Source organism: Sphingobacterium sp. E70 (genome assembly GCF_019285695.1).
In the GTDB taxonomy this organism is placed as follows: domain Bacteria; phylum Bacteroidota; class Bacteroidia; order Sphingobacteriales; family Sphingobacteriaceae; genus Sphingobacterium; species Sphingobacterium detergens.
The window spans coordinates 4,057,205-4,170,321 of sequence record NZ_CP079104.1 but is presented as its reverse complement, the minus strand read 5'-3'; the positions used below and the strand labels follow the sequence as shown (position 1 = coordinate 4,170,321).

The 113,117-nt window shown below is 41.2% G+C and carries 138 protein-coding genes, 3 tRNA genes, 2 rRNA genes and 23 pseudogenes (2 of these 166 running past the window's edge); 42 read left to right on the top strand and 124 right to left on the bottom strand.

Going from position 1 to position 113,117, the window contains the following annotated elements; translation table 11 throughout:
- From plsY to KUH03_RS29310, 3 genes and pseudogenes are all read right to left on the bottom strand, one after another.
- Positions 1–333, bottom strand: a pseudogene (gene plsY / locus KUH03_RS29320) (glycerol-3-phosphate 1-O-acyltransferase PlsY); it reaches 338 nt to the left of the window's first position.
- Positions 334–349: 16 nt separating this feature from the next.
- Positions 350–1,206: pseudogene (gene nadC / locus KUH03_RS29315) on the bottom strand (carboxylating nicotinate-nucleotide diphosphorylase).
- Positions 1,207–1,282: 76 nt separating this feature from the next.
- Positions 1,283–1,666 (bottom strand): DUF4783 domain-containing protein, encoded by a 384-nt coding sequence (locus KUH03_RS29310; RefSeq protein WP_167457247.1) that lies wholly within the window; start codon positions 1,664–1,666, stop codon positions 1,283–1,285.
- Positions 1,667–1,939: 273 nt separating this feature from the next.
- Here KUH03_RS29310 and gpmI point away from each other — a divergent pair.
- The 7 genes and pseudogenes from gpmI (at position 1,940) to KUH03_RS29275 (ending at position 7,032) form a co-directional block, all read left to right on the top strand.
- Positions 1,940–3,447 (top strand): annotated as a pseudogene (gpmI, locus tag KUH03_RS29305) (2,3-bisphosphoglycerate-independent phosphoglycerate mutase).
- A gap of 151 nt (positions 3,448–3,598) precedes the next feature.
- Entirely contained in the window at positions 3,599–3,820 is a 222-nt protein-coding gene (locus tag KUH03_RS29300; RefSeq protein WP_257087917.1) for a hypothetical protein, read from the top strand.
- 737 nt (positions 3,821–4,557) lie between these two features.
- Positions 4,558–4,755, top strand: a complete 198-nt coding sequence (locus KUH03_RS29295; RefSeq protein WP_257087916.1) for a hypothetical protein — start codon at positions 4,558–4,560, stop codon at positions 4,753–4,755.
- Positions 4,739–4,990: a carboxypeptidase-like regulatory domain-containing protein gene (locus KUH03_RS29290; protein ID WP_257087915.1), complete on the top strand. Its 252-nt coding sequence runs from the start codon at positions 4,739–4,741 to the stop codon at positions 4,988–4,990. The genes KUH03_RS29295 and KUH03_RS29290 overlap by 17 nt, the downstream gene beginning before the upstream one ends.
- Before the next feature lie 47 nt (positions 4,991–5,037).
- Entirely contained in the window at positions 5,038–5,823 is a 786-nt protein-coding gene (locus KUH03_RS29285; protein WP_257087914.1) for a TonB-dependent receptor, read from the top strand.
- Between the two features lie 229 nt (positions 5,824–6,052).
- Entirely contained in the window at positions 6,053–6,547 is a 495-nt protein-coding gene (locus tag KUH03_RS29280; RefSeq protein ID WP_257087913.1) for a TonB-dependent receptor, read from the top strand.
- A gap of 59 nt (positions 6,548–6,606) precedes the next feature.
- Entirely contained in the window at positions 6,607–7,032 is a 426-nt protein-coding gene (locus tag KUH03_RS29275; protein ID WP_373564508.1) for a hypothetical protein, read from the top strand.
- A gap of 156 nt (positions 7,033–7,188) precedes the next feature.
- Here the strand turns inward: KUH03_RS29275 and KUH03_RS29270 are convergent, their stop codons facing one another.
- Positions 7,189–7,743, bottom strand: a complete 555-nt coding sequence (locus KUH03_RS29270) for a ferritin (RefSeq protein WP_257087912.1) — start codon at positions 7,741–7,743, stop codon at positions 7,189–7,191.
- Positions 7,744–7,959: 216 nt separating this feature from the next.
- Entirely contained in the window at positions 7,960–8,634 is a 675-nt protein-coding gene (locus KUH03_RS29265) for a tetratricopeptide repeat protein (RefSeq protein WP_257087911.1), read from the bottom strand.
- 321 nt (positions 8,635–8,955) lie between these two features.
- Here KUH03_RS29265 and lon point away from each other — a divergent pair.
- Positions 8,956–11,444 (top strand): annotated as a pseudogene (gene lon, locus KUH03_RS29260) (endopeptidase La).
- Between the two features lie 266 nt (positions 11,445–11,710).
- Here lon and dctA read toward each other — a convergent pair.
- The 14 genes and pseudogenes from dctA to KUH03_RS29190 form a co-directional block, all read right to left on the bottom strand.
- A complete protein-coding gene (gene dctA / locus KUH03_RS29255) occupies positions 11,711–12,964 on the bottom strand; it encodes a C4-dicarboxylate transporter DctA (RefSeq protein WP_257087910.1) in 1,254 nt (417 codons plus the stop codon).
- A gap of 4 nt (positions 12,965–12,968) precedes the next feature.
- Positions 12,969–13,181, bottom strand: a complete 213-nt coding sequence (locus KUH03_RS29250; RefSeq protein ID WP_257087909.1) for a hypothetical protein — start codon at positions 13,179–13,181, stop codon at positions 12,969–12,971.
- Positions 13,175–13,810 (bottom strand): alpha/beta hydrolase, encoded by a 636-nt coding sequence (locus tag KUH03_RS29245; protein ID WP_257087908.1) that lies wholly within the window; start codon positions 13,808–13,810, stop codon positions 13,175–13,177. The genes KUH03_RS29250 and KUH03_RS29245 overlap by 7 nt, the downstream gene beginning before the upstream one ends.
- On the bottom strand, positions 13,810–13,956 hold the full coding sequence (locus KUH03_RS29240; RefSeq protein WP_257087907.1) for a hypothetical protein: 147 nt from the start codon (positions 13,954–13,956) through the stop codon (positions 13,810–13,812). Before KUH03_RS29240 ends, KUH03_RS29245 begins: the two co-directional genes overlap by 1 nt.
- A 362-nt stretch (positions 13,957–14,318) precedes the next feature.
- A pseudogene (locus KUH03_RS29235) lies at positions 14,319–16,226 on the bottom strand (amidophosphoribosyltransferase).
- 120 nt (positions 16,227–16,346) lie between these two features.
- A pseudogene (locus tag KUH03_RS49310) lies at positions 16,347–18,101 on the bottom strand (Nramp family divalent metal transporter); the annotation flags it as partial.
- Positions 18,102–18,576: 475 nt separating this feature from the next.
- Entirely contained in the window at positions 18,577–18,906 is a 330-nt protein-coding gene (locus KUH03_RS29225) for a hypothetical protein (RefSeq protein WP_257087906.1), read from the bottom strand.
- Positions 18,907–18,978: 72 nt separating this feature from the next.
- Entirely contained in the window at positions 18,979–19,638 is a 660-nt protein-coding gene (locus KUH03_RS29220; protein ID WP_257087905.1) for a gamma-glutamyltransferase, read from the bottom strand.
- A 239-nt stretch (positions 19,639–19,877) separates the two neighbouring features.
- Positions 19,878–20,697, bottom strand: a pseudogene (locus KUH03_RS29215) (gamma-glutamyltransferase); the annotation flags it as partial.
- A gap of 35 nt (positions 20,698–20,732) precedes the next feature.
- Complete coding sequence (locus KUH03_RS29210; protein WP_257087904.1) at positions 20,733–20,918, bottom strand: hypothetical protein; 186 nt, start codon at positions 20,916–20,918, stop codon at positions 20,733–20,735.
- Positions 20,919–21,169: 251 nt separating this feature from the next.
- Positions 21,170–21,568, bottom strand: a complete 399-nt coding sequence (locus KUH03_RS29205; RefSeq protein WP_257087903.1) for a hypothetical protein — start codon at positions 21,566–21,568, stop codon at positions 21,170–21,172.
- A 97-nt stretch (positions 21,569–21,665) separates the two neighbouring features.
- Positions 21,666–22,840: pseudogene (locus tag KUH03_RS29200) on the bottom strand (sodium/solute symporter).
- A 52-nt stretch (positions 22,841–22,892) separates the two neighbouring features.
- Positions 22,893–24,220: pseudogene (xylA, locus tag KUH03_RS29195) on the bottom strand (xylose isomerase).
- Positions 24,221–24,244: 24 nt separating this feature from the next.
- Positions 24,245–25,657, bottom strand: a complete 1,413-nt coding sequence (locus KUH03_RS29190; protein ID WP_306429821.1) for a xylulokinase — start codon at positions 25,655–25,657, stop codon at positions 24,245–24,247.
- Positions 25,658–25,827: 170 nt separating this feature from the next.
- Here KUH03_RS29190 and KUH03_RS29185 point away from each other — a divergent pair, with 170 nt between their 5' ends.
- From KUH03_RS29185 to KUH03_RS29165, 5 genes are all read left to right on the top strand, one after another.
- Complete coding sequence (locus tag KUH03_RS29185; protein ID WP_257087902.1) at positions 25,828–26,850, top strand: LacI family DNA-binding transcriptional regulator; 1,023 nt, start codon at positions 25,828–25,830, stop codon at positions 26,848–26,850.
- Positions 26,851–26,963: 113 nt separating this feature from the next.
- Positions 26,964–27,521 (top strand): hypothetical protein, encoded by a 558-nt coding sequence (locus tag KUH03_RS29180; RefSeq protein ID WP_257087901.1) that lies wholly within the window; start codon positions 26,964–26,966, stop codon positions 27,519–27,521.
- Between the two features lies 1 nt (position 27,522).
- Positions 27,523–27,981 (top strand): hypothetical protein, encoded by a 459-nt coding sequence (locus KUH03_RS29175; protein WP_257087900.1) that lies wholly within the window; start codon positions 27,523–27,525, stop codon positions 27,979–27,981.
- Between the two features lie 297 nt (positions 27,982–28,278).
- Positions 28,279–28,905 (top strand): hypothetical protein, encoded by a 627-nt coding sequence (locus KUH03_RS29170; protein WP_257087899.1) that lies wholly within the window; start codon positions 28,279–28,281, stop codon positions 28,903–28,905.
- Between the two features lie 61 nt (positions 28,906–28,966).
- A complete protein-coding gene (locus tag KUH03_RS29165) occupies positions 28,967–29,200 on the top strand; it encodes a hypothetical protein (protein WP_257087898.1) in 234 nt (77 codons plus the stop codon).
- A 211-nt stretch (positions 29,201–29,411) separates the two neighbouring features.
- Here the strand turns inward: KUH03_RS29165 and KUH03_RS29160 are convergent, their stop codons facing one another.
- From KUH03_RS29160 to glmM, 6 genes and pseudogenes are all read right to left on the bottom strand, one after another.
- On the bottom strand, positions 29,412–29,981 hold the full coding sequence (locus tag KUH03_RS29160; protein ID WP_257087897.1) for a hypothetical protein: 570 nt from the start codon (positions 29,979–29,981) through the stop codon (positions 29,412–29,414).
- Positions 29,903–30,397 (bottom strand): cation:proton antiporter, encoded by a 495-nt coding sequence (locus tag KUH03_RS29155; protein WP_257087896.1) that lies wholly within the window; start codon positions 30,395–30,397, stop codon positions 29,903–29,905. Before KUH03_RS29155 ends, KUH03_RS29160 begins: the two co-directional genes overlap by 79 nt.
- Positions 30,349–30,555: a hypothetical protein gene (locus KUH03_RS29150; RefSeq protein WP_257087895.1), complete on the bottom strand. Its 207-nt coding sequence runs from the start codon at positions 30,553–30,555 to the stop codon at positions 30,349–30,351. The genes KUH03_RS29155 and KUH03_RS29150 overlap by 49 nt, the downstream gene beginning before the upstream one ends.
- Complete coding sequence (locus tag KUH03_RS29145; protein ID WP_257087894.1) at positions 30,548–30,982, bottom strand: cation:proton antiporter; 435 nt, start codon at positions 30,980–30,982, stop codon at positions 30,548–30,550. Before KUH03_RS29145 ends, KUH03_RS29150 begins: the two co-directional genes overlap by 8 nt.
- Positions 30,982–31,416 (bottom strand): nuclear transport factor 2 family protein, encoded by a 435-nt coding sequence (locus KUH03_RS29140; protein ID WP_257087893.1) that lies wholly within the window; start codon positions 31,414–31,416, stop codon positions 30,982–30,984. Before KUH03_RS29140 ends, KUH03_RS29145 begins: the two co-directional genes overlap by 1 nt.
- 151 nt (positions 31,417–31,567) lie before the next feature.
- Positions 31,568–32,949, bottom strand: a pseudogene (gene glmM, locus KUH03_RS29135) (phosphoglucosamine mutase).
- Positions 32,950–33,150: 201 nt separating this feature from the next.
- Between glmM and KUH03_RS29130 the strand changes: the two are divergent.
- Genes KUH03_RS29130 through KUH03_RS46960 form a run of 3 tightly spaced genes read left to right on the top strand, consistent with a single transcriptional unit; the run spans position 33,151 to position 34,564 of the window.
- Complete coding sequence (locus KUH03_RS29130) at positions 33,151–33,732, top strand: phosphatase PAP2 family protein (RefSeq protein ID WP_120259090.1); 582 nt, start codon at positions 33,151–33,153, stop codon at positions 33,730–33,732.
- Complete coding sequence (locus tag KUH03_RS46965) at positions 33,732–34,244, top strand: ZIP family metal transporter (protein ID WP_306429214.1); 513 nt, start codon at positions 33,732–33,734, stop codon at positions 34,242–34,244. The genes KUH03_RS29130 and KUH03_RS46965 overlap by 1 nt, the downstream gene beginning before the upstream one ends.
- Entirely contained in the window at positions 34,241–34,564 is a 324-nt protein-coding gene (locus KUH03_RS46960) for a hypothetical protein (RefSeq protein ID WP_306429213.1), read from the top strand. The genes KUH03_RS46965 and KUH03_RS46960 overlap by 4 nt, the downstream gene beginning before the upstream one ends.
- Before the next feature lie 113 nt (positions 34,565–34,677).
- Here the strand turns inward: KUH03_RS46960 and KUH03_RS29120 are convergent, their stop codons facing one another.
- Complete coding sequence (locus KUH03_RS29120) at positions 34,678–35,013, bottom strand: MarR family transcriptional regulator (RefSeq protein WP_257087892.1); 336 nt, start codon at positions 35,011–35,013, stop codon at positions 34,678–34,680.
- Positions 35,014–35,193: 180 nt separating this feature from the next.
- On the opposite strand from KUH03_RS29120, the gene KUH03_RS29115 reads away from it, so the two are divergent.
- The 8 genes and pseudogenes from KUH03_RS29115 to KUH03_RS29075 all read left to right on the top strand — a co-directional run bounded on the left by KUH03_RS29115 (position 35,194) and on the right by KUH03_RS29075 (position 39,493).
- On the top strand, positions 35,194–35,385 hold the full coding sequence (locus KUH03_RS29115) for a FeoA family protein (RefSeq protein WP_257087891.1): 192 nt from the start codon (positions 35,194–35,196) through the stop codon (positions 35,383–35,385).
- Complete coding sequence (locus KUH03_RS29110) at positions 35,385–35,921, top strand: FeoB small GTPase domain-containing protein (RefSeq protein WP_257087890.1); 537 nt, start codon at positions 35,385–35,387, stop codon at positions 35,919–35,921. Before KUH03_RS29115 ends, KUH03_RS29110 begins: the two co-directional genes overlap by 1 nt.
- A gap of 11 nt (positions 35,922–35,932) precedes the next feature.
- Positions 35,933–36,067 carry a hypothetical protein gene (locus KUH03_RS29105; RefSeq protein ID WP_257087889.1) on the top strand — a complete coding sequence of 45 codons (135 nt, stop codon included), beginning with the start codon at positions 35,933–35,935 and terminating at the stop codon, positions 36,065–36,067.
- Between the two features lie 125 nt (positions 36,068–36,192).
- A complete protein-coding gene (locus tag KUH03_RS29100; protein WP_257087888.1) occupies positions 36,193–36,822 on the top strand; it encodes a nucleoside recognition domain-containing protein in 630 nt (209 codons plus the stop codon).
- 101 nt (positions 36,823–36,923) lie between these two features.
- Positions 36,924–37,259, top strand: a complete 336-nt coding sequence (locus KUH03_RS29095) for a nucleoside recognition domain-containing protein (protein WP_257087887.1) — start codon at positions 36,924–36,926, stop codon at positions 37,257–37,259.
- Positions 37,220–37,483 (top strand): nucleoside recognition domain-containing protein, encoded by a 264-nt coding sequence (locus tag KUH03_RS29090; RefSeq protein WP_257087886.1) that lies wholly within the window; start codon positions 37,220–37,222, stop codon positions 37,481–37,483. Before KUH03_RS29095 ends, KUH03_RS29090 begins: the two co-directional genes overlap by 40 nt.
- Before the next feature lie 51 nt (positions 37,484–37,534).
- Positions 37,535–37,699 carry a FeoB-associated Cys-rich membrane protein gene (locus KUH03_RS29085; protein ID WP_257087885.1) on the top strand — a complete coding sequence of 55 codons (165 nt, stop codon included), beginning with the start codon at positions 37,535–37,537 and terminating at the stop codon, positions 37,697–37,699.
- Between the two features lie 374 nt (positions 37,700–38,073).
- Positions 38,074–39,493: pseudogene (locus KUH03_RS29075) on the top strand (amino acid permease).
- 141 nt (positions 39,494–39,634) lie between these two features.
- Here the strand turns inward: KUH03_RS29075 and KUH03_RS29070 are convergent.
- The 7 genes and pseudogenes from KUH03_RS29070 to mnmA all read right to left on the bottom strand — a co-directional run bounded on the left by KUH03_RS29070 (position 39,635) and on the right by mnmA (position 44,976).
- The gene (locus tag KUH03_RS29070; protein WP_257087882.1) at positions 39,635–40,177 is read right to left on the bottom strand and encodes a GNAT family N-acetyltransferase; all 543 of its coding nucleotides are present in this window, start codon (positions 40,175–40,177) and stop codon (positions 39,635–39,637) included.
- Positions 40,178–40,316: 139 nt separating this feature from the next.
- Positions 40,317–40,691, bottom strand: coding sequence for a hypothetical protein (locus KUH03_RS46950; RefSeq protein ID WP_306429212.1), 375 nt, complete (start codon positions 40,689–40,691; stop codon positions 40,317–40,319).
- Positions 40,655–41,188: a radical SAM protein gene (locus tag KUH03_RS46945; protein ID WP_306429211.1), complete on the bottom strand. Its 534-nt coding sequence runs from the start codon at positions 41,186–41,188 to the stop codon at positions 40,655–40,657. The genes KUH03_RS46950 and KUH03_RS46945 overlap by 37 nt, the downstream gene beginning before the upstream one ends.
- Positions 41,189–41,361: 173 nt before the next feature.
- Positions 41,362–42,027: a hypothetical protein gene (locus tag KUH03_RS29060; RefSeq protein ID WP_257087881.1), complete on the bottom strand. Its 666-nt coding sequence runs from the start codon at positions 42,025–42,027 to the stop codon at positions 41,362–41,364.
- 10 nt (positions 42,028–42,037) lie between these two features.
- Complete coding sequence (locus tag KUH03_RS29055; protein WP_257087880.1) at positions 42,038–42,367, bottom strand: hypothetical protein; 330 nt, start codon at positions 42,365–42,367, stop codon at positions 42,038–42,040.
- 62 nt (positions 42,368–42,429) lie between these two features.
- On the bottom strand, positions 42,430–43,002 hold the full coding sequence (locus KUH03_RS29050; RefSeq protein ID WP_257087879.1) for a hypothetical protein: 573 nt from the start codon (positions 43,000–43,002) through the stop codon (positions 42,430–42,432).
- Positions 43,003–43,885: 883 nt separating this feature from the next.
- Positions 43,886–44,976: pseudogene (mnmA, locus tag KUH03_RS29045) on the bottom strand (tRNA 2-thiouridine(34) synthase MnmA).
- A 189-nt stretch (positions 44,977–45,165) separates the two neighbouring features.
- Between mnmA and KUH03_RS29040 the strand changes: the two are divergent.
- A tRNA-Phe gene (locus tag KUH03_RS29040) sits at positions 45,166–45,238 on the top strand.
- A 42-nt stretch (positions 45,239–45,280) separates the two neighbouring features.
- Positions 45,281–45,353, top strand: a tRNA-Phe gene (locus tag KUH03_RS29035).
- A gap of 14 nt (positions 45,354–45,367) precedes the next feature.
- On the opposite strand, the gene KUH03_RS29030 is transcribed toward KUH03_RS29035, so the two are convergent.
- The 35 genes and pseudogenes from KUH03_RS29030 to fucP all read right to left on the bottom strand — a co-directional run bounded on the left by KUH03_RS29030 (position 45,368) and on the right by fucP (position 71,190).
- A complete protein-coding gene (locus KUH03_RS29030; RefSeq protein WP_257087878.1) occupies positions 45,368–46,744 on the bottom strand; it encodes a hypothetical protein in 1,377 nt (458 codons plus the stop codon).
- Between the two features lie 66 nt (positions 46,745–46,810).
- On the bottom strand, positions 46,811–47,350 hold the full coding sequence (locus tag KUH03_RS29025; protein WP_257087877.1) for a hypothetical protein: 540 nt from the start codon (positions 47,348–47,350) through the stop codon (positions 46,811–46,813).
- Positions 47,351–47,529: 179 nt separating this feature from the next.
- A complete protein-coding gene (locus KUH03_RS29020; RefSeq protein WP_373564850.1) occupies positions 47,530–47,748 on the bottom strand; it encodes a hypothetical protein in 219 nt (72 codons plus the stop codon).
- A complete protein-coding gene (locus KUH03_RS49305) occupies positions 47,685–48,143 on the bottom strand; it encodes a RagB/SusD family nutrient uptake outer membrane protein (protein ID WP_373564507.1) in 459 nt (152 codons plus the stop codon). Before KUH03_RS49305 ends, KUH03_RS29020 begins: the two co-directional genes overlap by 64 nt.
- A gap of 16 nt (positions 48,144–48,159) precedes the next feature.
- Positions 48,160–48,291 carry a hypothetical protein gene (locus KUH03_RS29010; protein WP_257087876.1) on the bottom strand — a complete coding sequence of 44 codons (132 nt, stop codon included), beginning with the start codon at positions 48,289–48,291 and terminating at the stop codon, positions 48,160–48,162.
- 158 nt (positions 48,292–48,449) lie between these two features.
- Positions 48,450–48,785 carry a hypothetical protein gene (locus KUH03_RS29005; RefSeq protein WP_257087875.1) on the bottom strand — a complete coding sequence of 112 codons (336 nt, stop codon included), beginning with the start codon at positions 48,783–48,785 and terminating at the stop codon, positions 48,450–48,452.
- Between the two features lie 41 nt (positions 48,786–48,826).
- Complete coding sequence (locus KUH03_RS29000; RefSeq protein ID WP_257087874.1) at positions 48,827–49,207, bottom strand: hypothetical protein; 381 nt, start codon at positions 49,205–49,207, stop codon at positions 48,827–48,829.
- Positions 49,208–49,333: 126 nt separating this feature from the next.
- Complete coding sequence (locus KUH03_RS28995) at positions 49,334–49,696, bottom strand: TonB-dependent receptor (RefSeq protein WP_257087873.1); 363 nt, start codon at positions 49,694–49,696, stop codon at positions 49,334–49,336.
- Positions 49,697–49,779: 83 nt separating this feature from the next.
- A complete protein-coding gene (locus tag KUH03_RS28990; protein ID WP_257087872.1) occupies positions 49,780–50,955 on the bottom strand; it encodes a TonB-dependent receptor domain-containing protein in 1,176 nt (391 codons plus the stop codon).
- Positions 50,931–51,701 (bottom strand): hypothetical protein, encoded by a 771-nt coding sequence (locus KUH03_RS28985; RefSeq protein WP_257087871.1) that lies wholly within the window; start codon positions 51,699–51,701, stop codon positions 50,931–50,933. The genes KUH03_RS28990 and KUH03_RS28985 overlap by 25 nt, the downstream gene beginning before the upstream one ends.
- The gene (locus KUH03_RS28980) at positions 51,674–51,967 is read right to left on the bottom strand and encodes a TonB-dependent receptor plug domain-containing protein (protein WP_257087870.1); all 294 of its coding nucleotides are present in this window, start codon (positions 51,965–51,967) and stop codon (positions 51,674–51,676) included. Before KUH03_RS28980 ends, KUH03_RS28985 begins: the two co-directional genes overlap by 28 nt.
- Before the next feature lie 5 nt (positions 51,968–51,972).
- Complete coding sequence (locus KUH03_RS28975; protein ID WP_257087869.1) at positions 51,973–52,323, bottom strand: carboxypeptidase-like regulatory domain-containing protein; 351 nt, start codon at positions 52,321–52,323, stop codon at positions 51,973–51,975.
- A gap of 596 nt (positions 52,324–52,919) precedes the next feature.
- Positions 52,920–53,693: a hypothetical protein gene (locus tag KUH03_RS28970; protein ID WP_257087868.1), complete on the bottom strand. Its 774-nt coding sequence runs from the start codon at positions 53,691–53,693 to the stop codon at positions 52,920–52,922.
- Between the two features lie 2 nt (positions 53,694–53,695).
- Complete coding sequence (locus tag KUH03_RS28965) at positions 53,696–54,244, bottom strand: substrate-binding domain-containing protein (RefSeq protein WP_257087867.1); 549 nt, start codon at positions 54,242–54,244, stop codon at positions 53,696–53,698.
- Entirely contained in the window at positions 54,178–54,453 is a 276-nt protein-coding gene (locus tag KUH03_RS49300) for a hypothetical protein (protein WP_373564849.1), read from the bottom strand. The genes KUH03_RS28965 and KUH03_RS49300 overlap by 67 nt, the downstream gene beginning before the upstream one ends.
- The gene (locus KUH03_RS28960) at positions 54,450–54,710 is read right to left on the bottom strand and encodes a LacI family DNA-binding transcriptional regulator (RefSeq protein ID WP_257087866.1); all 261 of its coding nucleotides are present in this window, start codon (positions 54,708–54,710) and stop codon (positions 54,450–54,452) included. The genes KUH03_RS49300 and KUH03_RS28960 overlap by 4 nt, the downstream gene beginning before the upstream one ends.
- Positions 54,711–54,748: 38 nt before the next feature.
- A complete protein-coding gene (locus tag KUH03_RS28955) occupies positions 54,749–55,291 on the bottom strand; it encodes an RNA polymerase sigma factor (RefSeq protein WP_120259104.1) in 543 nt (180 codons plus the stop codon).
- A 10-nt stretch (positions 55,292–55,301) separates the two neighbouring features.
- A complete protein-coding gene (locus tag KUH03_RS28950) occupies positions 55,302–56,333 on the bottom strand; it encodes an FGGY-family carbohydrate kinase (protein WP_257087865.1) in 1,032 nt (343 codons plus the stop codon).
- Between the two features lie 61 nt (positions 56,334–56,394).
- A complete protein-coding gene (locus KUH03_RS28945; protein WP_257087864.1) occupies positions 56,395–56,964 on the bottom strand; it encodes a hypothetical protein in 570 nt (189 codons plus the stop codon).
- A 147-nt stretch (positions 56,965–57,111) separates the two neighbouring features.
- On the bottom strand, positions 57,112–57,366 hold the full coding sequence (locus tag KUH03_RS28940) for a hypothetical protein (protein ID WP_257087863.1): 255 nt from the start codon (positions 57,364–57,366) through the stop codon (positions 57,112–57,114).
- Positions 57,354–57,794: a hypothetical protein gene (locus tag KUH03_RS28935; protein WP_257087862.1), complete on the bottom strand. Its 441-nt coding sequence runs from the start codon at positions 57,792–57,794 to the stop codon at positions 57,354–57,356. The genes KUH03_RS28940 and KUH03_RS28935 overlap by 13 nt, the downstream gene beginning before the upstream one ends.
- Positions 57,755–58,048, bottom strand: coding sequence for a hypothetical protein (locus tag KUH03_RS28930; protein WP_257097419.1), 294 nt, complete (start codon positions 58,046–58,048; stop codon positions 57,755–57,757). The genes KUH03_RS28935 and KUH03_RS28930 overlap by 40 nt, the downstream gene beginning before the upstream one ends.
- Entirely contained in the window at positions 58,036–58,254 is a 219-nt protein-coding gene (locus tag KUH03_RS28925; RefSeq protein ID WP_257087861.1) for a hypothetical protein, read from the bottom strand. The genes KUH03_RS28930 and KUH03_RS28925 overlap by 13 nt, the downstream gene beginning before the upstream one ends.
- A gap of 97 nt (positions 58,255–58,351) precedes the next feature.
- Positions 58,352–60,108, bottom strand: a pseudogene (locus KUH03_RS28910) (L-fucose isomerase).
- 5 nt (positions 60,109–60,113) lie between these two features.
- Positions 60,114–61,325: pseudogene (locus tag KUH03_RS49295) on the bottom strand (DUF6786 family protein).
- Positions 61,326–61,360: 35 nt separating this feature from the next.
- Entirely contained in the window at positions 61,361–62,047 is a 687-nt protein-coding gene (locus tag KUH03_RS28895) for a glycoside hydrolase family 172 protein (protein WP_306429210.1), read from the bottom strand.
- 11 nt (positions 62,048–62,058) lie between these two features.
- A complete protein-coding gene (locus tag KUH03_RS46940) occupies positions 62,059–62,508 on the bottom strand; it encodes a hypothetical protein (RefSeq protein WP_306429209.1) in 450 nt (149 codons plus the stop codon).
- 574 nt (positions 62,509–63,082) lie between these two features.
- Entirely contained in the window at positions 63,083–63,871 is a 789-nt protein-coding gene (locus KUH03_RS28890) for an SDR family oxidoreductase (RefSeq protein ID WP_257087855.1), read from the bottom strand.
- 180 nt (positions 63,872–64,051) lie between these two features.
- Positions 64,052–64,879 carry an amidohydrolase gene (locus tag KUH03_RS28885; protein WP_257097417.1) on the bottom strand — a complete coding sequence of 276 codons (828 nt, stop codon included), beginning with the start codon at positions 64,877–64,879 and terminating at the stop codon, positions 64,052–64,054.
- 33 nt (positions 64,880–64,912) lie between these two features.
- Positions 64,913–65,760: pseudogene (locus KUH03_RS28880) on the bottom strand (fumarylacetoacetate hydrolase family protein); the annotation flags it as partial.
- 62 nt (positions 65,761–65,822) lie between these two features.
- On the bottom strand, positions 65,823–66,587 hold the full coding sequence (locus KUH03_RS28875) for an SDR family NAD(P)-dependent oxidoreductase (protein WP_223583433.1): 765 nt from the start codon (positions 66,585–66,587) through the stop codon (positions 65,823–65,825).
- A 2-nt stretch (positions 66,588–66,589) separates the two neighbouring features.
- The gene (locus KUH03_RS28870; RefSeq protein WP_120259114.1) at positions 66,590–67,903 is read right to left on the bottom strand and encodes an alpha-L-fucosidase; all 1,314 of its coding nucleotides are present in this window, start codon (positions 67,901–67,903) and stop codon (positions 66,590–66,592) included.
- Positions 67,904–67,924: 21 nt separating this feature from the next.
- A pseudogene (locus KUH03_RS28865) lies at positions 67,925–69,581 on the bottom strand (UxaA family hydrolase).
- Positions 69,582–69,584: 3 nt separating this feature from the next.
- The gene (locus tag KUH03_RS28860; RefSeq protein WP_257087854.1) at positions 69,585–69,917 is read right to left on the bottom strand and encodes an L-rhamnose mutarotase; all 333 of its coding nucleotides are present in this window, start codon (positions 69,915–69,917) and stop codon (positions 69,585–69,587) included.
- Positions 69,918–69,926: 9 nt separating this feature from the next.
- A pseudogene (gene fucP / locus KUH03_RS28855) lies at positions 69,927–71,190 on the bottom strand (L-fucose:H+ symporter permease).
- Positions 71,191–71,333: 143 nt separating this feature from the next.
- Between fucP and KUH03_RS28850 the strand changes: the two are divergent.
- Positions 71,334–71,681: an AraC family ligand binding domain-containing protein gene (locus KUH03_RS28850; RefSeq protein ID WP_257087853.1), complete on the top strand. Its 348-nt coding sequence runs from the start codon at positions 71,334–71,336 to the stop codon at positions 71,679–71,681.
- Positions 71,682–71,886: 205 nt separating this feature from the next.
- The gene (locus tag KUH03_RS28845; RefSeq protein ID WP_257087852.1) at positions 71,887–72,195 is read left to right on the top strand and encodes an AraC family transcriptional regulator; all 309 of its coding nucleotides are present in this window, start codon (positions 71,887–71,889) and stop codon (positions 72,193–72,195) included.
- Here KUH03_RS28845 and KUH03_RS28840 read toward each other — a convergent pair.
- The 14 genes and pseudogenes from KUH03_RS28840 to KUH03_RS28775 all read right to left on the bottom strand — a co-directional run bounded on the left by KUH03_RS28840 (position 72,184) and on the right by KUH03_RS28775 (position 80,004).
- The gene (locus tag KUH03_RS28840; protein WP_373564848.1) at positions 72,184–72,393 is read right to left on the bottom strand and encodes a zinc-binding dehydrogenase; all 210 of its coding nucleotides are present in this window, start codon (positions 72,391–72,393) and stop codon (positions 72,184–72,186) included. The genes KUH03_RS28845 and KUH03_RS28840 overlap by 12 nt on opposite strands.
- Complete coding sequence (locus tag KUH03_RS28835; protein ID WP_257097412.1) at positions 72,369–72,584, bottom strand: zinc-binding dehydrogenase; 216 nt, start codon at positions 72,582–72,584, stop codon at positions 72,369–72,371. Before KUH03_RS28835 ends, KUH03_RS28840 begins: the two co-directional genes overlap by 25 nt.
- A gap of 85 nt (positions 72,585–72,669) precedes the next feature.
- Entirely contained in the window at positions 72,670–73,149 is a 480-nt protein-coding gene (locus KUH03_RS28830) for an alcohol dehydrogenase catalytic domain-containing protein (protein WP_257087851.1), read from the bottom strand.
- Positions 73,150–73,233: 84 nt separating this feature from the next.
- Positions 73,234–73,770, bottom strand: a complete 537-nt coding sequence (locus tag KUH03_RS28825; protein WP_257087850.1) for a hypothetical protein — start codon at positions 73,768–73,770, stop codon at positions 73,234–73,236.
- Complete coding sequence (locus tag KUH03_RS28820) at positions 73,761–74,207, bottom strand: outer membrane beta-barrel family protein (protein WP_257087849.1); 447 nt, start codon at positions 74,205–74,207, stop codon at positions 73,761–73,763. The genes KUH03_RS28825 and KUH03_RS28820 overlap by 10 nt, the downstream gene beginning before the upstream one ends.
- 29 nt (positions 74,208–74,236) lie before the next feature.
- Positions 74,237–75,082 carry a hypothetical protein gene (locus KUH03_RS28815; RefSeq protein ID WP_257087848.1) on the bottom strand — a complete coding sequence of 282 codons (846 nt, stop codon included), beginning with the start codon at positions 75,080–75,082 and terminating at the stop codon, positions 74,237–74,239.
- Positions 75,040–76,011, bottom strand: a complete 972-nt coding sequence (locus KUH03_RS28810) for a carboxypeptidase-like regulatory domain-containing protein (protein WP_257087847.1) — start codon at positions 76,009–76,011, stop codon at positions 75,040–75,042. The genes KUH03_RS28815 and KUH03_RS28810 overlap by 43 nt, the downstream gene beginning before the upstream one ends.
- 118 nt (positions 76,012–76,129) lie before the next feature.
- Positions 76,130–76,657 carry a ferritin gene (locus KUH03_RS28805; protein ID WP_108637070.1) on the bottom strand — a complete coding sequence of 176 codons (528 nt, stop codon included), beginning with the start codon at positions 76,655–76,657 and terminating at the stop codon, positions 76,130–76,132.
- A gap of 386 nt (positions 76,658–77,043) precedes the next feature.
- Entirely contained in the window at positions 77,044–77,418 is a 375-nt protein-coding gene (locus KUH03_RS28800; protein WP_257087846.1) for a DUF6686 family protein, read from the bottom strand.
- A 344-nt stretch (positions 77,419–77,762) separates the two neighbouring features.
- Positions 77,763–78,092 carry a ribosome hibernation-promoting factor, HPF/YfiA family gene (hpf, locus tag KUH03_RS28795; protein WP_373564506.1) on the bottom strand — a complete coding sequence of 110 codons (330 nt, stop codon included), beginning with the start codon at positions 78,090–78,092 and terminating at the stop codon, positions 77,763–77,765.
- A gap of 12 nt (positions 78,093–78,104) precedes the next feature.
- Positions 78,105–78,899 carry a tyrosine-type recombinase/integrase gene (locus KUH03_RS28790; RefSeq protein ID WP_306429207.1) on the bottom strand — a complete coding sequence of 265 codons (795 nt, stop codon included), beginning with the start codon at positions 78,897–78,899 and terminating at the stop codon, positions 78,105–78,107.
- 189 nt (positions 78,900–79,088) lie between these two features.
- Positions 79,089–79,282 (bottom strand): annotated as a pseudogene (gene rpsU, locus KUH03_RS28785) (30S ribosomal protein S21).
- A gap of 111 nt (positions 79,283–79,393) precedes the next feature.
- Positions 79,394–79,678: an HAD-IA family hydrolase gene (locus KUH03_RS28780; RefSeq protein WP_257087845.1), complete on the bottom strand. Its 285-nt coding sequence runs from the start codon at positions 79,676–79,678 to the stop codon at positions 79,394–79,396.
- The gene (locus KUH03_RS28775) at positions 79,675–80,004 is read right to left on the bottom strand and encodes a hypothetical protein (protein WP_257087844.1); all 330 of its coding nucleotides are present in this window, start codon (positions 80,002–80,004) and stop codon (positions 79,675–79,677) included. The genes KUH03_RS28780 and KUH03_RS28775 overlap by 4 nt, the downstream gene beginning before the upstream one ends.
- Positions 80,005–80,093: 89 nt before the next feature.
- On the opposite strand from KUH03_RS28775, the gene KUH03_RS28770 reads away from it, so the two are divergent.
- Positions 80,094–80,167, top strand: a tRNA-Ile gene (locus tag KUH03_RS28770).
- A 137-nt stretch (positions 80,168–80,304) separates the two neighbouring features.
- On the opposite strand, the gene KUH03_RS28765 is transcribed toward KUH03_RS28770, so the two are convergent.
- From KUH03_RS28765 to KUH03_RS28670, 21 genes are all read right to left on the bottom strand, one after another.
- Entirely contained in the window at positions 80,305–80,610 is a 306-nt protein-coding gene (locus KUH03_RS28765; protein ID WP_257087843.1) for a hypothetical protein, read from the bottom strand.
- Between the two features lie 156 nt (positions 80,611–80,766).
- The gene (locus KUH03_RS28760) at positions 80,767–81,219 is read right to left on the bottom strand and encodes a nuclear transport factor 2 family protein (RefSeq protein ID WP_257087842.1); all 453 of its coding nucleotides are present in this window, start codon (positions 81,217–81,219) and stop codon (positions 80,767–80,769) included.
- A 156-nt stretch (positions 81,220–81,375) separates the two neighbouring features.
- Positions 81,376–81,606 (bottom strand): hypothetical protein, encoded by a 231-nt coding sequence (locus tag KUH03_RS28755; RefSeq protein WP_257087841.1) that lies wholly within the window; start codon positions 81,604–81,606, stop codon positions 81,376–81,378.
- Positions 81,603–82,082, bottom strand: coding sequence for a hypothetical protein (locus KUH03_RS28750; RefSeq protein WP_257087840.1), 480 nt, complete (start codon positions 82,080–82,082; stop codon positions 81,603–81,605). Before KUH03_RS28750 ends, KUH03_RS28755 begins: the two co-directional genes overlap by 4 nt.
- A complete protein-coding gene (locus KUH03_RS28745; protein ID WP_257087839.1) occupies positions 82,043–82,429 on the bottom strand; it encodes a hypothetical protein in 387 nt (128 codons plus the stop codon). The genes KUH03_RS28750 and KUH03_RS28745 overlap by 40 nt, the downstream gene beginning before the upstream one ends.
- Positions 82,430–82,470: 41 nt before the next feature.
- A complete protein-coding gene (locus KUH03_RS28740; RefSeq protein WP_257087838.1) occupies positions 82,471–83,118 on the bottom strand; it encodes a hypothetical protein in 648 nt (215 codons plus the stop codon).
- Positions 83,064–83,414, bottom strand: a complete 351-nt coding sequence (locus KUH03_RS28735; protein ID WP_257087837.1) for a hypothetical protein — start codon at positions 83,412–83,414, stop codon at positions 83,064–83,066. Before KUH03_RS28735 ends, KUH03_RS28740 begins: the two co-directional genes overlap by 55 nt.
- Positions 83,415–83,434: 20 nt before the next feature.
- The gene (locus tag KUH03_RS28730) at positions 83,435–84,121 is read right to left on the bottom strand and encodes an ABC transporter permease (protein WP_257087836.1); all 687 of its coding nucleotides are present in this window, start codon (positions 84,119–84,121) and stop codon (positions 83,435–83,437) included.
- Between the two features lie 43 nt (positions 84,122–84,164).
- A complete protein-coding gene (locus KUH03_RS28725; protein ID WP_257087835.1) occupies positions 84,165–84,590 on the bottom strand; it encodes a hypothetical protein in 426 nt (141 codons plus the stop codon).
- A gap of 65 nt (positions 84,591–84,655) precedes the next feature.
- Positions 84,656–85,012 carry an ABC transporter permease gene (locus KUH03_RS28720; protein ID WP_257087834.1) on the bottom strand — a complete coding sequence of 119 codons (357 nt, stop codon included), beginning with the start codon at positions 85,010–85,012 and terminating at the stop codon, positions 84,656–84,658.
- Positions 85,005–85,202: a hypothetical protein gene (locus KUH03_RS28715; protein ID WP_257087833.1), complete on the bottom strand. Its 198-nt coding sequence runs from the start codon at positions 85,200–85,202 to the stop codon at positions 85,005–85,007. Before KUH03_RS28715 ends, KUH03_RS28720 begins: the two co-directional genes overlap by 8 nt.
- Before the next feature lie 23 nt (positions 85,203–85,225).
- Complete coding sequence (locus tag KUH03_RS28710; RefSeq protein WP_257087832.1) at positions 85,226–85,369, bottom strand: hypothetical protein; 144 nt, start codon at positions 85,367–85,369, stop codon at positions 85,226–85,228.
- Positions 85,366–85,887: an ATP-binding cassette domain-containing protein gene (locus KUH03_RS28705; protein WP_257087831.1), complete on the bottom strand. Its 522-nt coding sequence runs from the start codon at positions 85,885–85,887 to the stop codon at positions 85,366–85,368. The genes KUH03_RS28710 and KUH03_RS28705 overlap by 4 nt, the downstream gene beginning before the upstream one ends.
- A 268-nt stretch (positions 85,888–86,155) precedes the next feature.
- Positions 86,156–86,593, bottom strand: coding sequence for a GNAT family N-acetyltransferase (locus KUH03_RS28700; RefSeq protein ID WP_257087830.1), 438 nt, complete (start codon positions 86,591–86,593; stop codon positions 86,156–86,158).
- A 93-nt stretch (positions 86,594–86,686) separates the two neighbouring features.
- On the bottom strand, positions 86,687–87,457 hold the full coding sequence (locus KUH03_RS28695; protein ID WP_257087829.1) for an arginine deiminase family protein: 771 nt from the start codon (positions 87,455–87,457) through the stop codon (positions 86,687–86,689).
- Positions 87,458–87,459: 2 nt separating this feature from the next.
- Positions 87,460–87,693, bottom strand: coding sequence for a hypothetical protein (locus KUH03_RS28690; protein ID WP_257087828.1), 234 nt, complete (start codon positions 87,691–87,693; stop codon positions 87,460–87,462).
- A 69-nt stretch (positions 87,694–87,762) separates the two neighbouring features.
- Positions 87,763–88,149 (bottom strand): glyoxalase, encoded by a 387-nt coding sequence (locus KUH03_RS28685; protein ID WP_120259132.1) that lies wholly within the window; start codon positions 88,147–88,149, stop codon positions 87,763–87,765.
- Positions 88,150–88,171: 22 nt separating this feature from the next.
- The gene (locus KUH03_RS28680; RefSeq protein ID WP_120259133.1) at positions 88,172–88,621 is read right to left on the bottom strand and encodes an SRPBCC family protein; all 450 of its coding nucleotides are present in this window, start codon (positions 88,619–88,621) and stop codon (positions 88,172–88,174) included.
- Between the two features lie 107 nt (positions 88,622–88,728).
- Positions 88,729–89,148, bottom strand: a complete 420-nt coding sequence (locus tag KUH03_RS28675; protein ID WP_257087827.1) for a DoxX family protein — start codon at positions 89,146–89,148, stop codon at positions 88,729–88,731.
- A gap of 21 nt (positions 89,149–89,169) precedes the next feature.
- The gene (locus KUH03_RS46935) at positions 89,170–89,334 is read right to left on the bottom strand and encodes a hypothetical protein (protein WP_306429206.1); all 165 of its coding nucleotides are present in this window, start codon (positions 89,332–89,334) and stop codon (positions 89,170–89,172) included.
- The gene (locus tag KUH03_RS28670; protein WP_306429205.1) at positions 89,313–89,591 is read right to left on the bottom strand and encodes an SRPBCC domain-containing protein; all 279 of its coding nucleotides are present in this window, start codon (positions 89,589–89,591) and stop codon (positions 89,313–89,315) included. Before KUH03_RS28670 ends, KUH03_RS46935 begins: the two co-directional genes overlap by 22 nt.
- Before the next feature lie 137 nt (positions 89,592–89,728).
- Here KUH03_RS28670 and KUH03_RS28665 point away from each other — a divergent pair.
- Positions 89,729–90,696 (top strand): annotated as a pseudogene (locus KUH03_RS28665) (GlxA family transcriptional regulator).
- Positions 90,697–90,794: 98 nt separating this feature from the next.
- On the opposite strand, the pseudogene KUH03_RS28655 reads toward KUH03_RS28665, so the two are convergent.
- The 7 genes and pseudogenes from KUH03_RS28655 to KUH03_RS28625 all read right to left on the bottom strand — a co-directional run bounded on the left by KUH03_RS28655 (position 90,795) and on the right by KUH03_RS28625 (position 96,114).
- Positions 90,795–92,347: pseudogene (locus KUH03_RS28655) on the bottom strand (DUF885 domain-containing protein).
- A gap of 296 nt (positions 92,348–92,643) precedes the next feature.
- Positions 92,644–92,832, bottom strand: coding sequence for a hypothetical protein (locus tag KUH03_RS28650; protein WP_257087824.1), 189 nt, complete (start codon positions 92,830–92,832; stop codon positions 92,644–92,646).
- Complete coding sequence (locus KUH03_RS28645) at positions 92,823–93,170, bottom strand: cation transporting ATPase C-terminal domain-containing protein (RefSeq protein WP_257087823.1); 348 nt, start codon at positions 93,168–93,170, stop codon at positions 92,823–92,825. Before KUH03_RS28645 ends, KUH03_RS28650 begins: the two co-directional genes overlap by 10 nt.
- Positions 93,149–93,769 (bottom strand): HAD-IC family P-type ATPase, encoded by a 621-nt coding sequence (locus KUH03_RS28640; RefSeq protein WP_257087822.1) that lies wholly within the window; start codon positions 93,767–93,769, stop codon positions 93,149–93,151. The genes KUH03_RS28645 and KUH03_RS28640 overlap by 22 nt, the downstream gene beginning before the upstream one ends.
- Before the next feature lie 58 nt (positions 93,770–93,827).
- On the bottom strand, positions 93,828–93,953 hold the full coding sequence (locus KUH03_RS28635; protein ID WP_257087821.1) for a hypothetical protein: 126 nt from the start codon (positions 93,951–93,953) through the stop codon (positions 93,828–93,830).
- Between the two features lie 5 nt (positions 93,954–93,958).
- Entirely contained in the window at positions 93,959–95,344 is a 1,386-nt protein-coding gene (locus KUH03_RS28630) for an HAD-IC family P-type ATPase (protein WP_257087820.1), read from the bottom strand.
- Positions 95,345–95,409: 65 nt separating this feature from the next.
- Complete coding sequence (locus KUH03_RS28625) at positions 95,410–96,114, bottom strand: MgtC/SapB family protein (protein WP_120259138.1); 705 nt, start codon at positions 96,112–96,114, stop codon at positions 95,410–95,412.
- Positions 96,115–96,380: 266 nt separating this feature from the next.
- On the opposite strand from KUH03_RS28625, the gene KUH03_RS28620 reads away from it, so the two are divergent.
- Genes KUH03_RS28620 through KUH03_RS28600 form a run of 5 tightly spaced genes read left to right on the top strand, consistent with a single transcriptional unit; the run spans position 96,381 to position 98,473 of the window.
- Positions 96,381–96,812 carry a carboxymuconolactone decarboxylase family protein gene (locus KUH03_RS28620; RefSeq protein WP_257087819.1) on the top strand — a complete coding sequence of 144 codons (432 nt, stop codon included), beginning with the start codon at positions 96,381–96,383 and terminating at the stop codon, positions 96,810–96,812.
- A 49-nt stretch (positions 96,813–96,861) separates the two neighbouring features.
- Entirely contained in the window at positions 96,862–97,032 is a 171-nt protein-coding gene (locus tag KUH03_RS28615; RefSeq protein WP_257087818.1) for a hypothetical protein, read from the top strand.
- Positions 97,033–97,046: 14 nt separating this feature from the next.
- Entirely contained in the window at positions 97,047–97,199 is a 153-nt protein-coding gene (locus tag KUH03_RS28610) for a YciI family protein (RefSeq protein ID WP_257097410.1), read from the top strand.
- A gap of 45 nt (positions 97,200–97,244) precedes the next feature.
- Positions 97,245–98,093: an RNA polymerase sigma factor gene (locus KUH03_RS28605; RefSeq protein WP_257087817.1), complete on the top strand. Its 849-nt coding sequence runs from the start codon at positions 97,245–97,247 to the stop codon at positions 98,091–98,093.
- Entirely contained in the window at positions 98,090–98,473 is a 384-nt protein-coding gene (locus KUH03_RS28600) for a hypothetical protein (RefSeq protein WP_257087816.1), read from the top strand. Before KUH03_RS28605 ends, KUH03_RS28600 begins: the two co-directional genes overlap by 4 nt.
- Positions 98,474–98,486: 13 nt before the next feature.
- On the opposite strand, the gene KUH03_RS28595 is transcribed toward KUH03_RS28600, so the two are convergent.
- The 3 genes from KUH03_RS28595 to KUH03_RS28585 are packed head-to-tail and all read right to left on the bottom strand — an operon-like array spanning position 98,487 to position 99,604.
- Positions 98,487–98,804: a hypothetical protein gene (locus KUH03_RS28595; protein ID WP_257087815.1), complete on the bottom strand. Its 318-nt coding sequence runs from the start codon at positions 98,802–98,804 to the stop codon at positions 98,487–98,489.
- On the bottom strand, positions 98,783–99,070 hold the full coding sequence (locus tag KUH03_RS28590; protein ID WP_257087814.1) for a hypothetical protein: 288 nt from the start codon (positions 99,068–99,070) through the stop codon (positions 98,783–98,785). The genes KUH03_RS28595 and KUH03_RS28590 overlap by 22 nt, the downstream gene beginning before the upstream one ends.
- 51 nt (positions 99,071–99,121) lie before the next feature.
- On the bottom strand, positions 99,122–99,604 hold the full coding sequence (locus KUH03_RS28585) for a hypothetical protein (protein WP_257087813.1): 483 nt from the start codon (positions 99,602–99,604) through the stop codon (positions 99,122–99,124).
- Positions 99,605–100,215: 611 nt separating this feature from the next.
- On the opposite strand from KUH03_RS28585, the gene KUH03_RS28580 reads away from it, so the two are divergent.
- The 4 genes and pseudogenes from KUH03_RS28580 to KUH03_RS28560 all read left to right on the top strand — a co-directional run bounded on the left by KUH03_RS28580 (position 100,216) and on the right by KUH03_RS28560 (position 102,861).
- The gene (locus KUH03_RS28580) at positions 100,216–100,536 is read left to right on the top strand and encodes a hypothetical protein (RefSeq protein ID WP_257087812.1); all 321 of its coding nucleotides are present in this window, start codon (positions 100,216–100,218) and stop codon (positions 100,534–100,536) included.
- 220 nt (positions 100,537–100,756) lie between these two features.
- Positions 100,757–101,095 (top strand): SRPBCC domain-containing protein, encoded by a 339-nt coding sequence (locus tag KUH03_RS28575; RefSeq protein WP_257087811.1) that lies wholly within the window; start codon positions 100,757–100,759, stop codon positions 101,093–101,095.
- Between the two features lie 31 nt (positions 101,096–101,126).
- Positions 101,127–102,213: pseudogene (locus tag KUH03_RS49290) on the top strand (DUF6688 family protein).
- A 101-nt stretch (positions 102,214–102,314) separates the two neighbouring features.
- Positions 102,315–102,861, top strand: a pseudogene (locus KUH03_RS28560) (AAA family ATPase).
- Positions 102,862–102,875: 14 nt separating this feature from the next.
- On the opposite strand, the gene KUH03_RS28550 reads toward KUH03_RS28560, so the two are convergent.
- Complete coding sequence (locus tag KUH03_RS28550; RefSeq protein ID WP_257087806.1) at positions 102,876–103,388, bottom strand: hypothetical protein; 513 nt, start codon at positions 103,386–103,388, stop codon at positions 102,876–102,878.
- An 8-nt stretch (positions 103,389–103,396) separates the two neighbouring features.
- Positions 103,397–103,594, bottom strand: a complete 198-nt coding sequence (locus tag KUH03_RS28545; RefSeq protein ID WP_257087805.1) for a hypothetical protein — start codon at positions 103,592–103,594, stop codon at positions 103,397–103,399.
- Positions 103,595–103,893: 299 nt separating this feature from the next.
- Between KUH03_RS28545 and KUH03_RS28540 the strand changes: the two genes are divergently transcribed.
- The 3 genes from KUH03_RS28540 to KUH03_RS28530 all read left to right on the top strand — a co-directional run bounded on the left by KUH03_RS28540 (position 103,894) and on the right by KUH03_RS28530 (position 105,621).
- Positions 103,894–104,250 carry an OsmC family protein gene (locus tag KUH03_RS28540; RefSeq protein WP_306429820.1) on the top strand — a complete coding sequence of 119 codons (357 nt, stop codon included), beginning with the start codon at positions 103,894–103,896 and terminating at the stop codon, positions 104,248–104,250.
- The gene (locus KUH03_RS28535; RefSeq protein WP_257087804.1) at positions 104,251–104,568 is read left to right on the top strand and encodes a hypothetical protein; all 318 of its coding nucleotides are present in this window, start codon (positions 104,251–104,253) and stop codon (positions 104,566–104,568) included.
- A gap of 252 nt (positions 104,569–104,820) precedes the next feature.
- On the top strand, positions 104,821–105,621 hold the full coding sequence (locus KUH03_RS28530) for a pirin family protein (protein ID WP_257087803.1): 801 nt from the start codon (positions 104,821–104,823) through the stop codon (positions 105,619–105,621).
- A 251-nt stretch (positions 105,622–105,872) separates the two neighbouring features.
- Here KUH03_RS28530 and KUH03_RS28525 read toward each other — a convergent pair whose 3' ends face one another.
- From KUH03_RS28525 to KUH03_RS28490, 9 genes and pseudogenes are all read right to left on the bottom strand, one after another.
- Positions 105,873–106,772 carry a discoidin domain-containing protein gene (locus KUH03_RS28525; protein ID WP_257087802.1) on the bottom strand — a complete coding sequence of 300 codons (900 nt, stop codon included), beginning with the start codon at positions 106,770–106,772 and terminating at the stop codon, positions 105,873–105,875.
- On the bottom strand, positions 106,742–107,263 hold the full coding sequence (locus KUH03_RS28520) for a fibronectin type III domain-containing protein (protein WP_257087801.1): 522 nt from the start codon (positions 107,261–107,263) through the stop codon (positions 106,742–106,744). The genes KUH03_RS28525 and KUH03_RS28520 overlap by 31 nt, the downstream gene beginning before the upstream one ends.
- Before the next feature lie 119 nt (positions 107,264–107,382).
- Positions 107,383–107,715 (bottom strand): DUF5110 domain-containing protein, encoded by a 333-nt coding sequence (locus KUH03_RS28515; RefSeq protein ID WP_257087800.1) that lies wholly within the window; start codon positions 107,713–107,715, stop codon positions 107,383–107,385.
- 71 nt (positions 107,716–107,786) lie between these two features.
- Positions 107,787–107,879, bottom strand: a pseudogene (locus KUH03_RS49285) (hypothetical protein); the annotation flags it as partial.
- Positions 107,846–108,376 carry a TIM-barrel domain-containing protein gene (locus tag KUH03_RS28510; RefSeq protein ID WP_257087799.1) on the bottom strand — a complete coding sequence of 177 codons (531 nt, stop codon included), beginning with the start codon at positions 108,374–108,376 and terminating at the stop codon, positions 107,846–107,848. The pseudogene KUH03_RS49285 and the gene KUH03_RS28510, both read right to left, overlap by 34 nt.
- Positions 108,331–108,957 (bottom strand): hypothetical protein, encoded by a 627-nt coding sequence (locus KUH03_RS28505; RefSeq protein WP_257087798.1) that lies wholly within the window; start codon positions 108,955–108,957, stop codon positions 108,331–108,333. The genes KUH03_RS28510 and KUH03_RS28505 overlap by 46 nt, the downstream gene beginning before the upstream one ends.
- Entirely contained in the window at positions 108,954–109,634 is a 681-nt protein-coding gene (locus tag KUH03_RS28500) for an alpha-glucosidase domain-containing protein (protein WP_257087797.1), read from the bottom strand. The genes KUH03_RS28505 and KUH03_RS28500 overlap by 4 nt, the downstream gene beginning before the upstream one ends.
- Positions 109,635–110,388: 754 nt before the next feature.
- Positions 110,389–110,500, bottom strand: a 5S ribosomal RNA gene (gene rrf / locus KUH03_RS28495).
- A 159-nt stretch (positions 110,501–110,659) separates the two neighbouring features.
- Positions 110,660–113,117, bottom strand: a 23S ribosomal RNA gene (locus KUH03_RS28490); it runs 415 nt beyond the window's last position.

Genomic DNA, 113,117 nt, shown 5'->3' with positions numbered 1-113,117 from the left:
GAAGCCCGCAAATACAGGGAATAGGTGACCTATTACCGCAATCACTCCCAAGGCCAACTGAAAATTAACAAACTGAACATCACTGGTATTTTGGCCCAACTCAATCAGATAGGCGAGATTCGTTGCTGTCCAACCCTTGAATATATCTACAAACATCACGATGGAGCCGGCACGCGGTCCTAATACGCGAAAGGTGTTAGTCGCTCCAGCATTACCACTCCCATACTCACGAACATCTACGCCATAAAATGCCTGACCCAACCAAACTGCTGTAGGTATAGAACCAAACAAATAAGCTAGTAATACTGCAATTACTAAATAAATCGATATCATTAAATTAAATCAGTTCTTATAATAATTTGGCTTTCAGACTAAGATCTAAGCTCTTGACACTATGTGTCAAAGCACCCACCGAGATATAGTCTACTCCAGCCTCTGCATAGGCCCGAATAGTTTCAAATGTTATTCCCCAGAAGCTTCTGTCTTAAATCGATGATCGATAATTTTAACAGCTTTAGCCACATCCGCAGGTGAAAAATTATCCAACATGATTCGGTCCACTTCGCCAAAGTTAAGAACTTCGTCAAGTTCCGCAAAATTTCGGACCTCTATTTCTATTTCAATTGGTTTATTTAATTTCTTTCGATAGTCATTTGCGCGTGTCAACGCCGATACAATCCCACCGCTATAATCCACATGATTATCTTTGATCAGAATCATATCGAATAATCCAAACCGGTGGTTGGTACCGCCACCTATTTTGACCGCTTCTTTCTCCAATACCCGAAGTAAAGGTGTTGTCTTACGGGTATCCAATACCTGCGTATCCGTACCTTTCAACAGCTCCACATATTTTTGGGTTGTCGTCGCTATACCACTCATACGTTGCATCACATTCAATACCAAACGCTCTGCCAGTAGAATACTCTGGATATTTCCGCGAACATAAAACGCGATATCACCAACTTTTACCTGGCTTCCATCAGGAATAAATACCTCACAGATCAAGGTTTCATCGATGTAACTCATGATCGCTTGCGCAACCGCTACGCCTGCCAAAATACCGTCGTCCTTAACAATCAGTTTTGCCTCTCCTTGTGCCCCCACCTCTATCGTGGATAAAGAGGTATGATCACCATCTCCGAGATCTTCCGCGACTGATTGTTTTACAAACTGCGCCAAATAATCCTTGATTTCCTTCTCCATAAATACAATTTATTGGGCTAAGATGTGGAATAATTTTTTAATCGAAAAATAGAATGATAAAAAAATAGCGTCTGACCTAACTTTTATCGATCCGAAGTTCTTCTATTGTCTGACTATTGGATCCCGCACTTATCTTGATAAATACCCGGTAATTGGCTTGTTCTGTCGCTAATGAAAAGGTGAAATATTGATAACCATTGTTTGCATTACTCGCTTGGGTCAGTTTAACGGTCTTGGGTTTATGTTGGTTAAAAAATGTGCCCAACATAATCTCGGATTGATATTTGGTATACACACCATTTTCTCCCAATAGGGACAAGGTCAGATTGGAACCAAAATACTTCGCGATATTCTTGGCATTCCCTTCCCTTAAATACGTTTTAAGTTCTTCGGAAATACTTCCCAAAGACTCCTCTCCTTCCCGTACAACAGGCTGTGATGAATAGTTTAAATCTTTCAAAAGATGCCCTGAGGCGTTAGTGTGTATAAAAAGACTATAAACAAATATAAATACGCAATAGCTTAAAAGTTTCATATAGCTCAAAATAAGACAGAACAGTTTCCACAATAGATGTAATCAATCATTAGGTAGCATAGTTTATACCAAACATAAACTATGCCACAAACCTATAAAATTATTGCATATAAACAAGGGAAGATTTTAAAGACGCATTGATAGATTCTAAAATTAAGGTTATCTTTGTTATACGATGAATAAGAAAAAGTTGCACTCATGATCCTAGACGGACTAGGATACGGAAAACATGATAAATCAAATGCAGTTGAAGCTGCAAATACCCCATTTTTAGATCATTTATTGGAAACATACCCAAATTCAAGTCTGGAAGCTTCTGGTGAAGCCGTTGGCCTTCCTGATGGACAGATGGGTAACTCTGAGGTTGGCCACATGAATCTTGGCGCCGGAAGAGTTGTCTATCAAGAATTAGGACGTATCCACAAAGCGGTAAATGATGGCGTATTCAACACAGATATCGTTATCCAGGATGCATTTAAGTATGCGCTTGAAAATAATAAAAAGTACACTTTATCGGATTGCTTTCGGATGGTGGTGTACATGCACACACCAAGCACCTTAAAGGTCTTTGTGATGCCGCCAAACATGCTGGACTAAACAGTGAGCAGGTCTTCATTCATGCTTTTCTGGATGGTCGTGATACTGACCCTAATTCGGGAATAGGCTATGTTAAAGATCTACAAGAATATCTAAAAACGACTTCAGGCACATTCGCTTCTGCCATTGGTAGATATTACGCGATGGACCGTGACAACAGATGGGAACGCGTTAAGTTGGCTTATGATCTTTTGGTGAAAGCCGAAGGTGAAAAAACCAATGACCTGGTTGCTGCAATCCAAAAATCATACGATGCTGGAGTAACAGACGAATTTGTTAAACCAATCGCCTTGGTCAATGAAGATGGTACTGCCGTAGCAACAATCCAGGAAGGTGATGTGGTCTTCTGTTACAATTTCAGAACAGACCGTGGTCGCGAAATCAGCATTGCACTGACACAGAAAGCTTTCCCTGAGTATGATCTTGTACCATTGAACCTGTACTATGTCACACTAACAGCCTATGACGAAACCTTCAAAAATGTGCGTGTTGTTTTCCAAAAAGATAACCTGACAAATACCTTGGGTGAAGTGTTGGAAGCCAATCATAAAACACAGACCCGTATTGCCGAAACTGAAAAATATCCACACGTGACATTCTTCTTTTCGGGTGGCCGTGAACAGCAATTCGAAGGTGAGAACCGTCTTTTGGTCCCTTCTCCGAAAGTGGCTACTTACGATCTTCAACCTGAAATGTCTGCACATGGAATCACTGAAGCAATAGTCAATGATATGGAAACTCTTCAGCCTGACTTTATCTGTCTCAATTTTGCAAATCCAGATATGGTAGGCCATACTGGTGTATTTGAGGCTGTCGTAAAAGCAGTAGAAACAGTAGATCAATGCACAAAAACAGTGGTGGAAACAGGATTGAAAAATGGTTATTCATTTATCATCTTGGCTGATCACGGTAATTCAGAATTTATGGTCAATGAAGATGGATCACCAAATACGGCGCATACAACCAATTTGGTTCCTTGTATCTTGATTGATGATCACTACAAAAAAATCGCAGATGGTAAATTGGGTGATATCGCTCCAACCGTTCTCAAACTTTTGGGCGTGGATATCCCCGTTGAAATGACAGGAAATGTATTGGTATCAGAATAAGAATTTATATAAAAAAGTAAGCAGCGCACTTCCACTATTGGTGGGAAGTGCGCTACTTTTTTGAGCTGTAGCTCCCCTCAGGCCAACAGAAAGCTAAAAAAACGACGGATATCTTTTCGGTAGACTCTTTTTCAGCGCCGAAGCACAACGCTTGCAGCAACTCAACCCTTCGGTGTTAAAATCCGTCAACAAAGACGGTGAAAAGGAACAACGTGAGCTCAAAATTGAAAACTGGAAAAATGAACTTTCAGCTTTCCAGTCTGCGGATATCAGCAAAAATTTTGATCCCGCTCTACGATGTCAAAGCCGTAGATTGTGTAACGGAATTTACTGCCAAAAAGAAAGAACTGCAGATACAAAAACTCCGAATTGAGTTTGATCGTAAAAACGAAAAGGTTAAACATATCCAGATCGATAAAAAGATCGCAAACTCTCTTTATGATAGTGAGGAAAAACTGGATTATTATATCGATTCATTGTACAGTATTGTAAAACTCCAGGATGTACAAGGACTCGATGCAAACCAATATGAAATTATTGGGCGATTTGTACAATCAAAAAAAAACTCATGCCGAAAAATGTCTTTATACCCATTCATAAAGACATTTTTTTATTCCCAATACAAATAAAGAAATGCAACATCATTGCTTTATTTATTATTTTTCTTATCTTTGCCTCATTAATGGCCTGCAAAGGCCTCGTATAGAAAAAAAAGTAAAGTGCGCAATATTTCATTGAACAAATTAGCAGCGTTAACGCTTTTAATGACCTTTCTAATCGGTCAGTTCATTGTCTATACCCATTCCCATGAGTCGCCGGCATTAACTATAGTGGACTGCAGTCCCAAAAAACATCATGCGGACCATCCAAAATGTTCTATTTGCGACCAAAATTCACACCCGCAGTTACTCTTTCATTTTAGCCAACATGAAATTTCTCTTCCTGAACGGGAAATAACATTTGGTTTCTTTGTTCCCAGTGACCAAATGATCAGTGCATTGCTATCTGGCAATCGCGGTCCCCCATTTGTTAAATTTCATCCACGATGCGACAACAAAGCTTTTATGGAAAGCCTTGTTTACTATGATCAGGAAACAAAGAACCAAAATTTTGGTGATTGCTACTGGCGAATTCATAATGGATTTTCCTCTTAATTTAACAATCAAGCAATTCAATGATGATTTCTCCGTATTGAACAGGTTATTTTTCATGACTGATGAAAAAGCAATTTTAATGCGACAGGCTATCATTTGGATGGCACCATCTATTGATGGCATAAAAATATTTACAGATGAAACTCAAAATTAAAGGCGGCATATGTATGCTTGTCTGCTATTTCCTTCTATTCACGGTTAACGCTGCGACCATATCGGGTAAGGTGACAGATTCAAAAACAAATCAACCCATCGCGGGAGCGACCATATCTTTGCTCCAACTCCGCTCAAGTACGTCTTCGGATCAACAGGGCGTTATACATTCAAATCACTGCCCTCGAGTGGACGTTATCTTGTCGAAGTACGTTTTATTGGGTACCAATCGCTGATCAAAACTATAGATCTGACATCAGCAGATGTATCGGTCGATTTCGCGTTGACAGAAAGTATAATCGAGACAAATGAGGTGGTGGTTACAGGTACCCTTGTGACTGCGCAAAGCCGTCGCAACAGTACCTCTGTCTCTGTTATTTCCAAAGACGAATTACAGGGTGGTGCGACAAATCTGATCGACGCACTAGCCCGTCAGGTACCTGGCTTAAGTCAGATTACAACAGGACAAGGTATTTCCAAACCTGTCATCCGCGGTCTTGGTTATAACCGTGTTGTCACCGTCAATGATGGTGTGAAGCAAATGGGCCAACAATGGGGTGACGAACATGGTATCGAGATCGACCAAAATCAGCCCGACCGGGTAGAGGTACTTCGGGGAGCAGCTTCGTTGATGTACGGATCTGATGCCATCGGCGGTGTGATTAATATCCTCGAGCCCAGCGTTCCCACTGCAGGTGAAATAAAAGGTGAACTGCTATCTAGTTATTCAACCAACAATGGACTCACCAACAACTCGCTGATGCTTACAGGCAATGAAAACGGCTTTGTATGGCGCGGACGTGGATCTTATCAAAATGCGTATTCCTACAATACACCAGCAGGGCGCTATATCAATAGTGGTTTTAATAATACCAGCTTCAGTGGTATGCTGGGTTTAAATAAGCAATGGGGATATTCACACCTTAATTTTCCTACCTCAAAAATAATATTGGTTTTTACGATGGTGAAGTCGGCGATCCATTATACAATGAATCTAAAAGCCGGACATTGGATTTCCCCAAACAGGATATCCGCCATTATAAACTCGCACTCAATAATAATTTTGTAATCGGCTCAGGAAATTTAAAACTGGACCTAGGCTACCAGAAAAATCAACGTCGCGAACTTGAAGAAGCGACGCCTTCCTATTTTTTGATTTAAATACCTACTCACTTGACGCGAAATATTACCTCGCTGAAAGAAACGGCTGGCAGCATGTCGTTGGTATCAGTGCTAGTCAGGAGCATAGTGTCAACAAAGGTGTTGAATTTCTGATTCCTGCTTATGACCAGGTCGAATTGGGCGTTTTTGGTTATGCCAAGAAAACCTGGGGCGATAACACGTTCAATATGGGACTACGCTACGATTATGTCAATAGCAAGGGCAAACAGCTTTTCGTTGAGGATGAGGAGCAATTTCCGGGTTTTAAAAATAAATTCAGCAATATTAGCGGTGCTTTAGGTTTTACACATAGTTTCAGCGAAGATTTCAACTTCAAAGCAAATGCCGGATCTGCCTTCAGAGCACCTAACCCGGCAGAATTGGGTTCTAACGGTGTACACGAAGGTACATCACGCTATGAAATCGGTAATGAAAATCTGAAAGCAGAACGTAGCTTCCAAGCGGATGCAACCCTAGAATTTGGACATAGCATCGTCACCGGTAGTATCGGGATCTATGAAAATTATATTCATAATTTTATCTATGCTTCAGCAAAAAGGGCGATACAAAAACCATCGTTGATGAGGACAATAATGAACAGACTTATGATGTTTATCGTTACGGTCAGGTAAATGCCAATCTTTATGGTTTTGAGGGAAGTCTAAACTTCCATCCGCTAAACTGGGTACACTTGGACAACACCTTTACCTATACCCATGCACAAAACAGGACTTTTGATAGGCCCTTAGCATTGATTCCGGCAGGTGTTTTACACAACACACTACGCCTTGAGCCCAAAATAAATGGATTACATGCTTTTTATGTATCGGTAGGTTTAGACAATTATTTTAAACAGAATCGCGTTGACGAAACTTTTGAGACAGCAGCAGATTCGTATTCATTGATCAATGCTGGAATAGGCACTACCTTACATTTAGGAAAACAACAAGTGAAGCTGTACGCGACTGCCTCTAATCTCACCAACAAGCGTTATTACGATGCTTTAAGTAGACTACGTCCGGGAAGATTATCGCAAGAAAATCCTACTTATGGCGTTTATAATATGGGCAGGAACGTTACTTTTGGAATCTACCTCCCACTTAGCATAAAAAAATAAAGCGCCGAAATTTTACCAAAAGGCAGATTTGGCAAATGTGCTAAGTAATATTTTGAGACTTCCTCTAAAAATAATGTCCGAATTCTTAACGAATTCGGACATTATTTTTATGCGATCAGCGCACTAAAAATTATTCTCAGAATTTAAATTCCCACCCTACTTAGGATCATCTGCTGTGCCTTCCCGTGCCAAAGCCACATCGTCAGGCATGCTTTCCAATGAAGAATCTAATGCAAATAACGATTCATCTGAGGCCCGATCTCCACCGGCGATCTTCAATTTATCGATCAATTCAAGCGCAAGTTTCTCTTCTTCGATCTGCTCTTTGACAAACCATTGTGCAAAGTTCCATGTCGCCCAATCTTTCTGCTCCATAGACAGATTGACAATAGTATAAATCGCTTCGGTATTATCTACCTCATGTTTAAATACCCGCTGGAAACACTCCGTCAAGGTCTTTGGATCTGCTGGTGGTGCTGAAATAGCCTGGATCCGGGGACGCCCTCCTCTTTCCAGTATGTACCCCATAATTTTGGTCATATGATTCCGTTCCTCTTGCGCATGTCGATATAGGAAATTGGCGATACCACCGTAGCCTTGATCGTCGGCCCATACGCCCAAAGCCAGATAAATTTGCGCAGCTTCGGCTTCTTTTGTCATTTGACTGATTAAAATCTCCTGCATTTCTGCAGACAATCGATTCGTTTCCATATATTAAATTCCTGTTGATTCAATAAAGGAACAGTATTGCGAAGTATTTCGTTTGCAAATTTATCAAAGACAGACTGCAGAGCGGATCAGTCGTATCAGGAAAATCCTCAGAAGCTATTGGATAACCTAAAGAATGAAAAGAGCAAGGTGCTAGGTACCTGCATAAAAAAAGGGAAGCTCAGTTGAGTTTCCCTTTTTCTCTCCTAGAAGATAAGCTTATTTCAAGTTATCTCTATATACTTTTGCTTTTTTGACTTCTGTTTGAATATCTTTTTTAGAAGAATCAAAGCTCAATACTTTTTCATAATCCTTGATTGCATTATTATAAGCATCTGTAGCCATTGCTTTGTTGTAATTAGGTGTACCAGCTGTACCGATCAAAATACCCAAATCGCGGTTTGCGATTGCTCTATTTTGATAGAACTTTGAGTCAGTAGGTGTGATAGCGATCGCTTTTGAATAATCTTCAATCGCTACGCGCAACAACTGTTCTTTGTTTGCCGCAGACACTTTGTTTGCTTGAATTGCAAGAGTATTGTTTGCTTTTGCTTTAAAGTACAATGCATTTGCATTTTTAGGGCTTAATGCAACAACCTTACCGAAAGTTTCAGCTGACTTTTTATAATCACCATTTTGAAATTGGGAGTAACCCAACATATACAAGACATCCGGATCTTTGCCTTCCTGCGGTAAAGCTTTTGTCAAGTATGACTCTGCATTTTTGAAGTCACCATCCAAAAGAGCTTTTTGGCCCATTCTCACATTGGCATTGCTATGCTCAGCTTGTTTTTGTTGTGCATTGGCACCAAGTGCAACCAAAGCAAAAACTCCTGTGAACAAACCTAATTTAAGTGATTTTAAGTTCATATCTAAATAGTTACGTTTTTTCAATATACCTTATTAATGATCAATATTGATCGTTTATTATCCCAAGAAAAAATAGTCCTGTTGCTTCACCTCTTGCAAGAATCTGCCATCGTTTATTCTTTCACATTCCAATATTACAATTATTATGCCTATTTATCCAACAAATGGCAGATAAATTTTATTTAACCTGCCTTTTTGCATATTCTAGAAAATAGATTAGTAATTTTGCTACCTTTTAGCAATTGGCACTTCCCTTGCAATATAGGGGAAACAATATTTGAAGCTTAAAATTTGAAGGTCTGCCGACAACATGTCAGCGACTGCCAAATACACAAAATAAACACTATGAGCAAATTCGAAACTTTTGATTTCAGTCAGGCTATTCCAATCGTTACGGAAGACACAGAATTCTTCCCCTATTGACACAGCAGGATGAAGACGATATGGCAAATGCTGAAATTCCAGAAGCACTATCTATTTTGCCTTTACGCAATACCGTATTATTTCCCGGTGTTGTCATTCCGATCACTGTAGGAAGGGATAAATCCATCAAATTGGTTAAAGAAGCTTATAAGGGCAACAAAACAATTGGTGTGGTTTCACAAAAGGATATGACAGTAGAGGACCCTGGGTTTGACGAGTTGAATAAGGTGGGTACTGTTGCCCATATTATCAAAGTGCTGCAGATGCCTGATGGAAACACCACCGTTATCATCCAGGGAAAGCAACGTTTTAACTTGATAGAGATCTTAGAAACCGAGCCTTATCTCAAGGCGCGTGTCGAGAAATTCAACGAGGCAAAACCCAAGATGACAAAACATTTCAAGGCGACAATATCCACCTTGAAGGAAATGGCATTACAGATTATCCAGCTTTCACCCAATCTACCCAGCGAAGCCGGTATCGCAATCAAAAATATTGAAAGCCCTTCTTTTCTGATCAATTTTATTTCGTCCAACATCAATGTCGAAATGATCAAAAACAAGAGCTTCTTCAAATACCAAAGGTTGAAAACCGTGCAAAGCTCTTGTTGGAATTGTTGACCTTGAAATCAAATGTTGGAACTGAAACATCAGATCCAGAATAAAGTGCGTGTCGACCTAGACAAGCAACAACGGGATTATTTCCTAAACCAACAATTGAAAACCATCCAGGAAGAGCTTGGTGGAAATACACCTGACCTTGAGCTGGAAGAGCTTAAAAAGCGTGGTAAAACAAAAAAATGGGGCCTTGATGTCGAAAAACATTTTAACAAGGAACTTGAAAAGCTATCACGTATCAATCCAGCAGCGGCAGATTATTCCGTTCAGTTAAACTATCTTGAACTGCTGCTTGATCTTCCTTGGAATGAAACGACCAAAGATAATTTTGACTTAAATAAAGCACAAAAGGTCCTGGACAAGGATCACTATGGGTTGGAAAAAGTCAAAAACGTATCATTGAATACCTCGCGGTATTGAAACTGAAAAATGATATGAAAGCCCCTATCCTTTGTTTGGTAGGCCCTCCGGGAGTTGGTAAAACCTCCTTAGGAAGATCGATCGCCAAAGCATTGGGTCGTAAATATACACGTATGGCCTTGGGTGGTGTGCGCGACGAAGCCGAAATCAGAGGGCACCGCAAAACGTACATCGGCGCAATGCCCGGTCGTATTATCCAATCGCTGAAAAAAGCAGGTGCTGCCAATCCAGTCTTTATCCTGGATGAGATCGATAAAATGAGCGCAGATTTTAAAGGCGATCCTTCTTCTGCCCTATTAGAGGTATTGGATCCGGAGCAAAACACACATTTCTACGATCATTATGTGGAAATGGAATTTGACCTTTCCAAAGTAATGTTTATTGCAACAGCCAATTCGCTAAGTGCTATACAGCCAGCTTTATTGGACCGTATGGAAATCATCGAAGTCAATGGATATACCATTGAGGAGAAGATTGAAATAGCGAAAAACACTTGCTACCCAAACAACGTGAAATGCACGGTATGGCTGCCAAGGATGTTGCACTAAAAGGTAAGATTATCGAAAAAATCATTGAAGACTATACCCGCGAATCGGGCGTACGTGGACTGGAAAAGAAAATTGGTTCGATCGTCCGTGGTATTGCGACACGTATTGTCATGGAAAAAGATTATAATCCAAGTATCAACGATCAGGATGTTGTGGATATCCTGGGCGCTCCGATCTTTGATAAAGATATCTACGAAAACAATAATGTTGCCGGTGTGGTGACTGGCTTAGCCTGGACTTCCGTGGGCGGTGATATTCTATTTATCGAATCCTCTTTAAGTCCTGGTAAAGGACGCTTGAGCCTGACAGGTAATCTTGGTGATGTCATGAAAGAATCCGCTTCAATCGCCTTAGCTTATTTAAAAGCTCATGCTGCTGATTTCGGGATCGACTACAGGGTATTTGATCATTGGGATATCCATATCCACGTGCCTGCAGGTGCTATTCCTAAGGATGGTCCATCCGCTGGGGTAACGATGCTGACTGCGCTGACATCTTTATTCACCCAACGTAAGGTTAAAGAGAAATTGGCTATGACAGGTGAAATTACACTACGTGGAAAAGTGTTACCAGTAGGCGGTATCAAAGAAAAGATCCTTGCGGCGAAACGTGCAAACATCAAAGATATTATCCTTTGCAAATCCAATGAAAAGATATCCTTGAAATCAAGGAAGATTATATCAAAGATATGCAGTTCCATTATGTGACCGAAATGGCACAGGTGATCAAACTAGCGCTTCTAGAAAAAAAAGTAGATGGTGCTTTGGATCTAACCCAAGGAATTGAAAACACAAAAAAGAGGCTTAATCACCTCCCAAAAATTTAGATAAATTTATTCAGAAAAACGGGGATCCAAAATATTGGATCCCCGTTTTTCTTTATGCCATCCGTATTCCCCATTCTACCCTTTCAACTATTCAACACGCAGGGATTTACTTTTATTCTTTTGCCCCCTCGTATCACTCACTATTTAATTTCGAATATTCAATGCTCAGCACATTCACTTTTTGCTTTTGGACAAATCATTTCTTTTAAGTGCTTATCGTTTTAACATTACCACAAGTTAGCATAAACATGCAGTTCTATGCGCTATCAACCGAGTTTGTCATGGAGGACTTCCTCATCCAGGCTATTTTCATATTTGGAAATCACGAGTGTTGCCGCCGAATTGCCAATCAGATTGGTAATGGCCCTTGCTTCACTCATAAACCGATCCACTCCAAACACCAATGCCACGGACTCAACAGGCACATGTCCGACCACGGGCAAGGTTAGCGCCAAGGTCACAAAACCGCTTCCTGTGACACCCGCAGCTCCTTTGGAGGTTAGCAACAGCACCAACAGCAAGGTAATTTCCTGCTGCAAGGTCAGGTGCATATTGAGTGCCTGCGAAATGAATACTGCCGCCATGGTCAGGTAAATACTCGTCCCATCCAGATTAAAGGAGTACCCCGTCGGGATCACCAAACCTACCACGGACTTCGCACAACCTGCATCCTCCATTTTCTGCATAATGCCCGGCAATGCTGATTCCGAAGAAGAAGTTCCCAATACAATCAAAATCTCATCTTTGATATATTTCAGGAATTTGAAAATATTAACCTTCAGGTAGAAGTGTAATACCGCGCCAATGACAATAATGACAAAGATAAAACAGGTCAGATAGAAACTTAACATCAACATCCCTAACTTGGTCAGGGCTTGAATACCAAACTTTCCAATGGTAAATCCCATCGCCCCCATGGCTCCCAATGGAGCCAGATACATCACCATCTTAATAATGGAGAAAAGTACTTTTAGAAAAGATTGCAGCACATTGATTACAGGTTCAGCAGCTTTTTGACCGATCTTGGTCATCCCTATTCCAAAAAGCACCGCAAAAACCAGTACCTGCAATATATTATCTGAGGCAACCGAAGCGATAACGTTCTCCGGAATAATATCCATGATAAAATCCATGAAACTGTGGGGCTTCTGGGACTCGGTAATGTAGTGTGATACCGAAGATGTATCCAGACTCGCCAGATCAGCATTCATACCTGTTCCGGGCTGAATCAAATTGACAAAGATCAAACCGATAATCAATGCAATCGTGGTCATGACTTCGAAATAGATAATCGATGTCAGTCCGATCTTCCCTACTTTCTTCACATCTTGCATCCCCGCAATACCGATCACGATCGAGCTGAAGATCAAGGGTGCTATCACCATCTTGATCAATTTGATAAAGACGTCACCCAGCGGCTTTAGTTTAACGGCAAAATCGGGAAAATAGACCCCGCAGAAAATACCGATCAATATACCGACGATAACCTGAAAATAGAGACTCTTTACAATATGCTTCATGGCACTAACGATTAACGGCGATTCCTTCCGCCTTCAACATGCTTTTAAATTTGGGGTTGCGGATGTATTTATTAAAATCATGACTTTTCATACCTGTAAAATCCGTATACTTCATGATCGGATAATGCTTTACCAGCTCATTGCAGACGTCGGCTTTATACCCGAGATCTGTCGCTTTCAGCTTATTGGACAGAAAGCCGACAAACTTCTTTAACATGACATCGGTATTGTTGATCGTGATATGGATTTTTTAACCTGTTTGCTCAGCGTACAGAAGGAATCTGTCCCCGATGTTACATCCCGGATCTTAAAGTCATCCAGTCCGATGGCGGGCGCCAGCATAATGCAGGTAATGTCATTGCCATTTTCAGCAAGCTTTTTCGCGGCATCCACGTCCACATTGTGGTTCTCCAATGTGCCCTTGGCAAAACTTTCACTAAAGGTCGCACTACTCAGGGCACTCAGTACAACCGATGCGCCGCGACTATGCGAAATCAGAATAATCTTTTTATTGCTAATGCTATTCAGGAGGTTGCGCAGACCAAATTCACCGGCCATCTGACTGAATGAAGTAGCCGAAAACCAAACCTTGGCCCCACCAAAGGGATTCGTTGTATGTAAACCATCCCAATAGAATTTTACGACCTCATCTTTGTTGGGATTAAGCTTCAGCAGCTTGCGCATATATTCATAGCTCTCATTGACTTCATCAGAGGGTGCATTGAACCCATGCACAAAGATAAACACACGGTCTTTTGCTTTCACTTTACTCCCCACAGCCAGCATACGGGTCTTTTCAAAACCTTTCAACTGGCTCTCAATACCCTTTTCTGTTGCAATCTTCATCAGGAATAGGCATTCACATCACCACTTTTAGGTGGTTCACCATACGTTTTACGCCAATTGTCCGGATAGAAGTTTCCATTCTGATCCACAAACGAATTCACGATATTCGGTTTGTCAAATGAATTGGGGTAAGGATCCTTGGGCACGTTATGGGCTATATCACAGGAAACCATTGAAAAAGAAGAAAAAGATAGAAAAGTTGTCCTCTCATGGAGCTATTTATTTACGCTGTTAAAAACCTTAATTTCAATAAGGCCAAAGGTTGATTGAATCATAAAAGTATATATTGGCAAAATACAGCAAATACCTTATGTTACTCCTGCTGTGTCATTATAATCAATTCCGTATTACGAATATATAAAAAAAGAAGCTGTACAAAAAGTAAAAGCTCTTCTTGGCGAATCCCTTGGGTCTAGCATATAAAAAAATGACTTCGCGGGGTAAAACAAGATGAAAGAAAAAGGGGGCAGTCCATCTTGAACGCCCCCTTCTCTTGATATTTTTATACTTAGCTACTGAAGTATGCACGTACATTTTTACCTTCAATCCAGTTCATATAGGCTTTATTAACAACCTTATTACCACCTGGGGTAGGGTAATCACCAGAGAAATACCAATCTCCGGTATGTGCCGGACATGCTTTATGCAGATTATCCAAGGTCTGATACACCACCTCAAGCTCGGCTTTCAAATGGTGTGGTCTGACGATACGGCCAATTTCTTCGGAAATCTCTTCATCTGTAAATGGCGCATAAATGGCTTTCACATAGTTTTCGATTTCATTGACATCCTGTGTCATCGACAACAGACATTTTTGATACACTTCATCAATAATATGTGCCATACCACGTTGTTTCAACAGGTTGATTGCCGCCTCGAATGCAACGAATTCACCCATACGTGACATATCAATACCATAACAATCCGGGTAACGAATCTGAGGTGCTGAGGAAACGATCACAATTTTCTTCGATTCAAACGATCCAAGATCGTCAGGATGCTTTGTTTCAAGGTCGTTCCACGGACAATGGAGTCATCAATTGCAACGATGGTATCTTCATGATCTTTAACAATGCCATAAGTCGTATCATACACATGTTGTACCATATCTGTACGGTCCGCATCCTGTGTAATGAAGGTACGCAATTTAGCATCCTTTACATTCAGTTTTTCAAAACGGGGTTTGATGCTCAAGATCTCATCCAACTCCTCATCAGAAATTTTATCGGCACGTTTTAATAAGGTCTCTTTTTGGAAATCCCTAACGTAGGTATTGATACCATCCATCAACCCGTAGTATGATACTTCGGCCGTATTGGGGATAAAAGAGAAGACGGTATTCTTAATATTACTTTTGACAGATTCCAGTACCTGGGGCACTAATAATCTACCCAATTCTTTACGCTCTTTATAGATATCAGCATCTGACCCACGAGAGAAATAGATACGTTCAAAAGAACAAGAACGTTGTTCAACAGGTTGTCTAAACATTTCCTGTGACACAGTACCATCTTTTTTAGCGATCAAGGCATGGCCAGGTTTAATTTCTTTCACGGCACCGATAGGCACATTGAATGCAGTCTGGATAACTGGTCTTTCGGAAGCTACAACTAAGATTTCTTCGTCTTGATAGTAGAATGCCGGACGGATACCCGCAGGATCACGCATCACGAAAGCATCGCCATGACCAAAGATACCAGCGATGGTATAACCACCATCCCAAGTCTTTGCTGAACGCTTTAGGATCTTGGAGACATCGATATTTTTGGCGATCAATGAACTGATCTCGACATTGGAATACCCTTCTTTTTGAATTGATCAAAAAGCTCCTGGTTTTCATCATCTAAGAAATGTCCAATTTTTTCCAAAACGGTTACGGTATCCGCTTTTTCTTTTGGATGTTGTCCCAACTCATACAATTGTTGCAAAGTTCATCAACATTGGTCATGTTGAAGTTACCCGCAACAACAAGATTGCGTGACATCCAGTTGTTTTGTCTTAAAAATGGGTGACAGCTTTCGATACTGTTCTTTCCATGCGTTCCATAGCGCAAATGTCCTAAAAGTACTTCTCCAGTAAAACTGACATTATCTTTTAACCATTGGGTATCCTTTGACTCATCTGGAAATGCCTTCTGAACAGAAGCAAATTTTTTCTGTACATATTCGAATATGTCTGCCACAGCAGTTGAGCCCATAGCTCTGTAACGCGAAATGTAACGATTTCCAGGTTTAACATCAAATTTAATGGTTGCAATTCCAGCCCCGTCTTGTCCACGGTTGTGCTGTTTTTCCATTAATAGGTACAATTTGTTGATGCCATAGAATGGCGTACCATATTTTTCCTGATAATAAGATAAGGGTTTTAACAGGCGAATTAGTGCGATTCCGCACTCGTGTTTAATAGCGTCGCTCATATCTTGATTTGATGACGCAAAAGTAAGAATTATTTAGCACTTACCGATCCCTCCTCACACTTTTTCCGCAATAAAATTACAGTGAATAGACAGTGTCTCTTTGTGATAGGTTTCAAAGCCTTATTGTGCGATAAAAACCGGAACTTTTACAGCATGACGCAACTTGTTTACCGTCTCTCCAAACACAAAGTCTTTGACTCCGGTATGACCGTGACTCCCCACGACCAAAAGGTCTGCATGATATTTTTCGCAGACTTCGGCAATGCTCTTGATCCGATTATTGTAGCCAAGTTCATATTCCGTTTGATGTCCTTTGGACAATAAAAAGTCTGCATATAGCTTTAAGCGTTCCAAATCCTGTCGTGACTCAAAATCATCAGTAGATTCGCCTGTATATTTAACGGAAGCACTTTCGACAATGTGGACAACGACAAAGCTGGTATCGGCATGTGACAACTGCAAGGCATATTGTATTACTTTCTGATCTGAATTTGAAAAATCCAAGGCAATCACCACCTTCTTGAAAGATCCGCTGTCCTCAAAATGCAAGGCTTCAAATGGTGGGTGTATCTCCAACTCGATTGGTTTTGATTTGCGCATAATAGGGATTAAGACCGTCATGATCAGCAGAAAGAGCAGACCAACGGCTCCCAGGATAAGTAACACTGTGACCACAAGATTGTTTGCTTCGGTAATCCATCCAGTGACCTCGTCATAAACCAATTTAAAATTCAGTACCGCTATAACAGCAGCAATCAACCAGGCAAAAGCCTTGGTCAATGGTTTGATTGCAAAGATGCCCATCTTGGCCTTGTCGCTGACAAAGTGAATCAACGGTATGACAGCAAAAGCCAGCTGCATACTCAAGATCACCTGACTAAAGATCAACAGCTGCCCTACGCGACCTTCGCCGGAAATCAGGATCACCAATACGGCCGGTATAATCGCCAAAAGTCGTGTGATAATCCGACGCAGCGTTGGACTGATGCGCAACCTTAAGTAACCCTCCATTACAATCTGTCCGGCCAGGGTTCCCGTGACTGTTGAACTTTGGCCCGCCAAAATCAATGCCACAGCAAATAGCTTCGAGGCCCATTCTGTACCAAGTAAATTGCCCAATAAATGATAGGCATCTTCCAGTTCGGCTACATCATGCATACCATTTTTATGAAATACGGATGCCGCGAGAATCAATATTGCCGCATTGACCAAGAATGCCAAGTTCAATGCGATGGCACTGTCCCAAAAATTATATTTTAATGATTTTCGTATGGAGACTTCATTTCGGTCAATCTTTCGGGTCTGCACCAGGGCGGAATGTAGATAAAGGTTGTGTGGCATGACGGTAGCACCGATAATACCAATTGCTATATAGAGCGCAGCACTATTGGGAATACTGGGAATAAAGCCTGTGGCTACTTCAGAGAAATCAGGCTTAGCCAAAAACATTTCCACCATAAAACACATGCCGATCATAGAAATTAAACCGATGATAAAGAGTTCCATTTTGCGCATACCTAACTTCTGTAAGTAGAGTAACAGGAAGGTGTCGGCAAAACTGATCAGTACCCCCAAAGCAGATCAATACCGAACAACAGGTTGAGGCCAATGGCCATACCCAATACTTCGGCCAGATCACAGGCAGCAATCGCAATCTCGGCTAGGACATACAGCACAAAATTCATCCGCTTGGGGTAAGTCTCGCGGTTACATTGCGCCAGATCCTTCCCTCTCACGATACCCAAACGTGCACAAAGGTTTTGCAGCAACAGCGCCATAATATTGCTCATCAGCAAGACCCAGATCAGCGCATAGCCAAACTGACTTCCCCTGCGAGGTCCGTCGCCCAGTTGCCCGGATCCATATACCCCACACTGATCAGGTAGGCTGGGCCGAAAAAACTGAGTACTTTTTGAATTTGGATTTTCCTTGATTGACATCCACACTTTCATGGATATCGGATAATGATTTATGATGGGAGTCGTCGTGATGCATAGTTTACATGAGGACAATATCTTTTATTGCTAGGGCTAAAGATAAAAAGCTTTACATTACTAGACAATTAAACAGCCATATAATTAGAATTTAAATGAAAGTTGCCCAGAATTTTCTTTCGACTGATTGCCAAATTTGACAAAATCAACGGGTTCATACTGTCCCATGTCCGGATTAAAGCGGCGGATATGCACACCGCTACACATAAAACTCAGATCAACCGAGCGCAATAGTTTTTTTGCGAAATCGAGCCGTTCCGGTTCCAATCTACGTCCAATAGAAATATGCGGTTCATCACTGATCTCGATCAGATCAAAGGAGTTGAGGGTGTGTACGACCTTTCGGGACCGATCCTTTAGGTAACTTCGGGCATGTACTGTGGGCGCAATATAAAAAGCTCCCCAGCGAAGGAGGAAAAATGATCAAAATAAACATACTGACTACGTTCATAGAGCATTGTTTGTTGCAAAGCCGCAATGGCCTGAGCCAGTGTATCCTCATTTCCGGCAAAAGCACAGATGGTCACATGGGCTTTGGAATTGCAGCTGTGGTACCAGCCTTTGTCCTTATCTGGAAATTCTTCGGCCAAGGCGGCTCTCAACTGCTGTTTTAAACCGTCCACCAATACTAAACCCGCTTCATCAGGCTGAAAAACAAACGAATACTTATTGACACTACCCTCCATAACAAAAAATCACCTTTTGATCAGTAGGTAAGATACCAAATACGATGGAGATAACAAAACGATACTACCATCCTATTCCATAGTCCTCCCCATTGTTGCTGCTACCGCCCCAGAGTGTACCATGCTGCTGGTCGAAATAGATCGCATTGATCGGACCACTATTTCGTTCACCGAACTGTATGCTATAGCCCATTGTCTTAAGTTTTCGACAACTTCCTTCGGCGTGCGTTTGTCCAGTAATAAGCTTCCGGCACGAGGTTTTCGGTCGTCTATTTTGGTGCCACCCAAAGATAGCCACAGTTGATTACTATTGATATTCGGGGCCTCACTTGCTTGCTGTGGTGTCATGCCGAACTCCACAGTATTCAGAAAGAATTGCAGCAAATTTTGATCCTGTGTGTCACCACCCTGTACCGCAAAAGATAGATATGGTTTTCCCTCTTTTAATGCTAGCGCAGGTGTAAGCGTTACACGTGGCCGTTTGCCCGGTGCCACGACATTAAAGGGATTGATCAGCGAGTCGAGGACAAAACTTTGTAAGCGTTGGCTCATACCCACCCCCGTGTTTCCGGCGATACAGGCCGGTAGCCAGCCTCCACTCGGCGTGATCGAAACAACCCAGCCTTCGGCATCTGCCGCTTCCACACTGGTCGTTCCACGCAATAACCTATCCATATAGACACTATCTGTTGCCAGCGAGGCCCAAAGGGCTGTATCCGGCAGGGATAACAAGGATGATGTTGAATTCGCATCGTGCTTGGGAACAAAATCTTTTTTGACTCCGTATCCGGAGTGAATTGTTTGCTACGTTGTTGAAGTAGCTTGGCAAAAGGATTCTTCTTTCCTTCATAAGGATAAGGATCACCCGGAAGGACCTGTGGATTGTTCTGCTTTGGATCAATCGTAGCGGCCCGTGCCTTGGCATAAGACTCACTTAATAAACCCTGAATAGGTGCTTTAGGTTTGAAATAGGGATCCCCATAATAAAAATCCCGGTCTGCAAAGGCCAGATTCATGACCTGATATATTGTATGTATATAGGGCGCTGAGTTATAGCCCATGCCTTTTAGATCAAAATTTTTCAGCAGCTGCAAGCTCTGCAGCATAGCTGGTCCCTGCGTCCACTCCTGTAATTTATAGACGTCTATACCTTTATAATTGATATGTAAAGGTTCTTCTTCAATGGGTTTCCAGTTGGCGAGGTCTTCTTTGGTAATCAAGCCCCCTGCTCTTTACTGCCACGGACAAATTCATCCGCAATATCTCCTTTATAAAAGCGGTCGTAGGCAGCCATGATGGCTGCTTTTCGGTCTTTACCGGCTGCAAGGGCTTTCTTTTCCGCTTCAACAAGCTTGGTTAATGTCTGAAGTAGATCCTGCTGTACAAAGAGCTCGCCGGCTTCGGGCGCTTCCCTCTCTTTTCCTTGATGGACCAGGAAGACCTTTTTGCTGTATGGCCATTCTTTGATACGCTCTTTACCACGTTCGATACTATTAGCGGTCTGTGCATCGATGGGATAACCGGCCGCCATTTCTAGCGCTGGTGCTAGTACTTCGGCCAGGCTCTTGGTGCCATATTGAGCCAGCATGTAACATAATCCCCCGGTGTGCCAGGTGTAACCGCGGCAAGAGGACCGTATTCTGGTGGAAATTCATAGCCCTTTGCCCGAAAGAAATCAACCGTTGCCCCTGTCGGCGCAACACCGAGGGCATTGATAGCAATTACCTTTTTTAGTTTTGGATGATAGATCAGCGCCTGGGTCTCTCCACCCCAGCTAAGCACATCCCACATGGTACAAGTCGCCGCAAGCATTGCACAAGCGGCATCTATAGCATTACCCCTTGGTGGAACAACTGGGCACCAGCAGTTGCCGCCAAAGGCTTACCTGTAATCGCCATCCAGTGTTTACCATGCAATGGCGGCTTCTCGGTACGTTGTATCTGTCCCTGAACTGGCGCAAATGCTGTTATCATTCCAGCAAAAGCAATAAATAGCGCATATCTTCTTTTCATCTGAGTTATTCTTTTTTTGTCCAAAGTCCGCCTCTTTGGTCTCCTCCCCTATTGAAACAGGGATACCAAACCGGATTTGTGCCTCGCAGCACATGTAATAGTTATTGAAGACAAGATAGGAATTTTTTAAAAATCATCTGGCTATTGATGTAAACCATCTGGATAAAACGGTAGCCAAATTTTTTAAAAACAAAGAGCCCATCTCAACTGCGGTTGAGATGGGCTCTCTATATCGTCTTTTGATAATGGGATTACCAATAGATGGAATACAATGCTGTCACCAATAAGGCAACAATCAATGCGCCTATCAAAAATGCTTTATGTGGTTTAAACATCGTTGTATCTACTTCCAGACCTGCAGGTACTACCCCACGTTTGTTGTCAATCAAACTGATAATGATCATACCGATGATACAGATCGCAAAGACAAAGCCCATCCGGTCCAAAAACGGAATTTCGTAAATCCCCGTTGTCGGATTTGGAATAGAGAAACCGGTAGAAGCCAAGAAAGAAAGATCTGCCCAATCCGGTAATTTTTTGAAAATAATGGATAAGATAAATCCACCGATCGTTGCAAATAATGCAGCATTTGATGTTGTCTTTTTCCAGAAAAATCCCAAGATGAACATGGCAAAAATACCCGGTGACACAAATCCAGTATACTCCTGGATGTATTGAAATCCACCTTTTTGTCAATACCCAAATGTGGCGCGATAATCACGGCCAAAATCATGGCAACAACAACGGTTAATTTACCAATATTGACCAACTTCTTATCAGAAGCTTCGGTATTAAATACCTTTTATAAATATCCAATGAAAAGATCGTGGCAATACTATTTGCTTTACCCGCCAATGAGGCAACTACCGCAGCTGTCAAAGCCGCAAATGAAAGCCCTTTTAGACCCGCAGGCAACAGATTCAATAAGACTGGATAAGCATGATCTGGATTTACTTCACCATGTTGCATCATTTCATTTTGAAATAAGCCATCTTTCCACATAACATACGCGGCAATACCCGGTAATACCACGATAATCGGCATCAACAACTTCAAGAATGCAGCAAACAAAATCCCGTTACGCGCAGTCTTCAAATCGGCTCCCAACGCACGCTGCGTGATGTACTGATTACAACCCCAATAGTTCAGATTCACAATCCACATACCACCGATCAGAACTGTCAGTCCCGGTAAATCCAGGTAGTTCTCGTTTTTACGTTCCAGGATCATGTGGAAGTGGTCAGACGCTTTTCGGTCATCAGTTGGTAGCCCTGCAAGATACCAGAACCACCATAATGTTCTGAAACAAGGTTTAATGCCAAATAGGTTGTTGCCAACCCCCAACACCAAAAAGAATACTTGAATAATATCTGTGTATCCGATCACCTTCATACCGCCCAAGGTGATGATAACGGCAAAAATGGCTATAGCATACATACAGGCTTCCAGGCTTATACCAGAGATACTGCTCACCGCAATTGCTCCTAGGTAGAGAATAGAAGTCAGGTTGACCACCACATATAGTAGTAACCAAAAGACAGCCATAATCATGGCAACAGTGCCGTTATAACGTTTGTGCAGAAATTGCGGCATCGTAAAGATCTTATTCTTGAGGTATACCGGAATAAAAACACCGCCACAACAATCAGGGTAATTGCCGCCATCCACTCGTAAGTCGCAATGGCAAGTCCCATCTTGAAGCCCGAGCCACTCATACCGATAAATTGTTCCGCAGAAATATTGGATGCAATCAGGGAGGCTCCAATCGCCCACCAAGTCAGCGATCCTTCGGCAAGAAAATAATCCTTGGAGCCTACAGATTCAGACTTTTTGCGATAATACACCCATAATCCATAACCTGCGACAATGACAAAGTATATCAGGAAAACGATGTAATCTTTTGTACTTAAATAATTATTCATGTATTGGTAATTGGTTTAATTTGATCGTCTAATATAGAAATATTTTGAATAACTATATATACCTGTTGATCAAATTTTCTAAATACTCCTGTCTTCCACTGATCGTTTGAGGCTCACCAAATTCTACCGCTAAATCTCTTAAAGACTCCAACGTCAGGGCACCTTGCTCAAAAGAGGCACCGTTGCCACGATCGAAGGATGCATAGCGGTCTGTTCTTATTTTGCGGTATTCACCGTCTTCCAAGATGCGTTCAGCCGTAAGCAAAGCCCGTGCGAAAAGATCCATCCCACCGATATGTGCGTAGAATAAATCTTGAGGATCAGTCGAGTTGCGACGGATTTTGGCATCAAAATTAACACCACCGCCCTGGAAGCCGCCACCCTCTAAAATGATCAACATAGACTCGGTCAGTTCATTGATATCATTAGGAAACTGATCTGTATCCCAGCCATTTTGATAATCACCACGATTGGCGTCAATGGATCCCAGTTTTCCGGCATCAATAGCAACCTGCAATTCATGTTGGAAGGTATGCCCCGCCAAAGTTGCATGGTTTACCTCAAGATTGAGTTTGAAATCGTCCAATAGGTCGTACTGTCTCAAAAAGCCCAATACAGTGGCGGCATCATAATCGTATTGATGTTTAGTCGGTTCACATGGTTTTGGCTCGATAAAGAATGTCCCTTTGAAACCATTTTTACGGGCGTAATCTTTAGCCAGGTGTAAAAACTGTGCAAGATGTTCCTGCTCCCGTTTCATATTCGTATTTAACAAGCTCATGTAACCTTCCCGTCCGCCCCAGAACACATAGTTTTCACCGCCAAGTGCAATGGTGGCATCCAATGCGGCTTTTACCTGTGCAGCGCCATGCGTCAATACCTGAAAATCCGGATTGGTCGCTGCTCCATTCATATAACGTCTGTGGCTAAAGAGATTGGCTGTACCCCAAAGAAGCTTGACACCGCTCGCCTGCTGTTTTTCTTTAGCGTAGTCTACGATCGTTGCCAGTCTTTTTCGTTTTCCAGCACATTATCCGTGTAATCCACCAAGTCTACATCATGAAAACAGTAATATGGAATATTCATTTTGCTGATAAATTCAAAAGCAGCATCCATCTTATCTTTTGCACGTGTAATCGGGTCATTACTTTCATCCCAGGGGAATCTGTGGGTAGGCCCGCCGAACGGATCAGATCCATCACCATTGAAAGAATGCCAATAGGAACAGGCAAACTTAAAATATTCCTCCATGGTCTTACCCGCAACAACCTGTTTGGGATTGTAATAACGAAAAGCAAATGGATTTTTGCTTTCCTGTCCTTCAAATTCGATCTGTCCAATCCCTTTGAAAAACTCCTTTTGTTCTTTGATCATGTTCATTTTATTTAGTATTTATTTTTGTTTCTAAAATTTCTCTCCACTGTTGATAATTTTCTTCATACTGATCAACCCCTTAGGTTCCACGGTATATACCGGTTTTAAGCTCTCGAAAGCCTCTACGAAACTGGTATAATAGCCACTACCGATTCCTGCACCTATAGCAGCGCCCACACTGCCATCATGATCGTAAACTTCCACAGGAACATTAGTCGCACCCACAAACGAGTCACGAAATACAGGACTCAAAAATAGATTGGCATTGCCTGCACGGATCATTTGTGGATATAATCCATTTTCGCGCATAATATCCAGTCCATAGCGAAAGGCAAAAGCTATTCCTTCCTGAATCGCTCGCAGGATATCAGCAGATTCATGTCTATTGAGGTCGATTGACGTTATCGATGCCCCCACCAATTGATTATTCAACATACGCTCCGCACCATTTCCAAAAGGGATAACCTGTAAACCTTTACTACCGATGGGCGAAGTCGCGGCCATACTATTTATCTGATCGTACGACAAATCCTTTCCCAGAAGCTTCCGACCCCAACTGTTCATAATACCAGTACCGTTAATGCAGAGCAATACACCCGTCCGGATCTCATCCGGCCCATAGTTGACATGGGCGAATGTATTGACACGAGACTCACGATCCGCTATCAACTGGTCACTCACTCCATAGATAACACCCGAAGTACCCGCCGTGGCAGCGACTTCACCCGGTTGAAGTACGTTCAGGGAAAGCGCATTATTCGGCTGATCTCCAGCCTTATAGTTGATTGTTACTTTCGGTGATAGCCCCAATTCATCAGCTACAGCTGGCTTAATCTGACCGTGCTCAGCAAAAACGGGCAATATGGACGGTATTAAATCGGCATCGAAACCATAATAGTCCATCAGTGCCGTAGACAGTTCATTGCGCTGAAAATCCCAGAATACCCCCTCCGATAAAGCCGAGATAGATGTACTGATGGTTCCTGAAAGTTTCATGGCTATAAAATCCCCGGGAAGCATGATCTTATCGATTTTCTGATAGATTTCCGGTTCATTGGCTTTGACCCACGCCAATTTGGAAGCGGTAAAATTGCCCGGTGAATTGAGGTGATGTTTTAAATTGAATTCCTTTCCAATCTCCTCAAAAGCTTTGTTTCCCAATGCGACAGCCCGGCTATCACACCAAATAATCGCATTGCGCAACACCTGTTGCTCCTGATCGACAACAACAAGCCCGTGCATCTGATAGGCTATACCGATTGCCTTAATCTGCTTGGGATCGTACAGCCCCGAAGCGTTTGCCTGGGATAAAGCCCATTTGAAATAGGTCCACCAGTCCTGGGGATCCTGCTCCGCCCAATTGGGCTGCGGCGAAATAATAAGAGCCTCTTCAGCTGGATATTGCGCCGAACAGACCTTACGTTGGGAGGATGCTTCAACAATGGAAACCTTTACCGAAGAAGTACCAATATCTATACCTAAAAATACATATGAATTTCTGAAAACTGGTTATTAAAAACAATTGGCGGAAACAAAATTGCAACCGGTTGCATAAAAGTAGGATATGTTTCCGTATTTTCCAAAATATTCAATAAAATTATTTACTTTGGAGCGTGAATAAAAAAACAACGATTTATGATATTGCGCGGGCGCTTGGAATTACGGTTTCAACAGTTTCCCGTGCCTTGAATAATGTACCCACCATTAGTGAAGCTACGCGGCAGTTGGTCTTGGCGAAAGCAAAAGAGCTGAATTACAGTGTCAATAAAATCGCGTCTTCGCTCTCTTCGGGGCGCTCCAATACAATTGGTGTTATCGTACCTACAATGCAAATCCATTTTTTTGCCGAGGCTGTTCACAGTATTGAAAAAGAATTAAAGAAGCACAACTATAGCCTGCTGCTTTATCAATCGAACGAATCCTATTCGGATGAAGTAAATGGCGTCAAAACTTTGTTGGAAGCACAGGTGGATGGTATCATTGCCTCACTCTCCTTAGAAACGCAGCAAATAGCACATTTCCAGGAAGTCATCAAGCAAGGCAAAAGTCTGATCACCTTTGACCGTACCCACCAGGACATCGCAGCACCTGTAGTTAAATTGAATGATTTTGAGGCGGGCTATCTTGCAACCAAGCATCTAATCGAACAAGGGTATAAAAAAATTGGTTTTATCACCACAAACAAGGAAATCGCCATCTTCCAAGATCGCTTCAGTGGTTTTGAAGCCGCTCTAAAAGAGGCCGATCTTCCACAGTTAGATGATCTTATTGTCCGTGGAGAACTATCTATTGAAGCGGGGATAAAAGGTACGGAGCAGATCTTGCAATCTTCCATTCAACCGGATGCTATCATTGGTGGTGATGACTTTACAGCTGTTGGCATTATCCAGGCGCTTAAAGCAGCTGAGATTGCTATTCCAGCGACCGGTGTCATCGGTTTTGCAAATCAGACTTTCTCGTCATTTATTACGCCGACTTTATCGAGTATCGATCAACAGGCCAACAAGATGGGCGAAGAATGTGCTAAACTCTTTCTGAAGATGGTCAAACAAAAGGATCCTTATGAAGATATCGAACAAGTTGTACTCGATCCGATCCTAATAAAAAGGAAATCTACCTGTAGAATAGACAACTAATTGATATCATGATGAGGATATCCAAGAGTTTGTACCCGATCCGATCCTGATAAAAAGAAAATCTACCTGTAGAATAGACAAATAATTGATAACTTTGCCGAAATTTGAAATAAATGCAAGCCAGGCAGAAGTTTAGAATTTTAAGTATTTGCTTATTATTTGTTATCCAGGCACTCTTTCTAGTCGCCATTTTTGTTGAAAACACCAACTCATATATTGTACTGTCATTCATCGGATTACTTTCCTTATTCATCTTATATAGTTACCTCAAATCGCCGATACACCACCACATCCATGAATATGAGTCGATCAAAATTGCGGTTTGGGTGCCGATAGGCGCTATTGCGTCCTATTACTTCAATCAGGTTTTTGGTCTTGGCCCGGTCATGGGAGCCGCATTGACGGGTACATTGGCCTCGTTCATTCCCAATATCAATAAAGATTCCAGCTACTTTCCCCATCTTCCTGCTGCCATCTATTGTGGTGCTTTTGTGGGTATGTCAAGTTCACAGGTTGCTCATGGTTTTTCTTTTATATTGACAGCGAGTGTCTTTACCGCAGTCTTTCTCGTGATTTCAAAAAGCCTACTGAATGGTGTCGGTGGGAAATTGGGGACACTGGCTTTCCTCGGTGTTTCGTTGACCTATTTACTACTTTATCTTTTCAAATAACATGGAAACATTCATTTTATATCTTGTCGGAATTATCGGGAGCACAGCGACATATTATGTAAACACAAAATACAGACAGGGCGCAGTACGTTCCTCCGCACTGCTAACATTGATCGTATCCGGTTTCCTCTATTTCTTTCCCCATCTACTCTCCACTTATCTCACACAATATATTCCAGCCGTATTTATCGGTGCTTCTTTTATCGGTATGGTATCCAAAACGCAGCTGTCCACCTATTTTGGGCTTTCCTTGGCAGGTGTTATATTTACCACCATCCTACTCAACACCAGTAAGTTTTTCAATGGCTATGGTGGCGCATTGGGGACATCGGCCTGTATATCCTTGCTCGTCATATTAAGTATCCCCTATTTCAAATCACCAAGGAAAATGACAGTTGGCTTGCTCCTGTTGAGGAAAACAATCTTGAAAAAGGACGTAAAGCATCCCGCAGAAGTGTAGATTTGTCTAAATAATATCCGTAGATTTACCCTAATAACGCGAATGAATTTGCTACAGTAATACAATTGAATCTAGCGTAAATTGATCTACTGCAATTATATGACTGAATTTAATGTACATGGATTTACGGCGAGAATAAGAACAGATCTAACGCAATAATACAACTGAATTTAACATAATTATGCAGCTAAATTCACTACAATAACTCGTATAACCACATGAAACCACTATTTCTTCTCTTTTTCATTCAGGTCTTTCTTGTCGAAAGTCTATCTGCACAAAAAAACAATTCAACTCTTGAATCAAGAACGCAAGAGCAGTTATCGAGGACTAAGTGTTGTCGATGATCAAACACTTTGGGTCAGCGGAAGCAACGGCACAGTAGGCTTGAGTACCGATGCTGGAAAAAATTGGCAGTGGGTCAATCCGATCGGTTATGAAAAGATTGACTTTAGGGATATCGAAGCTTTTGATGAAAATCAGGCCCTGATTATTTCAGCAGGTTCTCCAGCCTTAGTATTGCTTACAACTGATGCGGGCAGAAGCTGGAAAGAGGTTTTTAAAGATACACGACCCGAAATATTTTATGATGGTTTTGCCTTTACCCCAAAAGGTGTCGGTATAGCTTTTGGCGATGCCATCAATGGGAAGATGCCCTTATTAAAAACAGTAGACTTTGGACAGACCTGGACGGATATATCCTCCAATCTTAAGTTTACTATTGCCGAAGGAGAGGCTGGGTTTGCCGCCAGTGGTACATCTATCTTTGGTCTTGCAACCGGAGATTTCTGGATCGCAACCGGCGGAACGGTTTCTAATATTTACGCTAGCGGTGATCAGGGGACACCTGGCAACGTTATAGCTGTCCAATTACACAAGGACAAAATAGCACTGGCCCTTTTTCCATTGCATTTAGTTCCCTAAATCAGGGATCGTCGTTGGCGGCGATTACAGAAATGATAAAAACAAGGATAAAGCCTGTTTTTTGAGCAATGATGGCGGCAAAACCTGGCAGGCCTCAAGCCAACCCATATCGGGTTTTAAATCGGCTGTAGTCTATCTTTCGAACAAACAACTGATCTGCACCGGAACCTCGGGAACGGATCTGTCAGCGGATAAAGGAAAAACATGGTATACAATCTCTCAAGAAAGCTACAATGCGGTGCAGAAGGCTAAGAAAGGTAAAGCCGTCTTTTGGCTGGAGATAAAGGAAAAATAGCAAGGTTGGTCCAATAGTCCAACCTTGCTATTTTAAACCCGCGAGCAGGCAAGTCTCAGATAGTATCTAAGAGCCCAAAGCCTTTTCAATTTATCCTGTCCGGCATATTGGGACTGAACTTCACCACAGGTGCCAATGGCTTTTTTGAATGACTCTTTATCACGATACCAACGCCTGACAAAGCTTTATTACCGCCAGTTGTGTAAGCAGCCTATTTGCGCGTCAGGCGCGACTCTTCTAAATCCAATGAATATTCCAAATCTTTGATGACATCACTGTCGTACTCTTTGCTTTCCTTCATCTTCGCTAATCCGTTGCGACGTACCACCAGAATTTCCAGCATAATTTTATTGTACAATCCCCTAACGGCTGATAGCTGTGCTCGGGTATCCTCTTCTTTGGCACGTTCAGATGCATTTATACTTCGGATGAGCTGTTCTTTTACCCGTGCAATTGTCTCGTACTCCATCATCTCCTTGGCATAGTGCTTATCGAGATAGGCAATAGAGTCTCTACCGAGCCTAACACGAATTTCATCAATCTGTTCTTCCATCGGCACATCTTCATCAACCTCCTCGATCTTGATCAATTTTATCAGCAGGGGCAGTGTAAGTCCCTGAAACACCAGAGTCACCAGAATAACGACAAAAGTGATAAACAAAATAAGATTACGATGCGGGAAAGCTGTTCCGTCATATAATGTCATCGGATAGCCAAGGCTGAGGCAAGCGAAACGACACCCCGCATACCAGCCCAACCGACGATCAAAGGCAGTTTCCACCCCGGGCCTTTTTCTCTGACACGGACTCTTTTGAACAATAAGCGCGGAACATAAGCCGAAAGATAAACCGCGACCAAGCGCAATACAATAACAATAACACAGATGGCTAAAGAAAAATCAATTGCCTCTTCCATCGAGTACTCACCCAATCCATTGATGATCACCGGAAGCTCAAGCCCGATCAGGATAAAAACAAAGCCATTCAATAGAAAACCTATTGTTGCCCAGACCTCCTTGGTTTGGATACGTGTATGGTAATTGAGATAATCACCTGCCCGGAAAGAAAGAAATAAACCACCACTAACGACTGCCAAGACGCCCGACCATTCAAAATGTTCAGCAACAATATACATCAGGTAAGGAGCAATCAGTGTAATCGGGGTCGATATACTGGAGGATTTAGCGACATAACGCAAGAAAAATATAAGATATGACCGATCACAAGCCCCACAACAACGCCCATGACTGACAGGACTAGAAATTGTGTTGTTGCCGTCCCCATGGCAAATTGCCCTGTTAGGATAGCGATGGAAGCAAATCGAAATACGGTCAAAGAAGCCGCATCGTTAACCAAACTCTCCCCTCCAGGATAGCAATACCCCGTTTGGGTATACTGACGCCTTTAATACTGAACTTGCGGCGACCGCATCCGGTGGCGAAATAATACCACCCAGCAGAAAACCTAAAGCCAGGGTAAAGCCCGGAATAATACTGACTGAAAAATAAGCGATTGCCAAGGATGTGAAAAAGACCAGACCAAAACCCATAATAAAAATGGATCGACGCCATTTCAGAAAATTATTCCAGTTGGTATACCAGGCTGCTTCAAATAACAAGGGTGGCAAAAATACCAAAAAGACAATATCTGGATCTATACTTATCACGGGTGCTCCAGGAATAAGAGAAATCCCTAAGCCCCCAATAACCAATAAAATGGGATAGGATATCTTTAAGCGCTGGCTGAGTACAAACAGCATCGCCATAAAGAAAAACAGCACCATTACCAGGAGTACATTATTATGTACTTCATGACCAAGCTTCCGCTGATAGCGGATTTAACGTCAGCATAAGGTGCAAGCATAGACAGATTATATTGTTGGATTTTCCAGTCATTGTCTATTTTGCTCAATACACCGGTACCCCTAAAGTACTTCGTGTTTATCTTAAAGGTTTCGTCAAACCAAGCCGTTGTACTGTCTGTATTAAAATGGACAGATCTGTTTTGGTAAGTATAGTTCCAGGCATACTTAGGGTTAAAATACTGTTCAGAGAATTTATCGCTATGGTTTTTATCCCAACGTTCCTCCCGATCAGCACCCAATATTACCGCATCTGCCGCAAGTGAATTGATAAAGGGGCCAAACTTCACCTCGCCTGAAGATTTATGCCAGGTATCTAATGTCTTATTGATTGCATCAATGGGTTCCTGGGCCATCAGGGGAACCGTAAATAAAAATAGACTCAAAAAACAATAAATCGCTATAAAGGTCTTTTTAATCATAAATTATGAAAACGTGTTTTTATTTTGTGGAAATATCTTTCCATGTAGATCATAAAACAAAAAGCTGCGGATGCAGCTTTTTGTTTTATTTAATTATTTCTTCGATCTCGCGAATGATTTTTTGCGCAATCTGCTCAGCGGCTTCCGGTGTTGGTCCTTCAGAGTAGATCCGAATGATTGGCTCCGTATTGGATTTACGCAAATGCACCCATTCGTTTTCAAAGTCTATTTTCAGACCGTCGATGGTACTGTGTTCTTCATTTTATATTTCTCCTCCATTTTTGCCAAAAGATTGTCGATATCCAGTTCCGGAGTCAGCGTAATCTTATTTTTGGACATGAAATATTGCGGTAGTGAAGCACGGTATTCAGAAGCTTTCTTACCCAGCTTAGCCAAATGTGTCAGAAAAATAGCTACACCTACCAAAGCGTCACGACCATAGTGTGAGGCTGGATAGATTACCCCACCATTACCTTCGCCACCGATCACAGCATCAACTTCTTTCATTTTAGTAACCACATTGACCTCACCAACAGCAGCAGCATAATATTCACCACCATGTGCTTTGGTTACATCGCGCAATGCACGTGTAGAGGATAAGTTGGAAACCGTATTACCTTTTTTATGTTGTAAGAGATAATCTGCAACTGCAACAAGTGTATATTCCTCACCAAATAGCTCACCATCTTCCATCATAAAGACCAAACGGTCTACATCTGGATCAACGGCAATGCCCAAATCAGCTTTATTTTCGATTACAGCAGCAGATAAATCTGTCAAATTTTCTTTTAAAGGTTCTGGATTATGCGGAAAATTACCATTAGGCTCACAGTGAATTTTATAAATTGTATGTACACCCAAAGCATCCAACAAGGCCGGGATAAATGTACCACCCGTACTATTCACCGCATCCAAAGCAACTTTAAAGTTCGCCGCTTTGATCGCTTCCTTATCCACATATTCCAATGCCAATACAGCATCAACATGTTTTTGTAGATAAGAATAATCTTTGTGTACTGAACCGAGTTCTTCCACAGCAGAAAAATCAAAATCCAGGGATTCTCCGAGGGCTAATACTTCCTGACCTTCCGCATCAGATATAAATTCGCCTTTCGCATTTAACAGTTTAAGCGCATTCCATTGTCCTGGGTTATGCGACGCTGTCAGGATAATACCACCTGCTGCTTTTTCCAGGGGAACAGCAATCTCTACTGTTGGTGTTGTCGATAATCCCAAATCAATCACATCAACACCGATACTTTGCAGGGTTCCGATAACCAGGTTGCTGACCATTTCGCCAGAAACACGAGCATCTCTTCCAACCACAATTTTCTTTATTCCGCTTTGCTTTACGATGATAGTTCCGTAAGCAGCTGTAAATTTAACAATATCTATCGGCGTAAGTCCTTCTCCTGCACGACCGCCTATCGTACCTCGTATTCCTGAGATTGATTTAATTAAAGTCATTTCCTTTGAATTGATTAACGTGTAAATTTAGCATTATGGCAATAAAATATCGAATTAAAATTATAATTATTGAATATTTAACGTATCTTTGTTGCAACAAAGTTGTTTTTAAAAGAAACAATCGTTTGCAATGAAATTATTTTTACTTTTGAAAAGCGAGTTTTTAAAAGTTTGGGAATTTTATTGTAATCAACAAGATTTATGATTCAACAATTAGTACACATCGACCAAGAAATTTTTCTTGCCATCAATCAAGGTTTAAGTAACCCTGTATTTGATTGGCTGTTGCCTATACTGCGTAATCCATACACCTGGGCTCCATTGTATCTATTTCTGGTTATTTTTTTCATTAAAACCTATGGAAAAACAGGCATACTGATTGTGGCGATGACATTGGTTACTTTTGGTATTTCCGATGGTATCTCATCTCATTTGATCAAAAAGACCGTCAAAAGAATCAGGCCCTGCAATGATGTGGAGTTTAAGGAAAATGTCAATATCCGGGTACGATGTGGCTCTGGATTTAGCTTTACTTCCTCTCATGCGGCCAATCACTTTTCCTTGGCTTTCTTCTGGATTGTGCTATTCCGAAGAAGATGGAAATATGTACTTTGGTTATGTATCGCCTGGGCATTCCTGATTTCAGTCTCTCAAATCTATGTTGGTGTTCATTACCCGTTTGACATACTCTGTGGCTCCGCGCTGGGAATCCTAGTTGGGTTGGCTACAGGCTATCTGTTTAAGCGGTTCGTGCCTAGCTTTTTTAAAACTGAACAAGTATAATGAATTCAATTTTATTGATTTTAATTTTATTCGTACCTGCATTTGCAAGTGGTATCGCTGTCTTTTTTGTACAGAAAAAAGGGACAAATTTTCTAAAATTGATCCTTTCATTTAGTGGAGCCTATCTATTCTCCATTACTGTACTGCATTTGATTCCCCATGTTTATCAGTCGACAAACACCTCACCCGAAATATTGGGTATCTATGTACTTGGAGGCTTTCTGTTCCAGTTATTCCTTGAGCAATTTTCGCAGGGAATTGAGCACGGGCATATCCATGCCGAAAATGAGCATGGTCATCACAGCCATAGTTTTCCGATCGGTATCATGTTTAGTTTATGTCTACATGCTTTCCTGGAGGGAATGCCATTGGCGGCAACACATCAGACCGAACTTGCATTAGGGATTTCGATCCATCATATTCCAGCTGCATTTGCCCTAGGCAGCATCTTGATTAGTACACATCTGAAAAAAATACGATTATCATCACACTGGCCCTATTCGCGGCTATGACTCCTTTCGGCTTTCTATTAAGTAAAGCGATTAGCGCCGGTGAGGTGGGGAATATTCAACAATATTTTGATAAAATCATGGCTGTGGTTATTGGTATATTTCTGCATATATCCACAACAATATTGTTCGAGTCCGGATCTATAGACCATCATAAATTCAACAAAAAGAAGATGATTGCAGTAATTGCCGGGGTGGCCATTGCATTGGCAAGTTTTGCTTTCGTCGGTGAACACGACCATGCACATGGGCATAATGGAGGCAATCAAGAACTGCATGATCATGATCATCATGACCACGACCACCATGACCATGCACATTAATTAGCCTCTTAGCTTGTCCAATAAAGCACTGAGCTGGATTGCTTCCTTTTCACTGATTCTATCGGATAAAATATCCGTCATCAGCATCGGCTCTTCGAGATTTTCAAGGATCTTCAGGCCTTTATCGGTGATAACCAGATCAACGGCGCGTTTGTCACCTCCCGATTGACAGCGGAAACAAGTCCTTTCGTCACCATCCGATCCATCATACGGGAGATATCGGGTGTTGTACTTAGCATTCTTGATTTGATCAGGTTATTGGTTGCAGGTTTTGGATATTGGCCTCGGAGGATACGTAAGACATTAAATTGTTTCAAAGTGATCCCTTCTTTGGCTGCTCTTTGTTCAAGTTCATTATTCAGCCAATTGTACGTATATAGAATGTTTACGGTACAACGATGCCATTCATTACTGAATTTACTTACTTTGATTTCGTCCTCGATTTTCATTTTGGTTGATAATTAATCCCTTTTTACCTGTAAAGATAGCTGTTTTTTGCGCTAAATACATAACTATGACATTAGAATCATTCTAAATGGTAGAAAATCTGTATATTTGGAGGATACAAAAAAATAGGTAGATGCGTAATAAAAATAGCTTAGATAAGCTAAAAAAAAGGGGAAAAAGCGGTGATTATTGATTTTGATTCGCACGATATTCCAGCTAAATTTTTCGAATTAGGTTTTGTGCCTGGTACTGAAGTAGAAGTGAAACATATCGCACCTTTAGATGGTCCTATATGTTTAAATATTATTGCTAATAACGCCTTGATTGCCATTCGCAAATCAGAAGCTAAAGTCATCCTTATTGATCAGAAATAATGAATAACCCGATTATTGCACTTTTGGGTAATCCAAATGTGGGTAAAACATCCCTTTTTAACCGGATTACAAAATTAAATCAGAAAGTAGGAAACTATCCTGGTATCACTGTAGAAAAACGTGAGGGACAAGTTAAAGCCAACAACAAAACCTATCGTATTATTGACCTTCCAGGAACCTATACCCTGTTTCCGAGTTCAATGGACGAAGAAGTCGTCTTCAATACCTTGGTCAACAAAGAAAACAGTTTTAGACCAAATCTTGTTATTGTCGTTGCCGAACCAACCAACCTGAAAAGGTCTGTCATCCTTTATCAACAAGCACGAGAGCTTGGTCTTCCGGCCATCTTCGTCATCAATATGATCGATGAGGCCAAAGAAAAAGGAATAAGTATAGATATCCCAAAGCTTGAACAGTTACTTAATACAAAAGTTTACGAAACAAATGCACGTACGGGGCAGGGTATCGATCAGCTGATCAAAAATTTCGATGCGACCCCGCCGATGTATGTCAGCAAATTTCAGTTACCCCAATAGCAAACGAAGCATTGGAAGAAACCAAACGATTGTTTCCTTTGGACACGGAGTACCATACCTGGCAGTATCTGGCTAAAGGTGAGGTCTCTTTTCTATCGAAAGAAAAAACGATTCGATTCAGCAAATTCGCGACAAGCATCAGTTAAAAGCGGAGAAACTACAGAAAGAAGAGGCCATCCTACGGAGCAAATCCTTAGATGGAAACTTAGCTGAAATCTACTCCAAGGACGATGCTTCCAACAAAAATAAAACAAACGCGATCGACAAAATATTGCTCCATCCAATCTTTGGGTATCTGATCTTCTTTGGTATTCTCTTCCTGATTTTCCAGGCGATTTATACCTGGTCAGGGCCAGCAATGGACTTTATTGATGGTCTCTTTGGCGATCTTGCCGCTTATACACAGACCACGCTTCCTGCTGGTCCGCTCACAGATCTGTTGAGCAATGGTATTATCAAAGGTATCGGCGGTATCGTGATATTTATCCCACAGATCGTTATTTTATACATTTTTATTTCCATTATGGAAGAGACTGGCTATATGAGCCGTGTGGTTTTCCTAATGGATCGTTGGCTCAGACCTTTCGGGCTAAACGGAAAATCCGTAATCCCTTTAATCTCTGGGGTGGCCTGTGCTGTACCGGCGGTCATGTCTGCACGTAATATCGAAAATGCAAAGGAACGACTTGTCACCATATTGGTCACGCCATTCATGACCTGTTCTGCCCGTCTACCCATTTACATCGTATTGATCGGATTGGTTATTCCAGACACCAAATATGCAGGATTTCAATTGCAGGGTATGGTTTTATTTGTCATGTATCTTCTTGGGATATTTGCAGCTTTGTTTTCGGCCATACTCCTGACCAAAATCATCAAATCCAAACACAAGTCTTTTTAATATTTGAGCTTCCGACATATAAATCTCCAGACTGGAAAAACGTTGCTTTAAATGTTTGGGAGAAAACTGCAAGCTTTGTATTCGGAGCAGGTAAGATTATATTGGCTATTTCTGTTATTCTTTGGGCTTTGGGTAGTTTCGGTCCAAACGACAAGTTTAGCAAGGCAAAGGAATATGTCACACAAAATAATCCCAACCTCTCCGGTGAGGATCTTGACCATGAGATCTCTTCTTACCGACTGGAACATTCCTTCCTTGGCTATCTTGGCATGGCAATTGAACCTGTTGTAGAGCCGCTAGGTTATGACTGGAAAATGGGAATCGGTTTGATCTCCTCATTTGCAGCGAGGGAAGTTTTGTGGGAACAATGGCAACCGTATACAGCCTTGGCGATGAAGTGGATATTGAAGATGAAGCAACCAAAACAACAGTATTAAGCAAAATGCGGAGCGAGATTAACCGTAATACGGGTTTACCGGCTTACAATTTTGCTTCCGGAATATCTCTTCTCTTATTTTATGCTTTTGCCATGCAATGTATGAGTACAATAGCAGCGGTAAAAAGAGAAACAGGATCGTGGAAATGGACATTAATTCAAGTTGGTTTTATGACAGGCCTGGCTTATTTCAGTGCCTTGATTGCTTATCAACTCTTAAAATAAACTAGCTGTGCAAGTGAGATAGATGCTTTCACAGTTTAAAAATAAAAGATCATGGATAATTTAACAGTACAATATCTCATCGTTGGAATTTTGGTGTTAGCGGCTGTATGGTATGTCGTTAGAAATGTCCGTAAATCACTGAAAGGTAAATCAGGTTGCTCCAAAGGTTGTGGATGCAGCTGCGAAACAGAGGAAAAACCACAGAAAGCAAATTAATTTATCTTTTACTGTATCATTTACAAACAAAATTTCGTTCTAAGGTGGAGTGGCCAAAAATCACACTAGCTACGAACAAATGAAACGCTACCATTCTCATGGTAGCGTTTTCTATTAAAACCTGTCTTTCAGCAGTATTAATCAAGATTGCTTTCTGGTCCAGTAAAAAGCAAAGCCTTAGCTGCATAAAATACCTAAGTGTTTTATTAACTTTATGCGCTTAGGTCAAAATGCTGTAGTAGCAAATTAAATAATTTGTAGTACTTTGCAGATAAACCAATTTTCATCTCAATCCCGTGTTGGAAAAGAGATGAGTAGAATATTCAGGATCAAGACTGATCCACACTAAATAAGTAACCGTATTAACCATACAAATGGAGAAACAGAATAACAAGGATTCGAAACAATTAAAAAGGGGACTTCAAAATAGACATATTCAGCTGATCGCTCTTGGTGGCGCCATCGGAACTGGATTGTTTCTTGGAATAGGAAAAGCTGCCACACTAGCGGGGCCAGCGGTGATACTTGGTTATGCCTTTGCAGGGATAATTGCGTTCTTCATTATGCGCCAATTGGGAGAAATGGTGGTTGAAGAACCCGTATCTGGTAGCTTTAGTTACTTCGCTAATAAATATTGGGGTTCTTTTGCCGGTTATGCCTCTGGCTGGAATTACTGGGTGCTCTATATTTTAGTGAGCATGGCCGAACTAACAGCTATTGGAGTATATGTCCAATTCTGGTGGCCGGAAATCCCACTATGGGGATCCAGCTTATTTTTTCTTCGCTATCAATGCCCTGAACCTTGCCTCCGTCAAAATTTACGGTGAGACAGAATTCTGGTTTTCAATCATTAAGGTTGTCGCTATTATTGCCATGATTGTCTTTGGTGTCTATCTCCTGGTTAGTGGCACCGGAGGTGAACAGGCCAGCCTGAGCAACCTCACTTCGCATGGTGGCTTTTTTCCAAAAGGCTGGTTTAGCCAGACTGGAGATGGCAGTTATGAAGGTCTACTATCCGCCATGGCACTGATTATGTTTTCTTTTGGCGGACTCGAATTGGTAGGTATTACCGCTGCCGAAGCCGAGCATCCAGAAAAAAATATCCCCAAAGCGACCAATCAGGTTATCTACCGGATCCTAATCTTTTATGTAGGCGCTCTGATTATCTTGTTTTCCCTCACACCTTGGACAAATATCACCGCGGATACGAGTCCTTTTGTATTGGTCTTTGACAAACTTAATGGTTTTGAATTTACCCTATTCGGAAAAACATTCTACTTCACAAAAATTATCGCAAATGCACTCAATCTGATCGTGCTCACCGCAGCCTTATCGGTATACAATAGCAGTGTTTACAGCAATAGTAGAATGCTCTTTGGACTTGCCGAACAGGGTAATGCGCCTAGGTTTTTGTCCAAGCTAAACAAAAACCATGCACCTATAAATGCTATTCTGGTTTCAGCTGTGTTTGCTGCGATCTGTGTCTTTATCAATTATGTTGCACCTAAGAATGCATTGGAGATCCTGATGTCGTTGGTTGTTTCTTCGTTGATCATCAACTGGGTAATGATTTCAATCACGCATTTATATTTTAGAAAGAACAAGGTCGATGCTCATGTAAAAACGAAATTCCCTTCGTTTCTCTATCCATTGAGCAATTATATCTGTCTGATCTTTCTGATCGCTGTGTTGGGTATCATGTGGGTAACAGGCATGAAATTGCCGGTTGAATTGATCCCAGCCTGGTTATTATTACTATATATTAGCTATATATTGATCAAAAGAAAAAAATAGGGATTGTAAATCAATTTTATCAGCCTCATAATTCTGGAGCCATCGATCTCCGGACGAAATAAAGGGCCAGATTCGTTTAGAATCTGGCCCTTTTGCAAAGAATGAATTAAATAATCAATCTTTATCGTTCTTTAATATACTCTAATCCAAGTAGTCCTGATCTAAAATTGCATATTCATAATTATCACTCCAACCGTCTTTTAAAGGCAAGATCTTTCTCCGATGAGCTTCCCTAATCATGCCTACCTTTTCCATTATCTTATAAGACGCGATATTTTCTACCGCACAGCCAGCTTCTATCCGATGGAGATTAAGTTGTCTGAATCCAAATTCAATTATTCGTTTTAATGCCTCTGTTGCATATCCCTTATTCCACATTTCCGGGACCAACTTAAACCATACTTCCGAATTTCTATATTTTACTTTTACAATACTGATATCAATCAGACCAACAAATTCCGCCCCCACAATAGTTTCAATATAAAAAGTATAGTTCTTTCTATCGTTGGATTCCTTTTCTTGTTCCGACCAGGTTTTTACCATTTGGGCGGTATCCCCTATCCCGTTAGGATGCCCGCTCGGATTAAATAAGGCCGTTTCCGGACACATTAATAAATAATGAATCTTTTCCAAATCTTCATTTTTCACTGTTCTTAACCGGAGTCGTTCTGATATAATTTCCATTTTTTAAATTACACAAATAGCGTAATTTTCAGCGCTCATTTGACAATAATAACTAAAACAAGCCCAACTGCAACCCTGCATCGGGCAAGCGGAAAAGATCCCTCTCAGGGGCGGAAGCACCCGTTATTCATATATTTCTTCACAGAAAGCTTAAATAAATGCTGCAGGCTCTCTGCCATATTGCCGTCCCCTTTATACGCCGTCCGAAATCAGTGTCATTAATTTTTCCGCCATGACAAGCCTCGATCCAATGCAATACCTTCTCGGCGCGATCGGGATAATTCTGATACAACCAATCTTTAAATATACCACCGATCTGCCCGTTGAGTCTAACAATGGTATAAGAGGCGGTAATTGCGCCCGCATCTGCTCCCGAACGGATCAAATCTGAAATCTCGTCGCTGTTGATCCCGGGAACGATGGGTGCCATCATCAGCATCACGGGTACACCTATCCCCGTCAGTCCCTCAATGAGTTTTAAACGGGCCGAGGCAGTAGCGGTCCTGGGTTCCATTTTTGACGAACCTCCTCTCTTAGGGAATTAATGGTCACAGCAACGGATACCAGATTCAGTGCTGCAAGCTCACGCAAGAGGTCAAAATCCCTTCGCATCAATACATTCTTGCTGATGATGGAAACTGGATTTCGATATTTTAGCATCAATTCTAAAAGCGATCGTGTGATCCCCAATTTCCGTTCGATAGGTTGGTAGCAATCGGTATTGCCTGAGAGCATAATCAAATCAGGCTGGTAACTCGACTTCCGAAACTCATGCTCCAGGAGTTGAGCAGCATTGTGTTTGACCAGGATTTTGCGCTCGAAGTCTAATCCGGCGCTAAAGCCCCAGTATTCATGTGAATTGCGGGCATAGCAGTAAATACAGCCATGCTCACAGCCCTGATAGGGATTGATTGACCTTTCAAAGCGCAGGTCTGGACTATTGGATTTGGAGATAATGGACTTCGGGTGCGTCGGAATAAATTGCGTTTTTGGCCCCAAGAAATTCCTCATCCAAGCCTTCAATATGCTCCTGCACATACTGGTTGGAAAAAAATTTGTTATTGGGATTGATCTGTGCCCCTCTGCCCTTAAAATATTCTGACGGATTCATAAGTTAAAATTACTAAAATTATTAGTAAATAGAAAATAAAAAAATCTGTCTTTTTATATTCTCATTTAAACGATTATGGATACAATTTTGGCCACTTATCCATGTTCCAGATATAGATAAGATGAGCTGCTTCAATTATTCGTTGTAAATGCCGATGGAACTCATTCAGATAATCATCGCCCCTACTATCATCTGCACAGGTATAATCCATACTCACCACCAACCACCAATAAAGTGCATCCCGTACATGGGGCAGATTATACGTTTCCCATAACTGATAAAACACCTTTAGTGGATTATAACGCTCGTCTTTATCAAGGTAGATTAGATTATAAGCTTCCCACTGAAACTGTTTGGGATTATGAGAATTATTAAAATATCTTATAGCATTGTTCATTTCGTCTTTATCCGGCATAAAAGTTTTACTATGCATCTTATAGCGATGTCGAAGTTCGGAATCTGGCATCCAGTAACTTTTATCCAATCGACAAATCATAAAGACACCTTCAATCAAAATCTCTATAAATTCGTAACGAATGAACGTTCTTAACGTCTGCTCATTATTCATTCTATAAGATGGTCTGATTGCAGCCTCCTTCCACTCATCAAGGTGTTCTCTCCAAGCCGGGAAATTCTCCCAACCAAAGAAAAGATTAATTACATTAAATGGATTACCGATCTCCTGCGGATGCAATCTCCGCGGGAAATAGTCATAAGGTGTAGGGTTTGCAAATGGCATAGTTAAACAATTATTTTTCCTCCACTAGATTGCTATTCATAAACTCTCTATTCAATGCATATAGAATCTCCATAAGTTTGTTTATACTTGATTCGAGCTTTTCAAAATGCTCAATACTGTAATATTGACCCTTGGTTTGAAGCGCGTAATACAGAGCGTCTTCCAATGTCATTCTTCGATAATGAAACCAATCATTCGCTTTGTAAAAATTATGAAGTGATTTTCTAAGATTAGATTGTTCTTCTTTGCTCAAAAAAGTTAATACTTCTTCCTTGATATTCACTTTTGTTATGTCGAACTCCGAGTCCATCCGAGCCGGATCCAGCCAATGTTCCGGCATATCTTTGGTGTAAAGAATAAGCCAACCAATCTCAAGAAGTTGGCCGATATCTTTATATAAGCCTAAAAGCGTTGCCGGCTCATCCTTACTATAGATTTCTGTTTGGATTTTAGCGCAATACATCCAATATGAAAATTTGTTTTTAATTCCGAAAGTTCATATCCTGTAAACAAATATGCCAATAGAAGAAACGGGTTATAACCGTCATACGTTTCAGAATAACAATTTAACATCATATAGTCAATACGAAATAACTGAGAATTCGGAGGGTAAAATAATGGACAAAACACAAAATCATCCATTAAATAACAGGCCTCAAACAGGCGTTGTAGATGACGAGAAGTTTCGGTTGGAGTATAATCATAGCATTCACTTATAAGCCCTTTCCCTCCCACGGAAAATTCCGCCCATTTATCCATTAACTTCAACCAATTTATCACATCCAGTTGGTTGAAAAAATCATCAAACACCAGAAAGAAATCCCGACATTCATATTCATTTATCAACGTTATTTTATCTTCAAAATGTCTTTTGAAAGAAATACGATATTGATGAAATTCTGAAATATTCTTCTTTTTTAAGGCATAAGGGTTCGGCTTCCATTCCATTCCAAGATACTCATGTTTGAACTCCATACGGTTCCTTTTTTGCAACACACACCATGCTTCTTCAATAATCTTTTTAATTTCCGAGACGAACGGTAAAAGTCTTGGTCAACCAAATGAGTCTCGCAATAATTATTGGAAATCACCTGGACAAGTTCTTCAATCTTTTTTTCCATTCAACTAGGCTATGCTGGCAATATAAACTACGTAAATCGTCAAACAAATAGTCCATTTTATCATCTTCGTCCTCAAAAGCATCAGGAAAAAAGTTAAAATCTGTATTCATAATAATTCATATTAAATTTTTAATCAAAATCTTAAGATAATTACAATACTAAAACCTTACGTTTAGACAAAGCGGTGGCTGCAGATACCAAACAGTATCTGTTTCTAAAGTCTTTTTATATCGTTGTTTGTTTAGTCTTTAATTGGTTGCTGGTTCCATTAAAACCTTCAAATACACTTTGGCATCATCCTCGTTACCATAAATCTTATAATAACACGCCCAGTAAGTCCAATTCTGAGGACAATCACTCTCGGTTAGTAAATATTTGCCGAGTATTTTTATATATTATCTATACAAATGTACTAATAAAATTTTTATATAAAAATAAATTGTAAATATTTTCTATACAAATAGAAAGAAATATAATACAGATACTCACCTTTGATTCACCTGATAAAGATTACGATACCATCTTGGTATCGCTTTCGACCCTCTATCTTGAAAAAAGAAGTAGATATGCACTACTACTTAATTCGGTTGACTTAAATCCTGCCGGCATAATAGCAGCACAACCTTATGAAACTAGCGTAGCACGATCGTTTACACCGGTTGTAAAATAAAAATCCCTATACTGTAGATACAGTATAGGGATTAGAATTCTTATGCTGAATTTCAGATCAGCTTTTATTATTTCATCAAGAAACCACCGCCCAAGAGATCATTTCCTTCGTAGAATACGGCTGATTGTCCCGGTGCGATACCTTTCACATTGTGTACAAAGTCTATACGCACTTTATCGCCCTCTTGCGAGATGGTAGACAGAGCACCCGAATCTTTATAACGTACTTTTGAAATTGCCTCCATTGGCTGGTCAAGACCTGCATATTTGACAAAGTTCACATTGCGTACATAGGCATGTGATTTTTCAAGCTCATGCTCCTCACCCAATACCACCGTATTGCTTTCAGGAGAATTTCAATCACAAACATCGGTTTACCCAAAGCAATACCTAAACCTTTACGTTGGCCGATGGTAAAATACGGGTAACCAATATGTTTACCAACAACTGTTCCGTCTGAAAGGATAAAATTACCCGGACCGATCTGCTGATCTAATGTAGGTACTTTATGTCTCAAAAACGCACGGTAGTCATTGTCTGGCACAAAACAGATTTCGTAGCTTTCCGATTTATTGGCAAGCTCTTTCTGTCCCATGTCAAGCGCCATTTGACGGATTTCCTTTTTCGTGAACGATCCCAATGGAAACTGTGTACGAGCTAGATTTTCTTGCGATACACCCCATAGGACATAGGATTGATCCTTATTTTCATCTTTACCCTTTGATATGACATGACGGCCATTATCATGCATACGAATATTGGCGTAATGTCCCGTAGCGATAAATTCACAATCCAATTTATCAGCACGCTTCATCAGAGCCTCCCATTTGATGTGGGTATTACAAAGAACACATGGATTGGGTGTACGCCCTGCAATGTATTCCTCTACAAAATTATCAATTACAAAGTCTCCAAACTCATCGCGTATATCTAATATATAATGAGGGAAACCATAGTTTACGGCTAATGTACGAGCGTCATTGATACTGTCGAGGCTACAACATCCTGTCTCCTTAGACGAACCACCTGCGGATGCATAATCCCAAGTCTTCATCGTGATACCTATGACCTCATATCCTTGTTCGTGGAGCATGACAGAAGCAACGGAGCTATCGACCCCTCCACTCATTGCAACTAAAACTCTTCCTCTTTTACTCATCTCTATTTATTGAAATGCAAAGATACAGCTTATTCCTTTTTCTCTATGTTAGTTTCTTGTAATTTTATCTCGATCAAAATCAACACTTTCGAAAAAAAGAGAGCAAAAATAATCCACATAAAAATTTTAGAATTCAAATTATCACACTATATTTGCATCGCAATAGGGAACAAACCCATAGCAGAAAGCGGTGCCATAGCTCAGCTGGTAGAGCAAAGGACTGAAAATCCTTGTGTCCCTGGTTCGAACCCAGGTGGCACCACGCTTCAATCTGATGATCACAGATTTAAATAAAAGGTCAACTGGTGCCATAGCTCAGCTGGTAGAGCAAAGGACTGAAAATCCTTGTGTCCCTGGTTCGAACCCAGGTGGCACCACAAAAAAAGCCTGTTCATTTGAGCAGGCTTTTTTGTTTCTTATCCACAATACATTCGCAAAAGACTACAATCCCCCCCTGTAAAAAATCTGCTCCATAATGGTCTAATATCCGATTATAGGCTTCCGCTGCTGCACCATTGCCCCAATCGTAGATCGTAAACTCTCCTATACCCAGGCCTTTAGCGTTTGTCTCCCCACCATGACCATAGTTTTCCATCATAAAACCATAATCCTCTTTTCCAAAAAACGGCCAGGCTTCCTCCCATTGTGCTTTGGTATCCGGGTTTTCAGGACAATACATCATAATAAAGGAGGCCCGTAAAGCCGCCAAACCACGCTGAAGGTATTCCCTTTGCTTCAATTCCTTGCCATAGCGAATAATTAACTCAGCAAACAAACTCTGTCTGGCATCGTTCCATTCTCCATCTGCATTCATCACACCAAATCCGCCCAATGCTTTTATGGGAATGAAATGAGGTTGCCATGCGGCCTGTGTCATCAACAGTTCGTCCAAGGTACGCTGCCCAATCTTGAGGTATGGTTTCGCTTTAGTAGTTTGATAACATTCCAATAGCGCCTCCGCTGTCCAAAACATAGAAAAATTATTCTGCTTGTACATGTCGTTGCGCAATACCTTTTTCCCCACCCAATCTTCGGCACCGACACGGGAGCAAGACCAATAGGTTTCAAAATCTTCCCAGCGCCCATTGGGTATAATTTCCTTCATAATCGCTTGCATTGCTCGCAGAGCTGCTACTTTATACTCCTCTTTTTGCGTCATGCGATAAAGGGTCAATAAAAAGGTTACCGATAAGGCGCTTTCGGGTGAATCATTGAGGTGAGCAAGAGGCTTTAATGTTTCTACATCAAGCCAGCCCGGAAAAAATCCATCCGCTGATTGAACTTCTAGCAGAGACTTCGCATAATCTTCGGCATAAGCGAGCAAACGCGGGTCCTTTTCGAGCTCGTTGTACCAACGCAACATCAACAGCGCCGTCCAGCTCATATCCAACAGATGAAAAGGGGATTTACGGGCATCCCAGGTATAGGGATTTCGATTTGAATTTCCCCAATAATAGTGTTCCCAACCTTTACTCCGAGCGGATTTTTTATCGCCTTCCCCTGCAATAGTTTCTTCCATTTCAGTTCCGATCAGACCATAGAAAAATCCCTCCTTTTTGGGATAGGATAGTGCCAGTTCCTTGGTAAGATTCGCCTTATCCAAGAGCTCTTGGTCTCCTGTCCGCTTTGCAAAACGATATAGGCCACTGGCTGATCGTAAAGAACTAAACCAGGCCTGATTCCATATCGAACGGAACTCCCGTTCATTGGTTTTCCCAGGATAATTGGGGCTTTGTGTGGTATTGACGATAAAAGTTGGTGCGCCCACTTTTTTCCATTAATTTCAAACGACTGCCATACCTGCTTGACCCAGGATTGAAATGCCCAGTGATAGCTATGCCGCACATAGGTTTCCATATCTCCGGAGATTGGTTCCCCTTATCAAAAAGACCTGCGGCCCAATTTTCCAATAGAAAGCCAGCGGCCTACGAAAGGGATTATCTGCGACTTCCCGATCGTCAAAGGCAAGAACATAAAATGCAAATTCAAATTTACCACGCGTGTATATATTGCCAGATTTCCGTTTGAACAAAACATGTTCGCCGACTTGCGCCAGCGACCGCCCCAGTGTTAACTGGTTTTTCGTCGCATCCATATCCATATACCAATCTCTGGCTAAAGTGCTATTCAACAGATCTACATCGGGAATAATAACCAGCTGCTTCCGTTGATCGGTTAGCATCATCATGGGAGCCCTAAAGACATGCTGTGCAATAATATGGTTATCCGAGGGCGTCAAATGTGGTGCCCAATGAAATGTGGGCTGAAATGCCGGCAAAATTCTGATCCGCCAATCATCGCAGCGCACATCTTCGGGCAGATCTACCGAAACCCGCACCTTAACAACCTGAGGTGCAATTTTCTGATAGCTCAATTGAGGTAGTTGCCCCCTATACTATCAACTTTAATTGCTTTAATCAATGCATTTATTTTCCCTGGATCCCCATTCGCCCAGCACTGCTGGTATACACAACATAATGTCAACAGTATCGACAAACAGTAAGGAAATACGTTATTCTTGATCAATATCTTTATCATCACGCTTCGGTTTTGTTATAGGCATAAACTAATAGCCAGGATTTTGTGTATAATTCCCTTTCGCCCAGTTAATCTGAGGCTGAGGAATCGGAAAATATTCATCCCGACCTGCTGTAAAACGTCCTGCTCCCAGCCACTTAAACCTATTTTTTCTACCGAAAAATAGGCATTCATCGTTGGCTCCAATATTCCCCAGCGTTGCAGATCAAAAAAACGACGCCCCTCCGCAGCCAGTTCAAGACGGTTTTCCCATTGTAATGCCTTCCAGGCAAAAGCTTTATCCCAAGTACAATTGACACCGGGTTGATAGGTTGCAATTTTGTAATTAAGTACCGGAGAGCCATCTTTTTCACCAATCGTGCCGTGCTTTTAGCAGCCCGTTCGCGAATTTTGTTGATCAGTACCAATGATTCATTCCAACGGTCCAGCTGAATCAGCACCTCAGCTTTCCAAAGTAAAACCTCATCATAGCGAATCATTTTCTTGTTCATCGAATTAAATTGCCAACCATCGTATAGCAAACATTTACAATCTGGTTGTGGCAATTCCTTAATAGATTTCAAATAACCATATTCGGCACCATTTCGAATCCCTTTTGTTTCAAAAAGAAGATTCGGATTATATTTCAAGGTTGCCCTGGCGCAGCTACTGTATGGCTAAATCGCGGATCAAAGCTGTTCCCGCCAAAAATACAGCGTCCCCATCTGCGTAACTCCCATTATTGTATGTATCAAATAAAGGTAGACCATTTGTTCCGGTTTTAAATGCATTCGCCATGGTATAGCTGATCTGGTGAAATCCGCAACATTGAAAACCACCCCATTGGAAGGGGTGATTTAATCCCTCGCCCCGATTGATCTTACCTCCACTTGAACTTCCATCATCAATGGAATATTGAATCTCCCAAATAGATTCTTTTGTCTTGTTATCGAAATTTATATCAAAGTTTTCGGCAAAATCTGTCTGTAAACCAACCTTCCCCCTTCCTGATCGGTCAATTTGTTGAGATAAGTCAATGCTTCGCTCAACCTTTCTTTATTGATATTGACAACAGCATGTTTATCATTTTGTTCATAGGCCATAAATAACAGGGTGCGGGCAACCATCGCTGTCGCTGCATTTTTATCAACACGTCCTTTCTCGGGTTGCGTCGCTGGTAGCAACTGTTCAGCCTCTTTAAAATCAGCCAATATTCTGCCCCATAGATACTGGTCATTGGGCTGCTCTTTTTCTCTATTCGGGACTGCTTCAAAGTCTGCACTGGTACCCATTACCTTTTCGTCGATATAAGGTATATATTTCCAAAATTGCTTTAACCTAAAAAAAAGGTAAATGTCCGTATAAATATCACTTCACCAAGACGGGCGTTCTTTTGTGAAAATTCTTCCTCCTTGATCAGTTGCAACTTTTGTATCGCCGTATTGCAGCGTTGAATAATCTGGTAAGATACATACCAGGGATAGTCTAGGGGCCATCCATTGGGATTGACTCCGACAAAGATTTCCATATTATGCCAGCCATCACCATCCCATGTGCCGCCACCACCTTTATAGGAATCATCGGCACGCATGGAACCCGACCACCAGGGGGCAAAAGGTGAATCAAATGACGGAATATCGGTCATCCTGGCATAGGCAGCTGTCACAAAACCGTCCATATCCTCTGGCTTCACCAGAAAAGATTCATCCAGCACCTGTTTGGGGGCAATATCAAGGAATCAGTACAACTTACAGTAGTTAATAGGAAAAGCGCAAAGCATATTTTTATTTTAAACGTTTTCATAATAGGGAAGTTTAAAAGGTTACATTGATACCAAAAGTCAAAAACATAGGGGTGAGATAGCCATAGTCAGGCATCTCAGGGTCAAAACTGGTATATCGGTCTTTTCCCCAACCTTTTTGAATGTTAGAAGATTACGTCCAGAGACATAAAATCTTAAATTATTCATGGCTGCTTTCTTGGAAATCGCCTGCGGAAGTGTATACCCAAGTTCTATATTCCTCAATTTCAAATAAGATCCGTCTTCAACAGTATAACTTGATGGGCGTTGCTCCGCATTTAATGTAGAATTTGAGATGGCGGGAATATCGGAGTCTGTATGATCAAAATACCATCCGTCCAAAATACGTGTGGGGTGATTTTTGTGTGCTGGAACATTGATATTCCACAGGTCAGATTCCAATTTCCACAGGTTATTTACCTTATTGCCAAAGACACCCTGGAAGAAAATATTAAGGTCAAAATTGCGGTAACTAAAATCAAAGGTTATCCCACCGAAAAACTTAGGATCTTTGACGCCAATATAAGTCCGGTCATAAAACTCCTCGATTTTTCCATTGCCATCGATGTCTTTGTAACGTATCCGCCCACGGCCTTGCCGGGTTGCTCAGCATGATTATCGACTTCCTCCTGTGTCTTAAATATACCATCTGCTACCATGCCATACAAGATATTTGGCGTCCTTCCCAACACAAGGTCATTGACTCCATTTCCCGGGTATTTATTGATGACATCTTTAGGAAGACTAACGATTTTGGTCTTATAAGTTCCCAGATTTGCAGAGATGGTATACCGAAATGCATTTTGTGGATTGTTGTGATAACTAATATCCAATTCGATCCCGCGGTTATTCATACTTGCACCATTGATCCAAGGCTCCCCACCTTCACCCATGGCGGCAATGTATGGGGTCTGAACCAAGATATCTTTTGTTTTCTTAAAATAGTAACCAAAAGATCCACTCAGCCTGCTATCAAATAGACTAAAATCTAGGGCGACATCAGTTTGTGTTGTTGTTTCCCATTTGAGATTAGGATTGCCCAGCCAGGTCCGTCGATATCCTGAATACAATGGTCCGGTCTCATTCCCTTCGATCGGGTAAGATGTACCAAAATAATCTGTTGTGAATGGTGTTGAGGTATAACCTCTTGGCAGCCCCTGTACACTTCCATTAGCTCCCCATCCGCCACGCAGCTTAAGATCAGATATAAAAGTATACTTCTTCATAAATGGTTCGTTGCTGATCCGCCAACCAGCCGAAAATGCGGGAAACATAGCGAATTTATTGTTTGCACCAAAAAGTGAGGATCCATCCCGACGTAGAGTCGCTGACAGCAGGTATTTTTGGTTATAGACATAGTTGGCTTTGGCGAAATATGACAGGTATACATATTCGTCGGCCGTGCTTCCAAGTGAATATTTGGTTCCATTGGTTACACCAATATGTGCAAAGTCACGATCTTCCAGATATATTCCTTCCCGTCGGGCAGAGAAACCTTCCTCAACAAATCGTGTGTATTCAGTTCCCACTACCGCATCTAAGCTATGTTTGTCATTTTGTAGGCTGTAAGAAAGCGTATTTGTCCACACATAACTGAGGGGTGAGACTGGATATTCCCACATAATTCTCATCATCACTATTCCGCCCCCGTTTCCGACCATTTCTTTTCCACAATCCTTCGATAGGCATTTCCGTAATCGATACCAAATTGTGAGCGGGCGGAAATTCCTTTCCAGATATTTAAATCAACAAAGACATTACCGATCATCTTGACATAATTATTTACATTGTCTTTGTTATCGGTCAGTACACGCACAGGATTTGTGAAGTCGTCAAAACCTGCGGCACCAGCCCAGCCGCCGTGGATATCATATACTGGAACTGCGGGCGGATTGATCAGTGCCCACCGCATCTCGTTTGCATCACGGTATCTTAAATAAGAAACCGCAAAATTCTCCCCTACTTTTAGACGGTTATTGATTAAACTAATCTCATTGTTGGCCCGCAGTGAAAACTGCCTAAAGAAGGTATGGATCTGCGTTCCTTGGTTTTCAAAATAGCCCAATGAAAACATGCTCTTTGATTTTTCCGTCCCACTGGAAACAGATACCTGATGATTTGTCATCAGCGCTGGACGGAGGATTTCATCTAGCCAGTCGGTATCGGCACTTTTCACGGTTTTCTCGGCATTGAGATACTCAGCCGGTTTAACAGCATCCAGCACAGCGCGTCCTTCAGCATCCCTATGCCAGGTAAAATCGTACGTTTTGGGCAGCGTCAACGGCACACCATAGACCGCTTCATCGTAGGCATAGGCCCGAAAGGTCGCCCGCCCATACTCCTCGGCATTCATCAATCTGGGCTTGCGCACAATAGTGCTTACCCCGACGCTACCATTATAGTCCACTTTTGTCTGTCCAATTTTACCCTTTTTGTTTGAACAAGAATGACCCCACCGGAAGCCCGTGCACCATAGATACTTGCGGAGGCCGCATCTTTCAGCACCTGAATAGATTCAATATCTGCTGCATTGATATCCCGTAAATTGAGATTCTCGGTAGGCATACCATCCAAAACAATGAGCGGTTTAACGCCGCCGGAGAGTGACGATAAACCTCTGATCTGCACATTCACGCCTTCTGCCGGATTTCCACCATTGGTGGTGATGTGCACACCCGCTAATTTTCCTGAAGTGATTTCATGGCATTCGCTGAGGGGTTCCTAGCAATATCGCTCGCATTTGCGATAGCAACGGATCCTGTTAAATCGGCTTTCCGCTGCGTCATATAACCGACATAGACTTCGGCAAGCATATTGCTCTCATCCGTAAGGCTCACATTAATCAAATCGTTTTCACCCACCAAACGTTCTTCAGTCTTCTTCCCTGTATACGTGAAAACAAGTATACTTTCTTTGGAGTCAATCGGGATTTCATATTTTCCATTTGAGTTGGTGACAGTTCCGCCTGTTCTTCCTTTAACCCGCACATTGACACCTGCAAGTGTGGTATTCGTACCACTTTCCCGCACTTCGCCCCTGATGATCCTTTGCTGTAATACGGTCGGGGATTCTATAGCTTTTGCCTGCCAAAAAGTGTACAAAACAGAAAGGCTATACTGAGCCAGTGTGCTAAATTTAGGTAGCGTTTCATAGTCATTAATATTAGGTGTTATTAATCAGTTTATACTACGGCACAAAAATTTAATCGTTTAAGCTAAATATCGGTAATGATGCAGCAATTATATACTTAATACGTTCGATCACATAAAATCCTCTGCTCGGAAACTATTTTTTTATTAAAAACCCGTTACGCGGGAGGATTCGTTATTTCGCTGGCTATTATTTCGTCGGTTAATGCTTGATATGTTGAATGAATGCTTCGGGCGAAAGCGGTGTAATCCCAAAATAAAGGAATCTCCTGCCTTAAATGGTTCCTTCAATTCAAAATTTTCAATGGAGACACCTCCGGGTATGGGTTCTTTACTCGCCCAATAGGTGAATCTTCCGGTCAGCAGCCCATTAAGCTGCTCGCTTGGATTCTTTTTAATCCAGTATTGAGTCGCCGGTTTACCCCGGTACTTCCAATGTTGGTTAGTCCCAGCTGTATAAACGATTTTGAGATAATCTACTTCATCCGGTGCTGCAATAAAATAAACATACCCTTTTTGTCTCTGATCATACGCTGTTGCGGGAAATAGGCATGTGGTGTAAAATGGATGTCTTTGTAATCGGGCCATAGCTCCAGCGCCGATTCTTTTCCATCTTGCAAGAAAAGTGTCCTCAGCCTAGATTTATTGCCCATTGTCGCGGTTAGTATGAAATAATCCAGTTCTTGAGACCCTACACAGGTATAGGTCGCCAATTCAAATTCATAGGGTCTGGATGCAAAAAAACGAAGCCTAGCATAAACTTTTGCACCATTGTCAAAGGGTTCTGCAAATACATATACTGTTAGGGTCTCCTCGCCACTGTTTTGGGCAATGATTCCACGTGCCGGATATTCTCCATCCAGGGCGGATACCCCTGTCGGATGATCTGCACTCCAAAAATGCTTTCCCCGTTTTTCGGGATGGATACTACTCATTTCAAGTTCAGAAAATCCGCGGGCTTCTTTACCCTTGGGAATAGGCTCAAAGGCAATAAAATTCATGACTTCCGGAAACCCATAATTTAAATAAGGGGTATAAATCCGGATCAGCCCTCTTGGTCCCGGTAAAGGATCTAATCCAATCCTTATACCATTTACATGTCCCCAAACCGGCATCGCCGGCTTCCCTGAACAGGTTGTACCCAAGTCCCCATTGTATCCGGTCGTGCCAACTGCTGCCAGGGCATAGCACTTCCCTGGCCATATAAAAGGTCTGCGACCAACAAGAGTAAAGGGTAATAGCCGTTTCATTTTTATTTTTGACAAGACTTTCGTGCAACGATTTCCACATCCAACATAACCTTCTGTTCGCTGGATGCTTTCCCACGTAATTGTTCAAGCAATATCTTCACTGCTTCTTTCCCGATCATGGACAACGGTTGTTTGACATAACTTATTGGGCAATAAAACAGATCATAGGCTTCGCTCTCATCAAAGCAAAAAACTGCTAAATCATCTGGAACAGTAATATTCAGTTCGTTGATAATCTTTAACCCCATAATAGATAGGGTATTTGTTGAAAAGAGAATAGCGTCTACACCCCGATCCGGCTGCAACAGTTCGATAAATTGCTCCCTAAAATAAGCCGCATTATTAAACTCTACCTCACATATCAAGTTGCTGTCCTCAGCATTCCCATGATCTAGTAACGCTTGCAGGTAACCGCTATAACGATCCTCTGTATGCTGTAGCTGGTTTTTATAACATACATAGGCAACCTTAGTATGCCCCTGGTTCAGCAGCAGCTGGGTAGCCTGATAAGTTGCATTAAAATTATCGATAACCACATAACTGGTTTCCAAACCCTTAAAATAACGGTCAATGAGTACGAAAGGAATATTGGCTTTTTCAAATACTCCAATTGCGAAGCCGTACCCTCTGCTGGTGCTATAATAAAACCGTCTATCTGCCGATTGATAAATGTATCAATCAAGCGTTGCGAGTTTTCGAGATTCTCATCAGAACTTCCAAACAGCACACTATAACCATGTTTTTTAGCTTCATCTTCTATCGCACGAGCGAGATTCCCAAAAAAGGATTGGAAATATCAGCTACCAATAATCCAATCGCCTGCGACTTACCGCTTTTTAAGCTTTTCGCAATTTGATTGGGTTGGTAGTTCATCTCTTTCGCCATTTCCCGTATACGTTTTGCCGTGTCTTTATTTACCCTTGTCTGTTCGTCTTTATCATTCAATACATAAGACACCAACGCAGTAGAAACACCTACCGCTTCTGCTATATCCTTCAGTGAGATCTTCTTGCTCATATTTTTTTATACTAAATCGTGTGGATACCGTAATCGTGTTAATTCCAATGTACTTTAATAAACTGCATTGCTTTAACGATGTGGTCACTTATTGTTGATGGTGAAATATGCAATAATTCGCTTACTTCTTCATAACTCCTTCGCTCAAATTTACACAGTTCAAACACCTGCCTTCTTCGCGGGGGTAATTTATTGATAATTCCTTCTAATTTAGAAAATTTGTCCTCATGGAATATACATTCCTCATCAATTTGATCCACCACATTGATAAAATCACGATAGATTAGGGTAAAACCTTGCTCCCGTTTTTGCCTACGGTAATGATCCATAATTAAATTTCGGCCAATCTGAAACAGATAGCTTTTCAATGATTTTTCGGTCTTGATCGTATCCCGCAATTGCCAGGTTTTCAAAAAAACATCTTGAAGAATATCTTCCGCTGTCTCTTGAAAATTGAGCAGAAACATAAACTTTTTATACAAAGTCCCCTGATAGGTTGTATAGACCAGATTAAAAGTATCATGATCTAAAACACCTTGTAGCCCGCCCCTATGGGCTTGTTTTTGCGTTATCGTTTCCATCCTAAAAACATTAAGTCAGTGCTTTGTTATCACGATCGTTTTGCACGGCGCCATAACGCAAATACTGTGCGTACCGACGATCAAAATGCGTCCTATATTCTGGTCTAGGCTGTACAATTTCCTTATCTCCCTTTCCCATACGGGCTGCCGCTTCTTCTATCGTGTCATAACTGTTGCTAACCACAGCAGCAAACATACAAGCGCCCAATGCGCAGACCTGTTCTGTAGCTGCGATGTGTATGGGTCGATTTAATATATCAGCCATCATCTGCATGGCGAAGGGAGATTTACTAGCGATCCCGCCGATCGCATTGATACCTTCCACCCTTACCCCTTCGCTTTCAATACGCTCCATAATCGCCCGTGAACCAAAGCAAGTTGCCTCAACCAAAGCGCTAAAAATTGCTGGTGCCGTTGTTCCTAAAGAGAGCCCGCCGATCAGACCTTTCAGTGTCGGCGCCGCATCTGGTGTCCGTCGACCATTAAACCAGTCTAAAGCAAAAGGATCGTCGATATGCATTGGTAACTGCGCAGCTGCACGATTGAGTTCCTTTAACAGTTCTGTTTCCAAATGTTCATAAACGGCACTGAAATCGGCCGAAGAATTTAATTTTGCTGGCCAGAGGAGCAAATCCTTAAACCAAGAAAATACATCGCCAAAGGCAGACTGTCCTGCTTCAAGTCCTACCATCCCCGGAATAATGGAGTCTTCGACCTGACCACATATACCTTCCACAAATACGCCTTCCATCTCCGGTTTGGGCACAACCATCATATCGCATGTCGATGTACCTATAACTTTGCTGATGTAGTAAGGCTTTATTTCTCCGCCTACAGCGCCTACGTGCGCATCGATGGATCCAATACCGACTTGCACATCGGTAGAAAGCCCTAGTCGCTCAGCCCATTCCGCGCAAAGGTATCCAGCAGATTCAGTAGTCGTATATACCCTATCACCAAATCGTTCGGCATAGGGACCTAATATCGGATCGATCGCATTAAAAACGCTGCATCGGGTAAACCGCCAAAAGCGGGTGACCAAAGTGCCTTATGTCCTGCCGCACATACATTCCGCTTCATCTGATTTGCATCATTGCCACCTGTCAACAAAAAGGCATCCAGTCACTGTGTTCTACCCAGGTATAACAAGCTTCACTGACGGCTGGATCGACACGAAGTACATGTAATAATTTTGCCCAGTACCATTCCGAAGAATAGATTCCACCGACATATCGCAAGTAACCCCGATGATCTTTTTTTCCGACTGCATTGATTTCTGCCGCTTCATGGATCGCTGTATGATCCTTCCAAAGCACAAACATTGCATTGGGATTCTCCTCAAAAGTATCAAGAAGAGCCAGGGCCGTCCCCTGGTCATCAACAGCCACGGGTGTCGATCCCGTCATTGCCATAGATAAGGCGCCGATGCTTTGTCTGACTTCCGGATCCACCGTTTGTAGACAGTTTTTAACTGCTGACGTCAATCCTTCTATATAATCCAATGGGTGTTGACGAAATTGACTGTTGCCAGCATCACAGTATAAGCCTTTATGCCAACGTTCATATAAACAAACCGATGAAGAAAGGATCTTTCCGGTGATTGTATCCATCAGCATAGCCCTGACAGAGTCCGTACCAAAATCCACTCCAATAACATATTTATTCTTACTCATATTTATGTTCTCCTTATTAATGGGACGCGCCCACAGTGATACGTTCCGTTTTAAGTTTACGCTTGATCCAAAATCCGTAAAACGCAATAAACAAATAACATAGTAATGGTATAAAAAAACCAACAGCCATCTTAGAATGATCTGAAATCAATCCCATAATAGGTGGACAGAAGGCTCCCCTGCAACAGCCATCACCAAGAAAGAAGAAGCTTTCTTCGTCAATGTACCTAGATCTTGAATCCCTAGGGCGAAGATTGTAGGAAACATAATGGACATAAAAAAATATGTCGTAAACAGGCTGAAAACCGAAAGCCATCCGATATCAGCAATGACAACCGTGACCAACACACTATTGGCTATCGCGTACCACATCAATAATTTACGTGGGCTCACAAACCGCATAAAATATGCTCCTGTAAGACGACCGATCCAGAAGGCTCCCATCCCACCGATAGCGAGCAGGATCGAAGCCGCCTGTTCATTATTTTTGGCATAAAAAACTCGCCAAAATAACCTAAGTGTACCATGATATTGCTGATAGGTGTTTGCAGATCATGAACAGCATCTATGACATAATTGATAAAAAAGGAATTCGTGCCTGTCTGCGCGGCGACATATAAGAATTGTGCCGCAACAGCCAATATAAAAGCTGGATATTGCAATAGCTTTCGTAATGGCGGGTTTTCCTCCCCATCTGTATCGGGTTCTTCTTTGACTTCAGGCAATTTGATGACCATAAAAATAAGCAGAACCACCACTACGATACTACCGATCATCATATAGGGCGTCACTAAAGAATCAAACTTATCATGTTCACCCGTTGACTCCATTCCAAAACGAAAAGCCCGCCGATAAGTGGTCCTAATATCCACCCAAGTCCATTGAAAGATTGAGAAATATTAATTCGTCGGGCAGCTCCTACCTTGTCCCCCAATACAGTAGAATAGGGATTAGCAGCGGTCTCTAAAAAAGTGAGTCCACAGGCCAGCACAAACAAAGCGATCAGGAAAGGAATAAAAGCGCCTAATGCTGCAGCAGGATAAAACATAAACGCACCTATAGCAAAAATAGCTAAACCAAGGATAATACCTCTTTGATAGCCATAGCGTTTAATGAATAATCCTGCAGGAGGGCCATGGCCAAGTATCCAATATAAAGGGAAAATTGCACAAAGCCGGATTGCGCTTTGCTGACATGCAAAAGATCCTGAAAATGCTTATCCAGAACATCTAAGAAACCGTGGGCAAAACCCCAAAGGAGAAATAGGCTGCAAATAAAAATGAACGGCACAAGATAATTGACTCCTTGCTCATTGACAAAAAGGATCTTTTCTTTTTCTTGGGGATGTCGTGTTCATGGTGATAAAAATTATATTGAAGCCTAAATCTTAGTTATACAGGGGTCCATATACCTGACATGCTCTATAGTCGCTGCCCTCGCTGTCCATTCCAAAAGCTCCCCATGCCGATGGCCGAAAGATTGCCTCCTGCGCAACATTATGCATATTGACCGGAATGCGTAACATCGCTGCCAACGTGATCAGATCTGCGCCGATATGCCCATAACTAATGGCGCCATGATTGGAACCCCAATTGGCCATAACGGCATATACACTAGAAAATTAGTTTCTCCAGTCAAGCGTGGTACAAACCAGGTGGTTGGCCAGATTTTATCTGTGCGTTCATCAATATACGATGGACATCTTCTGGTAGATCGATTGTCCATCCTTCAGCAATTTGCAAAACTGGCCCTACCCCTTTATGAGATTGAGTCGGCACATGGTTACGGGCATTCCCCCTCAGTGACAAACTTGGACGAAAAACCACCACCCCGCATATAATCTCGATTGGAGGGGTAAAATGTCGTGGCCCTGAGGCAGGCATCCACTTCTTTATCCGAAATTTCCCAATGTGGTTTCATACAGGCTTGTCCCCAAGGCGCTGTTTCCCGTACCATCAAGAGTCGCCGATCCGGAATTAATCAAGTGCAGAAATCCATCCGCAGCCCTTCCTCCGGCTTCCAACCGGATACACGCGCCACAGCCTCAGGACTCCAATAAGTCCGTACATCAGCAAAGATCTGCGCAGTATTGGTCAATAGATAATTAAACAGCATGGAAACCCCATTCAAGGCATCGTTTTCAGTAGCCACCAAATAAGGTGCACGTATGCCATTCCAATCAAATGACGAATTCAATAGTGCTTCGGAAAAATCACCATCCGGTAAGAAATCTGTCCATTGCCGTTGCCCCTGAAATCCAGCCAAGAGCGCATGGTGGCCTTGTGCCTCTTCTCCAAAGCCTTGATCGACAAGTCTTGGATTACCGATCATGAGATCACGCATAATCATCGTCATCTTGACAACAAACTCCCAATCCTGATCTTTCTCTTCGCGGCTTTTGATATTCTTTGGTTGATTAAAGTCTTCACCCTCCTGACAATGGTCACGCGTCCACTTTAATGCTAATTTAAACTCCTCCGGATCAAAAATATGCTGTTGTATCCGGCGTAGGATTTCTGAGGAATCCACATACTCATTACGCATACCCAGGTAACTTTGGAAAAAGTCAGCATCAACGATAGACCCCGCTATTCCCATCGAAACCGAACCGATAGCCAAATAAGATTTGCCCCGCATAATTGCCACAGCTAATCCTGCTCTCGCAAAAGCCAGTAACTTCTCACGCACGTCTTCCGGTATATGCTGATCGCCCATGTCCTGTACATCCTTACCGTAGATCCCAAAGGCTGGTAAGCCCTTTTGATTATGAGCGGCCAAGGTGGCTGCCAAGTATACTGCCCCGGGTCGTTCGGTACCATTAAAACCCCAAATTGCTTTGGGCAACAATGGGTTCATATCCATTGTTTCAGAACCATAACACCAACAGGGTGTGACAGAAAGCGATACACCGACATTCTCCCGCTCAAACTTATCGGCACAGTCTGCGGCTTCTTTTACACCTCCAATACAGGTATCCGCGACAACGCAGACCACCGGTGTTCCATCTGGATATTTCAATTCCGCGTTAAACAAAGCCACAACAGCCTTAGCCATATTCATTGTTGTTTCTTCCAAAGATTCACGAATACCGCCCAGGCGACCATCGATAATAGGGCGAATACCAATTTTAGGATATGTTTTCATATTTGTTACTTTTTAGGTTGACCAAAAATTGTTGAAACACGGGCTAGGGAGGTTCCTAGCACCTTCTCAGCAATTGTATTCAGCTCAGTTTTGTCCCCAGTAAAATGGAAGACACTATGATTGTGTACAATCTGTTCATTGGGTGGAATAAAAGCCGCCGGAGAAACACTTTCAATTTCATAAAAGGCCCCATTTGCGTACCGTCCGCTAACGGGCCGTCGTTATATGCATTCATTGCATCACCTAGGAAAGGATCTTTTTTGTCGTCCATTCCTGGTTTAAGTAAGTAGCATTGTTAGCTACGTCAAAAAGGGTAATCGTAAGCACACCTTCATCAACAGCATAACTTCCGGCGATAGGCTTGGCGCGATGAGGTGGTATACCGAGTTTGCCTCTTGACAAACCATCAGCCTTAAAGTATAAAACGCCTTTTTCCATTGCAATCCGATCAGATTGAATCTCACCAAAGTAGTCTGTTGTGGCCACTTTACCTTCAGCCCCTTCTTTATAGGGGATTAAAATCACGGTTTCCGGAGTCGGTGTAAACATATCTAAATTCCATATACAGGGCGCTCCGGTCTTTTTATCCCAGGTAAAATCACCTGTATTTCGCAAGCTATTGGTTGTTTTAAACCCAACAGATTTCACCTTATCCCCTAATACAATGGAAAGCATACCTTCGATCTCCTTGCGTTCCAATATCTCGACCTGACGGTTAACGTTTATTTTGAACTGCGTCCCGGCATAGTTTTGTAGTTCCATATCCTTGGCAAGTCGCACACTTTTCGTGGAGGATGAAACCAAAGACCAACTTTCGGTGTCAATTGCTGCTGGGGTGCGCCAATGATCAAAAACCATCTCCTTTTTCGGTGCAAAAACAAGGAAAAAGGCCCACCTTCTGGCCCCAGCCATAGCCGATCTTCACCGCCATAAGCATTCATATGTGGATCAACAGCCTGATCAAAAGCTTTGTAGTTGATCCAGCCGAAACTCTTCCCTTCCTGACCTTCTGCGGTAGAAGTAAACACTTTGCCTTGGTATTTGGGCGAAACAATAAGCTTCGCTTCACCTCCAGAAGCTGAAAGGACAATCAGTTGTTGATCCCATTTTTGCAGAAAAGTGAGATCAGCCGCGAAATTAGGCGCAGCTTTCTGCGTGTGCCCTGGTACTTTATTATTACCCTGACAGGCTGAGAACAATACGGAGAATATTATCATAGCTTTGAATAGTTTTGTTTTCATGGTCCCGACCTTTAATTGATTTCTATCCCATTCTTTCCTGGAAGTGGTTTAAATTTGCCGTGAGGCTCCGTTTGGTACCAGTAAGCCACCGAAATAATATCAGATTTCTGCGGCAGATACCGGTCTTCGGACCGCCAGCCCAGATCTTGAACGGTTACCTTTAGGTCACCGTCAAAACGTACAGGATCCAGAATATGCCAACGGTACATTCCAAATCGCTGCTGCGAATCATATATGCCATCCGGACGGATCACTTGATGCAGACCAGCATAAGGTGTAGTAAATTCCTGATATCTACGCGTTTCTTTGTTTTCGAAATTATAAGATCCACAGAAGTAGTCTTCCAGACCCGTGGTGACGATCGTAGCAAACTCTTTATCGCCATCAAGGAAGAATTTGACTTCACCTTCACCCCACCAGCCTGTGTTGTTGACGCCCACAGCCAAATAGGTTCCAACGTAATGTCCTTTCCCTTTTACACCGTCCAGAATGGTATGTAAAGAGCCTTCCGTAGGGTGAGATCTTCGGTATTGCGCATGGAAATAAGCTTCATCATTACCAACCTCAGTCTCGGCATAATTGACTTGATAATAGAGGACCATGGGATGAATACTGACATTCTCCATCGTTATCTTGCATTTTTTTCGAAAAGGCATTTGCCAATAGGAGTTAAAAGCACTACCCGGATTGACTGTCATCGCGAGTGAATTTAAAGGGGCGTATTTATTCCAGCCCATTCCAAAAAAGCTCCGACAGGTGCTTCAACCGAAGGTTCGGTCTCCCCATCCCAATAAAATCGAATAATGGATTGACTCCAGTTGCCTGTCGGTGTCATCCAGATGTGCTGAATAATTCCCGACCCATCTATTTCGGCCAGCGTAAATGTCTCACCGGCACCGATATGGACATAAGGATTAACTTTCCATCCCACGCCGAGCTCCCGGGCAGCTTTAGAAGCATTTGCCTGGTTACGTACGGCTTCCTTTTCATTGGGGATAGCCATTCCACCTTTACCTTTTCCACCGCTAAAGTTCTCAGGACTGATTGACCTCGTTTTAGCATTCGATAGTTTCGATAGATTACCTAATCCATTTGAATTTTGAGCGAAAGATGTATAACCGAATAGGACTACACACCATAAAAACATGAATCTTTTCATATACTGTAATTGATTATCTTATTGATTGTATATTTTAAACAGTACAAATGAGTGTGTTGCACGCTCTTTTCCATCAGTAAGATGGAGCATTTCCTATTTAAAAATTACATTCAATGGTGTAATAAAATTGAAATTTTAACTATGGACGGTTTATAATCCATGTAATATTTATTTGGAATTTATTCTATATAATCAGTTTTGTAGGATCTTTTTACCTTTAAAGCTTAAACGTTTAAACAAAAGGGCAAAAAAAAAGCAAATGGATCCGCTAGTTTATGTTCAGTTTATAATTATCAGTTATACAAGTATAAGCTTAATCGATTAAATAAACAAAATAAAATTTATATTTTTTTATTAACATCAAACCCCTCAGCAGATTAGCTAGAAAACCGGCCTTATTTGTACATTTTCACGGTCTTGGGCATTGCACCTACCATCAGCGGGTATAAAAAAACAAAAAGTCGGAAGAGTAGTTCTTCCGACTTTAACAGGCACAGCCCTATTTTCTTATCGCGTATAGTTCAATAGAACATGGCTAAACGCTATACTTCAAATTTCTTATGTTTACTGGATACTATTCCGCAATAATGGAACGGTCCAAATGCACATAACCACCATCAACATGGATCAATTGGCCTGTTGTATGGCTTGACTTGTCAGATAACAAGAATACGGTTGTATCTGCAATTTCCTCAGCGGTAGTCATGCGATTTTCTAAAGGAATACGATCGGTAATCTTTTTTAATATTTCCGCTGGATTTGGCAGAGTCTGGATCCAGGTATCGTATTGAGGAGTGGCGCATTCAGCAACAACAATAGCGTTTACACGGATTGAATAAGGCAATAGTTCTACAGCCCATTCGCGTGTCAATGCATTTCGCCCGCCATTGGACGCAGCATAAGCTGATGTATTGCCCTGCCCAGTTTCTCCTGTTTTGGAAGATATATTGACAATACTTCCTTTAGATGCTTTCAATGCATCCAATGCATGATGCGCCATTAAATAATAATGGATCAGGTTTTTATGTAATGAAGCTACAAATTTCGTATAATCACCAGATGCCAGACCCACCCCATCATTCTGTCCAGCATTATTCACCAGGCCGTCTATACGACCATAAACTTCAAGTGTCTTTTGTACTGCTTTTTCACAATCTTCAGGTTTGGACAATTCGGCTTCTATACACAAAGCATCAATACCAAACTGTTTCACTTCTTCTTTGACTTTCTCATTGTCGGCCTGCTTACGCCCTACAATAACAGGAATAGCCTGCTCTTTGGCCAAAGCATGCACGACAGCACGCCCTATCCCCTTTGCACCACCGGTAACAATAACTACTTTATCTTTTAAATGAAGATCCATAATAATTTTATTGAATTGTATGTTTCATTGATGAGTGTCTGTTTTCTACATCAACGAACTCGTTTCACTGGTTATTGATTAAAGCTTATCCCAACAGCAGCGAGTTGATTAGACTCGATCTATCTGCCATGAAAGGACTTCAGTATGCATTCTTCCCTTTCATACATACTGAAGTCTTTTTTATAGATTATATATACGTATGGCATTCTCAGCCCAAAACGCATTTTTTTCCTTTTCTGTAAAGTCACCCAATTTATCTTCGACGATAGCGATACTTTCCTCATAGGAGGCCGCTAACAGGCATACAGGCCAGTCCGATCCAAACATAATCCTTTGTTTTCCAAAACGTAGGAAAATATGGTCGAGATACTGTTTGAAATCATCCAACTTCCAGCTGGACCAATCTGCCTCTGTAGCCAGTCCGGACACTTTACAGACCACATTTGAAAAGGCAGCAAGTTTATCGATAAACGCAGCCCACTCATCAAACTCCCTTGATTTAATCGGAGGTTTGGCAATATGATCCAGCACAAATTGAAGGTTTGGATTTTGCTGTACACATTGTAATGTAGCCTGATAATGACGCGGACGGATCAGTAAATCGTAGGTATAGCCAAACGCGGCCAATGCTTTTAACCCATTCAACACAGCTGGTCGAATCAGAAAATCTGGGTCCAGCTCTCCCTCAACAATGTGACGGAAGCCTTTGATCACCGGTAGTTCTTTATAACTTGTCAACTGCTGTTCAATATCTTCGGCCTGGAGGTCAATCCATCCGACCACACCTTTGATAAAGGGGTGGCTTTTGGACAGCTGAACCAAATAGTTCGTTTCCGCGTCAGATTGATCAGCCTGAACGGCCACACTACCTGCAAATCCATTTCGCTCCAATACAAACTGAATATCCAATGGTGTGAAATCTCGTTTAATAACGAGCATCTCGTCTGTAATCCAACTGTCTCTAACAGGATCAAATTGCCAAAAATGCTGATGGGTATCTATGCGCATAATAAAACCTAAAATAGGAGATAAATTAATTTTTGAATAAGCAACCACAGTCTGACGTGATTCGCCAAGTCCATCTGCACCCAATTCAATCACATCACCAGGTTTTAAGTAAATAGGCGGATTAAATCCAAGACCTACACCCGCAGGAGTTCCTGTTGAAATCACATCTCCGGGCAATAAGGTCATAAATCGAGACACATAAGAAACAACATGTGCAATTGAAAATATTAAATCTTTGGTATTTCCATCCTGATAGGTTTTACCATTAACTTTCAACCAGATACGTACATTGTTAATATCCTTGATTTCCTCTTTGGTAGCCATGAATGGTCCCATAGGCGCAAATGTATCACAGCCTTTTCCTTTATCCCAGGTTCCGCCGCGTTCCAGTTGATACTCACGTTCAGATACGTCATTGTGAAGTACATAACCTGCAACATAATCCAAAGCCTCATTTTCTTCTACATAAGAAGCTTTTTACCAATTACAATACAGAATTCCACTTCCCAATCCGTCTTTACAGAGTCTTTAGGAATCATCACATTATCGTATGGTCCTATTAATGAAGTCGTGGATTTCATAAAAATAATAGGCTCAGCAGGAATCGGTGCATTTGTTTCCTTAGCATGATCCATATAATTCAGTCCGATACAAACTATTTTAGATGGACGGGCAAAAGGTGCTCCGATACGCTCGTCTTGTGGGATTTCAGTCAGTTTACCTGTATTGGCCTTGACAAATTCCTCTAAACGAGCCAAGCCATCTTCCGCAAAAAATTGCTCATTGTAATCACCACCAAATGCACTTACATCGTAGTTTACTCCGTCAACCTGAACTCCAATCTTCTCTTTGCCAAAGGCTCCAAAACGTATTAATTTCATATTTTTTTATATTTGAGATATGAGATAGTAGATAGGAGAATCTAATGTCTCAAGTCTAACATTTAGTTATTCAATTTAATAAAACCACCATCGATAGGATAGTCATTTCCTGTAATAAACCCTGCATCGTCGCTACAAAGGAAAAGTGCCAGTTTAGCAATTTCCTCGGGTTGTGCCATACGACCTATTGGTTGACTTGCAGACAACTTTTCAAACATTTCAGCCTCTTTACCAGGATAGTTCTTCGCGATAAAACCGTCCACAAAAGGGGTATGTACACGTGCTGGAGAGATACTGTTGCAACGGATACCGAAAGCCATGTAATCACGTGCTACCGACAAAGACATCGCATAGATCGCACCTTTACTCATGGAATAGGCAAAACGATCCGTAATTCCTACCCAGGCTGCAATCGAAGCGAGATTAAGGATAGCACCTGAACCTTGTGCTTTCATAATCGGTACAATAGCATATAACGCATTGTAGGCACCTTTCACATTCACATTGAAAACGCGTTCAAAGTCTTCGGATTTACAATTTTCCAAATTGCCAACGTGAGCAATGCCAGCATTATTCACTAAAATATCAATTTTCCCGATATTTTGAGCTATGTCGATAATTTCCTCTTGATCGGTCACATTACAACGATTGAATACAGCCTGCCCACCTAGAGCCAAAATTTCCGCTACTACAGCATTCCCACCTTCTTCATTTAAATCCAGAATGTGGACTTTCGCTCCTTCTGTAGCAAATTGCACACTGATAGCACGACCAATCCCACTACCACCGCCTGTAATAACAGCTACTTTTTGTTCTAATTTTCCCATTGTTATTTAATTGTTAGTGTTAAGACTAGATCTGCCTCGTCAGTCGATGCCGGCAAATCCAGTCGTAAACTATTATCTTTATTACTAAATTTAATATCCTTATTGCCGATAAATGTCTTTACTTTCTTCACCTGATAAGGAAGCTTGGCAATATACAATTCCTTCTTTTCAGGTTTAAGGATATGCAGGTACACCTGATTTCCTTTTCTAGTCAACGCATAATCATCCGTAGGTGGTACTCCTCCCGCTTCAGTTCCATAGATAGTCTCGCCATAAACAGCTAGCCATTTACCAAGATCTTTTAAGCGATCTTGTTGATAGTCCTGAATCTCGCCGTTCGGCATCGGTCCCACATTGAGTAACAGGTTTGAACCATGTCCCGCAGCTTTAACCAAGTAAGTCAATACTTCTCTAAACGATTTACGTGTCCTATCTTTTAATTCAAAGCCCCAAGATCCAGCAATGGTACCACAAACCTCTTTGGGCAATTTACCCACATCATGTGCACTTGTCCCAAATCCTGTGGTATTTTCTCCTGGTAGATCACGTTCAAACATCTGAAAGTCCTCTCCTTCAAAAGGAGCTAAATGATGATTATTCCCCACCAAACATTGTGGCTGCAACTTATGGATCAACTCATAGATTTCTTTAAAATGCCAATCTTCTTTAGGTTTGTCCCAATGACCATCAAACCAAATTCCATCAACTTGACCATAACTTGTAAGAAGCTCAGTCAACTGACTTTTCATAAATTGGACATAATGATTCCAATCACCTTTTGTAGAATCACGCCCAGCGATACCACCTCCTGTTTTACCTGCAGGTAGGTAATCATTGCGGTTCCAATCCAAAAGCGAGTAATAAAACATGACTTTTATTCCTTCTGCATGACATGCTGCGACCAACTCTTTTACGATATCGCGTTTGAACGGCGATTTTTTCACGATATTATAATCCGAAGTTTGGCTATTCCACATGGCGAAACCATCGTGGTGCCTTGTCGTGAATGTAATATATTTTGCCCCAGCCTGTTTAAATAATTTAGCCCATTCTTTTGCATCAAAAGAAATGGGATTAAAAAATTTAGGCAAGAGTGCATACTCATCCAAGCTGATGTTCTGATTATTCATGACCCACTCACCATCACCCAACACACTATAGACACCCCAATGGATAAAGACCCCGAATCGAGATTGTTCAAACCATTCCCTATTTTTTAAATTTTCAGGACTTGGCTGGTACTGTTGTTGGCTATAACCATAAGAAAATGATCCTATGAGTAAGGCCAAACTGCAGATGACATGTTTTAATTTCATTATGTTCGATTTTTTGGTTATTTACAAAGAAACGCCCCTTCGCCAAGGAATAAAATCATCCTGTCCCAACAAGACTGCTTTAGGCTTGACCTCACCTGAAGCAACTTCAATGACATAATCAAGTATACGATGCGCAGCCTGTTCAATAGTCTCTGTACCTTCGATAATGGTACCACAATTAAGATCTATGATATCAGGCATTTTTTCAAAAGTCTTTGTATTGGTCGATAGTTTTACAACTGGCGTAATCGGATTTCCTGTGGGCGTACCCAAACCGGTCGTAAATAAGACAACATTAGCACCCGCAGCAACCTCTGCGGTAGTACTCTCCACGTCATTACCAGGTGTACATAGTAAGTTGAGCCCTGCCCCATTAGCCAGTTCTGGATAGTCAATCACCGCAGCGACTGGTGAGGTACCACCTTTTTAGCTGCTCCTGCAGATTTGATCGCATCTGTGATCAGGCCATCACGGATATTGCCCGGAGATGGGTTCATGTAGAAACCCGAACCGTCCGCTTCCGCTTTCGCATTGTAGGTACGCATCAAGCTCATAAATTTCTCCGCAGTAGCTTCATCAACACAACGGTCACTAAGTTCCTGCTCCACGCCACATAGCTCTGGGAATTCAGCTAAAATAACAGAACCACCCAAAGTCACCAGAATATCCGAAACAAAACCAAGTGCCGGATTGGCCGAAATACCTGAGAAGCCATCTGAACCACCACACTCCAAACCGATACATAGTTTATCTAGCTTGGCTGGTTTGCGCTCATTTTTATCCGCCTGCATCATCCCTGCGAAAGTTGCTTTGATTGCTTTTTGCATCAATTCTTTTCAGTTCCTTCTTTTTGTTGCTCAAAGATGTATAAAGGACGGTCAAAACCTGGATTCCTTTTCTCTATTTCAGCCTTTAAAATGGAAGCCTGTGCATGTTGGCAGCCTAAACTCAATACAGTCGCACCTGCCACGTTGGGATGTGTAATATATCCTGCCAGCAAACCGCATAGCGCATCAGAGTCCATACGTGTACCACCACAGCCCATTTCGTGGTTCAAAAACTTAATGCCATCCACATTTTTAAACAAACGTTCTTGCTCATTTGATGTTGAATTAGCCAATAAATCCTGCCCCAGAATTTGGTTTACATCTGCACCGGATTTATATAATCCGATCAGGTCCTCTACCTCGGAGATATAATTGTTGGCTTTGACCTTATAGCCTAGTTTCTCTTCGAAAGCAGCTTTTAGCGTCAGTACATTCCTGTTTTCACAAAATACCAATGGAATGACCAACCAATAGTTAGCCGTTCCTACCGTACCGTTCGAACGGTGGAATCCGTTGAATGTTTTATCTTTAAATGCAGCAATATCCGGTTTGGTCCAAGTGGTCTTGCGATCACCCATTCTAAAATCTTCGGATGCATGACGTAGATTTTCTGTTGTGATCAACTCACCCGCACCTAAATCACCATTCAGCTTCCCAACCAAAACACCATACATCAATATTTCGGCATCTTGCTTCATAGGCTGAATCGTAAACTTATGTTTGGCCGCAACGGCTTGCTTCAATGTAAACTCTTTACCTTCGAAAACAATTGCTGTTCCTTCAGCCAGGTCCTGCAATGCAACCAGGACATTATCCATTGGATGGATTTGTAAATAACGTTGTATGGCCATAACTTATACTAATTCAAATATTTTATTCATCATTACCCACTTTTCACCTGGTTTGGATCCCGGGATAGCGGCCTGATATTTCCACATCAACTGCTCCCATTCCTGAACTTTTTCATTGGCAGCATCCATAGCAGATTTGCGCTCAAATGAAAAATCTTCACCAACTTCCATATTCATAAACAATCTATTCTCAAAACGATAGATCTCCATTTGCGTTACCCCAGCATCCAAAATCGATCGCTTGATCTCTGGCCACACTGCACGGTGGTAATCCTCATATTCTTTGATCAATTGTGGATCATTGACAAGATCCAATGCCATGACATATTTTTTCATTACTATCTATTAATGTGATTTAAGATTTTCTGTTTCGGCGATGCTCACATTCCTATTCTGAAAGGCAAAAGCCAATACCACGATAAAACATACTAAAGGCACAAAATAACCATATTGAAAATGGCCTGTTGTATCCGATATTAAGCCCAAAAGTGGGGTAATAACGCTCCGCCAACAATAGACATGACAATCAGACTCGAAGCAGATTTAGTATCTGCGCCGATCCCCTGTACTCCAAAGGCAAAGATGGTTGGAAACATGATGGACATAAAAATGCGATTCCAATCAAGGCATATAATGTTTGTACCCCTGTTCCAAAAATAACGAACAGTGATAATGCAATCGTAACAAATGAATATATGATCAACAGTTTAGATGCGGAAACAAAACGCATAAAGAAGGTTCCTATAAATCTGCCTAACATAAATGCTAATCCTGCAAAACCGGCATAGTCCGCACCATCTTTCCCTGATATCCCTGCTACTTCTGTTGCATATAGCACTAGAAAGCTTAAGATACAGACCTGAGCACCAACATAAAAAAACTGGGCAATGACCGCCCATCTTACATTTTTATGTCTCAAGGCATGAAAGAAGCCTGCTTTACCTTCTTCCTCATCATCTTTGATATCGGGCAATTTGGTAAAGAAGAACAAAGCAGCAATCAACAGGATCAATACGCCCAAAACAAGGTAAGGCATTTTTACAGAAGCTGTTTCCGACTGGATGTAAGCCAGTTTTGCCTGTTCAGCCATCTGCGCCAATTCTTCTTGCGATTTCGGCTCGTGTGACAAGATAAATTTCCCACCAAATATCGGAGCCAAGAAAGCTGCAAGACCATTGAATGACTGTGCAAAATTCAACCGCTGGGCAGATGTTGCAGGATCACCTAAAATAGCGACATAAGGGTTGGCAGCTGTTTCCAAAATAGTCAATCCGCATGCGACCACAAACAAGGCTCCCAAAAAGAAAGCATAACTTATGGTATTTGCTGCAGGAACAAATAAAAAACAACCTAGCGCAAAAAATAACAATCCGATCAAAATACCGGCCTTATAGCCATAACGTTTCATAATAATTCCCGCAGGGATCGCCATTACAAAATAGGCAATAAATACCGCTGAATCGACCAAGGAAGCCTGGAAATGCGATAAACTAAAGGCATTCCTCAAATGTGGAATCAAGATCGGATCAAGGTTATGGATAAATCCCCAAAAGAAGAACAAGGAGGTCACCAAAATCAAGGCAAATGTGTAACTCTTTTTGTTAGTCATATATTCAAATGGTTATAAGTAGTTATTTTATGTAAAATAAGCCTAAAAAACCTAGACAATATTCAGGTATATTATCAATTTATTAAGCTATATTACCATATCTAAACAGGAATATGTAACTTTAATGCATATATTTCATAGTTATGAAAGCGCAATTACTTCATTTAAATAACAATCTCACCCATTCATTCAACGCTAGACGAGATAATACACCACAATATCACAACATTTGGCATTATCATGAAGAACTTGAATTGATTTATTTTGCAGAGGGATCTGGTACACAGTTTATTGGCGACAGCGTTCGTCGTTTTGAATCTGGAGATATTACACTGGTAGGTTCTAATCTCCCGCATTATTGGCTGTTTGATGAAATCTATCTAAAAGAGGACAATCCACAAGTGGCAGATATACGTGTACTGCATTTTAAAGAAAATTTCTGGGGAATGAATTCACCAATCTCCCTGAGAACAAAAACATCAAAGACTTGATACGGATTTCGAAAAGGGGATAGCGCTTTCTAAAGCAAGCAAGGCTGAAACAATAACACATATTGATGCCATACTAGACAACGCTGGTACAACAAGAATCATCCACCTACTGCAAATCCTCACATCTATTGCCACAGAGGAGCAGCATGATCTATTAACCAGCACAGGCTTTACGATTCAGTCTCAGGATCAGGATGCTGACCGCATGCGCATGGCCATGCACTACATCGGCGAAAATTATCGCGACCAGATCCGCCTAGAGGAGCTTGCCTCATTGACAGGAATGACGCCTAATTCATTTTGCCGTTATTTTAAATCGCAGATAGGTAAGACACTTTTTCAGTTTCTAATTGAAATGCGTGTAAAGACGGCATGTAATTTATTACTTGAAAATAAACAAACGATCAAACAGATCTGCTTCGAGTCTGGGTTTCAAAACTTCTCGAGTTTTCATAAATATTTCAAGAATATCACGGGCACAACCCCACTTAACTATCAAAAATCAAAAACGTAATACGATTTTTCCCAACAAATTCGAATCCTCCATCAATTGATGTGCCTTTGCAGCTTCATGATAAGGCAAAACACGAAACAGTCTGGGTTTGAAATCACCAGAAATGAGCTTAGGCCATACCTCAGTCCAGATCTCATTACGTAATGTTTCTTTAAATTGATGATCTCTTGCTCTTAGGGTACTTCCGGTAAGTAGAATTCTTTTTGCATCAATTTGAGCAAGTTGATTTCTGCTTTAGCCCCTTGCATGGCGTTGATATAGACCAGGCGGCCATCGGGGTTCAAAAGATTGATGTTTTTTTCGAAATAGGCACCACCTATACTGTCTAAAATCACATCAACTCCCAAGTCAGCCAATACCTGCTGGAAGTCCTTAGTTTTATAGTTTATTACTTTTGATGCACCTAGTGATTGGCAAAAAGACCTTTCTCCTCCGAACTAACGGTTGTATAAACTTCCGCACCGAATAACGCCCCTAATTGAATAGCTGTACTACCGATTCCGCCGGCCCCACCATGCACCAGGAAGTGTTCCCCAGATTGTAGTTTTCCCCTGCGAAAGACATTGTCCCACACGGTGAATACTGTCTCAGGAGTGCCGCCGCTTCTTCAAAACTTAGATTGGCCGGAATAGGGAGACAATGTCCCTGGTAAACAGAAACATAACTCGCATACCCACCACCGGCAACCAGCGCACATACTGAGTCACCAATATTCCAACCATCGACCAAAGAGCCTTTTTCCACTATAATACCTGCCACTTCGAGCCCTGGGATACGTGGATCAACACCTGGAGGTGCCGGATAATTTCCCTTTCGCTGGAAAACATCGGGCCTATTCACACCCGCCGCCCTGACTTCGATCAATACCTCCATATCTCCAACCAGTGGTCGCTCTAGTTCCTCAACCCTTAATACCTCTGGATCACCTGGCTTGCTTATCACAACTGCTTTCATCTGTAAATAACTATTTATTATGTTTCTAATATCTCATCTCACATCCAGTCAGGATAACAATGTCTTGTTACGCCCGGATGCCTATCAGGATTTCTTCGGGTATTTTTGTAAACGAATATTCAGTGAGAGCATAAAATAACGGGCTAAGCGATTATTTTGAACATCCAAGATATCATTTCCGACAACAGCACGGGATATTCCAGTATTCTGATTCATTAAATCGAAGCCCTGAAACCGCAACATACCCAGATTATTTCGTCCAAAAGTATATTCCATATATGCATTGATGATCGTAGGACTAATATTGCTCCAAGAACTTGAATATCCCGCGTTAAACTTTTGGGATAGCTCCAGCCCCATGGTGAAATGCTTTCCTAAATACGCCTTGGAACCAAGCCCTACTATTCCAGAATGTGCCGTGATATTGTCCCGAAAAGGCCAATCAAAAGTCGCCCGATTCAACGAATAGTTACCATTTAATTCGGCCTCAAAAATATCATTCCAAGCATAACGAAATTGAATGGCCTGAGTAATTAAAATATGCCCACCAAAACTCTTCTTATCATTAATGAAAGAGATATTGTTATAGTAATCCCCATTTCCATTGAGACTCAGCTGCAAATTATCCGAGAATAAAGAGGCTGTAAAAGGTAATAGCTTTTAATATCAAAATACCCATCCGTATTCCGATAGGTTGTTTTTTGTATGGTAGAGTTAGGCTCAATGGTTCGATCAGCAACAATTTTATCATTTACCAGATTATAAGCAAAACTTGCTTCAAAATACTGTCCTTTTCCTGTCATTGATTTGCGGTACTTCGAAACAATTGTATTTGCAAATTCTGATTTTAACTCCCCGTTTCCAACAACAATATTTTGTGTATTTGTATTATCTACCACGGGTTGTATCTGATAGAAGTTAGGTTGATTATTACGTCCATAGTAATCTATGGATAGATCTTCGTCTTTGGTAAACTTCCACTTTAATCCAGCTGAGGGTACAAAATTTACATTCGGATAGGAGGCTGGATTATCTTGACCGGTTAGGGCGCCTTTCAATTCTGAAGCCTGAACAGCAAAGCCAAAATTTAATTTGACGTTTTTCCCACATCCTGCCGATAAATCATTCCGACCTTATTACTCGCAAAAGAATAATTATATTTTGAACTCAGTGAATCGATAAATATAGGTTCCTTCTCAGAATTCGTATGATCGAAAGTTGAACGGCTAGCATCTATTTTTGTGTAATCAAGGTCATAGTTGATCTCTAACACACCTCCCAGATCCACGGGTTCGACAAGAGACAGGCGGCTCTGAATATTTTTGCTCTCGTTATCCGTTCGGATCATTTGATTTAGAAAGGTCTCCGTTATTTTAGGCGGAGCTACTGTACTGTCTATACCCTTGTTGTTATCGCGCAGTACTTCGTCCTTATCCAACGCATTAAAATCTGTATGAAAAGTATATAATATTTTCCGGCCAGGCTTGTCAAAACTCCTCGTATAAAACAGGTCCAGGGCTGCGGCTGGGCTTTCCGTACTATTAGCAGCTTCATAATTACCTGTACTGCTCAACCTGTTATTCTTGATCCGTCGATCCTTTAATGTTCGACTTGTCGAATTAGTCCAGGAGAGCTTTGGAGAAATCTTCAATTGGTCTTTTGCTGAGAGTTTCATATCGAAATCCCAATCCATTTTATGTGTCCGATCAACAGACTTTATCCTATAGTCCTCATAATTACTGATCGAGGTATTCACTCCTTTTCCAGAACCATAGATGGACTGTAAAAGAGAATTTCCGACAGTATAATTGTTGCGTTGTGTAAAAGAATATTTTCCGCTGGCATTGACAGTCTTTGAAAGTGGGCTGGAAAAACTAGCTCCGACGGAACTTATTTTGTTGACACCATCTGTAGGGTCAGCAAAATCGGCCAACTCCCCATTTCCCGTTCCCGCTCGCCTCCATTTGGCGAACCAAAAGAAAAGAGATTGGTATTTGTATTATTGATAGAGGATACAATAGAATATTCCTTTCCATTATCAAATCTATTTACACCAATACTTCCAAGGTAGCGGTCGGCGGTACCTCCACCCACTGTTGCCTGTCCAAAAGTGATTTTTTTCTTATCCTCTCGAAGTACAATATTCAATATCTTTTCAGATTCGGTGCTTTTGATTCCTTTGGCCGTCGCTTCGTCTCCATAAAAATCAATAACCTGCACGCTTTTCACAAAATCTGCGGGAAGATTTCGTGTAGCAGTCAGGACATCCCCGCCAAAAAATCGCTTACCATCAACTTTTACCGAAGATATGGGTTTTCCGAAGGCGTAGACAGATCCATCTCTGGATACTTGCACATTTGGTAAGGCTTTAAGCGCCTCCTCTAAAAGTGCACGCCGATCGAATTGAAAAGCGTCTAAATTAAATTGTACAGTATCTTGTTTATAGACAATAGGCTTATATTTGAGAATAACAATCTCCTTTAATAAAGAAACATGTGGAAACATGGTCAATTTCCCGACGTCCAGTTTGGCCGTACTACTATTGTAAAGTGGATAACTACGTTCGAGAATACTCAAACCTATTTGCGTACAGCTTATCCGAATATCGTTTCCTAAAACACGTCCGAAGTGAAAATATCCCGTTGCTGATGTTGACGAAAACAGTGTGTCCCGAGAGCTCGTCAAATGTACACTAACACCTTTGAGAGGATTGCCAGCAGTATCTATAACAATTCCATAAACCTCTTTTTTGTCGCCTGACCAAACGTATTCCTCGGCAGAAAAAACAAGCTTATAATAGTTAACAAAAGTATAAACCGGATGATATTCCCGCCCCTTAGTTTCATCAAACAGACTTTGCAATAATACAATTCAATATAAGAAATTCTTAAGCTATTAACGTAAAAAGTTGTGATTTTGTATAAAAAAACGAGTTGTCAGGAAAACAACTCGTTTTTACTACTAAAATTCTTATGATTTGTTACTCACCAGCAAAGGTTACCTTAACAAGGTGTTTGTCAATTTCCCAACGTCCAGTACCATCTTCACCAATTACATCAAATAGTTCCAGGATACGTCTTGCAACAAATTCCTCCTCTACTTGCTCTTCCAAGAACCATTGTACAAAGTTGAACGTCACGTAATCCTTAGCTTTTGCACATTTGTCAGCAATGTTATTAAATTGCTCTGTTACAAACATCTCTTGCTCTAATGTCTGCTCAAATACACCACGGAATGATTCGAAATCTTGTGGAATACCTGTAATCTCCGGAGAGATTGCACGACCACCACGATTATTGATGTAGTTGAAAAGTTTCAACATGTGCTCACGCTCTTCATTGGACTGTTTTGCAAAAAACTCAGCCGCATTTTCCAAACCTTGATCATCACACCATGAAGACATTGCCAAATATAACGCTGAAGAGTGTGCTTCAACTTTAATTTGTGCATTTAGTATATTTTCGATCTCTTCTTTCAAAGAAGATTTCAATTTCAATAAATCTTTCATATTTACCTTAAGTTTAATTTCTAAAACAACATCAAGTGATATACCTTATCATCTGATTACATTACAAAGATACATCGGATTTCGAAAATCTGTATAAATAATATGCAATACAAATTCAGTCTAAATTAGACAAATAAACCACAACTTGTTTAGAATCAATACAATTACAAATACCGATCATTGCTACTTTCAATAGCCCATAAATTTAAAGAATAGGAAAGTATTTAGGTGTAATAAATACCGAATTACAATAAACACAAGAGAGAGACAGCGAACACTTATTTAATTTTAATTTAAATAAGTATTTAGCATAACAGAAAAAAGCGGTGTATGCCCTGATTGGACATATACCGCTTTTCCGATATTTTTATATAAGGTATTCTTCTTTATGCTAAGACAGCAAATGGAGAAACTTGTAGACAGGTTCTGATGACGGAATTTAATTCCATCATAAATTTAGCTCCATCCAGTAATTCACGAAGTTGAAGCACATCCTCTACAGCAAGAATAAAACATCTTTCTGTACGAAAAGGCATAACAATTTCAAAATCAGAAGAACGTGTTGTATCATTAATCATCCGCTCCACATCAATTGAATCCATACGCTTCTTGAATTTCAAAAAATCCGACACCGAAAAAGATGTAGTCTCATTATTATACTCCAACCAGAAGCAATTTTTACGACTACATTGATAAACCTTACCAGCTGCAGTGGAAAACACTTCTTCAACATGTGCTAATGGACAAACCAATTCTGACATTTCTATTACCCTTCTCTTTTAAACTGCTCAAAAATAAATATTATTTATAATCAATCCAAGTAAAATAAGTGATTATTTTGATTTAATATAAATAAACTACTTTATTGTTAATACCATCGCGAAACTGTCCTCCTCTATCGTAATATAAACAGCGCGAAAAGCCCGGGATAGTCCTGAACCGGCTAGAGAGATCTATAAATTAACTGACTAGCCAATTCATAAAATTCCATAGCAATCAATACGACAAACTCCTTCCAAAAAAAAAGGAGGTCAATTATAGATTGACCTCCTCCGTTAAAATGTATGTGTTATATTTTAATCGTATTCTTCCTCTTCTTCTTCCTCTACGGAAAGTACTTCTTTGCGATTAGTAACGACTGTATTTTTGTCTTTGTTTTATGTTTATTAATCTGCCTACGTAAGGACTCTACGGCGATATCCGTTGCCTCCTCAAAACTCTTCGCCTGCCCTTTTGCGAAAAGTTGGCTCCCTGGGATGTTCAGTTTGATTTCTGAAATCTTATTTGCCTCGTCATCGACATTCTCCAATCGCAGGTAGCATTCACCACCGATGATTGAATCCAAAAACTGCTCTAATTTTCCTGTTTTCTTTTTAATGAATTCGATTAACTTTTGATCTGCATTAAATCGAATGGATTGCACAGTAATGTTCATTTTCCTCCTTTTTTAAGCTTTTGGATGAGCTTGTTTATAAATAGACTTCAATCGTTCTGCTGAGTTATGCGTGTAAACCTGCGTTGCAGCAAGCCCTGCATGTCCCAACAGTTCCTTAATTGCATTTAAATCCGCCCCATTATCTAATAGGGCCGTTGCGAACGTATGCCTCAAAATATGAGGGCTTCGTTTACCTTGAGTAGAAATCAGTGTCAGATACCGATGCACAATATCATAGATCAGCTTGGCATAGGCTGGTTTCCCTTCTTTTGTAACAATCAATAAGCTGTTATTAGTATCAACAAATTGCGACGCTTTTTGTTGCAAATAGTTTTTCAATTCTTTTACTAAAAGATCATTTATCGGAACAAGGCGTTCTTTGCTCCTTTTACCTAATATAAGAATATTTTTATTAAAAAAATCGATATCCTGCTCCTTTATTTTCAACAATTCAGCCAAGCGAATCCCTGTCCCAAAAAGCAATTCCATTACCAAATAATTCCGGCATGATTCAAAATCATCCTTCTCTTGTTCCAGATGATCCAACAGCTGAACTAACTTTTCCTTCTCCACAACAACGGGTAGCTTCTTCGCAGTTTTTAACGCCTTAATAAGGGTCATCGGATTTTTATCAAGGCATTCTTCACGTTGAAGAAATTTAAAATAGGTGCGCAGCGCAGACATACTTCGATTGACAGAACTGGCATTTTTACCTGACTCCATCATCTGAGCGAAGTAATGACGCAGATCCCGATAGACAACATCCGATAACACCAAACCCTCCACATTCAAAAAGGATTGAAACATTTCCAGTTCATGCCGATAAGCAATAACGGTATGTTCTGAATATCTTTTTCAATCTGTAAATACCGGATAAATTCCTTTTCCAACATAATTTCCCTCACTATACTATCCTTAAATTACAAACTTAAAAGCACAAAAAAAAGGGAGAAGCAATGCTTTTCCCTTTATATTTTTAAATTCTCAGCGAATCAATTAGTTAGCCACATCTTGATTCAAAGATTGTTTGTAAATCGCTTTTTCACTTGAATGCGACGAGTTACAGATCTCTTTTCATAAGCTTGACGTGAACGCAACTCTCTTAAAACTCCTGTTTTCTCGAATTTCTTCTTGAAACGTTTCAATGCTCTATCTAAAGATTCTCCTTCTTTTACATTTACGATAATCATGCGTTGTATATACCTCCTTTCGTCGCTTTTAAAATTTAAAGTGGGACAAAGGTACAATATTTCCATAGAATATGAAAAGAAAAATATTTTTTTATAGCAGTCCAAATTCTGTTAGAATCGATTGCAATGGTTTTCCTTGGTACACAGTGCTGTATGCCAACCCAACTGCTGTGCTGCAGCCAAATGCTGCGGGCTATCGTCAACGAACAATGTTTCTGCGGGATTCAACTGCTGCTCCGCCATCAGCAATTCGAAAATCTCGGCGTCGGGTTTGCGCATGCCGACTAAATGCGAATAGTAAGTTTTTTCAAAAAATCCGGCATTATCGGCCACACCATATTTTTCTTGAATATCATTCATACAATAGGCATAGTGAATCGCATTATTATTACTCAACAAAAAGTACGGTACTTATCTTTCAATTGCAACAATAGTTCGTGATACCCTTTAGGGACTCCAATCAACAGACTGTTCCAAGCTGCATCAATTTCTGTATCGGTCAATGCTGGATTTTTAGTAACCTCCCGGATTCCATCCCGAAATTGCCTAGCATCAATTTTTCCCTTATCAAAATCGTCAAAAAGTGCACTTTGACCATGATGCCCAAAAACTTCGTCAACATTTTCTATACCTAACTGAGTAAAAGCAACTTTCAACTTTACAAAGTCGATCATGAAGATTACATTCCCATAATCAAGAACAATATTTTTAATTTTTTCCATCGAATTATTTTGAAATACCGATACAAATATCGATAATTGCATCGTCAAAACAGCACAACCAATGCCAAAATTGACAAAACAAACGACCTGCTCCTATAGCTCAGTCGGTTAGAGTAGAAGACTCATAATCTTTTGGTCCCTGGTTCGAGCCCAGGTGGGAGCACAAAACAAAAAGTCGCTTTTCTGAATAAGAAAGCGACTTTTTGTTTTAATACCCACTAAAACGGCTACTTCAATTTATTCGCTTTGGGATAGCCCCAATAGCGTTGGCCATCAAAGACAAACGAACGTATGTCCTTATCATTTTCTGGAAAATATACTATCGAAAATACAGATCAAACAGCCCAACAATAATCGCAGCGACCAAAATAAAAATTCTATTTTGTTTACTTTTATAATACCAAATTTCCTGACAGCAAACCTATCAACAACGATAATCAACATCACAGGGACTAAAAGCCAAAGTCCATATAAAGCCGTCAGTTTGCTCTTCTCGCTACCGGAAAGCAATAATTCTGCTGAGTGATAAAGGACAAAAACCATCCAGCCTATTCCAAGTACCAGAAATAAGCTGATTTTTGTCCCAAAACGACTGCCTCCGCTCATAAATATTCCCCTTAATTCCAACCGTTTTTACGATTTTTCCCATTTAATTCTCTGAAATCTGATTTTCATCAGGCTATACAAAGCAAATGACAGTCTCAGTACCTCAAGAATTTTGTTAGCAAAGATCCGGTCATAGGTGTGGCATTTCATTAGATCTTAATGTTGATTGACATCATTATACTGCCACAGGACGTTTGCAATTTTCCAGGCGCCATTCAATTTCACAACATGGATATAATCAATCCATTCATCCGCAATTAGCTTAACAGAGGCGGTACGTGCCGAAACATCGAGAAATTTCACCTCTTTCTTTGGATTAGCGGGAAATTTATCTCCATTTTTATTGTAACTCTCTGCCAGTAGAATCATGGATTCACTAGTTGTCTCGCGCAAATAGTCTTTACCGGTAGCCTTATCCTTCCAAAAAGTTCGTTTCACCATCCGCGGATGCAAAGCTCGCTCCATTTGTTCAGGTTTTACCTGATGTTGCGATTCAATATAATCAAGGGCAGCTTGCTTGATCGCTACACTATCCTGTTTTGTCTGCGCCAATAAACTACAGGTACATGCTAAGAGCATGACCAGGGTAAAAGAATATTTTATTCTCATTTCAAAATTAATTTACTCGTTTCACTAAATAACACAATAAATCATTGGCTGATGATGGCAGTTAAAATCCGTAGACCCCTATTTATTATTCGCTGGATAAAACCTGTTTTTTAACTATTGAATGCTCCGTAGACTGATTTCATCGCCCTCGCCACATTAAATATCTTTTCTATTATCATCCGAGTCGATGTCAATCAGTTTGTTATACGGATCGATACCGACCTGAATGGGCTCCTGATCAACAATCAATGTCAACTTATTATTAATTTGATCAATACGATGTTTTCTCAGATAAAGCTCCTGTGGCTTTCCGTTTTTCTTATCCGTTGATTTTGAAAAAATCCCAACCTCAATATAATCCCTAAGGGGCAAAGATTCTAATGTCACCCGATCAGATTTCTTAAACACGAGTGGTTTGCTCCCTTGATCATTATAGCTCTTTTGCCATTGGCATCCACGCGATATTTGGCCACTTCAAATTGAATATCAACTTGGTATTTTCCATTTTTCAGCTTTTTAGAACTTACACTCTCCACCTTATTGTTATACAAAGTAATCGTTTCAAACATATCTTTGATCAGATAACGCAACGAATCAGGTGTGGCTCTGCGAAAGGAATCCACAAACTCCAATGATGTTGTGTAAGGCGGATTTTGGAAGGCTGTACTTTTCAGATACGCTTTTGCTGTCTGGTTGAAAACAGTTTCACCTAGATAATCACTCAGTGCGTACAATACCAACGACCCTTTCTGATAATGGATATACATCTGATTTTCGTTGTACATCAATGGTCTTTCACCCAATGTCTCCGACCCCCTACCTTTTAAATAGCCATCCAGCGCGTCTTTGAGAAACTTACGCATCTGTCCCTTTCCATACCTTTTTCGAGGACTTTCAAAGACGAATATTCAGACATACTTTCAGACATCAACGTTGCTCCCTGCGCGTTGGCACCAACCACCTGATGGGCCCACCACTGGTGGGCTATCTCGTGTGCTGTGACAGCATAGGGATAATCCACCGCATCATCTTTCTTCTCATTCACATCTGCTATAAAGCCTATTGCCTCGGAAAAAGGAATGGTGTTGGCAAAAGACTGCGCAAACGTTCCGGCTGTCCGGGGAAATTCAACAATACGCAACTGCCGATGCTGATAAGGACTATATTCCGCAGTATAATACGCTAAAGAGGCCTTGCTCGAAGCCATCATCCGATCGAGGTTGTAGGTATGTCCTTTGTGGTAATATATCTCTAAGTTGACCCCATTCCATTTGTCTTTTTAATTTCATAGCGAGCAGAGTTAAACGCAAAGAAATTCAATATCGACGAATCCATTTTATACTGATAATATTTCCGTCCATCTTTCTCCCATTGCTTGGTCAGGTACCCCGGAGCTATGGCCAGCTGGTCCGGATCCGTGCTCACAGTCGCCTCAAACCGGACCCAATCCGCATCATTTGAGATATAATTATTCCGCAGTGCCATTGAATCAGTGGGTGGAGCCATACGATCGCGATGAGGTAATCCGTATTTCTTGCGGATATCATTATCCACCAGTTCACCCCGATCCAAATACCCAATGTTTGGAAACAACATATTGTTGATAAAGGTTCCATTACCTTTGACAGGAGACTTCTCGTTCACCCAGGTATTGGAAGGGCTAGTTGTACTGAAATTTAAGACGATGGAATCTCCTGGAGCCATTGGCTTGGCTAACTTGTAGATATTGAAATTGTAAATATCATCTGTAGAGACCAACTTATTGGGAACATTGAAGGAGAAAGTATAGTCATAATCATTATAATTGACAAAAATAGAATCTATAGCGACTGCAGTCTTATTCTTTAACACATAGGAAGCTTGCGCTTTAAAACTACGCCCAGAAGGATAGATATCCATATTAAACTTAATATCAACAACACGGGGCTGTGGCCGAAATTGATATTTTTATACTTCTTTTCCCATTCCACAGATTGTTTTTCGTGATCCAAGCTGGTATAATAAGGGTTTTTAATATGATCTTCATAATATATCCCACTACCGATAGCAACAAAACCAACAAAACTCAGGATAAGTACGGTCATAGTACTCGCCTTTACATTCGATCGTAAAATAGTCCAGCGCTCTCTTATACCAGAGAATCCACCCCTACGCCATAACAAAAGGGCTAGGGTCAGAAAAAACACAGCGAACAACAGCCAATACACCCGATAGGTTAAAAAGGCAAGATATAGCCAAAACCGTCCATATCCGAATAATCGAGATCAGGCCCCTTGTTAAATTGATAAATCGCCTGCTCTACCCCTACAAAAGACAAAAATGGCAATCCAATAAATAAAGTTAACAGGATAAAAAAACCAGCCAGATAGTTCTTGAAGAGCGTATGTACAAAGATGGCTACAAATAGCCATACGATATTTCCCAACATACCATATACCATCAAGTGTATCACGTACTGCCCGATTTCGAAATTATAATAATGATGGTAAACCTGAAATGCCATACAGGTGAGCATTACCACCGCGAGCAGGGTCAATTGCATCATGATGATCGCGATTATTTTGGAGCCCATGAGTGTCCAGTTCGGAACGGGTGTCGCATCCAATAATCCGCCCATTCGTGTAATGCTACCGCGATGGACCAATAAACCGCTGAAGAGGAAAGTCAAGATCAACAAAAAGAACTTAAAAGTCGTACCTGGTATCATCAGCATTTTCCAGGTAACAGGATAAGTCGAGGTACCGAATATTGTACCGATTGTACTAGCCATCAAGATGATAAAAAGTACACCAACCAAAGTCAAAATCAAAAAGACTGGATTCTTAACAATATAGCGATAATCATACCGTGCCATTGTCCAGGTTGTTTTCAAGTAATGGGTTATTGAAAAATCGTAACCCACTTTCGGGAGGTTGATACGAAAAACGCTGTCAAAGTTATTTTTGTCAAGCGTTTTCCTTTTTCCCTGTCTTGATCGAGATGGAGTCCTGCGAGAAAGAAAACAACAGGTAAAATCCACCAATAAATAAAGCCGCTACAGCTAGCCAAATCAGTCGATTATAAATTATTGCACCAAGAAAAGGAAGATTGCTTGTATTCTTTTCTTCGGGAGACCAATATTGCGTATAGTAAGAAATGGCACTATCGCCAAAAGGGTCTATCAATGCCCCTAAGTAACGATTATCGGCATTGTCAGTCAGGTTTTGAATAAGCACCTGTAAAATGATAAGCACCAAAACGGCGACAAAACCGACATACACATTGCGGGTGAAGGTTACCAATACGAAAATAATGGCACTTAGGATAACCAGATTAGGAATAACCTGAATCAGATAGGTTTGAAAGTAAGCTAAAACATGTACCGGCCCCAATAAGCTTGAATTGATACCAGGGACAAACTGTGCGACAATAATACCTAGCGTGGATGCCAGTACGATTATAAGTACAACAGCAACTGATCCAAAAACTTACCCAGTAAATAGTCTGTTTTGGTAAATGGGTAACTAAACAGGATGGTATGTACATTATATTGATAATCCCGGTACACACAAGCCCCCACAATGGAGGGTATCAAGAAATAGATCAATGAGGACATCCCATTAATCATCCCGTTAATAGCCCAAGGGGAATTTCTGATCGTATTGGATGAAGTAGTCGCTGTGACCCCGTCAAATATGCCCAAGGAAGAGAGCATGATGAACAACGATAGTGCAAAGAATAGAGCCATATAAATATAGACGGCAGCATTCTTAAACCAACGGGTAAACTCAAATTTAAAAATCGGACTAAACATGGCGCTGGTCATTTTTTAATGCTACAAAATAAACATCTTCCAGTTGCCCTTGCGCATTGACAAAAGATTCATCTGGTTGCACATCGCTATAAACCCGGATATTGAGCGTATTATCCTGATTGTAGTTGGTGGAAATGACATTATATTTCTGGGTATATTCATCCAATTGATCGCGACTAATAATACGCACCCAGATCTTGCCTTCTAATTGTTCTATCGTTTCCTTTGGCGTCCCCGCAATAGTATCTTACCGCCATTGAGGATCGCAAGTTCATGGCATAATTCACGTACATCATCCACAATATGTGTAGAGAAAATAACGGTATGATCGGTACCGATCTCCCGTAAGACATTCAAAAACGATGTCTTTCAGCTGGATCCAGTCCAGCGGTGGGCTCATCAACAATAATCAGTTTTGGATCATTCAATAATAATTGGGCTATTCCAAATCGCTGTTTCATCCCACCTGAATAGCCACTGACACTCTTATTACGAACATCCCAAAGATTGGTAACCTCGAGCACACGCTTGATGATCGCCTGTCTGTCGGCACTTGTTTTAATGCCTTTGAGCTTCGCAAAGTACTGCAACAAATCTGTTGCTGAAAGGTTCGGATAAACACCGAATTCCTGTGGTAGGTAACCTAAAACCTTTCGCAGTTCCATCTGCCTACCAAGCACATCAATATCACCAAAAGTAATACGACCGCTATCTGGCTTTTGTAGTGTCGCAATAGTACGCATCAAAGATGACTTTCCCGCTCCATTTGGTCCGAGAAGACCAAACATCCCCGGTTTAATTTCCAAATTCACTTCATCAAGGGCTTTTACACCATTCGGATAGGTTTTACTGAGGCTTTCTATTGATAAGTTCATAAATAAGTTTAACTGTTAATAATTTGTTAGTATGCTAAAACGACAATTTGTTACAACAATATAACAAAAGTTCACAAGAAAGTCCGTAGATCTATCTATTTTTCAGCGCAATATCAACTAAAAACAGTTATTGATTACAAGGCTTCCACATCTCGAAAAACGGTGGAAACAAATTGGCCTGATTAAAGCTCTCAAAGTTTTATCTCAAACAAACTTACGGTAGCATTGTCATAATGCGCCGGTAAGCCTGCTGTATTACGAAGCTTCTTTAATCCCAAAAATCAAACCCACATTTCGTGTAGTGGTCAATCAGTCCTTTATTCTCACCTACTGTATCCAATCGGACAAACTTCTTATTATTTGCAATTGCATATTCAATCGACCAATTCACAATAGTGTTAACAAGATTCTTACCTCTAAAATTGGGATTCGTTGCGATGCGATGGATGTAAACTGCCGGATCGTCATTTCTCTCCTCCCAAATGTCAGGGTCGTCGAATGTTGTCGCCCAGACACAGGCGATATCCTGATCTGCAATCATTTTCCATTGCCTATTCTCCTTCAGCTCCTGTTCGATAAGCTTCCGATCAAACTCAGGCCAATAAACCATGGATTTTGCCTTTTGAAAATCAGTTGCAATCCTATAAAACTTAAAGATCGAGTCAATATCGTGAAGTGTGCTATTTTGTATCTGTAATTCCATCATGATGACTAAGCTATTGATAATAAAACTGTGCCTAAAGCACATACAAAGTTACACTCCCTCTCATCGTTGTAATGGGTACAGATCAGACACATCTTACGGTCTCAGTAACGCTGTCCGAAAGAATATCATGAGTTTAAAATCGTCGCAATAGGGGTTGCGTACTACAGCGGAATGAGCCACCAAAACTTCTGCTGATCTGGAAGTCAACATATTCGACATGTATCCCGTAAAGCGAAAGCTTATCGCCAATAGGTTTAAATACAGGGTCAGTGACGTAAACATTGGGTTGATCGGTAGACCATTGGTTGCCAACTGTCCCGCCTCGCTTAGGGTAACGTTAATCTTATCCCATTGTTTTAAATGTTCCGGTATGCCGTCAAGAAATGCATCCTCACAAACAACCATTAGTCCTTCACGAATAAGTCCGAGAGCACAATCCAAATGTAAAATATCCGGATGCAATCTTATTTCCTCGACCTGATAACCATAAGATTTAAGTAATTTTGACAGCCATCGGATACCCAGGCTATTGGATGCAAGCCCAGAGTTACCGACAAATACCTGTTTGCCAAGGACCAATACATCACCACCCTCGATAAAAGGTCCGTGCCAGCGCGAAAGATCACCATGATCATGGATCGCAGGTTTGGGTGCGGCAACATAGAGGCAATCATCTGGATAGACCTGTTGTTCAAAAATATCCCGAATCGGCAAGATTTCATTTGTGCGTTGAAGAAAACGCAAGGAACCTTCTATGACAGCATTACCCACAGTAAAAAATGGATCACGCACAAAGAAGTTGGCATAACCATCGTCAGCTCCGACTTCCTTCTCCAAGTTTGTCAACAGACGAGGACGCAACACTTCTACCCCATATTTTTCCAGTACAGCAGCAAAATTTGAGCGTTCAAGATCCCATGCTTTTGTTGCTCAGGATATACTTCCGCGAAATCTTTTCCTGCATTTGTAACATCACTTTCTGTGTTGGTATCGGGGAGAAAACGGAGATCGTCCGCTCGAACTGCTTTTGGAAATCCAAACTCTGAAACCGCCAAGATCACTTTTTGTAAAGGAGCGAACTCATTTTCTACATATACCATAACAATAAAGCTTTTTATAATACTACTGATTTTGCCTTAACTTAACAAAAAAATAAGATTTAGAAAACACTATTGAATCCCCAATATCCATCTTACGTCAAAAATATCTGTTACTTCTACCAGCTGGTCCGTCTCATTATTTCCCAATACCGCCTGTCGTCCAGCCGTCAGCTTGGTGACAAGCTGACCACGATCAACCACATTTGCACAGGGCAAAAACACCGAAAGATAATTACCGATTTTTCGTCCATCATCATGTACCAGATCTGAGCCGTAGATAACCACATTTGGGGAAGTAAGAGAGGCACTTACAATGGGCAGTTCTGCATACCCATTTATCTTTTTATCCAGCCTGTCAAAATCTAGGCTCCCGCCAAAACATGACTGGTAAAAGGTAAGCGCCTTTCTACAATTTCCCGAAAATGTGATAAAAACCCCGCTTCTTAACCGTTCCATATCCTAAACAAATTGAATTAAACTATGCGTCTGGTATGACGGGCTCCACAAGTTTTTTCATTTTTTCCAAAGATTCCTGCCATCCCAAATAACACATTTCTGCTGGAATAACTTCAGGAATTCCTGTTTGCTCTATTTTAAGTTCAGTACCGCAGCTGACAGCACGCAAAGAAACTGTCGTTGTCATTTCTCCGGGTAAATTTGGATCATCAAAGCGATCGACATACTTGATAAATTCATTGGCTGTAATTTCCAAATACTCTCCACCAAAGGAATGACCATTACCTGTACCAAAATTGATAAATGTCATCTTAAATTGACCACCTACTTTAAAATCCATCTGCTGTACAGTACAGACAAAACCATAAGGGGGTAACCAAGTAGCCTGTGCTACTGGATCCGCGAATGCGCGGAAGACTTTTTCAGGGCTTGCCTGAATAACCCGATGTAAAGAAACACTATTTGTTTTCATCTCGATTGATTGTTTATAATGTAAATAGATAATACTACCTTTTTGTTCTTTCTAATAATTCTCAATAAACCTATCCTTTCGGATGGGCACACTGTCATACCAAGATATTACGATATCGCCGATGCGCCAGTATATGCATTCTGCTGCGAGGTACGACTTGTACCTGCTAGCTTTGACCGATAGACATAAGATAACATCAGTATACCCAATACAATAAGTGGCAATAACATGAATGTTATATTTTTATCCACGCAAGCGTGACTGATAAAGGCAAATAGCAAACTGAATGTCAATCCTGCATAAGCCCATTCTTTTAGTTTAGCCGGAAACTGTGGAATGGCAATGGCAATGACCCCTAAAACTTTACAGATAATAAGGGCATAGGCAAAATAATCCGGGTAGCCCAAGGGTTTGGTTCCTGCGTTCATATATTGTGGTGCAAATAGTAATGTGCCCAGTGGCATAACGCCTTCCCAGATAACAATAAATATTGTCGCTATCCAGAAGATAATTTTATTCTTTTTCATGATGTTGGTATTTTATGGTGATTAATTTGTTGATTCAACGTGTTTTACAAAATTATTGAGAATAGCTTGCCAACCTTGCTTCTGAAATTCAGGATCATTCATCTGCTCCGCATCAAAAGTGGTACTCATGATTGTCTTTCCATCTCTTTCAGAAAATACGGTGCTTACTGTCCGACCATCAGACATGGTATAGGCGATTTCTTGATGCAATTCAACCTTATCATAAGTTCCTTCAAATCGAATCCAAAACTTCCATCCTTTGCTTCCATCCGATTTTTAAAAGTACCATTCACACGCAAGTCGTTTTGACTGCTTGGACAATGCCAGCTTGGATCCGCAGCATTCCATTGCATAATATCTGCTGGCGCATTCCATTGTTGCCATACCTTTTCTACTGGCGCGTTTACCGCTGCTTCTACCTTAATTTTTGTTTGTCTTTCCATGATTTCTTTTTATTTGTTGATTATGATATAGCAAAGATGCGAAGGATTTTAAGGGGCGGCACATTGTAAAAACGACAACTTTAGGGGTGGATTACGACAAAAACAATTTGTACCTTTATCCTATAAACCAAAAAGATATGCAAATCTCTGTTTTTGTTCCCCAATATGGTACTATTGAAGGTATTACGCCGGCATTTAGAACCTTTCTTACGGCCAATGAATTTCTTTCGGCTTTTGGAAAGAAACCGATATTCAATGTTGAGTATGTAGGTCTTAGTGAATATGTACCGGCCAACAGCGGTGAGTATACCATAAAAACCAATCGTTTGCTGCAAGATGTGGAACGGACAGACCTATTAATCATACCCCCGACTTTCGGAGATATTGACACCGGAATAAGGGATAATGCCGAGGCCATACCTTATTTCAGAAAACTCCATTTAAAAGGTACCCGCCTGGCCAGCTTATGTGTAGGAGCTTTCCTTTTAGCTGAAACGGGTTTATTAAATGGTAAAAAATGCTCAACCCATTGGGCCTATGTCAGCGAATTCAAGGAAAAATACCCTGAAATAGAAGTCGAAGATGGGGCCGTTATTACAGAAAACGATAATATTTACAGCAGTGGTGGCGCCAGCAGCCTGTGGAATTTGATACTATATCTTGTCGAAAAATTTTCCGACCGCGAAACGGCGGTTATGATCGCCAAATATTTTGCACTGGATATCAGCCGTGACAGTCAGTCCCAATTTGCGATATTCCGCGGCCAACGTAATCACGAAGACCTGGATATCCAGAAAGCGCAGGATTATATTGAACTAAAGTATGAGGAAAAAATTACGGTCGAAGATTTAGCCAATTTTGTTAATATTGGCCGCCGAACTTTTGAACGAAGATTTAAAGAAGCAACAAATAATACGCCCGTGGAGTATATCCAGCGTGTACGCATAGAGGCCGCAAAGAAATTTTTGAAGCTTCAAGGAAGAACGTTTCCCAAGTGATGTATGATGTCGGATACACAGATACAAAAGCATTTCGGGATATTTTCAAAAAAATAACAGGCCTTACGCCTATAGAGTATCGAAACAAGTTTGCTAAAGTCGCTTAAGAGAGAAAGACTTATTAACAAAAAGTAGCTGAATAGCATAACAATAAAATCAGAAAGCCACCCGATATCAGGTGGCTTTCCAATACGGTTTCTTATACCTATTTTTTCAGCATCATTTCCCGGATATATTTTACGGGCGAATTACCAAAGCTCAGAAATTTCTCATTGAAGGCTTTTAGCTTAAATTGAGCACCCTCCTCCTTTTTCACAGCTTCTCTTAAATCATAGATTTCTTTATATCCCGTAAAATAAGATGTTAGCTGTACGCTACTAACAGATACCCTTTTCCATTTCCCGGCGGCCTCTGCCTGCTGTTGAAACGCTTCGTCAACCAATAAATGCATGGCATCCTTTTCACTCATATTCTTCACATGCACACTATAGTCCAAAATAGCGTTACATACAGTACGTAGATGCCATTTATACCACATCAACCACATTTCAGGTGCGTTATCGCCATAGCCATTTTCTAACATCATCTGCTCGGTATATACAGCCCAGCCTTCGATCATGGCTCCATTCCCAAAACACTCTTGATTAAGCTAGGCGACTGGTTGGCATAGACCAACTGCGTATAATGCCCCGGAATAGCCTCGTGAATATTCAAAATCTGCAAAATATAGTGATTATATTCCCGTAGATAGCTTTCTGAAGCTTCTTTGGTCCATCCAGCAAGACTTCCAACATTGTAATATGTATTCCCACCTTTATCATAGGGACCCGGAGCACTGATAGACGCTCCAGCAACACCGGCCATATACGCAGGTTCTTTCCGTACGACCAAAGGTTTGCTATCATCAATGTACAGGAGATCTTTCTTTTTCACAAATTCCACCAATTTTGGTATCTGCGCTTCAATGGCCGATTGAAATTCATCTGCTTTGACGTGATTGACAGACAAGGTATCAATCATCTTGCGAATAAGCACCAAACTATCTGTGGGTTGTACCGCCTTTCCAAAATACTTTGGCCACAGTTCCTTACTGATTTTATACATTTCAGCATGTAAATAGCTCTTGCGTGCCATTGCCGCATCATAGATCTGTGCAGCAGTAGACCCCGACTGGATATCAAACTTGAACTTTTGATCGTATAGCTCCTGCCCCAATCTAAAGCTTCGTGGCGATGGATTCGGGTTCGTTTTTAAAAACGTTACAAATCCATTGATCGCCTTTACGGCCTGATCGGCTTTCGCTTGAATAGCCGCTTTTTCAGTCGCTGGAAGACTAGATTTTTTCAAGGAATCACGCAGATCCGTTTCAAACACAGATAATCCACCCAAATTCTGCTGTATGGCCAGATCTGTTAATACCAACGCTGGATTCTTAATCTGTCCTTTCGCAGCCTCATAATACGCTGGAATATGTGCCATCCGTTGTTCAATAGCGTGAAGACGATCATGCAATGGGGCATAATTCTCAGCCAACATAAAGGCGATAGTTCCACTTACATTGTAAGATGAAGGATTCCATTCGTAAGAACGCTCTTTTTCGATTGACCATACATTAGATTCCAGGTAGTTCTGGATCAGGTGGTAATCCGTCTGTTGTGAGAGATTCAGCTCGTTCAGATCAAAACTTTTCAATTGATCTAAATGTTGCTTAGAAAATTCCAAACGTAATGCCCTGCTTTTGGCATCGGGGATCGTCAACAACGAATCGTAACGGTGAAAGCCTACCTGTGTGGCCCATTCTGGATTTTCTTTCCAGAGCTGCTCGATGAATCGATCTTCATAAGCTTTAAAATTTGCATTCGAAGTCGTATCCGCAAGGGCTTTTTTGTATTGGACCCCGACCCGCAGGATGCCAAGATTCCCAAACCCAGGACAGTGAATGTATATGTTATCAGTTTCATTGGAGTAATTTGATTAAAAATAACAATTGTTGTTGATTTTTAATCAAACCACCGCAAGGATTTTACAATTAAAAACAGCCCCATCCTTTTTACTTACAGCCAAGTATGGAATTTTTGAATAAACCAGTTCTTAACAAACTGTGTCAACAGGCAATAACCGATCAAAATACCTATTAGCCAAGGAAAATAAGACAATGGTAGCGCCTGTAATTTCAAAGCCTCAGCGAAAGGTGAAAATGGCAGCAGAATACCGATAACCATAACCAAGGAGGTCAATGCCACGACGGAGCGGCAGCCCAGCTTTGTATAAAAGGTATCTTGCGTGTACGGATCATATGGATGATCAAAGTCTGTGAAAGCAGTCCTTCGACAAACCACCCCGATTGAAAAAGCGTCTGATGTTCGACCGTATTTGCTTTGAAGACAAAATACATCAATGCAAAAGTCGCAAAATCAAAGATAGAACTGATCGGACCAATAAAAAGCATAAACTTTGACACGCTCCCCGCATCCCATTTTTTCGGTTCCTGAATAAATTCTTCATCCATACTGTCCCAAGGAATAGAAACCTGTGAAATATCATATAACAAATTCTGTATCAGCAGGTGTACCGGCAACATCGGCAAAAAGGCAGAAACGCGCTCGCGCCGAGCATACTGAACATATTTCCAAAATTACTGCTGGCTGTCATCTTAATATATTTAATGATGTTACCAAAAGTACGTCGACCATAGATCACACCCTTTCGAAGAACCATCAGATCTTTTTCCAATAGGATGATATCCGCACTTTCTTTGGTAATATCCACCGCCGTATCCACACTAATGCCTACATCAGCCTCTTTAATTGCGGCAGCATCATTAATACCATCGCCCATAAAACCAACGGTATGTCCCTTGGACCGCAAGGCTTTGACCACACGTACTTTTTGCAATGGACTTAATTTTGCAAAAACGGAAACGTCAACAATACATTGATCCAATTCTTGATCATTGATCTGATCCAGTTCGCTTCCATTAATAATACGTTGCACAGGGATCCCCACATCATGACAGATTTTACGTGTGACGATCTCATTATCTCCTGTCAGCACTTTTACAGCTACCCCCAATTTATGCAGGGCTTCAATCGCTGGTGCTGCAGAAGGTTTGGCCGGGTCCAAAAAACCAATAAAACCAGTCAACGTTAATTTGACTTCATCTGCAATGGCATAAGTCAATGGATGGGATCCTCAAATTCCCGAATGGCAACCAACAATACGCGCAAACCTTCTTCATTCATCTTTTGGATGTATTCAGCACGATTCTCCGCATAGTATCATCCATAGATACAGTACGGTCATTTTCAATATGTAGGCTACGATCATCCCCAGGATCAAACGCATGGGTACATAATTCCAACATTTCCTCTACTGCCCCTTACAGATCAGGAGATGTTTACCGTTATGCTTTTTGAGAATGACGGACATTCTTCGCCGTTGAAAATCAAAGGGTATCTCATCCACTTTCAGGTATTGATCTTCGACTTTTAGATAATCATGCAGTTCAACATGCTCCAGTACCGCCTTATCCATCAGATTTTTTAAGCCTGTCTGATGAAAACTATTGAGGTAAGCCCATTTGAGTACTTCGTCATCTTCTACACCATAGACATTGAGGTGCTTTTCCATCACGATCTTGTCCAAGGTCAGTGTACCTGTTTTATCTGTACAGAGAATATCCATCGCACCGATATTCTGAATGGAGTTCAAGCGTTTGACAATGACTTTACGTTTACTCATATTAACCGCTCCTTTGGCTAGATTTGCCGTCACAATCATCGGGAGCATCTCAGGTGTAAGCCCTACGGCCACAGCAATCGCAAATAACAACGCTTCGGTCCAATTCCCTTTCATCAAGCCATTGATCAAAAAGATCAATGGAACCATCACCAGCATAAAGCGAATAAGTAGAAAACTCACCTTGTTTATCCCTTTATCAAAACTTGTTTCTGGCCGTTCACCCGTAATGGATTTACTGATACTCCCGAAATAGGTATAGTTACCTGTGGTTACAATAATCGCTATAGCTGAACCACTGACAACATTGGTTCCCATAAAACAGATATTGCTAAGCTCAATGGCCTGCTTTTCTTTCGCATCTCGAATTGGCAAATAATTCTTCTCTACGGGAAGCGCCTCTCCTGTCAGCATGCTTTCACTCACAAAAAGATCCTTACTCTGTATAATCCGGCAATCAGATGGAATCATATCGCCAGCAGAGAGATAAACAATATCCCCTGGTACGAGTTCAGCAATAGAGATCTCTCGTCGTCCTTTGAATTTTCGCAATACAGTAGCTGTGGTTTTCACCATGCCTTTGAGTTTTTCAGCGGCTGCATTACTTCTATACTCCTGTATAAAACGTAAGAGGGCGCTGATTAATACCATAATAGAAACCACAAGGACAGTCTTATAATCCCTATCGTCCGGTGATGCAAGCCAGACATCTAGAACGAAAGACACAACAGCAATGACCAGCAATATGTAAATAAAGGGATTAGCGAATGCCTTTATCAATTGAATATACCATTTGGGAGCCTTTTGATGTTGTATTTCATTCAGTCCAAATTTCTGGCGGCGCTCACTGGCCATATCATCTGTAATCCCACCATCACTACTTTCCAGCATAGCACAAGCCATTTTTTCATCCTGACTCGCAATTTCCTGCAATTTGGTGATCGTTCCCACATTCATACCATTTGAACTGATCATGCTATGCAATGGGTTTCTTATTTTGTTTCTAACGCTGATCATAACCCTAGTCTTTGTTTAATTTATATGCGATACAACTTACCGCCACAAGAAGTGGCACAACAGTTTTACAGATCGGCTTCAGTGCCGATAATTTCCCAGCTTATTTTGCTTACTTTTTCTTCCATTGTCAGTCGACTGGCTATCCGTTCAATCAGACTATCCTGTTGGCCAACAGCTTTGATAACAGCAGTAATTGCGGCCGCATTCGCCTCCACAGTATCATCGCTGGATAGTGATGTCAATAATACCTTCTCCTCATTGCCCAACATTTGGATCAACAGCACACGAATATGATTTTCGATAGCGATGCCGCATCGGATAGATACCAGATAGTCGGTTTGTGCCACTGCTGATTTACTAAATTTGATGAAACCCATCCGCTGGCCGATGGGACGGAAGATCAAATGTGTCAGAATAATGGCTGCAGCTACCAACGCTGCCTGTGGATACAAACCCAAACCCGATAATGCACCTACTGCAGCTGAGCACCAGATCGTAGCCGCAGTATTGAGACCATGCACATTCAATCCATCCTTCATAATCACTCCCGCACCGAGGAAACCAATCCCACTGACGACATAGGAAGCGATACGTCCTGTAGCATCACCACCTATTTCAATAGAAAGAAGTACAAAAGCAGCTGAACCTAGCGACACCAGTGTATTCGTACGAAGTCCAGCATTCTTCTGGCGCCACTGTCTTTCGGAACCAACTGCGGCACCCAAAAGTAATGCGGCCAATAATCGTAGTGCAAATTCAAAAATAACCATAGCTCATCCTCCTTTGCGTGCAAAGGTCAGCAATCGTTACCAGGATGACCGTTAGAGATCATATAGAAAATCATTAGAATTTTATTAGAAAAATAATAAGATTAAACATCTGAAAAACAATAATTTAAAAAGAAATAAAAAAATATTTCAAGCCTTATGTCCAATTTCTTTAACTTCAATCATTATTGTAGTGTAAAACAGTTACACTTAAAACAATAATAAAATGAAACAACGAATCAATTTTTTTCGCAAAAGGCCAAAATGCTATGAAAGCTATGTTTGGATTGGGTGCTTATTTAGGTAAATGTGCAATCGAACAAGAGCTTTTGCATCTGATTTATTTTAGAGTATCACAGATCAACGGTTGTGCTTATTGCCTAGACATGCATTCAAAAGATTTGCTTGCTACTGGCGAAAATCCACAGCGCCTATTTTTATTGGACGCTTGGCGCGAGGCACCACTTTACAGTGCACGCGAACGTGCGGCCTTGGAATGGGCCGAAGCGGTAACAAAAATAACCAATGGTGATGTACCTGATGAGGTTTATGCCATTGCAAACCAAGAGTTTTCTGAAGAGGAACTGATCGATCTGACTTTGGCGGTAACAACAATCAATGCATACAACCGTTTTAATATTTCTTTCCGCACTGAAGCTGGCGGGTACAAAGTCGGTCAACATAAGGTGCAGACGGCATAATAACAAAAAACCAGGTAAATAAAATTATTTAACATATTAAACTATAAGCATGAAAGATTTCATCTTATTATTTAGGCAAGCAGGCAATGAGCAGCCTCTTTTGAATGACGAAGAAATTGCCAGAATAAACAAAAAATGGCAGGATTGGATCGGCGACATTGAAGCACAGGAAAACTATCCGACCATGGTTCACGACTTGAAAAAGCCGGAAAGGTATTAAAACCCGGTGGAGTCATTACAGATGGCCCATTTGTAGAGATCAGAGAAAGTCTTGGTGGCTTTATTGTCATCGCAGCAGAAAACCTTGAGGAAGCGACAACATTGGCACATGGTTGTCCGATTTTAGAATCTAATGGTAGTGTTGAGATCAGGGCACTTTTAGTTTAAAAAAATTAAAGGGCGGTTGTGTAGTATACAACTGCCCTATTATGTATGATGGAATCTAATTTTCTAAAACAGCTTTTTCAACAGGAATTCACCAAGATTGTCGCTGTAATTTCAAAAGGTTTTGGTTTACAATATATTGAAATTGCGGAAGATATCGTCAGTGAAACATTTTTGCTGGCTACGGAATCGTGGCAGACAAAGGGCTTGCCTCCAAATCCAACGGCATGGCTTTACACGGTAGCCAAAAAGAAAACCTTAAGCTACTTTAGACGGAATAAGATTTTCGAAGACAAAGTAATCCCGGAAATACATCAAAAACAAATCGCAGTGGATCATAGCGATGAATTTAGCTTCACGCAGGAAAACATCAAAGATAGTCAGTTGAAGATGCTGTTTGCCATCTGTACACCTGCGATTGCTAGTGAGGCTCAGATCGGACTGGCACTACGGATTCTCTGTGGTTTTGGTATTGAAGAAATCGCCGAAGCCTTCCTCTCAAATAAAGAAACAATTAATAAGCGTTTATTCCGGGCAAAAGAAAAGCTCCGTACAGAAAAGATCCAGCTGGAGTTGCCATCCGAAAAGGAAATCGTCCAAAGGCTGGACAATGTGCTACATATTATCTACCTCTTATTCAATGAGGGTTATTATTCCAAAACGCAAAACCAGATTTTACGCAAAGATCTGTGTATAGAAGCCTTGCGTCTTGCGTTAATGCTATCCGCCTACGAGAAAACGAATGTTCCAAAAACACATGCACTCATTGCCTTAATCTGTTTTCATTCTTCACGTTTCGACGCCCGGCACAGTACCGATGGTGAATTTATCCTGTATGAGCAACAGAACGAGAAATTATGGAACCAAGAATTAATCAATCAAGGGATATATTTTTGAATCAATCGGCCGACGGTGATCAGCTGACGTCTTATCATATCGAAGCAAAAATTGCACAATGCCATTGTACAAAAGCAGATACAGCAGAAAAATGGGGCGAAATCCTTCAGCTTTACGACCGATTGCTACTGGTCAATTATTCACCGGGCGCAGTACTCAACAGAACATTTGCTTTATATAAGGCAAAAGGAGCAAAAATGGCATTAGTTGAAGCAAAAAAACTGAATCTATCAGACAATCACTTTTATTTTGCACTCTTAGGAGAACTCTATAAGGATATAGATAGACAGAAAGCAATCGCGAACTTTCAGCGTGCGCAAGCATTGGCAAAAAACGCCCAAGAGCAGGAGACTATCCAACGCAAGATCGATATGCTGTAAAGTTCGCGAGCCGTTATACAGTGTTAATGCATGTACTCTTCCAATTACGGGCTTTTAGTGTATCCCCGATTCTTTTTTTTGAGTGCTGCCAATAACTCATAAATAATTCGTAGAGTTCGGCAGGTTCGATGCCTATCACAGAAGCAGAATACATGATATTTAATTCTTGTGTAGCTTCATAATAAGCCATTTTCCATAACATCGATGGAAGCCGGTCTTTATAATTGGAAGCATTGCTCAAAGTGACAATCACCAAAGTATCACCACCTACTTTTTGCAAATTAATGGCTGTGACATCTTCCCAATTTCCTATCCCAAATGCCTTTGCCAATGGGGTTGTTTTTCCGAAAAATGGTTTTTATTCAATACAATCTGAGCAGACTTGTCCCGAAGGCTTAATAAACTGCTCAACAACAGAATCAGCATCACCAATAATGCAGCACCCGAAAATACGGCAGGTTTAACTTTTAATTCACCATCAAAGAGTCCAATACAGTACAAAAAGGTCAACAAAAGAATGACACAAATCCCGCCTGACATAGCGAGAAGCTTAACGGTTTTGCTGCTATTTCTATATAAGTTAGTTTCCTGATTCATCTTAGTTACCCCAGTTCACATTAAGGTTATGTTTTTCGGCATACGATTTTCCTAAAACATATACTTCATCAAATACTTTGTCGATCTCAGGCATAGCATCTTTTGAATCTTTTCAAGCAATGCCTGCTTTTCCTCAGCAGATCCCTTGGTATCACAAAGTTTGGCATAGGCCGTATACTCATTTTTATAAACCGGAAGTACCTTCTCAAATAAGGTGATAGACTTTTCTTTTAAGGCTTTTGCATCATCATCTGAAACATGAAGTTCATTGATGTCTTTCAATGCTTTCTCTACAGTTTGAATTTTAAATTCCACTGTTTTTTGAGCCTCATTCCCTTCTTTCTTACTGGAGGGGGTATTTGGAAATTCGACAGTTTCCTGTTCAAGACGTTTACCAAAACGCTCGGGAGCAAAGTCAGCGACAAGGTTTGTATTTAGAACAACTTTTCCGAAAAAATTTTCCGGACTTGGGGATTGGCAAGCCGTGAAGAATAAACTTGCCGACATGAAAATAATAAATAGTAAGTGCTTCATATAAATTTTATTTTGTTCCAAAGTACCTAATATTACTTAAACCCACAACCCCGTTGGTGACCCGCTCCTTCATCCGGAATAGTCAGCAAATCGTTATATTGAATGAAACACCTCACGATCTTTTATATTTTACTTGCCCAACACGCTAATTTTTAATATTTTAGTAAATACAAAAACAACAGATTAAAAACCGCTAATTATGGGCTTTGATATTAGTTACCACCCTATTTCTGAAGAACAGATTAATACCTGGTATTTTGAAGTGATTGCAAATCCAGAAAAATAGAGGCGCTAGCATCCGATCACCAAATTGACGACTTCTATAAAACCAAATATCAGGACACAATAAACGCAGGTCGGGAAACAGATCAAAATGATTATTTTGACAAAACGCATGGTTTCTTTATCGCTGTTGTTCAAGGATTTTTTGAAACCTACTTTTACGTCCGCGGCGGTGCATTGTCCTTTTCAGAGAACAAACAGTTAGATTCCTACTATAAAAATGGGAAGAATTTATCCCAATTGGATCCCTCACAAAAAAGGTACAAAACAGGCTTGTTGAAAATTATTGCTCGGGTGTATTTATTTCTGCGGATCAGGTCGTACGTTTATTGGACGATTATCACCATAATCTGGAGATTAAATCGGAATTGGATCAACTATTTTCAGATGGGCGCATCAACATTTTCCTAAAGGCTTTGAATTTTGCCAAAGAGCGCGGATTGGGTCTCTTGGAGGCCACAGAAGTTGTAGAACCTCAGCCCCTTGATTTGAATGAATCTAAAAGCTATTCCAACCTCTTTAACTGTGATAAAGAAGGTCCACTGCTCTATCAAACCACAGCATTCGAACAGATCAAAAACATCGAACAACGCAACGGTCTCCTGAAAATGAGATCCTACATAATGTCAAAGTCGAAAAAGTTCATGTAGAACCCGCAAGTACAACGACTGATACAGAGAAAACCAATGAGGTTATCCAAAAGAAAGGCTTCTGGAAGCGATTATTTGGTTAACATAAACACAGCAGAGACAATGGTCACACCCCTTTCATACTTTCACCTGATAATGAAATTGTCAGTTCGAGAATAGTAGATGCAGCAATAGACCTCGTCTTTGAGGCATGTGCTAATCCCTCTCATTTAGAAAATTGGTGGGGCCAGCTGGTTTTACCAATACATTCGAAGAATTTGACTTTAGACCCGGAGGACGATGGAAGTTTATCATGCATGGTCCAGATAAAGGTAATTACCAAAATGAATGCATTTTTTCCGAAATAATTTACCCCAAATTAATTACCTGGGATAGACTGTCCAAACCGCTTTTCCGAATGGAGCTATCGCTGACTGATATTGCTCCCGGTAAAACAAAATTCGGTTTTCGAATGATATTCAATACTACTGAAGAATGCAACAAAATCAAAAGCTTTGTCATCGATAAAAATGAAGAAAACTTTGATCGCCTTGAACATGAATTAGAAACAATGATTTGATTACATTCGCCTAATAATTTTATTTGCTATCATGTACATTATATTTTTCCTTGTTGTTGCTTTATTTGCCGGATTGATCTATCTACTGCGCTCTGCAATTAAAAGACAGAATAAAAAGATATCCTTTGTTGAATATGCTGTTATTATTGGCTACATCCTGTCCTTAGCGATCTCTGGAGTTGGTCTATTAACCCATTCCAGTCAATATCATGAGGCTGTTGATCCTGTTGACGGTGCTTGTTACTTACCTTTTGGCGGAAAACATGCCTTATCATTGTTTATCTATTTTGTTGCTTTCAATGTCGCTGTGATGGCTATTTGGATAAAAGGCCGGAAAATACCACCTATTCCTCTTGTCCTCGCCCTCATTATTTTGATGATCGGATCAATAATCAGTATCTTTGTATTGACTCAGGTAAGTTATCACGATACATCTACCCTAAGTATCTATGTTGGTAATGAAGGAACATTTTACTTTATTTTCACGCCTCTTTTCTGTTTCTGTTTTGGCATAGGCTTTATCTGGAAGATCATCCGCCAGGAGAGAGACATCCTTGCACAGAACTTATCGCAATCCCATACTGAACAAGATCAATATATTGCTCTCATCCAAATTAGATTATCCGCTATGGGCGCTTATCCTGCTCGTTCCTGTCTTTCTCCTGGTGACCGCAATTCTTATTCTATTTGGTCAAGATAGCGATTCAATGGCCAAGGTATTCACGGAGACCACGACCTGGGCTTTCTCTCAAAAAATGCACCCTCCTATTTTAGATCACCGTGGACATTACCTTTGTACAGTGGCTGCCAAAGGGGATCCAACAGTTGTGAAGCCACTACGCTTAGGTAAGCGACATGGAAATACGATCATTGTTAACCGTCAACTATTGGTAGCTAATGCTTTTGAAGAAATTTTAAGTGATCTATCTCCAGTCCTTCATCGTTATGTACGTTCTTTTTACGACAGATACGGATATAATATCTCCACCAGAATCAACTCGGTCAGGGCATCAAATCTGACCTACATGATGATGAAACCACTGGAGTATATATTTCTTTTCTTTTTATATACGTTATATATAGAACCAGAGAAGAAAATCGCCAAACAATACGCTTAATCATTTTCGATTATTACACAATAATATCCTTCAAACAGACAATGCTGGGCTGTATTGGAAGGGTATGACATTTTTTAATATGGATCAGACAAATTATTTTATTGTCCTCACCGGGGACCCGGTGTAGGCAAAACCACACCACACTACTTAACGAACTACAAAAACAGGGGTATAGAACTGTACCGGAAGATGCACGTAGAATCATTAAAGAACAATTGGATAGTAATGGTGATGGTTTACCCTGGAAAAACAGACAATACTATGCGACATTGATGTTGGCTGCGTCCACGAACAGTTTCCTTCATGAATTACAAGAAAGCGCTACAGATCCAGGCTATGTCTTTTTTGACCGTGGTATTCCTGATACACTGGCCTATATCGAAATGGAAAATCTAATTATCGAAGAATCCCTGCTTGCCGAAGCCAAAGCACACCGCTATTATAAAAAGATATTTATCCTCCCCTTGGCAGGAAATTTATGAAACCGATAATGAGCGAAAACAAACATGGGAAGAGGCCGAAGCCACATTCAATCAGATGAAAAGTGTATATGAGCGGCTTGGATATGAGGTCGTAGAAATACCTAAAACAACGGTCGAACAACGTTATCAATTTATACTTGAAGTGCTCAGATCAGCAGATCATTGATCTTTCATTAACTTTTAGTCATTTCTATAAATCGGTGTTAAAAATTGATATTGCAGTCCCAGGCGAAATACATTCAAGCGTGCCGGCCCTGGGTTAGCTCCAATTAACCCATCGAGATAATCCTTTAAACCCCACGAATAACCTGCAAAAATCGTATAACGATCATAATTGACATTAAACTGTAGTCGCGGGCGGATATCCACATCAATTGCTTTTCCTCTATCATGTGTAAAGCTTGTTTTATTGCCATTCTTGTCTTCTATACTTCCATTTTCCTTGATGCTCAACACCTTGGCAACATCAACACCAAATTGCATATCCATTGTCATCGGTTCAAAATAAACGCGATAACCAACAAAGGGATTAAAATTCAGGAATTGTTGATTGAGTTTGGTCAGCCCACGATTACCATTGGCAAATTCGCTCCCTTCCAGGTCAACTTTAGTTTGTAGACGTTCAAAAGCTCCCTCTACGCCTAAAAGAAAATTATTCGCAAAAACATAGCGATAGTTGACTGCGCCACCCAAATTGATCCCTACTTTTTACCATAAGGACTATTGGTATAATAGTCCTGCTGACTCGAACCATTGAGATTGCTCTGCGCGGTGCTTCCAGATCCCGTAAAATTGGAAACACCCGAAGTGATACCAACACGAAGTTCATGGGACTGTGAAAAAGCTGCAAATGGAACTGTACTAGCTATACATGCAATAAATAAAAATCTCTTCATCATAAAAAAGTAAAAACAAACTAAAATTAAGAAAATTTATGCGATTGAACTTACATTAGCATTTAATTTTTCGAAGAGATATTTTTCATTCCATCGCGTAACAGATAACTATGGGTATAAGCGGGTAAATAAAAAGCCATTTTTTAGATCTTTTCCATATTTATTGAACTACATCAATGGAATTGAATCAATTCGACTTTAATTTTGTTTTACAAGAAGCAAAAGAGAAAATCGTATGAAATATATTCTAGAGAATCCCGTAAGCGGTCATATCGGCCAACAAAATATAAAACAACCATCTTATATGGCGAAATGGTGAACTTATTACGGACGAACCTGAGAAACTTGGTGGAAAAGATCTCGGTCCTGATCCGTATACCCTATTGATCTCTTCCCTCGTTTCCTGTACATTGGCAACCTTACGTATGTATATTGACAAAAAGGAACTTAACATCGATGAGATTCAGGTATCAGCAAATATGTATCTACGAATTGAAAAAGAACAAGTGGTTACTTATTTTGACCGTGAAATTTCATTCGGACAGGCTGTTGAAGAAAACACTGTATTGCGTCTTCAGCAAATTGCCGACGAATGTCCGATTTCTAAGATACTAAAGGGCAACGCCATCGTCAATACAACTATGAAAACCAACCCTTAGATGAAAAATTTGGTCATTATCGTATTTGGAAAAAACGAAGAAATTCTCCAAACGTTAAAGCGGATTATAGAAAGCAATCAGGGATGGCAGGCCATCATTCAACAGGATCTTTCAACCTGTAAGAATTACCTCTCAGAATATCCTTGTGATATCCTGTTGTTGAGCTCTGGTCTATCGACTCAGGAAGAGGCTGAAATCACAGATTATATAGCGCATTTAAACCATTCTATAGGTTTAATAAAACATTATGGCGGTGGAAGCGGGCTTTTGAAAAATGAAATTTATAGCTTATTTCCTGATTTGATTCCCGATAAATAAGCGAGAGACTTTCAAGATATATCCTAAAATTTCTCAAAGACAAATAATCTCCATCATCAGGCATATTTGCCAATTTTCTGAAAGCTATAAATTTCGATTACAAGGCTTTTATTAAACTAGTTCAATGAAAATTAATCCTTGGTAGATTAATTTTGAATACATCAATACGAAGATCATGAATAGACAAAATTTTATAAAAAGGGGCTCTTAGGTTCCGGCATATTCGCTGCAAGCGCTGCTTCAGCACGTATTATGAAGAATGACATTGACGAAATAGAACCTTTGGAAGCACTAGATGCCAATGCTGTCCATTACGATTCAGATCAATTGGAAAGTCATAGTGTACTTCATAAAGCAACGAGCCGAGGTCATGCAAATCATGGTTGGTTGCAGAGTAATCATACCTTTAGCTTTGCTAATTACCATAATCCCGAACGCATGCATTTTGGTGTACTCCGTGTGTTGAATGATGATATCGTTGCCGCAGGCAGAGGGTTCGGATTACATCCGCACGATAATATGGAAATTATCAGTATTCCTTTAGAAGGGGACCTGGAGCATGAAGATAGTATGGGGAATCAAGCCATTATTCGAAAAGGAGATATCCAAGTCATGAGTGCAGGAACGGGCATCATGCATAGTGAATACAATAAAAATAACGATCAGGCTGTCAAATTTTTACAGATCTGGGTCTATCCGAATCAACGCAATGTAGCACCTCGGTACGACCAGATTACATTGGATAGATCGCAAAGACACAACAAGTTGCAACAGATACTTTCACCAGATCCGTCCGACGAAGGGGTATGGATACATCAGGATGCCTGGTTTCATATGGGACATTTCGACAATGGTATCAGCACAAATTATAGTATTAAACAAGCTGGAAATGGTGTTTATATATTCGTCATCAGCGGAAGTATCAATGTTGAAGGACAAGAATTGGAAACAAGAGATGGCTTTGGAATCTGGGATGTTTCAGAAATTAAACTTACCGCGACCTCAGCAGATACCGAAATCCTTTTGATGGATCTCAACATGATATTAAACTAACGAAACATCGTCTTAAAGCTACTATTCCCATTGATAATCAAGACATCGAATAGCTTCATAGCTTCCATTGTCGAACAAGTTCAGGATAATGACCAGCAAAATTACAGTTTCACTGTTCGCATGATTTTACAAAAACGAGGGTATCCAAAACAGCTATTGGATACCCTCGTTTTTGTTTGATTCTATTTCTATCCCCTATCGTCTCTTTTCAAAGATTCAATGTTCAGGGGTTGCCTTTACTTTCTAAAAGCTTATCGAATTGAGTTTTTATCAACTAAAATACCATCTATAGCTTTTAAATTGAAATTAACGTTACGTTTGGCTTTCAGCTTAATCTTAAACAGAATTTCAGAACCATTCAGTGTTTCCCTATTGCCCAAATTCACAAAAGTAGGATACAATGCTTTACTACCGTTTGTATGCAGACGGTCATTGGTGTAATTACTCATCTCTTTCAGCTGTAATGGATCTATTCCCACAAACTCAAAATCTCCTTGATTATAAGGCAACGCAAAGCTAAGTGCGTTGACCGCTTTAAGGTTTTCACCACTGACTGCTATTTCAACGATATCACCAGACTTCAAGGTAGTCTTGGAGGCTGTCAATTTCAGCTTACCAGCAACTTTCTCCTCTTTGGTTGGTTTCGCTCCACCTTCGATCATCACAGCAACATTTGAGATATCATAGGCATCAATCAGATTATTTTTATTGACGTCACCATTACTCACATAACCTTCAAAATCTCCATCACCCATTCTTAATCCAGTATAATTGATATAAGAAGTCAAATCATTTTGGTCGATCAGACGGTCATTATTGATATCTCCCGGTAGATAGCTAGTGGATCCTGGCACCTTAAAGACATAGAGTTCCCGGCCTGAACCAAAACCTCCGACAGCTTCTGTAACCGAAATCTTAATGAAACGAGCGACAGGATGTTGGCTAAAATTAAATTGCTTCATTTCACCATCACGCTTCCAATCAAAGCTTCCAGCCTCAGACCAGGTGTCTTTGTCATTGCTATAAAACACTTTACCTTTTAAAATGATTCCGTTGCCACCATCCGTGCGAGGAAGATACGCAAACTTATCCAATTGATTGACCGATTTCAGATCTAGTGTCATGTCAAACGGAACAGCAGTTTGCCCCATTTGGTATGCCACATGTCCCCTTCATCATAGTTAAACAACTTATTGATGCCATTGCCACCTTGATTGTCCACCGAGGTCTCTGCTTTAATACCTTCGATCGCAAATTCTAACGGATTAGCTTTTGTTTTTGCGGTGAATGTACTCCAATCGGAAGCACCGGCTTTATTGACGGCCCTAATTTTAAAGGCATAATCCGTCTCAGCGTCTAAACCTTCAAAGAGCAATTGATTGTCTTTAATGGTCGAGTAGATCAGATCATTGAAAGCGATCTCATAATAGTCCGCATTGGCAACCTTCTCCCAAGTTGGTGTTATCGTATAAGCTTGTGTATTACTTTCCGTTACTTTGGCTGTCGGAGCGGTCAGTACAGCTGTCTGTGATAAGTACTTATCAGCTGGCGTAAATTGGAAACCATCCACCTGTATTTCAATTGCAGTCGATGACACATCCTGTTTACCAATACGCACCAATACCATCGGATTTTTAATCAAGGCAACTTTCTCAAATTCTGATCCCTTTGTCGCAAATTGATTCAGATTAGGCTGTGCATCATAGAAATAGGCATTTTCTAATCCATTAAACTCGGCTAGTGAATGAGCCTCTTGAAGTTTTACACCTTTTTGTTCACTTTGGCTGTTACCTTCTTTGGTGTCGCAGTCACATTAAAACGAACTTCAGTCGATTTCGCCTTCTCAAAGCCCTCGAATTCACCTTGTGATGGCGCTATTGTGAACAACACTTTATTATCTTTCTGTAGAGAATAAATCTTTGTGTTCACTCCTTTTCCGTAACGATAGGCCTCAGTTTTCCCATCATCATCATATTCCATAAATTCGGAATTCCCAGATGGATAAACCTCGTAAATACGTTGATCCTTCTTGATTTCATATACATTGTTGTTAGGATTAGTGACCGGTATGATGGCACCATTTTTAACAAACACAGGAGCTTCCAGATTGGCACGTCAAAATTATTGATAATACGCCCGCCTTTATATTTCTCACCTGTAAAATAATCGATCCACTCTCCATCTGGCAAGTAAATACCATTACGAATATCATTGCCCTTCTCATCTACACGTGTTTCCTGATAGATCGGTGCAACCAAAAATTCGGTCCATACAGATATTGGTACTGCGTTGCTTTACCAAGCGTATACTGATTTGCTTGCTCCAAAAACATCGCACGGATGATTGGCAAACCATCGACAGCCTGTTTAGCAATACTGTAGCTATAAGGAACCAATTGTGATTTCAACTTGAGGTAGAGGCGGTTAATGGAAGTCGCGGGTTCACCCAGCGCATGAGGATACTTTTCGTTGGATCCCCAACCGTCCATATTCAGTTCCATTGGTGTCCATGTTTTCCACTGAAAGTCTCTAATGTTGACTTTGAAATTTTTACCTCCAAAAATACCATCCATATCGGAAGTGATATTTGGCTGTCCGGACAGTCCAGAACCGATATAGGTTGGAATATGAAATCGAATATATTCCCATACACCACCTGTTTGATCCCCAGACCAAATACCGGCATAACGTTGCGTCCCAGCCCAACCGTCTAATGAGATAATAAATGGCCGTGCATCGTTACCATAATAAGGCATCGTATGACCCACGTCAGCAACGCGCCATTCAAACCAAAGGAATAGCCTGGGCCTACCCAAGCAACATCTGTCTTCAATACCCGCACACCGGCATCGCGTACTTCCTTAACGATATCTCTTTGCAATAATGCACTGATACTATCTTTGGGGTGTAAATCAGACTGTGTCCACAAACCGATTTCCACTCCATTTTTACGTGCATAATTACCAAATTCTTTTAGATTATTAATATTACCATCCAATGTTTCGGTTTGACCATATCCAGCACCATAACCATCATTGGGTAGAATCCACCCCAAAGGCATATCATGCGCTTTATAACGATCGATTACCGCACGGGCTGAAAATTGGTAATTACCTTTTTCACCATTTAATGATTCTTTCGTACCACCATTGTCTTTTTGGCTTTCTTTATAACGTTTACCATCTTCAAATAGAATCCCTTTTTCATCCTCTTTCCAAAAATCCCGATTATATGCATTTAGGTGACCTTCATATAGGCCAAATTTTGGAAGAAGAATAGGATTACCCGTTAACTGGTAGAAATCATTCAATAGCGGTACAGTACCGTCATTGATCATAAAAAGACATCGAGGTAATCTGTATCATGAGTGAGTTTAACTGTTCCTTTTGGTTTTGTACCAAATGCATAATTCCCCTTTTTAAAGGTATGCCACATAAACCCATAACCATTGGTTGACCAAAAATAGGGTGTGGGTGATGCGACTCCGCCATCCGTCCAGCTATTTTGGTTTTCTATTGCGATCGCTTTACCTTTATGGGAAAACCGTCCATTCTGAACGCCCCCGCCGAAGAAGTACTCATCCTTGTTTTCCTTTAGTTCTAAGCTCACTTGCTTAGATTCGAAAGCGATAGGTTTTAAACTCTCTACGACGACTTTGTTCGTATTACGATTTAGGATACTAAACTGTGATGTCTGCTTATCTATGGAGAATATGATGTCTTTGGTCGTTATTATCGCCTTACTACCATCGTCCTTTACTTCCAAGTTATCCACTGCTTTTCGTGGCTCTTCGACAAGGATCTTCGCGTCAGGTTTTGCTTCCGGATCGCGAATAATCCCACCGTGTATATCTTGGAACATCCTGAAAATATGATTTCCATAGAAATCCAATGTCAGTCTTTGGTTGTTGTCATATACAATCTCTACTGTTGTTGGGTTAATTTTCTGCACAGCAATAATTTTGCTAACAGTAGAGCGCTGTTCTATCTGATAATAAGCGACTGTGCTAGCCATGGCACTGACTCTATTCGTTTGAAAAATAAACGGAGAAGCCAATCCAACTAACAAACTAACTTGCGCTTTTGTACTCCAAAAAGATATCTTCATGTATATAATTTATAATATTGAATAGCACAATTGCTTTTCCATCTTTGGGATAGGCATCAATATGCTGTTAAATTAACATAACAATAATACAATAGTAAATCCAAGTAAAAAGAGCTTCAGGAATGCAAACGATTGTCCAATAATAATGTTGCAGGAGTAAAGTGATTTTAGCGGGACTTCTACTGCAAGCCCAATGTATCGTTTTCTGGAGAGTACATAAACGCAGTCATAACACAACACCTTAGATCAGGCCCATATAAATCTGTACCGGATAGTACGGTTGCGGAGCCCTATCCCTCTGTGACATTGGGGAGCAGAGGCATCATTCTTCTGGAATTTTTGTCTTGGCGGGGCCAGTAATCGCTGGGAAACATATTAACAAGGTAGTAGCGCATTACCTCAGAGCAATACCATACAGATCTGTACGGATAGTACCGTTGTAGAGCCTTATCCCTTAGTAGTTTTTGGGAGTGTATTCCAGTGTGGCTTTTGGGCCAGAGCCATACAGCTTTTTACCAGATAATAGGGTTGCGGAACATATGTGCCTCTTTTCCGAGCGTCACCCAGTGGGCTTTATCCCGGCCCCATTGTCCTTTGGAACCTTCTGAAAAGTATGTAAACGAAAGAAGCCCTTGACTGTTTCCAGCAAGGGCTTCCGTGTAAAAGGCACCGACCTACTCTCCCACCTGTTACGGCAATACCATCGGCTCTGGCGGGCTTGACTGCTCTGTTCGGAATGGGAAGAGGTAGACACCGCCGATATAGGCACCTAAAGTTTTTTTTTAGAGGTGAGATAGGAGATATGACTACGGGATCCTTTTCAGGCCCCACATAGCTCTGCTCCATGCACACGTCTAATTGACATATATATTGAAAGAGTTTCGTTTCCTTTGTTTCAAAAATTAAAGAGGAAGACAACAGTGTGTCTCTGCATGAGAAAGCTTCGGGCTATTAGTACCACTTGGCTTTGGTCTCTCAACCTTTACACCTATGGCCTATCAACGTAGTCATCTTCTACGACCCTATAAGGAAGTCTCATCTCGTGGCTAGTTTCGCACTTAGATGCTTTCAGCGCTTATCTATTCCAGACGTAGCTACCCTGCCGTACACCTGGCGGCATAACAGGTTCACCAGAGGTCTGTCCAACCCGGTCCTCTCGTACTAAGGTCAGATCCACTCAAACTTCCAACGCCCACAACAGATAGGGACCGAACTGTCTCGCGACGTTCTGAACCCAGCTCGCGTGCCACTTTAATGGGCGAACAGCCCAACCCTTGGGACCTTCTCCAGCCCCAGGATGTGACGAGCCGACATCGAGGTGCCAAACCTCCCCGTCGATATGAGCTCTTGGGGAGATCAGCCTGTTATCCCCAGCGTACCTTTTATCCTTTGAGCGATGGCCCTTCCATACAGAACCACCGGATCACTATGTCCGTCTTTCGACCCTGTTCGACTTGTCGGTCTCACAGTCAAGCAAGCTTATGCCATTGCACTCCGCGTACGGTTACCAAGCGTACTGAGCTTACCTTTGAAAGCCTCCGTTACCTTTTTGGAGGCGACCACCCCAGTCAAACTACCCACCAAACAATGTCCTCCCCATTAGGGAGTTAGAAACCGAATACAGAAAGGGCGGTATTTCAAGGTTGATTCCACGTATCCTGGCGAACACGCTTCAACATCTCCCGCCTATCCTACACATCCTGTACCCAATCTCAATGTTAAGCTATAGTGAAGGTGCATGGGGTCTTTCCGTCCCGTTGCGGGTAATCGGCGTCTTCACCGATACCACAATTTCACCGAGCTCATGGCTGAGACAGCGCCCAGATCGTTACACCATTCGTGCAGGTCGGAACTTACCCGACAAGGAATTTCGCTACCTTAGGACCGTTATAGTTACGGCCGCCGTTTACTGGGGCTTCGATTCAATGCTTCTCTTACGATGACATCCCCTCTTAACCTTCCAGCACCGGGCAGGTGTCAGGCCTTATACCTCATCTTGCGATTTTGCAAAGCCATATGTTTTTGTTAAACAGTCGCCTGGGCCTTTTCACTGCGGCTGCTCATCGCTGAGACAGCGCCCCTTCTCCCGAAGTTACAGGGCCATTTTGCCGAGTTCCTTAGCCATGACTCACTCGAGCACCTTAGATTCTCTCCTCGACCACCTGTGTCGGTTTGCGGTACGGGTCTTCATAACCTGAAGCTTAGCGGGTTTTCTTGGAAGTCTGTTTACCTGCTCTATCAGCGCCACCGAAGCTTTGCTGTACTATTGGGTTTCAGCAGGGTCGGCGGATTTGCCTACCGTCCCTATACCTACGCCTTTCAACGAACTATTCCGTCAGTTCGCGGCAGTGTCACTACTCCGTCACCACATCGCAGTTATGAAGAGTACTGGAATATTAACCAGTTGTCCATCGGCTTGCCCCTTCGGGTGCGCCTTAGGTCCCGACTGACCCTGATCCGATTAACGTTGATCAGGAAACCTTGGTCTTTCGGTGGGCGGGTTTCCCACCCGCCTTATCGTTACTTATGCCTACATTTGCTTTTCCATACGGTCCAACACCCATTACCAGATATCTTCGCCCCATATGGAATGCTCCCTACCAGATGCACATAAGTGCAAATCCATAGCTTCGGTACCGTTCTTGATGCCCGTTTATTATCCACGCCCGGCCGCTCGACTAGTGAGCTGTTACGCACTCTTTAAATGAATGGCTGCTTCCAAGCCAACATCCTAGCTGTCTGGGCAACCGGACCTCGTTAGTTCAACTTAGAACGAATTTGGGGACCTTAGCTGATGGTCTGGGTTCTTTCCCTCTCGGCCTTGGACCTTAGCACCCAAAGCCTCACTGCCGGCCATATTTAATAGCATTCGGAGTTCGTCTGGATTTGGTAGGATTTGACTCCCCGCACCCAATCGGTAGCTCTACCTCTATTAAACTCGATGCCGACGCTGTTCCTAAAAACATTTCGGGAGTACGAGCTATTTCCCAGTTTGATTGGCCTTTCACCCCTACCCTCAGGTCATCCGGAAACTTTTCAACGTTTATCGGTTCGGTCCTCCATTACATGTTACTGCAACTTCAACCTGCCCAAGGGTAGATCACAAGGTTTCGCGTCTACCTCATCTGACTATGCGCCCTATTAAGACTCGCTTTCGCTTCGGCTGCGTCCCTGAAGGACTTAACCTTGCCAGACAAGAGTAACTCGTAGGCTCATTATGCAAAAGGCACGCTGTCACAGGACCTGCCTGCTCCAACCGCTTGTAAGCACACGGTTTCAGGTTCTTTTCACTCCCCTGTTCGGGGTTCTTTTCACCTTTCCCTCACGGTACTGGTTCACTATCGGTCTCTCAGGAGTATTTAGCCTTACCAGATGGTGCTGGTGGATTCC

What these genes read in the sequence shown, in the direction of transcription:
- KUH03_RS29085 (WP_257087885.1), top strand. Translation starts at nt 37,535, where the DNA reads ATGGATAATTTAACAGTACAATATCTCATCGTTGGAATTTTGGTGTTA.
- KUH03_RS28675 (WP_257087827.1), bottom strand. Translation starts at nt 89,148, where the DNA reads ATGAAAAAGAATAAAATTATCTTCTGGATAGCGACAATATTTATTGTT.
- KUH03_RS28875 (WP_223583433.1), bottom strand. Translation starts at nt 66,587, where the DNA reads ATGGGAAAATTAGAACAAAAAGTAGCTGTTATTACAGGCGGTGGTAGT.
- KUH03_RS28605 (WP_257087817.1), top strand. Translation starts at nt 97,245, where the DNA reads ATGATGGAATCTAATTTTCTAAAACAGCTTTTTCAACAGGAATTCACC.
- KUH03_RS28700 (WP_257087830.1), bottom strand. Translation starts at nt 86,593, where the DNA reads ATGATGGAATTACAGATACAAAATAGCACACTTCACGATATTGACTCG.
- KUH03_RS28790 (WP_306429207.1), bottom strand. Translation starts at nt 78,899, where the DNA reads ATGTTTCAATCCTTTTTGAATGTGGAGGGTTTGGTGTTATCGGATGTT.
- KUH03_RS28685 (WP_120259132.1), bottom strand. Translation starts at nt 88,149, where the DNA reads ATGGAACGGTTAAGAAGCGGGGTTTTTATCACATTTTCGGGAAATTGT.
- KUH03_RS29070 (WP_257087882.1), bottom strand. Translation starts at nt 40,177, where the DNA reads ATGGAAATTATATCAGAACGACTCCGGTTAAGAACAGTGAAAAATGAA.
- KUH03_RS29060 (WP_257087881.1), bottom strand. Translation starts at nt 42,027, where the DNA reads ATGCCATTTGCAAACCCTACACCTTATGACTATTTCCCGCGGAGATTG.
- KUH03_RS28590 (WP_257087814.1), bottom strand. Translation starts at nt 99,070, where the DNA reads ATGAATCAGGAAACTAACTTATATAGAAATAGCAGCAAAACCGTTAAG.
- KUH03_RS29175 (WP_257087900.1), top strand. Translation starts at nt 27,523, where the DNA reads ATGGAAACATTCATTTTATATCTTGTCGGAATTATCGGGAGCACAGCG.
- KUH03_RS29110 (WP_257087890.1), top strand. Translation starts at nt 35,385, where the DNA reads ATGAATAACCCGATTATTGCACTTTTGGGTAATCCAAATGTGGGTAAA.
- KUH03_RS28970 (WP_257087868.1), bottom strand. Translation starts at nt 53,693, where the DNA reads ATGAAACGGCTATTACCCTTTACTCTTGTTGGTCGCAGACCTTTTATA.
- KUH03_RS29120 (WP_257087892.1), bottom strand. Translation starts at nt 35,013, where the DNA reads ATGAAAATCGAGGACGAAATCAAAGTAAGTAAATTCAGTAATGAATGG.
- KUH03_RS29245 (WP_257087908.1), bottom strand. Translation starts at nt 13,810, where the DNA reads ATGAAGATTGCAACAGAAAAGGGTATTGAGAGCCAGTTGAAAGGTTTT.
- KUH03_RS28720 (WP_257087834.1), bottom strand. Translation starts at nt 85,012, where the DNA reads ATGTTTAGTCCGATTTTTAAATTTGAGTTTACCCGTTGGTTTAAGAAT.
- KUH03_RS28705 (WP_257087831.1), bottom strand. Translation starts at nt 85,887, where the DNA reads ATGAACTTATCAATAGAAAGCCTCAGTAAAACCTATCCGAATGGTGTA.
- KUH03_RS29180 (WP_257087901.1), top strand. Translation starts at nt 26,964, where the DNA reads ATGCAAGCCAGGCAGAAGTTTAGAATTTTAAGTATTTGCTTATTATTT.
- KUH03_RS28750 (WP_257087840.1), bottom strand. Translation starts at nt 82,082, where the DNA reads ATGCGTAAGTTTCTCAAAGACGCGCTGGATGGCTATTTAAAAGGTAGG.
- KUH03_RS28525 (WP_257087802.1), bottom strand. Translation starts at nt 106,772, where the DNA reads ATGGGGCAAACTGCTGTTCCGTTTGACATGACACTAGATCTGAAATCG.
- KUH03_RS28530 (WP_257087803.1), top strand. Translation starts at nt 104,821, where the DNA reads ATGAAGAATGACATTGACGAAATAGAACCTTTGGAAGCACTAGATGCC.
- KUH03_RS29250 (WP_257087909.1), bottom strand. Translation starts at nt 13,181, where the DNA reads ATGTTAAAGAAGTTTGTCGGCTTTCTGTCCAATAAGCTGAAAGCGACA.
- KUH03_RS28945 (WP_257087864.1), bottom strand. Translation starts at nt 56,964, where the DNA reads ATGAGTAAGAATAAATATGTTATTGGAGTGGATTTTGGTACGGACTCT.
- KUH03_RS28745 (WP_257087839.1), bottom strand. Translation starts at nt 82,429, where the DNA reads ATGATGGCTTCGAGCAAGGCCTCTTTAGCGTATTATACTGCGGAATAT.
- KUH03_RS29005 (WP_257087875.1), bottom strand. Translation starts at nt 48,785, where the DNA reads ATGGGTACCAGTGCAGACTTTGAAGCAGTCCCGAATAGAGAAAAAGAG.
- KUH03_RS28505 (WP_257087798.1), bottom strand. Translation starts at nt 108,957, where the DNA reads ATGATCAATGACGGTACTGTACCGCTATTGAATGATTTCTACCAGTTA.
- KUH03_RS28615 (WP_257087818.1), top strand. Translation starts at nt 96,862, where the DNA reads ATGAAAGATTTCATCTTATTATTTAGGCAAGCAGGCAATGAGCAGCCT.
- KUH03_RS28990 (WP_257087872.1), bottom strand. Translation starts at nt 50,955, where the DNA reads ATGGTCGGAAACGGGGGCGGAATAGTGATGATGAGAATTATGTGGGAA.
- KUH03_RS28860 (WP_257087854.1), bottom strand. Translation starts at nt 69,917, where the DNA reads ATGAAAAAATATGTCATGGCATTGGATCTTGTCAATGATCCACAATTG.
- KUH03_RS28760 (WP_257087842.1), bottom strand. Translation starts at nt 81,219, where the DNA reads ATGAGAATAAAATATTCTTTTACCCTGGTCATGCTCTTAGCATGTACC.
- KUH03_RS28680 (WP_120259133.1), bottom strand. Translation starts at nt 88,621, where the DNA reads ATGAAAACAAATAGTGTTTCTTTACATCGGGTTATTCAGGCAAGCCCT.
- KUH03_RS28830 (WP_257087851.1), bottom strand. Translation starts at nt 73,149, where the DNA reads ATGAAAGCAGTTGTGATAAGCAAGCCAGGTGATCCAGAGGTATTAAGG.
- KUH03_RS29130 (WP_120259090.1), top strand. Translation starts at nt 33,151, where the DNA reads ATGATTCAACAATTAGTACACATCGACCAAGAAATTTTTCTTGCCATC.
- KUH03_RS29225 (WP_257087906.1), bottom strand. Translation starts at nt 18,906, where the DNA reads ATGGAGGGTAGTGTCAATAAGTATTCGTTTGTTTTTCAGCCTGATGAA.
- KUH03_RS29290 (WP_257087915.1), top strand. Translation starts at nt 4,739, where the DNA reads ATGAAACTCAAAATTAAAGGCGGCATATGTATGCTTGTCTGCTATTTC.
- KUH03_RS28630 (WP_257087820.1), bottom strand. Translation starts at nt 95,344, where the DNA reads ATGATCAGCGTTAGAAACAAAATAAGAAACCCATTGCATAGCATGATC.
- KUH03_RS28645 (WP_257087823.1), bottom strand. Translation starts at nt 93,170, where the DNA reads ATGTTGCCGGTACACCTGCTGATACAGAATTTGTTATATGATATTTCA.
- KUH03_RS28585 (WP_257087813.1), bottom strand. Translation starts at nt 99,604, where the DNA reads ATGAAGCACTTACTATTTATTATTTTCATGTCGGCAAGTTTATTCTTC.
- KUH03_RS46960 (WP_306429213.1), top strand. Translation starts at nt 34,241, where the DNA reads ATGACTCCTTTCGGCTTTCTATTAAGTAAAGCGATTAGCGCCGGTGAG.
- KUH03_RS29210 (WP_257087904.1), bottom strand. Translation starts at nt 20,918, where the DNA reads ATGAAAAGAAGATATGCGCTATTTATTGCTTTTGCTGGAATGATAACA.
- KUH03_RS28620 (WP_257087819.1), top strand. Translation starts at nt 96,381, where the DNA reads ATGAAAGCTATGTTTGGATTGGGTGCTTATTTAGGTAAATGTGCAATC.
- KUH03_RS28870 (WP_120259114.1), bottom strand. Translation starts at nt 67,903, where the DNA reads ATGAAATTAAAACATGTCATCTGCAGTTTGGCCTTACTCATAGGATCA.
- KUH03_RS28670 (WP_306429205.1), bottom strand. Translation starts at nt 89,591, where the DNA reads ATGGAAAGACAAACAAAAATTAAGGTAGAAGCAGCGGTAAACGCGCCA.
- KUH03_RS28800 (WP_257087846.1), bottom strand. Translation starts at nt 77,418, where the DNA reads ATGTCAGAATTGGTTTGTCCATTAGCACATGTTGAAGAAGTGTTTTCC.
- KUH03_RS29010 (WP_257087876.1), bottom strand. Translation starts at nt 48,291, where the DNA reads ATGGCGAATGCATTTAAAACCGGAACAAATGGTCTACCTTTATTTGAT.
- KUH03_RS28935 (WP_257087862.1), bottom strand. Translation starts at nt 57,794, where the DNA reads ATGGAGTCAACGGGTGAACATGATAAGTTTGATTCTTTAGTGACGCCC.
- KUH03_RS46935 (WP_306429206.1), bottom strand. Translation starts at nt 89,334, where the DNA reads ATGTCTGATGGTCGGACAGTAAGCACCGTATTTTCTGAAAGAGATGGA.
- KUH03_RS29055 (WP_257087880.1), bottom strand. Translation starts at nt 42,367, where the DNA reads ATGCCGGAACATTGGCTGGATCCGGCTCGGATGGACTCGGAGTTCGAC.
- KUH03_RS28940 (WP_257087863.1), bottom strand. Translation starts at nt 57,366, where the DNA reads ATGCGGTTTGTGAGCCCACGTAAATTATTGATGTGGTACGCGATAGCC.
- KUH03_RS28960 (WP_257087866.1), bottom strand. Translation starts at nt 54,710, where the DNA reads ATGAGCAAGAAGATCTCACTGAAGGATATAGCAGAAGCGGTAGGTGTT.
- KUH03_RS28955 (WP_120259104.1), bottom strand. Translation starts at nt 55,291, where the DNA reads ATGGAAACGATAACGCAAAAACAAGCCCATAGGGGCGGGCTACAAGGT.
- KUH03_RS28500 (WP_257087797.1), bottom strand. Translation starts at nt 109,634, where the DNA reads ATGGCTAGCACAGTCGCTTATTATCAGATAGAACAGCGCTCTACTGTT.
- KUH03_RS28850 (WP_257087853.1), top strand. Translation starts at nt 71,334, where the DNA reads ATGAAAGCGCAATTACTTCATTTAAATAACAATCTCACCCATTCATTC.
- hpf (WP_373564506.1), bottom strand. Translation starts at nt 78,092, where the DNA reads ATGAACATTACTGTGCAATCCATTCGATTTAATGCAGATCAAAAGTTA.
- KUH03_RS29050 (WP_257087879.1), bottom strand. Translation starts at nt 43,002, where the DNA reads ATGGAGTTCAAACATGAGTATCTTGGAATGGAATGGAAGCCGAACCCT.
- KUH03_RS28740 (WP_257087838.1), bottom strand. Translation starts at nt 83,118, where the DNA reads ATGGATATCTATCCTTCTGGGCGTAGTTTTAAAGCGCAAGCTTCCTAT.
- KUH03_RS46950 (WP_306429212.1), bottom strand. Translation starts at nt 40,691, where the DNA reads ATGGAACCCAGGACCGCTACTGCCTCGGCCCGTTTAAAACTCATTGAG.
- KUH03_RS29140 (WP_257087893.1), bottom strand. Translation starts at nt 31,416, where the DNA reads ATGGCCCAGGAACCCATTGATGCAATCAATAAGACATTAGATACCTGG.
- KUH03_RS28845 (WP_257087852.1), top strand. Translation starts at nt 71,887, where the DNA reads ATGCGCATGGCCATGCACTACATCGGCGAAAATTATCGCGACCAGATC.
- KUH03_RS28635 (WP_257087821.1), bottom strand. Translation starts at nt 93,953, where the DNA reads ATGTTGGAATTATGTACCCATGCGTTTGATCCTGGGGATGATCGTAGC.
- KUH03_RS46945 (WP_306429211.1), bottom strand. Translation starts at nt 41,188, where the DNA reads ATGAGGAATTTCTTGGGGCCAAAAACGCAATTTATTCCGACGCACCCG.
- KUH03_RS28890 (WP_257087855.1), bottom strand. Translation starts at nt 63,871, where the DNA reads ATGGATCTTCATTTAAAAGATAAAGTAGTTATTGTTACCGGTGGTGCA.
- KUH03_RS28545 (WP_257087805.1), bottom strand. Translation starts at nt 103,594, where the DNA reads ATGATGAAGAGATTTTTATTTATTGCATGTATAGCTAGTACAGTTCCA.
- KUH03_RS28765 (WP_257087843.1), bottom strand. Translation starts at nt 80,610, where the DNA reads ATGAGCGGAGGCAGTCGTTTTGGGACAAAAATCAGCTTATTTCTGGTA.
- KUH03_RS28885 (WP_257097417.1), bottom strand. Translation starts at nt 64,879, where the DNA reads ATGCGCATAGATACCCATCAGCATTTTTGGCAATTTGATCCTGTTAGA.
- KUH03_RS29145 (WP_257087894.1), bottom strand. Translation starts at nt 30,982, where the DNA reads ATGGTGCTGTTTTTCTTTATGGCGATGCTGTTTGTACTCAGCCAGCGC.
- KUH03_RS28625 (WP_120259138.1), bottom strand. Translation starts at nt 96,114, where the DNA reads ATGGTTATTTTTGAATTTGCACTACGATTATTGGCCGCATTACTTTTG.
- KUH03_RS28805 (WP_108637070.1), bottom strand. Translation starts at nt 76,657, where the DNA reads ATGAAAGATTTATTGAAATTGAAATCTTCTTTGAAAGAAGAGATCGAA.
- KUH03_RS28510 (WP_257087799.1), bottom strand. Translation starts at nt 108,376, where the DNA reads ATGCCTTATTATGGTAACGATGCACGGCCATTTATTATCTCATTAGAC.
- KUH03_RS28775 (WP_257087844.1), bottom strand. Translation starts at nt 80,004, where the DNA reads ATGGAAAAAATTAAAAATATTGTTCTTGATTATGGGAATGTAATCTTC.
- KUH03_RS28535 (WP_257087804.1), top strand. Translation starts at nt 104,251, where the DNA reads ATGAAAAATTTGGTCATTATCGTATTTGGAAAAAACGAAGAAATTCTC.
- dctA (WP_257087910.1), bottom strand. Translation starts at nt 12,964, where the DNA reads ATGAAGCATATTGTAAAGAGTCTCTATTTTCAGGTTATCGTCGGTATA.
- KUH03_RS46965 (WP_306429214.1), top strand. Translation starts at nt 33,732, where the DNA reads ATGAATTCAATTTTATTGATTTTAATTTTATTCGTACCTGCATTTGCA.
- KUH03_RS28895 (WP_306429210.1), bottom strand. Translation starts at nt 62,047, where the DNA reads ATGACAGTCAATCCGGGTAGTGCTTTTAACTCCTATTGGCAAATGCCT.
- KUH03_RS28690 (WP_257087828.1), bottom strand. Translation starts at nt 87,693, where the DNA reads ATGGTATATGTAGAAAATGAGTTCGCTCCTTTACAAAAAGTGATCTTG.
- KUH03_RS29270 (WP_257087912.1), bottom strand. Translation starts at nt 7,743, where the DNA reads ATGGAAACGAATCGATTGTCTGCAGAAATGCAGGAGATTTTAATCAGT.
- KUH03_RS46940 (WP_306429209.1), bottom strand. Translation starts at nt 62,508, where the DNA reads ATGAAAAGATTCATGTTTTTATGGTGTGTAGTCCTATTCGGTTATACA.